The organism is Afipia sp. P52-10 (genome assembly GCF_000516555.1).
Taxonomy (GTDB): Bacteria; Pseudomonadota; Alphaproteobacteria; order Rhizobiales; family Xanthobacteraceae; genus P52-10.
The window spans coordinates 1,772,558-1,887,323 of the sequence record NZ_AZSJ01000003.1 but is presented as its reverse complement, the minus strand read 5'-3'; the positions used below and the strand labels follow the sequence as shown (position 1 = coordinate 1,887,323).

Sequence of the window (114,766 nt, the reverse complement as noted above, 5' to 3'; positions counted from 1 at the left end):
CGTCTTATCCGCCATTGCGGAACGGGGAGAAAAATCGCACTGTTCGCAAAGAAAATTGCGCGCGCGAAACCAAGCAATCGAACACAGCAGCGAGAAGGGCGTCCCATGAACAAGCTCGCCGTTCTGCCCAGAAGCCAGCAGGCCATTCGTCCGATCGAGAATCTCGTTCAGCCGAAGGACAAGCGGATCGTGCGGTCGCTGCGCCTGCTCGAACAGCACATCAGCGAACCGCCTGATTATCGCGCGATCGCAGCGGCGCTCGATCTGTCGCTGCATCACTTCCATCATCTCTTCGCCGAAGCAATGCAGGAGACACCAGGCGATTACCTGCGCCGCGCGCGTCTCACCGCCGCCGCCAATCGCCTGCGCTGGACGCGCGATACGGTCGGCCAGATCGCAAGCAGCGTCGGCTATGCGAGCCAACCGTCGTTCACCCGGGCTTTCGTCAAACGTTACGGCATGACGCCGGTTCGCTTCCGGCACGATCGCGAGCAGTGGCCAAACGAGCCGACTACCGAGATGACCGAGACGTGCGTGAAGCTGGTCGAAAGTGACAGCCTGCACTGTCTCGCCAAGCGCTACTATGGGCCGCCGTGCAACGTGCCCGGCCACTGGGCCGATTTCCTCGCCTCGTTGCCTGAAGAACTCAGCCGGCCCGGTCAGCGCCTGTTCATCGGCCTGCTCTATGACGATATCCGCTTCACCCAATCGGAACTGGTGCGTTACGACTGCTGCGTGACAGTGAACGAAGCCTTCGACGAGCAGGACGCCTCCACGGCATGGCCAGGCCTGCACCGCATCGATACACGCCCCGGCTTGCATGCGAGCATCCGCCACCACGGCTATTATGCAGCCTCCACAGATCCCGAGCGGCGCCGCAGCGTGGCGAGCACCTACAGCATGCTGCTCGACGACTGGCTCGCCAAAAGCCGTTATGCCATCGCCGGCAAATACGTCGTTGAGATTTATCCAATCCCGCAGCCGCGACTCGATCCGGCGGACCTCGAATGCACCATCCTGGTGCCGATCGGGTGAGGTGACGTCTGTCGCCTCATCACCGGCAACACAGCACAACAGCGACTTAGGTAACGGCGCCTATCGCTTAGTTCGAGCAAATATCATCAAACAGTTTGCTTAAGTCCACAATCTGAATGCGCAAATACCGATCGACGCAAAGCGCGTGCACTTGTCTGGCGCACCGTAAAGACATCTGCGCAAGCAGGTGGCGTTTCACTGATCCACAAAGCGCTTCTAACGAACGGCCTCCAACAGCTCGCAATAAGGCAGTACGCCTGTCCCTGGCTGACAGTTGACGTATTCGAACGACGACGCCTCCGGCATCACGAAGCACTCATGCCACGTCACGACCTCGCGCTTCTCCTTGAACTTTCGGTTCATCGCTATGGCATGGCGATAGATCTCAAGATGAGTCTCGTGTGACTTCGCCCAGTCTTCCAGTCCCTCAAGCGAGATAAAATAAGCCAGAACCGACGTTTCGGCGCGCGGATTTCCGGTCTCGTCGAGGTTTGTCATCACCCTGAGGGACAGCGTGCCCGTCTGCTCCTTGCTTTGGAGCAAATACTCCATACCGCGCATCAGCTTTGGCTGAAGATTGTCGAGATAATCTGTCAGCTGCTCCTCACCCGCTCCAACCCAGAACTGACCAGAACGCAATGCCGTCATATTAAGGGGGGTTGCCGCACGAAGGCGGCGGCCGAGCGAATTCACCTCCCGCCGCCGGGGTGGATTATCCTTGTACGGGCTCTCAAGCGGATCGACCGCAGAAAGCGGAATACGATCGCGCGCGGCGCCGAAATAGCCATTCACGGTCATTGGAACGATTCGACTGCCAGGCGTGCGCGCAAGACCGATCCGATAGTGCGGCGCCGAATAAATTGTCTCGTGCCGATCGTAGGGGACAACCAAAGTCTCGCGCCAATAGCCCAGAGACTCTCCGAGTCGATCAGAAGAGCCGAACCAGGCCAGGTACGGTGAACGAGCAGCCCAGCGTGCATGGCGCGTGGGATCGGTCCAGTAGGCGACAACCACGGCGTTTGTAAAGCCCGCCTCATCGACGAACTGCATCGTCTCGTGCGCCCCCGGCCCCTCCTCGCCCGCGAAACTGGCAGTCACACGATCAAAAAATTCCTTGCGCACGGCAGGATCGAGATCGAGCGCCTGGATCGCGAAATAATCGCTGATCATCGTCGGAACAGGTTCATCCCATCGCAACGTATATCGTGGTGCGGCCGGCTGATGCCCTTCCGGTCGTCGAGGCGGAATTGTGCGTGGATACTCAACATGAAAAACCATCTGTGTCCTCCGGCTGCGTGATTCTATTCTGCGGCAAGATGCACAACGGGCTGCATCGGCTGCTCATTCACAACGAGCTTGAAAACATCCGGCCGCGCATAATGCCCTACAGCGTCGAAATCGAATTTCCCGCGCGGGATGTCATCCGTATCCAACTCCGCGGTCAGAATCGTCTCGCCCGAAAAATCCGGTCCAGCCACGATGCGGCCCAGCGCATCGACAATCAGACTGCCTCCGCGCATCAAAACTTGATCCGCATCATCGGTCATCTTGTTCTGCAGGTCGGTTGGAAACTCGGCTCGCGTCAGGTATTGGCACGCCGAAAGAACAAAACAACGTCCCTCGAGCGCAATATGCTGCATGGTCGAGGCCCACGTATCGCGATCATCGGCGGTCGGCGCGCAGTAAATCGCGATGTCCTTGCTGTACATAGCCATGCGCAGCATCGGCATATAGTTTTCCCAACAGATCACCGAACCCATCGCGCCATAGGGTGTCTCGACCGTGGTGAGCGTGGAGCCGTCACCGAAGCCCCAACACAACCGTTCCAGTGCCGTCGGCATCAACTTGCGGTGCTTGCCGAGCAAGCGACCATCTTCGCCGAAGAACAACGCGGAACAGTAGAGCGTACCTCCCTCGCGCTCGATGACGCCGATCGTCAGGAACAGACCTGCTTCCTTCACCGCCTTGCCGATCTGATCAGTTTCAGGCCCTGGAACGCCGATCGCCGCCGCATGGTAGGCGGCGTACTCCTGCCGCCCTTCCGGCGTGCGTGCTCCGAGATAAATGTGAAAGTCGGCCCCCTTCGGATACCCACCGACAAAGGCCTCGGGGAAAACCGCAACCTTCGCGCCACGCCGTCCAACTTCAGCGATCAACGCGACCGCCTTACGCACGGTTGCCGGGGTATCGCCCGCCACCGTCGCGGCCTGTACTACCGCTGCCTTAAATTTCGCCATCACCAGATTCCTTCTCAGATTCCCAGATAGGTGCGCCGCACCTCATCATTGTCTTGGAGCTCAGCGCTCGTTCCTGACATCGCCAATCGCCCGCTTTCCAGCACATAGCCACGATCAACAATCTTCAGCGCCGAACCGACATTCTGCTCGACAAGCAGAACGCTCACGCCACTCGCATTGATCTTGCCAATCGCCCGGTGAACCTCCTCGACCATCAACGGCGCGAGGCCGTGGCTGGGTTCATCGAGCAGCAGAAGCTTCGGCTTTGCCAATAACGCACGACAGATCGCGACCATTTGCTGTTCGCCACCCGAAAGAGTGCCTGCAAGCTGCCGCCGACGCTCGCCAAGCCGCGGAAACAACTCAATGCAAGCCTCAAGCTCGGACTCCTCGAAATCATATCTGCGATGAAACGCGCCCATCACCAGATTCTCTGTCACAGTCATATCTTTAAAGACGTGACGCCCTTCCGGAACACAGGCAATCCCCCGACCGATCCGCCGATGACTCGGCAATGCGGTGATATCTTCATCTTCAAAACGGATCGTTCCGCTAGCTCGAGGCACGGTGCCGGTGATCGCACGGATCACGGTCGTCTTGCCGGCGGTGTTTGCACCAAGCAGCGCGACGGTTTCTCCCGCCGTCACCTTTAGCTCGATATCCGACAGCACGGGACGAGGACCATAGCCCGCTGAAAGTCCCTCAATGTGCAGCATTGGCGCTCCCCAGATACGCGGTGATGACACTCGGGTCTGCGGAGACCTGCTCTGGTGTCCCATTCGCGATCAGCTTCCCGAAATTCAGCACGAGAATGCGCTCGGACAACTCCATGATCGCCCGCATATGGTGCTCAACGATCATGAACGTGATGCCGTCGCGATCGCGCAGCGCGCGCAACGATCTCATAATCGTTGTCATCTCCGATGGCGTCAGGGCTGCCATCACCTCGTCAAGCAGAACAAGCCTGGGTCGGGTCGCCAGTGCTCTCGCCACCTCCCCCAACGCCTTTTGCGGGAAGGTGAGATTGTCCACGCCGACATCTGCATCTTTCAACAGGCCGACCTTATCGAGACATTCATCGGCAAACTCCTTTGCCTCCGCTAAACTCGCACGCGCAAGGGCGCCGATCACCACGTTGTCCCGTAGCGACATTCCGGGAAATAACGCCGTGTTCTGAAAGGTTTTGGTCATGCCCCGGCGCGCGATGAGGTGCGGCCGCAACCCGTTGACCGGCTCGCGGTCGAACACGATTGCGCCTTCGCTCAGGCGCGTCAGACCAACAAGAGAACTGAACAGTGTCGTCTTGCCAGCACCGTTCGGCCCGATCAATCCGACGATCTCCCCTGGACTGATTTGAAAGGTCACGTCCGATAGCGCCGTCAGACCGCCGAAACGTACCGTTACACCAGTGGCATCGAGCAAAGGCATCATGACAAGGCCCTTTTCCTCGAGAACGAGATCGCGCTCAACCCTGCCGGCTTCCACAGCACAATGGCGATCAAAAGCCCACCGAAGATCAAAGGCGCGACGCCCGCCGCCTGATTGGACAAGTACGCTGACAGCACCTCTTCCATGGTTACGATGGCGATGGCGCCAAAGATCGGTCCAGTCAGTATGCCGACACCGCCGACGATTGTGATCAGGGCAGCGCGGATCGAGACGCTCGTCGGATTGAACACGATGTCCGGGTCAATGAAAAAATTGAACTGCACGAACATCGTCCCGACCACGGCTGTCAACGCCGCGGAGATGGTGCTGCCTGCAAGCTTGACGCCGAGCGTATTCACACCCGCGACCTCTGCTGCGTCCTCGCTCTCGCGCGTGGCCCGGAGAAGATAGCCAAGCTTTCCGTTCGACAGGACGACAAATATGACGCTGATCAGAATGAAAAGACCGACGAGGATCGGAACGTAAGGGCCTGCGCCACGAAACTGCATCATGGCCCAGGAATTTCCCACGAACGGCACAGAAATGCCCTGCGGACCGCCTGTTAAACCAGCTGCGGCCGTCGCGAAGATGCGGCAGGCTTCGCCGAACGCCAGCGTGGCGAGTGCAAAGTACGATCCTTTGAGACGCATCGTCGGAATCGAGATGAGAAATCCGACCAGCCCGGCGATCGCTGCCCCCAGAAACAATCCGATCCAGGGCGAGATTCCGTAACGGATCTGAAGGATGGTCGTGGTGTATGCGCCGATCCCGAAGAATGCCGCATGCCCCAGCGATATCTGGTTGGCCAACCCGCCGACAATATTCCAGCATTGACCGAGCGATGCTGCCAGCAGCATGAGGCAGACCACGCGCACGATGTAACCACGCGGATCAAGCACGGCGCCCGCGACTAACGCAGCCGCCGCAAAGATCGAGATAACGAGTAGCGAGCGGATCATCGTGACGCGCCTCCCAGCAGACCTTGCGGACGGAAAGTGAGCAGCGCGATGAAAATCACGAAAAGCGCGAGGTTCTGGACCTGGATCGGCATTACCAACGTTGATAACGACTGGATGATACCGACCGCGATGCCGCCGATCAGAGCGCCGAGCACACTGCCGAGACCACCGAGCACGACGACGGTAAACATCAGAACGACGTATTGTGCGCCAGATGTTGGACTTACCGATGAGTACGAAAGGATGATCCCGCCGCCGAATGCGGTGAGGCCTGTCCCGAGCCCGAACGCGATCATGTAGACGCGCTTTGCGTCGACTCCAAAAATTTCGGCCGCCATTGCGTTCTGGGCTGTCGCACGAATGGCGCGGCCGATCCATGTCCGCGCCATGACCAGCCACAGCGCGACCGAGACGACAAGCGCGTTACAGAAAGCCGCGAGATATGGAACAGAAATGAAAAATGGTCCCATTTGCAGCGACTGCGTTTGATACGGCGTTTGCACTGTCCGAAAATCTGCTCCGAACAGCAGCAGCGCCGCATTCTCGAGAACGATCAAGAGGCCGACAGTCAGGAAGATTTGTGAAACATGCGGTGCATTCATCACGCGCTGGATGAGGAATCGCTGCGCAAGCGCACCGATTCCAAAACCCACCGCGAATGAAATGGCCGCTCCAATGAGCGGATCGAGGCCGAGATAACGCCAAGCAAACCAAGCGGCGTACATGCCCAACATCATGAACTCCGCTTGCGCGAAGTTCACAATACCAAGAACTCCGAACACCAGCGACAGACCGACAGCGATAATGCCATAAACGCCGCCGACCAGAGTGCCGTCGATCAGAGCTTGAAGAAACGCAGTCATCCCCGGCTGCCCTTACTTCACTTCTCTGCCGTACCATACCGGCAATGCCTTGGCGGCTTCCGGCGGATAGACCGTTGCGATGTCATCGCCTCTCCACTGCACGAAAATCGGAGACGCCACCGACGTCAGGCCGTTGGCGTCAAATGCCGTGCAGCCACCGGAAAGCCCCGCCGAGAAGCCGTCGCACTTTTTCAACTTGGCGATCGCATCACGGATCTTTTCTGGATCGCGAGACTTCGCCTCGTCGATCGCCTTCACCATGTGCTGGAACGCGGCGCCATACATCAAGGCTTCATGGGCCATGAAAACGCCGTGCTTGGCCTTGTAGCGCGCTGCGATTTCGGGAGCATTGTCATAGTTTGCGGGAGCAATCGAGAATACGCCCTCAGCGAATTCGCCGAGCCCCTTCTTAAAGTCCGGGATAATGTAACCGGCCGCGCCGCCGACGGTCGGGATATCCAGCTTCTGTTGCCGCATGGTGCGGATGATCATCAATGCGTCGTTGAAATACGACACAGGGAAGACGAGATCGGCACCGGATGCACGGATCTTGTTAACCAGCGGCGAAGCGTCGGTGACATTCAACGGATAGCTCTCGTCAAGCGTCACCGGGATTTTTGCGGCAGCGGCCGCCTCACGAAGTCCCTTGGCCTGTGCTGTGCCATAGGCGGTGTCCTCATAGAGGATAGCGGCCTTTGTGACCGGCTTGCCCGAGCGCTTGGCAATCTCAACAGCGTAATCGAACTGTTTCTGGCCGATGGTTGAGGCCTTGTTCGATACCTGGAAGATGTATTTGTAACCGCGACCCGTGATCTGGTCGGCGAACGAGTGCGTGATCATCGGCACACCCAGGCGTTCTGTCACCTCGGAGGCCGCCAGCGTAGTCGAGCTGACGAACGCGCCGACAATGCCGACAACCTTGTCTTGACTCACCAGGCGCTGCACAGCCGCCGCGGCCGCATTCGGAGCCGGCACGTCCGCATAGACGAGTTCGACATCTGCGCCCAACGACTTGATGCCGCCGGTTGCCTTGATGTCCTCCAGCGCCAACTCGACGCCATTGCGGATATTGATCCCGAATTGTGAGGTCGGGCCACTGAGCGGCACCAGAACTCCAACCTTCACGGGCTCCACAGCCCAAGCCTGCGTCCCCGCCATCACTCCAACCACCGCCGCCAGCATCAATGTCCTGCGCATCGGAAAATCCCCCTTCTATGTCATGATATCTCGACATTACTCTTCTTTTTTGTCCCGCGTATGCCGATTTATTAGCCAAGTAAAGGAGTTTTTAGTCGCACATACTGTGTCGAATTACATCGACACAGCGACCTGGGCGGCGGACGACGCAATCAAGTCGCGGACGTCCCGTCCTTCACGCGTTCGGACCAGGCCGCAAAGCTTTCGCGCATCAACTGAAAACGGTCATGAGTGCGCGTGTACTCAAAACCAGTCAGACGTCCGACTGGGCTGTAGCGCGCATATTCGGTGCGAAGGGTCTGGGGATCGATCACACCTTCGCGCGCCTGGATTACGAGCACCTCGCCAACCAGAAGATCACGACCCACACCAAAATTCATCATCGTCACCTTCCGACACTCGAGCGCGACTGGACTGCGCACCAGGCGCGGCACAGCAACTTGATGGCTCTGGGCGAGCGACAATTGCAGGCTGCTCGGCTCGCCTCGTTCAGGCGGAAAGTCGATAGCGCAATCGTTCATCGCGACAGCGAGATCTTCATCCACCATGTTCACGACAAACTCACCGGAACTGCGCACGTTGCGCGCGGTGTCCTTGAGCGACAGATCATCCTTCGACTGCAGGCCCACAACGACGATGGGCGGATCTTCGGAGAACACGTTGAAGAAAGAATAAGGCGCAGCATTCACCACGCCCGCGTCGGACACGGTCGTTATCAACGCAATCGGGCGCGGCACAACAAGCCCGGCGAGCAACTTATAACGGAGCGCGGGTGTCAGCCCGGCCAGTTCGAACGTATCCATGGAAATCCTCGCTGTCAGAGTTAGGCGTGCGCATGCGGAAACATCCCAAGCGTCACGACCTGCTGTCATATCAGATCGACATTTTTCTCAGACAGATCTTTTAATGAGCCATTGGCATGATTAATGTGCCGAAATCTGTGTCGAAATACATCGACAGGAGGCTCTATGGATCCCCGGCTTCTTGCGTTAGGTCTGGACGAAAAGGAACAGCGCTTTTACCTCGCCGCGCTCGAACTCGGAACAGCGTCCGTCACGGCTGTCTCGGCGCGCGCCGACGTTTCGCGCACGAACGGCTACGATCTTTTGCAACGTCTTCAGAAACGCGGCCTGCTCAGCCAGATTGAGGGCGACGGCGGAGTCAAGCAGATCGTCGCGGAAGATCCTGGCGTGCTGCTCCGGGAATGGGATCGCACACGATCCATGCTCGACGACCTCATTCCGGAGCTTCGCTCGCTGCTCGGGGGACCTAAGATCCGTCCGCGCATTCGTTTCTATGAAGGCATCGAGGGCATCCGCCGCGCGATGTGGGAAACGCTGGACTGCAGGTCCAAGATCTTGCGTGGGATTCTGTCGATGCACGAGCTTCTTGAGGCGCCGGGCGCGGAATGGATGGATGGCTTCATTGCCGAGCGGCTTCGCCGCGGCATCCAGCTCCAAGTCATACGCTCGCCTTCCCGCGAGAGCGAGCACATCTGGCCATCGTCGCAGGATGAATTGCGCGAGCTACGGTATGCGCCAACCTCCATGGATCTCGGCATGACAATGTATCTCTATGATGAAAGGGTGCTCTACGTTTCATCAAGGAAAGAGAACTTTGCTCTTGTCATCGAAAGTCCCGAACTATCCGCTCTGAACGGCGCAATGTTCGATGGGCTCTGGATTACGCTCGGATCATCCCCCGCTCGCCGGACGCGATGATGTTACTGACGACGACACCGATATGCTTCGTAGACTTTCCAAATAATCAGCCGTTGGACATCCTCGCTGTCCGAACCATCACGAGACGTCCATTGCTGAATATCCTCAACCGATTGATCGTCTCCACGACGGCTCGTCGAAATCGAGAGCACGCTTACCACGACGCTCGCGGATTGGCTTTGTGAGGCTTGCCCCACTCGTCATAGAGCACAACATCGTCTCGGCCGCCAAATTCACCGTGCGCGTCATCAACAAAACTGATGGCGGAGCCTGAGGCCGTGCTGCAAGCTGCAGTACATGGGAGAGACCGCCAAACCCCAATTCGGGATTCCGCGCAAGGCGCATTCTCGCGATTTCTCCAGCCTTGATGAACTTCACTGCCTGCTGTTTACGAGCCGCGAGTGTCGCGCTCTGCTCGCTGCGCTCCTGCGCGAACTTCGCTTGCTGAGTAACTAGGGCGTGTTTCGCGCTTGCGAATGCTGCTCGAGCTGACCTGACCCTTGCTAACATTGCTTCAGGTTTTTCTTTGAAGCTGCTCTTTCTCTGCTCCGCGCGACGACCCGACTGGGTGATTCCAGATGGTTGGCGCCGGCGGACTATCGATTGACTGGCGGGGTTTGGCGATCGACGCTCAAACTCGCGAAGCTGCTCTGTGGCTTTGTCGACAGAGCGCCGAGCCGCTAGAAAAGCCGACGGTTCCGGCAGGTCATCGGATTACAAGCTGCAAAGAACCGGTTGAGCTGGGAAGAATCGAGACTGAACCTGATTGTCGACGAGCGCGCATCCTTCGGTATGAACGTATGACCATAGTCAACGGATATTGGACCCGATAGTTCGCACAGAGCCACCGAATGCAAGTTTTGATCTTGCCGACATAGCCAATCTTGATGGTCGTGAATGAGAGCGACCTGGCGCGGCTGCTAGGTGGGCGCGAGCGATTTTCCTGAAGTGCAGCGACGAGAGTTTTCCCTCTCCAACGAGGGTCCACAGTGTGCCGTTCTGGCAAGAACCGCAGTTCTCCTGCGAAATAAGTCAGATCGCCTTCAGTGTATTCAGCGATACGCTTGTCACCCACGATTTCAAGGAACGTCCGGATGTGATGATTAAAATAGGCGATCTCTCCTTCTGGTAGTTGCGTCTTCGCAATCAGAAACTCTCCCATAGCTTCGCTTTGCAATGGCCCTGATAAAGAAACCTCTCAGATATGGCCGCGCTGTCTTTCATTGCTTGACCTGCATCAAGACATTCGAATTCGCCTCATGAGCAAGCTGGCTCTCAGCCTCAAATTGCTTCGCCTTCGCCGTTATCGTTTGTAATTGCGATCTCCACTCAATGCCGTCGTATTTGTAGCTTTCTGACAGATTGTCGAGTTCTTCAAAGAGGCGATGGCTACTCTCTTTGGCCCACTGCATGCCAGCAAAGACCGTATCAAAATCGGCGATGACTTCGGTTGCGAAGAAATTCCAACCCTTCATCGAGCTTCGAACAGTGCCTTCTGCTCGTCGTCGATGATCTTTGCGTCAGCCTTGGTAGAATTTTTCCGCACTTTTTCCAGAGAAAGGAATTCATCCGAAAGTTTGGTGAGCTGTTCAACCTCGGCGACAAGTGTGTTGACGAATTTACGTCGGACTTCGGCCTGTTGTGATTTCACGTCCTCGGCAGAAAGCGGCTCTTCCCCACATTGCTGCTGCGCATGGCAGCAACACGCATCTTCGCAAAGCCCCGATACCGCATCATCATCATCAGCCATCGCTCAGCCACACCGGCGAGATGACGGGCGAAACGGGACGCCTCTCGACGGGTCTGGCACGGCAGCCGAATTCTGAAAGGCGCCGCACCGAGGGCCGATTGCAGATCCGAGGGCGGTCGCAGCTGAAAGAACCAAGTCGCGCCGCGTTGCCAGAGGCACGACGCCATGTGTACGCCACCGTGTATTCTAGGGTGGCGAGACAAAATTTCGTCAACAATTCAACGGTTTGGTGCTGGCGGAGAGAGCGGGATTCGAACCCGCGATACGGTTTCCCGTATACACACTTTCCAGGCGTGCGCCTTCAACCACTCGGCCACCTCTCCTCAGAAACCTGCTACCCATGGCGGCAGTCCGGACTGAGCCCGACTGCGGGTGAGCAGTTTCGCGCAGCACCTCTTGACCGCGGCAGCGCGGATTTGCAAGCGGCAAGCGCATGGCTCGCGCACTTTTCCGCAAACGATTGAAAAGATAAGGGTTTCAACAGGGAATCGACGGCGTTGGACGCAGCACAGAGCAAGGTTTTCGGCATCATTCTGGCCGGCGGCCGGGCCGAACGGCTCGGTGGGCGCGGCAAGGCCGATCTTTCGATCGGCGACGAGACGCTGGTCGCCCGCGCGATCCGCCGCCTGCGGCCGCAGTGCGCCGGCCTGGTGCTCAATTCCAACGAGCCGGCGCAGCACCCGGCCCTGCCGATCGCGCCCGATCCCGTCGCCGAGCGACTTGGTCCGCTCAGCGGCGTTCTCGCAGGCCTCGACTGGATCGCCGTCCATGCCCCGGACGTGGCCCTGGCCGTGACCGTTCCCGTCGATGGTCCGTTTCTGCCCGCCAATCTGGTTGCACGGCTGAGCCAGGCCCGCGATGACGCGCGGGCGGAGATTGCCTGCGCCGCATCGAACGGCCGACGCCATGGCGTCTATGCGCTATGGCCGGTTTCGCTCCGCTCCGCCTTGCGGGACGCGCTGCTGACGCAACACCTTCGCAAGGTCGATCATTTCCTCGCCCGCTATCAGATCGCCGTCAGCCCGTGGGACACCACGCCCGCCGATCCGTTCTTCAACATCAACACACCGGCCGACCTCGACCATGCACGCGCGCTCATTGTGCAGTTTCCCGATTTCTGAGGTAAGACGCAGGCACGGCGCCCCTACGCCATGTCCGCCAGACGTGAGCCCATGACACCCGCTTCCGAACTGCCCGAGATCCTGCTGCAACTGCGCGGCCTGAAGTGCCCCCTGCCTGCCCTGCGGACACGGAAAGCGCTCGCACAGGCGTTGCCGGGCAGCGTGATCGTCGTCGAATGCACCGATCCGCTCGCCGCGATCGATATCCCGAACCTGATCGCGCAGACCGGCGACACATTGGAATCGCAAACCCGCGAAGAGACCGTGCTGACATTTCGCATCCGGAAATGTTAGCGGCCGCCGTCCGGGCACCAAGGACGTCACGATGAGACCATCAATCCCGGCGCTTGCCATCGGCCTCCTGACCGCGTTGGCGATGAGCGTCTCCTGCGCCCTCGCCCAGGCCTGCAAGCGCGAGGGAAGCACCGTCACCTGTGAGGACGGCCGCCGCGGCATCCTCGCCGATACCGCGATCATCTGGAGCGACGGCACCCGTTCGCACTCCGCGACGCCACATCCGAGCGTAATCCTCGGCAACACATCGTCGGTGCATGTCGGCCCGGGCGTCTTCGTCGGTTCGGGCTCGGGCGTCATCCCGCTCGATGATCCCAATGCGCCGAACAAGACGCGCTGCGCCATCGTCGATGGCGTATCCTATTGTTGAGCAGGCCGACCGCGAAGGTTTGCGGCACACGAACAGGCCCACGACGCGGATCATGAGCCTCGTCGTCATCTACGCGAAGGACAAGCACTTTCCGCCTCGTCCTGCGCAGCGCTCCAGCAGAGTGCGCTTAATGCAACTGGCGGGCTCGACCCTGGCTGGCGGCGAGCTGCAGCACGGATCCGCGATCGGCCTCCGGCGCCAACTGCCGGGGCACATTGTCCAGCTCCGCCAAGAAGTCCGAGAACCAGCGATGGATGGTGCGGGCGCGCAGCCGCGCCATCAGCACCGACCATCGTTCCCGGCGCTCACCGGGCGACATCGACACCGCGCGCGCCAGTCCGCGCGCCACGTCGTCGATGTCGTTCGGATTGACCAGCAGCGCGGCATCCATCTCCTTCGCGGCCCCCGCGAACTTCGACAGCACCAGCACACCCGGATCATCCGGATCCTGCGCCGCGACATACTCCTTGGCGACCAAATTCATGCCGTCGTGCAACGGGGTGACCACGCCAACCTTGGCCGCACGGTAGAACCCGGAGAGCACCTGCTGGCCATAGCCCTTGTTCAGGTAGCGGATCGGCGTCCAGTCAGGCTCGCCGTGCCGGCCATTCACTGTCGACACGAGGCCCGCCAACTCGGTCTGCAGACGGTTATAGGCTTCGATCGCATCGCGCGACGGCGTCGCGATCTGCAACAGCGACAGCGTACGCTTCAACGACGGCTGCATCTCGAACAGCCGATCGAACGCATTGATCCGGTTGACCAGCCCTTTCGAATAGTCCAGGCGATCGACACCGATCGCCAGCTTCTCGCCGCGCAGCGACATGCGCAGGCGCGAGACTTCCGGATGCGTCGCCGCTTTCGCCGCCTGCGCGGCAAACCCATCGACATCGATCCCGATCGGGAAGGCAGCCAGCCGCGATACGCCATAGCGCGAGATGACGGCGCCGTCCTCAACCGTCAGGCCAAGTTCGTTCTGCACATAGTCGCTGAAGCGCGCGCAATCGTCCTCGGTCTGAAATCCGATCACATCATACGCCAGCATCGCTTCGATCAGCTCGCGATGATGCGGCACGCCAATCACCACCGAACGCGCCGGCCACGGGGTATGCAGGAAGAAGCCGACCGGCTGCATCACGCCACGCCGACGCAACTCCTCGCCGAGCGCGAGGAAGTGATAGTCCTGGACCCAGAATGCAGTGTCGCTCTTCTTGAAACGCATCAGCGCATTGGCGACGAACGCATTGATGCGCCGATAAGCCCAGTAGTCGTCGTCGGACACACGGATGAGATCGCTGCGGGAATGCAGCGCCGGCCAGAGCGCGGAGTTCGCAAAGCCTTCGTAATAGCCGCCATAGTCCTCGGCCGGCATGTCGAGCAGAGCCAGCACGCCCGCGCCGAGCGCCTGAACCTCGACTTGTGCCGGGCCGTGCGAACGCGGACTCAACTGGCCGCTCGAACCAACCCAGACTGCGCCGGATTTTTCAACGACTGGAAGCAAGGCAGCCGCAAGCCCGCCGGTCATCGGCTCGTTCGCCGTGGCGCGCGCGACGCGGTTTGAAACAACAACCAGATTCACAGCAGTATCCCCACCAATTCGGCTGAGAGATAAACGGCTGTTCATCATTATGGTTCCTCGTCAAATTTCATCGGCGAATTAAATCGTGAGACAGGCGATGGATGTAGGAACAGCCTCAAATCGCGCATCGTTTGCGCATGATCTTTCGGAAAACCGCGCATGCTTTTCAGAATCATGCTCGGGAACCAGGTTCCATCGGAACCTCGATCATCGCAGAGTCGAAACCATCATGCGCGCTGATTTGTGCAGCACGCGGCGAATTATCGCAGCATCAGCGACGCGTCGGCTGCTCCTTGATCATGCGCGCGATCCAGGCGCGCACATCGCTCGGCGAATCGAAATGGCCCGCGGTTCCTTGGACGACACGTCCAACCGAATAACCCGCGCCATGGATATCCGGCATGATACCGAACACTGATTCATCGGTGACGTCATCGCCGAGAAAGATCGGGTAGCGGCCGGCAAACGGCGGCTGCGCCATCAAGGTTCGCACAGCCGTCGCCTTCGAAAATCCCTCGTGCTTGATTTCGACGACGAATTTTCCGGCGAGAACTTCGATCGGGGCTTCCGGCAGATCGGCGCGGATCGCAGCGACAGAATCATAGATGTATCGCTCCGCCTCCGGCGCAAGCCGATAGTGAAGCGCCATCGAATATCCCTTGTCTTCGACCAGGATACCGGGCTTCGCTTGCGCAATCGCGGCAAACCGCCGTTTCAAATGCGGGTCCATCGGCAGCACGTCCGCCGCCTGCACGCCGCGGTCCAGCTGCAGTCGCATTTCCGCGCCGTGACCTCCGACAGCCGGAAGCTTGACCGGCTTGGTGATCTGGTCAATGTCGCTGATGGTACGGCCGCTGACCAACGCCAACGCGCCGGACGTGCGGCGCCAAAGCTCCTCCAGCAGAGATGGCAGTTCCGGAGGAATGACGATCGCAGACGGCGTGGACGCGAGATCGATCAACGTACCGTCGACATCGAACAGCAGCGCGCATTCATCGAGGTGCGGAACAATGGCGCCCGGGACGGGGACGGCGCCCTTCTTGTTCCGCTCCAGTGGTTCCGTTTCGACTTCCATTCGTGCACCTATCCTCACTCTATCACAGCCAGCGGGCGTGCCACATCCTCGAGCGGTCGTCGCTCGCAGGCGATGCAGAGCCGCCATGCCAGCACCGCGGCAGCCAGCATCATGATGGCGCCCAAAAGATACCCACCGAACACGCTGACGCGCGAGCCGGTGTCGATCAGCACGCCGAACAGCGCAGGCCCGGCAACGCCGCCGACCGCCGTGCCCAGCGCATAGAACATCGCAATCGCCAGCGCGCGAATTTCCAGCGGGAACGTTTCGCTGACCGTCAGATACGCGGCACTCGCGGCGGGCGATGCGAAGAAGAAGATGACCATCCAGGCGATCGTCTGCGTTTGCGCGGTGAGCACACCGATCGAGAACAGGTAACCCGAAACGGCGAGCAGCACGCCGGAGACGCCATAGGTCAGCGTAATCATCGTTCGGCGGCCGACCGTATCGAACAGACGGCCGAGCAGCAGCGGCCCGAGGAAATTGCCCGCCGCGAACGGCAGCAGATACCAGCCGACATGATCCGCGGCGATGCCGTAGAAATCCGTCAGGATCAGCGCATAGGTGAAGAAGATGGCGTTGTAGAAGAACGCCTGCGCCGCCATCAGCCCGAAGCCGAGCACCGTCCGGTTCGGATAGGCGCGGATCAGCGTTCGCGCGACCTCCCGCAGCGGAGTATGGCTGCGCATCCTCAGCCGGATCGTCAGCAGCGTGCCAGCGCCGCTGTCCGGCGCGACCGTGGAGCGGCGCTCGATATCGGCGACGATCGCCTGCGCCCGCTCGGGCTGGCCATGGATCATCAGCCAGCGTGGGCTTTCCGGAATCCAGAACCGCATCAGGAACACCACGAGACCAAGCGTCGCCCCCGCCAGGAATGCCACGCGCCAGCCGACATCCGGATCGATCACCGCCGGATTGAGCAGCACGATGCCGAGCACCGCACCGATCGCTGCACCGATCCAGAAACTTCCGTTGATGACGAGATCGGTCCATCCCCGATAACGCGCCGGGACCAGCTCCTGGATCGTCGAATTGATCGCCGTGTATTCACCGCCGATGCCGGCGCCGGTCAGAAACCGGAACAACGCAAAGCTATACAGATTCCATGACAGCGCCGTTGCAGCGGTTGCGGCGAGATAGACGGCCAGCGTCACGAAGAACAGCTTCTTCCGGCCGATCCGGTCGGTCAGCCAGCCGAAGAACAACGCACCAAGCACTGCGCCTGCGAGATAGGCGCTGCTGGCGATGCCGATATCCGCATTGCTGAACTGAAGCGTCGGGCTCGCTTTCAGGGCTCCGGACAGCGCACCCGCAAGCGTGACCTCCAGGCCGTCGAGAATCCATGTGACGCCGAGCGCGACGACGACGAGGGTATGAAACCGGCCCCACGACAGCCGATCAAGGCGCGCGGGAATGTCGGTTTCGACGATCCGACTGGAATCGGATGCTGACGCTCCTGCCGGATCGGCCGTTTCGGTTTGTTGCAGATGCGTTGATGGTGATGATGTCATCCGGCCTTCCGCAAGCATTGAGGCCGCAGACAATCTTTTCCATGACGCCGCAACCGTTCCTTCGCCGAACCTGCAAAGGGAAGACGCCCCAGAAGAGACCTCCCGGAGCCTTGGAGGCGATACTCACCTCCATCCGTAACCAACACTGATCCATGAAAAAAGTTCCCCGGCGCAAAACGCCGGGGAACTCGATGCCATCTGACGATCGATTTGAGGATCGATCAGGCTGCGCGCACGTTCGCCATGAAGCGGTCGAGTTCCTGCCGCAGGCGCGTGCTCTCCGTCGACAGCGTTTGCGCGGAGCTCAGCACGTCTCCCGACGCGGTCCCGGTTTCGGTAGCGCCGCGATTGACCTGAACGATGTTCCCCGCGACGTCCTGCGTGCCGGCGGCAACGCTCTGAACGTTCTGGGCGATCTCCTGCGTAGCCGAACTCTGCTGCTCGACGGAGGCGGCAATGCGCGTGGCGATCTGCGACACCTGAGCGATGGTCTCGCCGATCTCCTTGATCGCCACCACTGATTCCTGCGTCGCCTGTTGCATGCCGAGGATGTGCGAGGAGATCTCGTCGGTCGCCTTCGCCGTCTGGCTGGCGAGCGACTTCACCTCGGACGCCACCACGGCGAAGCCACGGCCGGCCTCGCCCGCGCGCGCCGCCTCGATGGTGGCGTTCAGCGCGAGAAGGTTGGTCTGTTCGGCGATCGCATTGATCAGCTTCACCACATCGCCGATCTGCTGCGCCGCGCGCGACAGCTTGCCGATCCTCTGATCGGTCTCCTGCGCCTGGATCACCGCGCCTTCGGCGATCCGGCTGGATTCACGCACCTGGCGGCCGATCTCCTCGATCGAAGCCGAGAGCTCCTCGGTGGCGCTGGCCACCGACTGCACGTTCGACGACGCCTCTTCGGAAGCGCTGGCGACCGTCGCGGACAGATTCTGCGTCGTATCCGCGGTGCGGGTCAGGATATCCGCCGCAGCTTCGAGCTGAGTCGCCGAGGTGGCGACGTTGGCAACGATCGCGCCGACGGCATTCTCGAAATCGTCGGCGAAGCGGATCAGTTCCGCGCGACGCGCACTCGCGGTCGTGCGATTCTTCTCCTCCTGCTCGGCCGCATCGCGTTCCGCTTTGGCGATCGCCTGGGTCTTGAACTCCTCGACTGCGCTGGCCATCTGGCCGATCTCGTCCTTGCGGCCCAGTCCCGGCAGCACCGCGTCGAAGTGCCCGGAGGCCAGTTCACGCATCGATGCGCAGAGCGCCACGATCGGGCCCGAGATGCCCCGGCCGATCAACAGCGCCATCAAGGCACCCAGGATGGTCACGCCGATCGTCAGCATCAGCACGAAGCTCTGCGTCGTGCTGACCAGCGATTCCGTTTCGCCCTGGATACGCTTTTCGTCGGCCATCGCGCTGATCTTGATCGCCTCGGCATCCTTGGCGATCGCTTCCGCCGCCGCGGTCATTTCGGTGACCAGCCCATCGATCGTCTTGGCGTTGGCCACGATCGCCGAGAACGCCTTGCGATAGCTCGTCAGCAGTTCGATGATGCCGCTGATCTTCCGCTTGATCTGCTGATCGTCCGTATGCAGCGAGGTCAGCGTCGTCTCGATCATCTTCAGCCGGCTTTCCGCGCCGTTCGCCGTGAGATTGTCATGGCGGGTCACGAACATGTTGACGTTGGCCGCGGCCGCCACAAACTGCGTGCCCGCTTCCTTGGCGCCCACGTTCAGGCTGCTCATATCGGCGAGCGTCGCGGAATCGGCGAGGTCTTCCATGCGCTGGCGCAGCATGCTGCCGCCGCGCTGCAGCTCGTTCGCCGCATAACGGAAATTGTCACGCTTCAGCTCGAGGATCTGGGCAAAGACTTTCGAGAACTTCTCGAACCGGTGCGACAGCTCGGCGGTCGCGTTGCGGCGTGCGCCGTCCCGCATGTCGCGGGACGCCTTCTCGATCGCCTCGCGCAAGTCTCCTTCGGCGGCCAGCGCGTTGGTCGCATCGGATTCGTCGCCGGTCACCACGTAATAGCGGGCCGCCAGCTGATAGGCCATCGCTTCACGATCGATGGTTCTGGCCATCACGCCGTCGCCGACGCTGGTGCGATACGAGGAGAACCCAGCCGACACCTTGTCGTAGCCGAGATAGGCGACGGTGACGCCGACCGCGGACAACACCAAGACCAGCATGAAGCCGAGCATGATCTTGGTTCGGATCGCCAGGTTGGTCAGCAGATTGAATGTGGGAAGCCGGATGCGCTTGGACGGAGACATTCTGATTCCTGTTCCAAAAAATCTGTCGGCCAACGCGACGCGGCTGTTCAGGCCGTGCCCCGCACGCATCGTTGACCGATGCTATCGATTCACGAGTTGGTAAGAAGTGAGACGAACCGCGTGCGAATGCCCAAAATTAAGACGAAATGAATAACGGGCAGTAAACCAATACCCTTGGCGCTTCATCAGCGCATGCTGCACCGCGATGTGCCAGGCCGCCATCCAAGCGATGGTTCGACATTCAACGCGCGGGATCGTGATCGCGGCACTCTTTATTAGCCGGGGACCGGTGGTTTGCGTGGGCCATCCGTCACCGCTCCGTCACGGGAGCGGCGGGCGGTTGGAATCGGCGAACGATTCCAGCGCCCTGCGGCAGGTGGCGCTGGATCGAAACGTCGCACCGGAGCTTCGTGCTCCGCCTCGCCCACGAAAACTCCGCGGCTCGTCGGTTCAACGAAATAACGATTGAAATGACACCGCGCGCAGGGCCTACTTGGAACAATAATAATTCCAGTCATTGGGGAGGTTCGGTATGCCCGCGGTCAAACTGACGGTGAACGGCAAGGCGGTCTCTGGCGATGTTGAAGACCGCACCCTGCTGGTTCATTTCCTTCGCGATCACCTGAGGCTGACCGGCACCCATGTCGGTTGCGATACCAGCCAGTGTGGCGCCTGCGTCGTCCACATCGACGGGCGGGCCGTCAAATCCTGCACCGTCCTCATTGGCCAGGCCGACGGCGCCAACGTGACCACCATCGAAGGCATCGCCAAAGGCGACGACCTGCATCCGATGCAGGCGGCCTTTCGCGACAATCACGGCCTGCAGTGCGGCTATTGCACACCGGGGATGATCATGTCGGCGATCGATATCGTCAACCGGCACGGCGCGGCGCTCGATGAGGCGACCGTCCGGCAGGAGCTGGAAGGCAACATCTGCCGCTGCACCGGCTACCACAACATCGTCAAGTCCGTGCTCGATGCCGCGGGCCGCATGAAGGTTTCGCAAGCGGCCGAATAGACCGCGGCGCGTGTTGCTTCGCAGCTTTTCGCAAAATCGCTGCTCTCCGCGCCCTCGTCACGACGCGATGCGAGCAGCCTCAAGGAGGAGATCCCATGGGCATTGAAGGCATTGGCGCCCGCGTCGCACGCAAGGAAGACAAGCGCTTCATCACCGGCAAGGGCCGTTACACCGACGATATCCGCCTGCACGGCATGACCTATGCCCACTTCGTCCGCTCGCCGCATGCCCATGCGACGGTCAAGAGCATCGACGCGTCCGAGGCGCTGAAGCTGCCCGGCGTCGTCGCCGTGCTGACCGGCAAGGAGCTGGTCGATGACAAGATCGGCAACCTGATCTGCGGCTGGATGGTCTACTCGAAGGACGGTTCACCGATGAAGATGGGCGCTTGGCCGGCAATGGCGCCGGAGACCGTGCGTTTCGTCGGACAGGCCGTGGCGGTGGTGCTGGCGGAAAGCAAGAATCTCGCCCGCGACGCGGCGGAGAAGGTCGACGTGACCTATGAGGAATTGCCTGCCGTGCCGGACATCCGCGCGGCGATCGTTCCGGGCGCGCCGCAGCTCCATCCCGAGGCGCCGGGCAATATCGTTTACAACTGGTCGCTGGGCGACGAGGCGGCGTGCAATGCGGCGTTCGCCAAGGCCGCGAACGTGGTCTCGCTCGAACTGACCAACAACCGGCTGGTTCCGAATGCGATGGAGCCACGCTCGGCGATCGCCGACTACAACAGCGCCGAGGATCACTTCACGCTCTACACCACGTCGCAGAACCCGCATGTGGCACGGCTGGTGCTGTCGGCGTTCTACAACATCGCGCCCGAGAACAAGCTGCGTGTGATCGCGCCGGATGTCGGCGGCGGCTTCGGCTCGAAGATCTTCATCTATCCCGAGGAGATGGTGGCGCTCTGGGCCTCGAAAAAGATCGAGCGGCCGGTGAAGTGGACCGCCGACCGTACCGAGGCGTTTCTCACCGACGCGCATGGCCGCGATCACATCTCGAAAGCGGATATGGCCTTCGACAAGGATCACAAGATGATCGGCCTGCGGGTGAAAACCCACGCCAACTTCGGCGCCTACATGTCGCTGTTCTCGTCCTCGGTGCCGACCTATCTCTACGCGACACTGCTCTCCGGCCAGTACAATATCCCGAACATCTACTGCGAGGTGATCGGCGTCTACACCAACACCACGCCAGTCGACGCCTATCGCGGCGCCGGGCGACCCGAGGCCAGCTTCCTGCTGGAGCGGCTGGTGGAAACCGCCGCCCGCCAGCTCAAGGTCGATCCGGCCGAATTGCGCAAGAGGAATTTCATCACCAGCTTCCCGCACCAGACGCCGGTGATCATGGCCTATGACACCGGCGACTTTCATGCCTCGCTCGACGCGGCGCTGAAGGCCATCGACTACGCCGGGTTCAGCGCCCGCAAGGAGAAGGCCAAGAAGGAGGGCAAGCTGCGCGGCATCGGCTTCTCCTGCTACATCGAAGCCTGCGGTATTGCGCCATCGAAAGCGGTCGGCAGCCTTGGCGCCGGCGTCGGCCTGTGGGAATCTGCCGAAGTCCGCGTCAATCCGGTCGGCACCATCGAGATCCTCACCGGCTCGCACAGCCACGGTCAGGGCCACGAGACGACCTTCGCGCAGGTGGTTGCGGATCGGCTCGGCATTCCGATCAGCCAGGTCTCGATCGTCCATGGCGACACCGACAAGGTGCAGTTCGGGATGGGCACCTACGGCTCGCGCTCGGCCGCAGTCGGCATCTCGGCGATCGTCAAGGCGCTGGAGAAGGTCGAGGCGAAGGCGAAGAAGATCGTCTCGCATCAGCTCGAAGCCTCCGAGGACGACATTATCATCGAGGACGGGAACTTCAAGGTCGCGGGCACCGACAAGGCGATGCCGTTCGCCAATGTCGCGCTGGCCGCCTACACCGCGCACAATCTGCCGCCAGGCATGGAGCCCGGCTTGAAGGAGGGCGCATTCTACGATCCGACCAACTTCACGTTCCCGGCCGGCGCCTATATCTGCGAGATAGAGGTCGAGGAAAAGACCGGCAAGACATCGTTCGTGAATTTCGTCGCCGTCGATGACTTCGGCCGGCTGATCAACCCGATGATCGTCGAAGGCCAGGTGCATGGCGGGCTGGCGCAAGGCATCGGCCAGGCGCTGCTGGAAGGCACGGTCTACGACAGGAGCGGACAACTCGTGACCGCATCCTTCATGGACTATGCCATGCCGCGCGCGGACGACCTGCCGTCGTTCAACCTGCAGCACACGACGACGCTTTGCCCCGGCAATCCGCTCGGCGTGAAGGGATGCGGCGAGGCGGGCGCGATCGGCGCTTCGGCTGCGGTGATCAACGCGATTACCGACGCGATCGGCAACAATGACCTCGCGATGCCGGCGACGCCGGATCGCGTCTGGGCCGCGATCCACGGTAACGCCTGACTGGGAGCACGATCATGTATCAGACCACCTATCACCGCCCGTCGAGCGTTGACGAGGCCGTCGCCCTGTTCGCGAAGGGCGCCGACGCAAAATATCTCGCCGGTGGCCACACGCTGATCCCGGTGATGAAGCAGCGCCTGGCGGCTCCCTCCGACGTCATCGATCTGGCAAAGATCCCGGCCCTGGTCGGCATCGACGTGTCCGCTGACGCGGTGACGATCAAGGCCGCCACCACCTATTACGATATCCTGCAGAACCCGCAGGTGCGGCGGGCGATTCCGGCGCTCGTGCATTTGACCTCCGTGCTGGGCGATCCGGCGGTTCGTTATCGCGGCACCATCGGCGGATCGCTCGCCAACAACGATCCGGCAGCCGATTATCCCGCCGCCGTGCTAGCGCTGGGCGCAACCGTGCAGACCAACAAACGCACGATCGCAGCCGACGACTTCTTCCAGGGCCTGTTCACCACCGCTCTCGATGACGGTGAAATCATCACCGCCGTCTCGTTTCCGATTCCTGCCAAAGCCGCCTACGCGAAATTCCGCCATCCGGCCTCGCGATTTGCACTGACCGGCGTGTTCGTGGCCAAGACCAAGGCCGGCGACGTCCGCGTCGCAGCAACCGGCGCGGCCCAGGATGGCGTGATGCGGGTCGAGGCTATCGAACAAGCACTGAAGGCCAACTGGTCGGCGGCCGCGCTGGAGCCCATCCGCATTCCAACCGAGGGGATGATGGCGGACATTCACGGCTCGGCGGCTTATCGCGCCAATCTGATCAAGGTGATGGCGCAGCAGGCGGTGGCGGCCGCGGGCTGATCGCCGCGAGCGGCTGGAATGGCAAGGCTGCCGGTCATGCGGCAGCCTTGATCGTTGCTGGACTGATGGGCATCATCGCCACCTATGCCGACGACAAAAACGCCGCGAGCAAGCGCGCGCGAAAAGGGAGAGATGAATGTCCTTCACCGAAATCGACTACCGGATCGACGGCCGCACCGCGATCGTCACGCTGAACCGCCCAGAGAGCCTCAACGCCTGGACGGCAACCATGGGCAACGAAGTCCGGCAGGCGATGCGGCAGGCCACCGATGACAGCACCGTGCGCGTCATCGTGCTCACCGGTGCCGGCCGCGGCTTCTGCGCCGGCGCCGACATGAAACGGCTCTCCAACATTTCCAGCGCCGGCCGGATCGACGAGAAGCCGCCGGCGCCGTTCGATCCGAATTCGCGCAAGGACTTCCAGCGCGCCAACNCCTATTTTCCCGCCGTGCCGAAGCCGATCATCGCCGCGATCAACGGTCCGTGCGCCGGCCTCGGGCTCTGCTACGCCCTGTTCTGCGACATGCGCTTCGCGGCGGAAGAAGCCTCCTTCACCACGGCGTTCGCGCGCCGCGGCCTGATCGCCGAACACGGCATGAGCTGGACGCTGCCGCGGCTGGTCGGCCACTCCGCAGCAGCCGATCTGCTGCTCTCCGCGCGCAAGGTGATGGCGCCCGAGGCGCTGAAGCTCGGCATGGTCGATCGCCTCTATCCGGCGAGTGAGCTGATGCCGGCGACGCTCGCCTATGCCAAGGAACTCGGCGAACTGTCGTCGCCGCGCTCGCTCGGCGTGATCAAGCGGCAGCTCTGGGCTGCGCATATGCAGCCGCTCAACGATGCGATGGACCTCGCCGATCACGAGATGGCGCTGAGCCTCGCCAGCGAGGATTTCAAGGAAGGCGTGCGGCACTTCGTCGAGAAGCGCGCGCCTGCATTCACCGGACGCTAAAGCATGGTCCGGAAACGTGCGTAGCGGTTTTCCGAAAAGATCATGCTCAAACTGAGCTAGCGCATCGGCCCGAAAAGTGTGGGCGGCTTTCGAACAAGCCGATGCGCAGAGGTAAGAGATAGAGCTCTTTCAAGCAAAAGCGGGCACCAGTGCCCGCGCCCCGTGATTCGCACAGCAACCGATCAGGGACGGAAACGACCCTGATTTTGTCTCACAGGCCGAGCATCTGCTTGGCGACGATCTCGTGCTGGATCTCCGATGTGCCGCCGAAGATCGTATGCGCGCGCCCGTCGAGATGCGCCGGCAGCACCGCCAGTTCGTCGTCCGGCAGCACCGCGGCCTCGTTCAGGCTGTAGAGCGGCCGCCGCGGCTCCCACACCAGCGCATTGGTGCCGATGATATCGACGCCGATCCGTGTGAGCGTCTGAAAGATTTCCGTGCCGCGCAATTTCAGCACCGACGACACCGGACCCGGATTGCGCCCGGCCTGCACATCCGACAGAAGCTTGAGCTCGATCATTTCGAGCGCATCGACATCGATCTCGGCTTCGGCGATCCGCGTCGCTATACTCGCATCGCCGCCTGCGCCGTTGCCGGTCTTGGCGTTCAGCCGCTTCAGCTCGCCGAGCTGACGGCGGAAGCGGGCGGCACGGAAGCTCGCTCCGCGCTCGAACTCGAGCAGATACTTCGCATAGGTCCAGCCTTTGTTCTCCTCGCCGATCCGGTTTTCGACCGGCACGCGCACATCGTCGAAGAACACCTGATTGACCTCGTGATCGCCGCCGATGGTGATGATCGGCCGGGTCGAGATGCCCTTGGTGGTCATGTCGATCAAAAGGAAGCTGATGCCTTCCTGCCGCTTCGGCGTATCCGCCGTCCGCACCAGCGCGAACATCCGGTTGGCGAAGTGCGCGTGGGTGGTCCAGATCTTGGTGCCGTTGACGACGTAATGATCGCCGTCGCGCACCGCGCGGGTCTTCAGCGAGGCGAGGTCCGAGCCTGAGCCCGGCTCGGAATAGCCCTGGCACCAGTAGTCCTCACCCGAGACGATGCGCGGCAGGTAGAAGGCCTTCTGCTGCTCCGACCCGAACTTGATGATGACCGGCCCCACCATGTGCACGCCGAACGGCAGCAGGCTCGGTGTTCCGGCCTTGCCGCATTCGGTCTCGAAGATATAGCGCTGCGCCGGCGTCCAGCCCGTGCCGCCATGCTGCTTCGGCCAGTACGGCGACACCCAACCTTTCTTGGACAGCGCCGCGTGCCAGCTCGCGAACACGGGCTTTTCCGACAAGGCGCTCGGCGTCAGCCGCTGCATGCGCTTGACGTCCTCGGTCAGATTCTTGGCAATGAACTCCCGTACCTCGTCGCGGAATGCGAGCTCTTCCTTCGAGAATGACAGATCCATGGCTGCCTCCTAAGCCGCGCTGGCCGGCTGCGGCGCGAGCCGCATGTACCGCTGCAAATGGAAGTCCGGACTACCGAAGATGATCTCGATCGCCATCAGCCGCTTGAAGTAGGCGCCGACGTTCAGCTCCTCGGTGACGCCCATGCCGCCGTGCAACTGTACCGCCTGCTCCGCCACGAACCGGCCGGCCCTGCCGACCTTGACCTTGGCGCCGGACGCAGCCCTTGCCCGCGTCACCGGATCGGCATCGGCCATCAGCGCCGCGTTGAGGGCACTGCCGCGCGCCTCCTCCAGCTTCACCGCCATCGCCGCCATGCGATGCTGCAGCACCTGATTGGCCGCCAGCGGCTTGCCGAACTGAATGCGCGTCTTGGTGTAGGCGATGGTGGTGTCGAGCAGCACCTGCATGCAACCGAGCGCCTCCGACGCCATCGCAGCGATCGCCCGGTCGATCGCTGCCTCGATCGAGGGCAAGGCGTCTTCGCTGCCGCCGAGCAGCGCGTCAGCCGGCACGGCCACGTTCTCCAACACGATGTTGCTCGCGCGGGCGCCATCCACCGTCTGATAGGCCCGCGCCGTCAGCCTCGCACTCTTCGCCGGCACCAGGAACAGGCCGATGCCGGAACGATCGCGCTGGCCGCCGGAGATGCGCGCCGACACCAGCAGCATATCGGCCCACGGCGCGCCGAGGACCACGTCCTTGCGGCCTGATAGGGTCCAGCCGCTGCCATTGCGCATGGCGGTCGTCGCCACATCATCGAGGACGTAACGCGCCTGCGGCTCGCCATGCGCGAGCACGCCGATCGAGCGCCCCTCCGCGATCGGCGGCAGCAGCGCCTGCTTCTGCTCCTGCGTGCCGAGCCCGCTGATCAGGTTTGCGGCAACTACCGCCGTTTGCAGATAGGGTTCAACCACCAGCGCGCGGCCGAACGCCTCCATCACGACGCCGGTTTCGATCGCGCCCGTACCGAGACCGCCGAAGTCTTCCGGAATGTTCAATCCCAGCCAACCGAGATCGGCGAACTCGCGCCAGATGTCGCGGCTGAACCCGTCCGCCGATTGCAGAATGGCGCGACGCGCCTCGAACGAATAACGACCCGCGGCAAAACGCCCTGCCGCATCGCCGAGCAATCGCTGCTCTTCGGAAAGCGAAAGATCCATAGGTCCTCCCATGCGGCCGCTTTTCGGGCCGTCACTGTCGTTGGCTTAACTCTACACATCCGACGATGACGCGCCAGAGCTTCCATTCCGGCAGCGATCAGCCCTGCGTTTTTCGCGTCCGCCATGGCGGCGAGCGCGGTCGCGGCCGTACATGCCGATATTGCAATGGCGGCGAGAATTTCGCAGAAATTGCCGCATCAATGACAGGGAGAAATGCCGATGTTTGGAGTCGTCGCCACGATCAAGGTCAAGGACGGCCAGGGGGCGGAATTCGAAAAGGTCGCGACCGAGCTCGTGAAGAAGGTCAACGAGAACGAGAAGGGTTGCCTGCTGTATCAGCTCTACCATGGCGACGAGCCGAATACGTACGTGTTTCTGGAGCGCTATGCTGACCAGGCGGCCGTGGACGCGCATCGCGCCAGCGACCACTTCAAGACGCTTGGCCGCGCGATGGGTGCCTTCATGGATGGTCCGCCGGCCGTCAAGCGCTTCAAGCAGGTCGGCGCGTAACGCACGTGCTCGCTACAAGGGCGCGAAGGTGATCGCGCCCTTGTCATCGACCGTGCGCGTCAGCTTGCCCATCGAGGCCAGCATGTTGAGGTGCGCGAGCGACTCGCCGAAAGCCTGCCGCGGATTTTCGAGCAGCACCCGCGGAAACACCTCCTGCGCGACGGCGAACGCGCTCGTCGGGCCGGTCACCAGCGAGGCCATGTCCTCCAGCCGGGCCTGATGGTGCTCGCGAAGCTGGGCGAGCCGCGTGTGCAGCCCGTGAAACGGCAAGCCATGCGAGGGCAGCACCAGCGTATCCGCCGGCAGTTCCTCGAACCGTGCCAATGAATCCAGATATTCCTTCATCGGATTGGCATCGGGCTGCGCCGACGGCACGATCACCGAAGGGGTGATGTGCGACAGCACCTGGTCACCGGCAATCAGGATCTTGTCCGTCTCGCAGAAGAACGATGCATGCTCGGGTGAGTGCCCGCCGGCGGTGATGACACGCCATTCGCGCTTGCCCATCGAGACCCTATCGCCGTCCTTGATACGCGAGAATTCGCGCGGCGGTTTCAGTCCCAGATACTTCGACGGCCGCTGCGCCCCCATGATCGCAGCCGCCTCGTCGGCGGAGGCGCCATTGCGCCGCATGTAATCGGCGAATTGCTCCGTCAGCCCCTCGTCGCGCTCGTGCCACATCATCCAGCCGTTCAGCCATTCCGCGAACGGCAGCCGCACGGCGCACTTCATCTCCTTCACCAGATAGCCGGCGAAGCCGATGTGATCGATATGCGCGTGCGTCAGGGTGAGATTCTGGAGCGGGCGGCTGCGCAGCAGCCCGCGCCAAAGCTTATCCCAGATCTCGAAGATATCGTCGGTGTTCATGCCGCAATCGACGAGGGTCCAGCCCGGACCATCGTCGAGCAGCCAGCAGTTGACGTGGTTGAGGCGCAGCGGCACCGGCAGGCGCACCCAGTACAGTCCTGGCAGCACGTCCGTCAGCTCTCCATAAGCTGGCGGACGCTGCACGGTGAAGCTGAGATCTCCGTCGGCCGATGCCTGCAGTGACACGATCAACCCCTCCCCTTGTTCGCCGCGCGGATCGATCGCCTGCCGCTCAAGGCAGGTTCAAGACCCGCTTGGCGATGATGTTGCGCTGGATGTCGTTGGTCCCCGACGCGATCATCGAGCCGAAGTGCGTGAAGAACGGTCCGAGCAGGTTGATGTCTTCGCCATCGACCGTCTCGAAACCCTGGTTGGCGCCGGCACCGCCTGCGGTTTCCATCAACAGCTCGGTCACATGCTGGGATGCCGAGGCAACGATGATCTTGAGCTGCGACAGCTCCGGTCCCGGATTGTCGCCGAGGCTCATCAAATCGGCGAAACGCTGGTAGGCTGACGACAGATCGGCGATGTCGAGGAAGACCTTCACGTACTTGGCCTGGAATTCCGCATCGCCCCAAGCCCCGTTTGAACGGGCGAGCTTCTCGACTTCCAATAGCGCGGCATTGGCATGGCGCGGGCTGCCGGAGTTCAGTCGCTCGAAGCCGAGCAGGCTCTTGGCGACCGTCCAGCCCTTGTTGACCTCGCCGATGACGTTTTCCTTCGGAATGCGGACGTTCTCGAAGTACTCCTGCGCGAACTCGGCGTGGCCGCTGAGATTGTCGATCGGGCGCACGGTGAGGCCCGGCGTTTTCATGTCGAGCACGAAGAAGGTGATGCCCTCCTGCTTCTTCGCATCCTTGTCGGTGCGCGCCAGCAGGAACATGTGATCGGCCCAGTGTCCCGACGTCGTCCAGATCTTCGAGCCGTTGATCACATAATGGTCGCCGTCGAGCACCGCCGTCGTCTGCAGGCTCGCCAAGTCGGAGCCCGCGTTCGGCTCCGAGTAGCCCTGACACCAGATGTCGTCGTTGGCGATGATGCGCGGCAGATACTTCTGCTTCTGCTCTTCCGTACCCCACCGCATCAGCGTCGGTCCGAACATGACGATGCCCATGTCCGGGTTGCGCATCACGCCGACCCGCTCGCGCTCTTCGATGTAGATGATCTGCTTGGCGGGCGAGAGGCCCATGCCGCCCCACTTCACCGGCCACGCCGGCGCGATCCAGCCCTTGCGCGAGATCGTCTTCATCCAGTCGTTCATCTCGGCGGCGCTGCCGCGGCGGCCGGTGTGACGCATGTGCTTCGGATAGTTCTTGTCGAACCAGGCGAACACGCCGGCGCGGAACTCGTCGTCACTGAACGAATTCCAGTCCACGTCCGCCTTGTCGTCCTGCAGGAACACCGCGGAGAACGGCACGCTCTCCCGCTTCTCGTCGGCAGCGCCGCCGGTCTTCTCCAGCAGCTTGCCGAATCGGCGGCGGTGATCGGCGGGATTGCCCAGCCAGGCATTGAGCGCCATCGCCCGGCGCAAAAACAGACCGACATCGTACTCGTCGGTGAAGCCGATCGCGCCATGCAGCTTCACGGCCTCGCGGCCGATGGTGTGGGCCGCGTCGCCACAGCGCGACTTCGCGCGGCTCGCGGCCATGCTGACCTGATCGGCGCTGGCGTTCGGATCGTTCAAGGTGCGGATGGCGTCCGCAAGCGCGCCGATCGACAGCTCCTTCTGAATCCAGAGATCGACGGCACGGTGCTGCAGCGCCTGGAAGCTGCCGATCGGCTTGCCGAACTGCACCCGGGTCCGCATGTATTCGAGCGTGATGTCGAGCGCCTGATTCATGCAGGCGAACAGCTCGGCGCAGGTCATGATCGTCGCCGCATCGGTCGCGCGGCGGATCGCCGCTTCCGCCTGATCGCCCTTGGCGACGAGCGCCGCCTGATCGAGCTTCACGTCCTTGAAGGTCAGCGTCCCGGCGAATGTTCCGTCGGCGCGCAATTCCTCCCCGATCGACAAGCCCGCCGCATCGGCCTTGACGTGATATAGCGCGATGCCGTCGGCCGTCTTGGCGGCAACGATGAAATCCGTCGCGCTGAACGCCGGGTATACATGCCGCACCGTACCATTCAGCACCGCGCTCTTGCTGGAGGTCTTCGCCTGGACCGTCGAGCCCGCCGCGGTCAGGCCGGGAACGTTTCCAGCCAAGGCCGCACCGATGATGCTTTCCCCTGCGGCAAGCTTCGGCAGCAGCGCCTTCTGCAGGGCCTCGTTGCCGCTGGCGATCAGCAGGCTGGCCGTGAGCACAGAGGAGGCCACCACCGGCTCGGGGCTCAGCATCCGCGCGAGTTCTTCGGCGACCACCGCCATCTCGGTGAAGCCGAGCGCCTGTCCGCCATGTTGCTCCGGAATGATGATGCCGAGCCAGCCTTGTTCCGCCATCTGCGCCCACGCCGCCGGGTCGATGCCCGGCTTGGTGCCGCGGAGCGCGCGGCTGCGCGGCAGACCGCCACGCTTGGCAAAGGAGGAAACCGCATCCCTGAGCAGGCGCAGAAGGTCGCCATCGTCCGACGATTGATCATGCGCGACTGCAACTGACATAGATTTCTCCTTAGATACTGGCAGGTGTTGAACGAGGCCGTTGCGCCTTCGCCGCTGCCGCTTTCTTAGCTTGATATCCACCGGCCGAGAAAGGCGAATGCCGCACGATCGCATTCAAAATGCGCATTTGTGCAGTGCATGAAAATGGACCTGGCTTGAAACGCTGCAATCCGCGACGCTCGCGATCGTTAATCACGGCCTGAAACGCAACGCGCTGTTATCCAGGTCCGGGGCCGTGCCGCGGTCCAGCCATCAGTTACGACCGACTGTCGTGCATAGGCTCCGTCCGGAAACGCAATGCAACGGTCCACCAGTTCATTAAGCTGTGAGTGGTTCTTCGATTCCAGCATCTGCAAAGATCGTTGCCGCGATGGGATGCAAATGTTGGAATCGCACCGGCTCAAAATGAACAAACGAGAGGGGAATATGGCGGGCATCGTCGAAGGCAAGGTCGCGATCGTTACGGGTGGAGGTGGCGCAATCGGCAGCGCGATTGCGCGGCTGCTTGCAAAGGAAGGCGCCAAGGTCGTCGTCAACGACGTCGGCGGCTCCGTGTTCGGCACCGACCAGAATGACCTTGGCCCCGCCCAGAAGACCGTCGCCGACATCAAGGCCGCCGGCGGCGAGGCGATCGCCAATGGCGACAGCGTGTCATCCTGGGAGTCGGCGCAGAAGATCGTGCAGGCCGCGCGCGACACCTATGGCAAGATCGATCTCGTGGTGAACAACGCCGGCATCATCCGGATGGCGAGCTTCCACAAGATGATGCCGAAGGACTGGGAAGACGTTATCAACGTCCACCTGCACGGCAGCTTCTATGTGGCGCGCGCCGCCGCTCCGCACATGCGCGAACAGAAGAGCGGCGCCTTCGTGCACATGGCCTCCACGGCGGGCCTGGTCGGCACCCTCGGCATGGCCAATTATGCCGCGGCCAAGATCGGCATCTGCGGCCTGTCACGCAGCATCGCGATCGACATGGGCCACTTCGGCATCCGTTCGAACGCGATCGCGCCCGCGGCGCACAGCCGGATGATCGATGCGACCCCCAATCAAACCCCGGAAATGGCCGCGCGGATCGAGCGACGCCAGCGCGTCCAAAAGCCGGAGCATATCGCCAACCTGGCGGTGTTCCTGCTGAGCGATGCCGCCAAGACGATCAACGGCCAGATCTTCGGCGCGCGCGGACCCGAAATCTACCTGTACAACCAGCCGCGGCCAATCCGCACCCTCTTCCGCTCTGGCGGTTGGGAGCCCAAGGTGCTGGCGGAACAGTTGCCGCAGATGCTGAAGACATCGCTGACGCCGTTGGAGCGGACGGGCGACGTGTTCAGCTGGGATGTCGACGAGTAAGCATCGACGAGTAAGCATCCCAGCAGCGAAAGCATGATCCGGAAAAGTGCGAAGCGGTTCTCCGAAAAGATCATGCTTATGAGCTAAAGCGCGAGGATGATTGATCCCAATCGCATCGCGCTTTATGCAAAACACCTGATGATGCAAAACGCCTGATGCCAGAGAAGCCCGGTTCGAGACGATCGACCGGGCCTCTCTACTTATGTCATGCCTCCCGCGCCGGGAACACCAGCTCATCCACCCCGCGCGGCACGAAATACGCCTCGACCATCTCCGTCGTGACCTCGTCCAGTGTCGCGGGAGACCATTTCGGCGACCGATCCTTGTCGATCACGGCCGCCCGGATTCCTTCGGGGAAATCGCGATTGATGAAGATCTCGAGTGCGGCGCCATACTCGCGCACGAGGCACTCCCGCAGCGATGTCGAGGCCTTCGCCTCGCGCAGCAGCCGCAGCGTCACTTTGAGGCTGGTCGGCGACTTGGTCTGCAGCAGCTTGGCCGTGGCCTGCGCGAACTCGGAAGCATCACGCTCCAGGGCGGCGATGATGTCGGCGGCGCTGTCGTGGGCCATCGCGGCGTCGATCAGCGGCTTGTGCGCTTCGATCGGCGCCGGCGGACGCGGGATCGAGAAATGCGCCAGCACACCGCGGACCATGCCGTTGGTCGCCTGCGGTCCGAGCCGGATCAGCGCGTCCCGCAGCTCTTTCAGTTTCTCGGACGGAACGAGGGTATCGGCAAAGCCGCAGCGGATCGCCTCCGATCCGTTCATCGATTGGCCGCTCAGCCCGTAATAGGTTCCGAGTTGCCCCGGCGCCCGCGACAGCAACCAGGTTCCGCCGACATCCGGGAAAAAGCCGATCCCGGTTTCCGGCATCGCCAGCGTCGTTCTCTCGGTCACGACCCGATGGCGCCCATGCGCGGACAGGCCGACGCCGCCCCCCATGACGATTCCGTCCATGAACGCGACATAGGGCTTTCGCAGCGAAGCCAGCCGCGCATTCAGAATGTATTCCTCGCGCCAGAACACCTTGCCGAGATCGCCGCCGGCGCGGATGCTCTCGTAAAGGCCACGAATGTCGCCGCCCGCGCACAGACCGCGTTCGCCGGCGCCTTCGAGCAGGATCAGGCCGACGGCCGGATCGGCCTCGAACCGATCGAGCGCCGCGCTCATGAAACGCACCATGTCCAGCGTGATGGCATTGAGCGCCTTCGGACGATTCAATCGGATCACCCCGACCGAACCCTCGGTTTCCGTGATGATCTCTTGATCCTTCTCAAGCACGCTTGTCGTTTCCGTCATCGTCCGGTCTCAATTATTTGCGCGCCACGATCAGCCGCGTGATTTCGTTTGCCCTTCGAGAATCCGGTGCCCCCGCAGGTCACAGCCGCCTCGATCCCATCGCCGACAGATAGCCGTAGCGCCGGTGCCGTTGCAACGCCTGATTGGCGAGTGCAAAGCCGATACCGGCGATGGCGCGCCTGCCCTCGCGGACCGCGGGCCGCATCCGCGCCGTCCGGCCATCAGCGGTGAACGCCGTGCGAAGAACAGACGTTCGGCCTCACGCTCGCTCACGCGCGGGCGATAGAATTGCATGCCAAGAAATCATGCCGAGGAATAAAGGAAAGCGGCCGGCGAGCCCGCGACGACGGATCAAGCCTTCTAAGTCTTGGGGACGGAAATCCCAGCGATGACGAACTCCGTCATCTGCTCCAGCGTCGGCAACGGCTTGTTGGCGCATTGCGCGATCATCTGCGGATGGAAGAAGCGCAGCATCGAGGCACAGACGCACAGCGCGGTCGGCAACGGATCGCAGGGCTTGAACTCGCCGCGCTCGACGCCCTCCGCGATCACCCGAGCGATCGTCTCGCACTCCCGCTGGATATGCGCCTCGCAGATCTGCCAGCTCTCCTCCATGGCGATGGCGACCATCTCGTGCAGCTTGGAATCGCCGACGTAACGCTCTGCATTCATATGATGGATAGCCGCGAACATTTCGCGCAGGCGATCGGTCGCAGACAGCCTCCGGTCATCGGCGATCGCAGTCACCGCGGTCTCGACCTCGCTCATCAGACGGACGGCCACGCCCTCATGAATCGCCTTCTTCGAATCGAAGAAGCGATAGACGTTGGCCGGGCTCATCTTCAGGGTTTTGGCGATATCCGCCACGGTGGTCTTCTGATAGCCGATCTCGCGGAACAGCCGCTCCGCGGTGAGCAGGACCCGCGTGCGGGTGTCGGTTTCGGTATGGTCAAGCGTGATCGACATTATCGCTTCTGTCATGAGCCCGTGTCAGTCATGAGCTCTGTCATTCGGCTGCCAGCGGCAGCATCGGTTGAGCCTCCTCATGAGCCTTCGCCGCATCGCCAGCGTCGGCCTTTGCGATGCTGTCGTCAAGGCTCTTGCGGAACCAAAGCGCGTACAGCCCCGGCAGATAGAGGAGCGTGAGGAAGGTCGCGACGAACAGGCCGCCCATGATGGTGATCGCCATCGGCGCCCAGAACGCGGAGCGCGAAAGCGGGATCATCGCCAGGATCGCCGCAAGCGCCGTCAGGATCACCGGCCGCGCGCGACGGACCGCCGCTTCGACGATCGCATTGCGGCGGGTCATGCCGTGCTGCATGTCGGTGTCGATCTGATCGACCAGAATCACCGAGTTGCGCATGATCATACCGGCAAGCGCGATCAGGCCGAGCAGCGCCACGAAGCCGAACGGCTGGCCGGTCACGTTCAGCGCCAGCGACGTGCCGATAATGCCGAGCGGCGCGGTCAGGAACACCAGAAACATCTTCGAGAAGCTCTGGAGCTGGACCATCAGCAGCGTCAGCATCACGAAGAACATCAGCGGAAACAGCGCCGCCAGCGACGAGTTGCCTTTCTCGGACTCCTCGATCGCCCCGCCCATTTCCAGCCGGTAACCCGGCTCCAACTTGTCGCTGATCGTCTTCAGCTTCGGCCAGAGGGCACTGGAAACCGCCGGCGCCTGCGCTCCGTCCACCACGTCGGAGCGAACGGTGATCGCCATGTCGCGGTTGCGCCGCCAAAGGATCGATTCCTCGTGGCTGTATTCGATCTTGGCGATCTGCGAGAGCGGAACGGCGAGACCGTTGCGCGAGAAGATCGTGAGGTCGCCGACCTTGCCGAGGTCCAGCCGCTCCGAGGCGATCGCCCGCGCCACGACGCCGACCTTCTCCACGCCGTCGCGCACGGTGGTCACCGAGGCGCCGGTGATCAGCAGGCTGAGCGCCTGCGACACATCCTGAGGCGTCAGCCCCATGGCCCGGGCCCGGTCCTGGTCCACCACCAGCTTGAGGTAAGGCGTCTGCTCGTTCCAATCGAGCTGCGGCTCGATCAGCCGCTTCTCCGTACGCATCACCTCACGCACCTGATAGGCGATCTCGCGCACCTTGTCGGTGTCCGGGCCGACCACGCGGAACTGCACCGGGAAACCGACCGGCGGGCCGAAGTTGAAGCGATCGACGCGCACGCGCGCTTCCGGCAGGGCGCCGTCGGCCACGGCCTTCTCGATCCGCGCCTTGATGCGTTCGCGCGCTTCGACGTCCTTGGAGGCGATAACGATCTCGGCGAAGGATTCGTTCGGAAGCTGCGGGTTGAGGCCGAGCCAGAACCGCGGCGATCCCTGACCGATATAGGTCGTGTAGGTGGTGATGTCCTTGTCGTCCTTGAGCAGCTCCTCGGCCTTCTTCGCCGTCTCGGAGGTCACGTTGAACGCGGTGCCTTCCGGCATGCGCAGCTGCAGGAACAGTTCGGGCCGCTCGGACAGCGGGAAAAATTGCTGCTGCACCCGACCGAAGGCGACGATCGACAGCGCGAACAATAGGACAGTCGCTACAACCACCTTGATCCGGTTGTCGACGCACCACTGAATGACACGGCGCAGGCGGTTGTAGAGGGGGGTCTCGTAAATCGCATGGGGATTGTGGTTCAGCGGATCATGCAACGCGAAGGTGGGCAACAGCTTCACCCCGAGATAGGGCGTGAAGATCACCGCGACGAACCAGGATGCGACCAGGGCGATGCTGACGATCCAGAAGATGCCGCCGGCATATTCGCCGGTGCTCGACGGCGCGAGCCCGATCGGCAGGAACCCCGCCGCCGTGATCAGCGTGCCGGTCAGCATCGGAAAGGCCGTCGAGTCCCAGGCGAACGAGGCGGCCTTCAGCCGCTCCACGCCCTGCTCCATCTTCACGACCATCATCTCGACGGCGATGATCGCGTCGTCGACCAACAGGCCGAGCGCGATGATCAGCGCACCGAGCGTGATGCGATGCAGATCGAGCCCCATCACGCTCATCACGGTGAAGACGATCGCCAGCACCAGTGGCACCGACAACGCCACGACGATGCCGGTACGCCAGCCGAGCGACAGGAAACTGACCGCCAGCACGATCGCCAGCGCCTCGATGAACGCGCGTACGAATTCCTTGATGGCGTGATCGACGACGTGCGGCTGATCGGCGATCTGCTCGATCTCGAAACCGACCGGCACCGCGGCCATGAACTCGTCGGTGGCCTTCTTCACGTCCTCGCCAAGCTCGAGGATGTTGCCGCCCTTGGCCATCACCACGCCGACGCCGAGCGCCGCCTTGCCGCGCTGGCGCACCATGTAATCCGACGGGTCCTCGAAGCCGCGCGTGACGGTAGCGATATCGCCCAGCCGGAACACGCGTCCGTTCGACTCCACCGGAATTTCCGCGACGGCCTGGGCGCCGTCCAGCGCGCCCGTCACCCGTAGCGACACCCGCTGCGATGAGGTTTCAACGACGCCAGCGGGCGTCACCGCGTTCTGCTTGGCGATCGAATCGAACAGCGCCTGCGGGGTGATGCCGAGCGTCGCCAGCTTCGCATGCGAGAACTCGACGTAGATCTTTTCGTCCTGCACGCCGTAGAGGTTGACCTTGACGACGTTCGTCACCTTGAGGAGGCGCTGACGCAATCCCTCGGCGACCTTCTTCAGCTGCGCATAGTCCGCGCCTTCACCGGTCAGCATGTAGAGGATCGAATCGACGTCGCCGTATTCGTCGTTGACCATCGGGCCGATCACGCCCGCCGGCAGATCGGCGCGGAGATCGTTCAGCTTCTTGCGCGTCAGATAGAAGAGGTTCGGAACCTCCTTCGGCGGCGTCGTATCCTTGAAGATGACCTGCATCGCCGAGAAGCCCGGCTTGCTGTAGGTCTGCACCTTGTCGAAATAGGGCAGCTCCTGCAGCTTCTTCTCGATCGGATCGGCCACCTGGCTCTGCATTTCCAGCGCCGTGGCACCGGGCCAGATCACCGAGACGACGGCCAGCTTGATGGTGAAGGACGGGTCTTCACCGCGCCCGAGCCGCTGATACGACAGCAGCCCCGCCAGCGAGAGGGCGATGATCAGGAACAGCACGAGCGGCTGGTGGTGAACGGCCCAGTCCGACAGATTGAAGCGACGCATGATCCGCCCCGTGGAATTCGTGCTGTGCTAGCTAGAATGACAGGCTGGAAACGACCCGCACCTTCTGGGCGGTGTCGAGCTTATGTACGCCGAGCGCGACAATGTTTTCGCCGTCCTTGACGCCGTCGGCGATCACCGCATCGCGGGTTTCGTAGGACTTGACCGTAACCGGCCGCAACTCGACCTTGCCGGTTGCCGCGTCGGCAACGAACACCGACGGTCCGTGCCCTTGATTGAACACCGCCGACAGCGGCACCCGCGCGACGCGCTCGCTCGCCGGCTCGGCGAGGGTCAGCGTCGCGGTCATCCCGAGCTTCACCGCATCGTCGGCCGCAGGAATCGAGAACTTCGCCAGATAGGTCCGGGTGGCGGCGTCGGCGACCGGCGCGAACTCGCGCAACTTGGCGGCATAGGTCTTGCCCGGCTCGGACCACAGCGAAACGTGCGCCTCGCCGCCCTGGGCGCGCGCGACCAGGGTTTCCGGCACGGCGACGACGGCTTCCTTTTCCGCGACGCGGGCGATCCGCACGACGCCCTGGCCGGACGCCACCACCTGCCCCGGTTCGGCGGCGGTTGCCATGACCACGCCGCGCGCGTCAGCGCGCAAGGTGGCATAGGAGAGATTGTTCTTGGTGAGCTCGACCGAACGTTCCGCGCGGATCACACGGCCGCGCGCCTCGGCCGCAGCCGCCTTGGCCTGGTCCATCTGCGCGTCGGTGCTCCAACCCTTCCGCCGCAGCTCCGCGGCGCGATTCTCCGCCGCCTGCGCTTGGGCCAGCACACCGTTCGCCGCGCGTAATTCCGCATCGGCCTGCTCCGCCTGCAGCTTCAGGTCGGCATCGTCGAGCAGCGCCAGTGGCTGACCGACATCGACGACCTGACCGACCTCAACCAGCCGCTTGGCGACCTTGCCCGGCACGCGAAAGCCGACATCGGTTTCGATTCGGGGACGGATCGTCCCGACGAAGCTGCGATCGGGGGTCTGCGGGGCGTAATGCACCTTGATGGTCAGCACCGGACGCTCGGGCTTGGCCTCTTCCTGGGCCTGGCCGTCGCACCCGGCGAGGGCGAGCGAGAGAATGGCAAGAACTGCGAAGGCAATGAAAGGGGTTGGGACGCGGCTGCTGGACAATCGGGGCAGGTCGCTCATGGCGAGACTCCAAGAAGAATTGGCCGGAGAATCCATTGACGAGTGACGAATGTCAATATTCGTCACCAATCACAATTTTGCGATGCGCCAAAAATGTAACGATCTTTAACATCGCCGGATGTGCGGCGAATGCGCCAGCCTCTTGAAATTTCTCGCTCATTCTGGTCCGGCTGGGGGCCTGAGATTTCCTCGCCGGCCGCGACCGCTCATGGTCCGCACCCCACCCGAAGCAACCAGCTCAAGGACATCCTGCATGGCCACCCCCACCGACCACGCCCGTATCGACGTCGATTCCCCCGGCGTGGCGCGGCTGACCATCTGCAACGCCGGTTCGATGACCATCCTCAATTCGAAGGTGATCGACAGCCTGCGTCAGGCGATCGAAACCTTGGGCCAGCGCAAGGGCATCCGCGCCCTCGTCATTCAGGGTGAGACCGAGAAGGCCTTCATCGGCGGCGCCGATATCAAGGAGATGGCGACCCTGCAGCAGGGCAGCGCCGAGGCCTTCATCACCCGCCTGCGCGACCTTTGCGAGGCCGCGCGCATGTTCCCGGCGCCGGTGATCGCCCGCATTCCCGGCTGGTGTCTCGGCGGCGGACTGGAATTCGCCCTCTGCTGCGATTTCCGCATTGCCTCGAACCAGGCGAAGTTTGCCATGCCGGAGGTGAAAGTCGGCATTCCTTCGGTGATCCACGCGGCGATGCTGCCACGGGTGATGGGCACCTCGCGGGCGCGCTGGCTGGTGATGACCGGCGCGACGATCGGTGCCGACACGGCGCTGCAATGGAGCCTGGTCGATACGGTCGCGGCGCCGGACAAGCTCGATGCAGAGGTCGAAACGCTGCTGACCGAATTGCTCGAATGCGGCGCGGAGGCTCTTGCCGCGCAGAAGGTGCTGATCCGGAAGTGGGACGAACTGCCGCTGACGGAGGCGGTCAATGCCAGCATCCCGATCTTCGGCCGCTCGTTCCTCACCGACGAGCCGCACAAGCATATGCAGGCCTTCATCAACCGTCCGCGGCCGGCCAAGGCGTAACACGCCTCCACTGGAACAGGCGTCACCCCGCTGAAAAGGCGTGACCACGCCGACACTGAAGCGGATGTGATCGCAGCCGGCGGGGCAATGGCTGGATTCCCACTGCCCTGCCTCCTAAGTTCGAGCAGCGCTTTCCCGCATCACGTCATCCCACGGTCAGCGTCTTGCGTCTGTCTCGAATGCTGTTGGCCTTTGCCGTTCTCGTCATCGCCGCACCCATCGCTGCGTCGGCTGCGCGTTATGCGTTCAGCGCGCGCGCAACGAACTGGCAGGTCGCCGACCGCTCCAGCGCCGGCCTGCTGCCGGTCGCATCGGCCAACCATGACGCTGCCGTGCGCATCTTCGCGGCGCGGACGGTGCGCTGGCGCGGCATCTTCGCCGTGCACTGCTGGATCGTCTTCAAGGACAGGAACGCGCCCAGCTACACGCGCTACGACTACACCGCCTGGGGCACGCCCATTCGCGTCAACGGCTTTGCCGCGGACGGCCGCTGGTTCGGCGAGACGCCGGAGATCGTGTTCGCCGCCGACGGTGCCGACGCTGAACTGCTGATTCCGAAGATCAAGAGCGCCATCGCCTCTTACGCCTACCGCAACGACGGAGACTATCGCGCCTGGCCCGGCCCGAACTCCAACACCTTCATCGCCGCGATCCTTGATGCCGTGCCGGAGATCAACGCCGTCCTGCCGCCGACCGCGATCGGCAAGGACTTCCCGTATAACCAAAGCTGGTTGTCTTCGACGGCATCCGGCACAGGTATGCGCGCGACGCTGGGTGGCTATCTGACATTGACGATCGGCTGGATCGAAGGTGTCGAACTCAGTCTGTTCGGCGGCGTGATCGGTCTTGATATCCGCAGACCGGCCATCAAGTTGCCGGGCCTCGGCCGGATCGGCATGAGCGCCGTGTCCGCCTGACGAAACGTCGCAAGCGCATCGCACCACGGCCCGGCGTTTTCGCCAGTCTATCGTCGCGGATTTTTCTTCGCTAACGTTCCAGTCACCGTCGGCAAGCAAGACCGGCATCAAAATAAGGAGACGTGCGCGATGGCCAACGCCCCCGACAACAATCCGGAACATCGCATCCCCGTCATCGTCGGCATCGGCGAGATCACCGACAAGCCGGCCAAACCCGTGGATGGTCTCGAGCCGCTGGCGCTGATGGCCGAAGCGTTGAAGCGCGCCGAACAGGATGCCGGCGCGAAGCTGATCGCTCAGATCGATTCCCTCGACGTCATTGCCATGGTCAGCTGGTCCTACGAGGATCCGCCGCGCCAGCTTTGCGAGCGTCTCGGCATCGCCCCGAAGCGCAAGACCTATGGTCCAATTCATGGCGAGTCGCCGATCCGCTTTCTGCACGAGGCGGCGCTGCGCATCCAACGCGGCGAAAGCACGGTCAGCGCGATCTGCGGCGCGGAAGCGCAGAACTCCGTCGCCAAGGCGCAGAAGGCCGAGGTGAAGCTGCCGTGGACGCCGTTCGCGGAGAACGGTCCGCCGATCGTGCGCGGCGCGTCCTATCAGAAACCGCTGGCGGTGGCGCTGGGCGTGTTCCAGCCGATCACCGTCTATCCCTTCTACGATGCCGCCACCGCCCATCACTGGGGGCAGACGCCGCGCGAAACCTTGCGCGAATCGAGCGAGCTTTGGTCCACCTACTCCTCAGTCGCCGCGCAGAACCCGTACGCCTGGCTGAAACGTCCGCTTGATGCGGACACGATCATGACGCCGACGGCGGAGAACCGCCTGATCGCCTGGCCGTACAACAAGTTCATGGTCGCCAATCCGATGGTAAACCAGGGCGCGGCGCTGATCGTCACCAGCCTTGCCCATGCCAAGGCCGCCGGCATTGCCGAAAGCAAGATGGTGTTCTTCCTCGGCGGCGCCTCGGCGGAAGAACCGCGCGACTATCTCGAACGCGATCAGTACGTCGAGAGCCACGCCCAGAATGCGGTGCTGAAGTCGGTGATCGATCTCGCCGGCGGCGACGGCACCAAGTTCGATGCGATGGAGCTCTATAGCTGCTTCCCCTGCGTGCCGAAGATGGCGCGGCGCACGCTGGGCTTCGACGCCAACGTGCAGCCGACCGTCACCGGCGGGCTGACGTTCTTCGGCGGCCCGCTCGGCAACTACATGACCCATGCCGCCTGCGCGATGGTGCGCCGCGTCCGCGATGGCGCCAAGCTCGGTCTGCTCTATGGCCAGGGTGGCTACGTCACCAAGCATCACGCACTGGTGCTGACCCCGCAGAAGTCGACCGACGTTCTGCCGGAGGATGTGAGCGTGCAGGCGATCGCAGATGCCAAGCGGGGACCAGTGCCGGCGTTCACAGCCGACGCCAGCGGCAAGGGCACGGTGGAAAGCTTCACCGTGATCTATGACCGCGACGGCGAGGTGAAGCACGGCGTCGTCATCCTGCGCACCGAGGCGAATGCGCGAACGCTGGCCCGTGTCCCGGCCAGCGACAAGCCGACGCTCGCACGTCTGCTCGATCTCGACCGCTCGCCGATCGGCAGCACCGGCGCGATCAGCAAGGCGGACGACGGCATGCCGGAGTGGAAAGCCGCCTGACCGACGGCCCTCGGAGAGGCGCATGACCGACCAGACCATCACCGACGCGGAAAAAGCCTTCGCTCCGATCAGGGCTTATATCGATGCTCTGAACAGCGGCGATGTGGACGGCGTCCGCGCCGCCTATCATTTCCCGCATGTGTTGTTCAATCGCGGTCGGGTGGTGCATTACCCGACTGCCGACAGCTTCTCGCTGGGCGACTTCCTCAACCGGGTCGGGCCGGATGGCTGGGTTCGCAGTTCGATCGATAGCCATCGCGTGGTGCTGTCCGGACCGCAGAAGGTTCACTTCGACGTCCGCTTCACACGCTGGCGCGCCGACGGCTCGGCCATCGGCGTGCATCACTCGCTCTATATCGTCACCGAAATCGACGGCCGCTGGGGCCTGCAGTCGCGCTCCAGCTACGGCTGATGATCACCAAGCAACACATCAAGCATCGGGAGAGAACACCATGAGCAGCGACGCCGTTCTGACCAAGAAGGTGGCCGACCACGTCATGCTTGTCACCATCAACCGGCCGGACGCCCGCAACGCCGTCAACGGCGACGTGGCCCAGGGTATCGAGCGGGCGGTGCTCGACAGCGAGAAGGACCCGGATATCTGGGTGGTGATCCTGACCGGCACCGGCGACAAGGCGTTCTGCGCGGGCGCCGACCTCAAGGCAGTCTCGGCGGGAACGGCCGGCGGATTGAGCACGCCGGGCGGCGGCTTCGCGGGGTTCGTGCATCAGCCGCGAACCAAGCCCTGGATCGCAGCCGTCAACGGCTTCGCGCTCGCCGGGGGAACCGAAATCGCGCTCGCCTGCGACCTGATCGTCGCCATCGAGGAAGCGGCCTTCGGCTTGCCGGAGGTGAAGCGCGGTCTCGTCGCCGCCGCCGGTGGCCTCTATCGCCTGCCGCGCGCCCTGCCGAAAGCGATCGCGCTGGAGCTGATCATGACCGGCGCCCACTTCGACGCCAAGCGCGCGTTCCACTATGGCCTGATCAACCGCCTGGTTCCACGCGACAAGCTGATGCCGGAAGCGCTGAAGCTCGCGGCCGACATCTGCGAGAATGCACCGATCGCGGTGCGCGAGAGCCTCGGCATCGCCCGTCAGGCGCTCGACCTGGACGATGCCGCCCTGCGCGAGGCATCCGGCGTCGCTGCGCGCAGAAATGCCGCGACCGAAGACTATAAGGAAGGCCCGCGCGCCTTCATCGAGAAGCGTGCGCCGCGCTGGGCCGGACGCTGATCCAGCGGCCACTGCTCCGCTCGCGGTTCGATTCCAACATTTGCATCCCGCTGCGGCACGCTTCCTGCAAATGTTGGAATCAAAGAACCACGAGCAACATAAAAGCTTCGTGGAGCTTGGGATTCGACATTCGCATGGCGCACCCCGCGGCGAGGTGGGATGCGAATGTCAAATCCCGCTCCGCTCGTGGTTCGATTCCAACATTTGCATCCCGCTGCGGCAACGCTTCCTGCAAATGTTGGAATCAAAGAACCACGAGCAACATAAAAGCTTCGTGGAGCTTGGGATTCGACATTCGCATGGCGCACCCCACGGCGAGGTGGGATGCGAATGTCAAATCCCGCTCCGCTCGTGGTTCGATTCCAACATTTGCATCCCACTGTGGCAACGCTCCCTGCAAATGTTGGGATCAAAGAACCACGAGCAAACATAAAAGCTTCGTGGAGCCTGGGATTCGACATTCGCATGGCGCACCCCGCGGCGAGGTGGGATGCGAATGTCAAATCCCGCTCCACGAGTCGGGCGGCACCGTCGTTCCGTCGCCCGGCCCGGGCACCACGCCCGATTTGACCTCGCGCGGTCCCTCGCTGAGCGCTCGCCGCATCGGCGCGCACTGTGCACGAAAGGGAGCCTGCTTGACGCTGCACGACTGCCCTGTCCGCGCATTGCTTGACAGTTCTGTTGAAATTCATAGCGTAGATTATCCTCCGATAAGGCAGTATCGGAGATGAATCATAACGTCAGATGGAAGCTATCTGAAAGATTCGTCTCTAAGCGGCGCCGGAGCGGCTTGTAGGACCGATTTCGCTCCCGCAAGGAATGACATAAATAAAGTTTCCGCGGCGCGGCCTCCGCACGCACCGCGCAGCCTGGAGAAAACGCCATGATCGATAATCTCGACGAGCAGCTCGGTTTCGCTCCGGATTACGATTCCCCCGTGCCCTACATGAAGCGCACGCGCGACTACTACACCGCCATCGGCTACACGACGCCGTATCGCTGGGCCCACTATCTCGAAGCGCCGTTTCAGCCGCTGAAGAAACCGCTGGCGCAGTCGCGGGTAACGATCATCACCACTGCCGCGCCTTATGATCCCGCGAAAGGCGATCAGGGCCCGGGCGCGAAGTACAATGGCGGCGCCAAGTTCTATCAGGTCTACGATGGCGACACGACCAAGCAGCACGACCTGCGCATCTCGCACATCGGCTACGACCGCATCCACACCACCGCAGAAGACTCCGGCACCTGGTTTCCGCTGCCGCAACTGATCAAGGCGAAGGACAAGGGTCGGATCGGCGAGGTGGCGCCGCGCTTCTTCGGCGCGCCGACCAACCGCAGCCACCGTGTCACGGTCGAGACTGACGCGCCGGAGATCCTCAAGCGCTGCCGCGAGGACAAGGTCGATGTCGCGGTGCTGGTGCCGAATTGCCCGGTTTGCCACCAGACCACCGCCCTGGTTGCCCGGCACCTGGAAGCCAACGGCATCCCGACCGTCATCATGGGATGCGCCAAGGATATCATCGAGCACGCCGCCGCGCCGCGCTTCCTGTTCAGCGACTTCCCGCTCGGCAACTCGGCCGGCAAGCCCCACGATGTCGAATCCCAGGCCCTGACCCTCGAGCTCGCGCTGCGCGTGCTGGAGTCGGCGCCGGGTCCGCGCACCACCATGCAGTCGCCGCTGCGCTGGAACGCCGATGGCAAGTGGAAGCTCGACTACAACAACATCGAGACCATGAGCGCCGAAGAGCTCGAGAAGCGCCGCCGCGAGTTCGATAAGCAGAAGGAAATCGCGCGCGGTCTGCGCGTCGCCTGATCGCGAAACGAAAGCCCTCCCTTTCGGACCGGATCGAGTTGTAAAGACAGATTGAACAACAAAACGGATCGTGCCGTCGTCACGGTCCCACCACTGCAGATAAGAAACGAACAAGGACCATTGGCGTGACCAGACCTTTCGAAGGCGTGCGGATTCTTGACTTCACGCAAGTACTTGCCGGCCCCTATGCGAGCTATCAGCTCGGGCTGCTCGGCGCCGACGTCATCAAGGTGGAACGGCGCGAAGGCGAGGACATGCGTCAGACCCCGCTCAGCAAGGAGTGGGCGGACCGCGGCCTCGCGCCGGGCTGGCAGGCGATCAACGGCGGCAAGCGCAGCCTGACGCTCGACCTGCGCAAGCCGGAAGCGATCGAGATCGTCAAGCGACTCGCCAAGAAGGCCGACGTGGTGATGGAGAATTTCCGTCCCGGCGTGATGGACAAGCTCGGCATCGGCTACAAGGCGCTCTCCGAGATCAATCCGCGGCTGATCTACTGCGCCATCAGCGCGTTCGGGCAGACGGGCCCGGAACGGCTCGGCGCCGGCTACGACGGCAAGATCCAGGCGATGTCCGGCATCATGTCGATCACCGGCCACGAGGCCACGGGCCCGACGCGCGCGGGCTTCGCCGTCTGCGACGTGCTCTCCGGTGCGACCGCCGCCTTCGGCGTGTCCAGCGCGCTGTTCCAACGCACCCATACCGGCAAGGGCCAGCTCGTCGACGTGTCGATGCTGGAAGCGACGCTGGCGTTCCTCTCCGGTCCCGTTGCGGACTTCACGGTCGCCGGCCACAAGCAGTATCTGTCCGGCAACCAGGCGGTGAGCCGCAAGCCGACCGCGAACCTGTTCAAGGCCGGCGAAGGCTACATCCTGCTCGCCGTCAACAACGACAAGCAGTACGAGGCCTTGATGAAGGCGATCGGTCGCGAGGATGCGCTCAGCGACCCGCGCTTCGCCGACTGGTTCCTGCGCGTCGAGAACGAACCGGCGCTGCGCAAGGTCATCGAGGATGCGCTCGCAACCAAGAGCCCGAAGGAATGGGAGAAGATCCTCGACGCCGCAGGCGCGCCTTGCGCCAACATCTGGCGGATCGAGGAGATCATCGACCATCCGCAGATCGCCTTCCGCAAGGCGATGCAGCAGGTGGATACGCCGTTCGGCCCGTTGCGCTTCATGGGCACGGGCTTCCAGCTCGCGCATGGCGGCGGCCGGCTCGACCGGATGGCGCCCGCCCTCAGCCAGAACACCGACGAGGTGCTGGCGGAAGCCGGCTATAGCGCCGACGAGGTGGCGGCGCTGCACAAGGCCGAAGTGGTCTAGCACCACGAGCCTTTCGAATCCGGTGCTTGCCTCGATTCACGAGGCACGAGACAATCGCCGGATGGAAGGCTTTGTTTACGTCCTCGGCTGCGCCCATAAGGGCCGCTACCTGACCTATGTCGGCTGGACCACCGACGTCGTCCGCCGCCTGGCCCAGCACAACGCGGGCAAGGGCGCGCGCACGACGCGGGGCCGCGCCTGGGTGCTGCTGCATTCGGAAGGATTTGCGACGCGCGCGGAAGCGATGCGGCGCGAGTGGTATCTGAAGCGCGACCGCAAGTTCCGCAAAGCCCTCGCAGACAAGACTCTCTCAGACCAGGCCCGATGACACGCAACGGCACCATCGATCCTCATGAGAACCGTGCCGGCGGCACCTCGATCCGCTATCAGGCGGCGGGACTTGCAGCCCCTGCTGCCATTCGCGTTGACCGCTGGGGCGTGCCGCACATCAAGGCCGCCTCGCGCAGCGACGCCTTTTTCGTCCAGGGCTTCAATGCCGCCCGCGACCGGCTCTGGCAGATCGACATCTGGCGCAAACGCGGCCTCGGCCTGCTGGCGGCGGACTTCGGCCCCGGCTACCTCGCGCAGGATCGCGCGGCGCGGCTGTTCCTCTACCGCGGCGACATGCAAACCGAGTGGGCCTCCTATGGCGTCAGCGACGCCAGGGAAACGGTCGAGCGGTTCGCAGCCGGCGTCAACGCCTTCATCGACCTGACCGAGCGCGATCCGCACCTGCTGCCGCAGGAGTTCACCCTGACCGGGACGCGGCCGGCGCGCTGGCAGGCCGCCGACATTGTGCGCATCCGCAGCCACGCGATGGTGCGCAATCTCGAATTCGAGTTCGGCCGCGCCCGCGTGCTCGGGCACGGCACGCTGGCCGACGACAAGGCGCGGCGCTGGGTCGATCTCGGCCACACGCCGTTCATCCCGGATGGCGTCAATTTCGCCGAGATCGGCGAGGACGTGCTGGAGACCTTCTTTCTGGCCACCGCCCCCGTCACCTTCAGCAAGGAGCGCCTCGCCGCCACGCTGGACGATGCCGATCGCTGGGCCTTCACCGACGAGCTTGGCGAAATCATCGCCGCGACGCGCGCGGAAGGCTCCAACAATTGGGCGATCGCCGCATCGCGCTCGGAGACCGGCAGGCCGATCCTCGCCAGCGACCCGCACCGCGCGTACCTGCTGCCGGCGCTGCGCTATGTGGCTCACCTTCGCGCACCGGGACTGGACGTGATCGGCGCAGGCGAACCCGCCCTGCCCGGCATCTCGATCGGCCACAACGACAAGGCGGCGTTCGGCCTGACGATCTTCCCGATCGATCAGGAGGACCTCTATGTCTACGAGACCAAGCCTGACGATCCGCACCTCTATCGCTACGGCGACGGCTTCGAGCGCATGCGCGTCATCGAGGAGCGCGTCGCGGTGAAAGGTTTCCCCGAGCAGACCCTGACGCTGAAATTCACCCGCCATGGGCCGGTGATCTACGAAGATCGCAGGCGCAACAAGGCATATGCGGTGCGCACGGTCTGGCTCGAACCCGGCAGCGCGCCCTATCTGTCCAGCCTCGGCTATCAGGCGGTCTCCACCGTCGAGGCATTCGAGCAGGCGCTGCAGAGCTGGTCGGTACCCTCCGTCAATCAGGTCTACGCTGACACCGCCGGCCACATCGCCTGGATGCCGGCCTCGAAATCGCCGATCCGGCCGAACTGGGACGGCATGGTGCCGGTTCCCGGCGACGGCCGCTATGAATGGAACGGCTTCCGCTCGCGCAAGGATTTTCCGAAAGAGGTCGATCCGCCGCGCGGCTATGTCGCCAGCGCCAACGAGATGAACCTGCCGCCGGGGCCATCGCAACAGCTCAACATCGGCTACGAGTTCACCGAGCCGTTCCGCGCCCAACGCGTCCGCGAAGTCCTCGACGCCAAGCCAATCCACGGCCTCGACGAACAGCGCGCCCTGCAGTGCGACGACCTGTCGATTCCCGCCCGCCGCATCTGCAGGCATCTGACCGGGCTGCGCGCATCGGATGCGGACACGGCGCTTGGCCTCGCGCTATTGCAGGACTGGGACTGGCATCTCGCCTACGACAGCGCGCCGGCGCTGCTGTTCGAGGTCTGGTGGATGCGTTTCCTCAAGCCCGCGCTGCTCGATCTGGTCACCCCAGATCCGAAAGTCCGGCCGCTGCTTGCGCCCGGCGATCATGTCACGCTGCTGAATTGGCTCGATGAGCCGCCGGCGCTCTTCGGCGCCGATCCGATCGCCAAGCGCAACGAGCGCCTGCTGGCGACCCTCGGCCCTGCGGTGAGAGAATGCCGCAAGCGGTGCGGTGACGACCACGGCCGATGGAGATGGTCCGGCTGGCATCACGGCTATTTCCAGCATCCGCTCGCCAACGTCTATCCCGAAATGCTGCGCGATGTCGGCCCGCTCGCCCAGGGCGGTTCGGCCATGACGGTGATGAGCAACGGCTATCGCATGAGCGACGGGCGCGCCATCACCGGCGCATCGTTTCGCATGGTCGTGGATGTCGGCGCCTGGGACAACAGCGTGTTCGTCAACGCGCCTGGGCAATCGGGCGACGGCCGCTCGCCGCACTACGACGATCACGGGACACTCTGGTCGGAGCGCGACTACGTGCCGCTGATCTATTCGGAAGAAGCGATTGCGCGGGAAACGCGCCTGCACATCATGCTGGAGCCGGACGCACCAAAGGAACCGCCGAAGAATCCGCCAAAGGATCGCCCGGCATAGCGCAAACAACCGCGCCAACGCGAAAGAGGAAACGACCGATGGATGTCACCAAACTGCCGTTCGATACGGACGCGATGCTCGCCGGTCTGCGCCCCTGGGTCGAGTGCGAGAGCCCGACCTGGGATGCCGCGCGCGTCGGCGCGATGATGGACGTCGCCGCCCGCGATCTCGCCCTGCTCGGCGCGCGGATCGAGCGCATCGGCGGCCGCATGGGCTTCGGCGACTGCGTGCGCGCAAGCTTCGCGACCGGCAAAGCCTCCGGGCCTGGCATCCTGATCATGGGCCATCTCGACACCGTGCACCCGGTCGGCACGTTAGCCAAGCTGCCGTGGCGGCGCGAGGGCGACAAGTGCTACGGCCCCGGCATTTTCGACATGAAGGCCGGCAACTACATCGCGCTCGAAGCGGTCCGGCAGCTTCTGCGCCTCAACGCGACGATCCACCTGCCGATCACGTTCCTGCTGACCTCGGACGAAGAGGTTGGCAGCCCGAGCACCCGCGACCTGATCGAGGCGGAGGCCGCGCGGCACAAATACGTGCTGGTGCCGGAGCCCGCGCGCCCGAACGGCGGCGTCGTCACCGGCCGCTACGCGATCGCCCGCTTCAATCTCGAGGCGATCGGCCGGCCGAGCCACGCCGGCGCGCGGCTGGCGGAAGGCCGCTCGGCGATCCGCATCATGGCCGACATGATCCCGCAAATCGAATCGATGACCACATCCGACTGCACTTTCAGCGTCGGCGTGGTGCATGGCGGCCAATGGGTCAACTGCGTGTCCAGCTCCTGCACCGGCGAAGCGCTGTCGATGGCGAAGAAACAGGAGGACCTCGACCGCGGCGTCGAGCGCATGCTGGCGCTCTCGAAGGACAACCGTAACGACGGCCAGTTCATCGTCACGCGCGGCGTCACGCGTCCGGTCTGGGAGGCCAATGCGAAGACCATGGCGCTGTACGAGACCGCCAAAGGTATCGCCAAGCAGCTCGGCCTTGACCTCCCGCATCAAAGCTCTGGCGGCGGCTCCGACGGCAACTTCACCGGGCCGATGGATCTGGCAACCCTCGACGGCCTCGGGGTGCGCGGCAACGGCGCGCATACGCTCGACGAGCACATCATGGTCGACAGCCTCGCGGAACGAGCCCGGCTGATGGCCGGCATCCTGCTGTCGGTTCAGTGATATAGTGGTGATATGAAGGCGCAGGGGGCCGTTCAAAACGGCCGCTCGTGCATCCAACACCGATGCATCCAACACTGACGCATCTAAGACAGACACGTTGCATCCAGATACGTCGCATCCTGACACACCGAACCCTGAGAGCCTGCCGTGATCACCGGCCTCGATCATATCGTCCTGCTCGCCCGCGACTATCCGGACGCGGTGCGCCGCCACGAAGCCTTGCTCGGCTGCAAGCCGGCCTGGCGCACGGAGGGCGACGGCGCCGCCACAGTGCTGTTCACCCTGGCGAACATGTCGATCGAGATCATGGCGCCCTCCGGCAAGGGCGCGACCGGCGATCGCGTGCGCGCGCGGCTTGACGAGCAAGGCGAAGGGCTCGCCAGCCTCTGCTTCCGTGTCGATGGAATCGACAGCTTTCATCGCCGGCTGCGGCGGCTGTCGATGAACCCCGAAGATGTCGCCGCGTCCGGCAGCACCAATGCCGACGACGGCGCGACCCTGACATGGAATCGAACCCGCACGCCGGTCGAAGCCGCGCATGGCGTGCGGCTGTTCTTCCTCGAGCTGGACAGCGAGCGTCCAAGGTCACCGGCTGTGGCCGAAGCGCCGATTCATGGGCTCGACCATGTGGTGATCGCAACCGACCGGCCCGAGCGCGCCGCCGCCCTGTATGGCGCACGGCTCGGCCTCGACATGCGGCTCGATCTCACGCGGCCGGACTGGAATGCGCGACTGATGTTCTTTCGCTGCGGCGATCTCGTGGTCGAGATCGTGCACCGTCTGAACGAAGCGACCCGCGGCGAGCACGACCGGCTGTGGGGATTGAGCTGGCGCGCAACCGACATCGCCGCATCGCATGCGCGGCTCGCATCCGCCGGCTTCGATGTCTCCGACATCAAGACCGGCCGCCGTCCGGGCACCCATGTCTTCACCGTGCGCAACGCCCCGCTCGGCGTGCCGACGCTGATCATCCAGCCGGAGGCGCCGCGCGACCATTGAAGCGTGTTCGCGCGAAAGCCTGTCCTCGGACGTGATCCGGGATCGCTATCGCTTCGCTTGAACAGAACGTGTCAAACACAAGGCCCGGTCTTGATTCCTACAGAACCGAAAGGGCTTTAGTGCCGGTCCATTTCCAGCAGGTCTGACACCACCCGCTCGAGCTGCCGCACCGTGCCGCACTGGCGGGAGAAGGTACAATACGGCTCATAGCGCGGCATTTCCGAATCGCCCGTTCCCCACGCATAGCGCGGCTCCGGGTTCAGCCAGATCACGCGCCGGGCCCGTTCCGAGATGCGCCGCAGAATGTCGGTGCGCGGATCGAGGTTGTTGTTGCGGCCGTCGCCGAGAATGATGACGGTGGTGCTGTTGGTCACCCCGCCCATAAACTCGTCCTCGAAATCCTCCAGCGATTTGCCGTAATCCGACGAGCCATAACCCACCGTCTTCATCACCTCCTGCATCGCCTTGTCGATGGCGTGCCCGTCGAGGATGTCGCTGACGTCCACCAAGCGGCTGGAGAAGGCATAGGTATGGATGTCCGAGAGCGCTTCGTTCAGGCTGTAGAGGAACAGCAGCAGGAATTCCGCCACCCGCGCGACAGAGCCCGAGACGTCGCACAAGGCGACGATCTTCGGCTTCTCGATCCGCTTCTGCTTCCACACGGTGATGAACGGAACGCCGCCCCAGCTCGCGTTCCGACGAATGGTGCGGCGGGTGTCGAGCTGACCGCGATTCTTCTTGCGGCGCGGCTTGTTGTAACGGTCGCGCAGCCGGCGCGCCATTTCGGCCACCAGTTTGCGCGTGCGCTCGATGTCCTGGCGCTCGAGTCGGGCGAGCGGCGCGTTGCGCAGGACCTCGTTGCGCAAAGCCTCGGTGCCTTCGCGCGTGTAGAGCGTGATCGCATCATTGACCATGTCGCGCACGGCTTCGCGCAGACCGTCGCGAGCGTTGATCAGCCGCTGCGGATTATTGCCCGCCGCCTGCTGCGCCTCGATGTCCTCCTCCAGGCGCGCCATGCCCATCATGTCGAGGATGCGGCTGGAATAGAGCCCGCGCTGGGTGAAGTAGCGAATCTCCGACAGGTTCGCCCGGTCCGCCGCAGCCGCCATTGCCGTGGCCACCGCCGAGCGGTCGCCTGCCATCAGCATCTGCGCGAGTTGACCGAACTGCCCGGTGTCGGTTTCCGTCTCGTCGCCGCCCGCACCCTGATCGTTGTCCTGTGTCTCGGACTGGTCTGCGGATTCAGCCGACGGCTCCTGGTCCTTCGGCTCCGGATTCTTGAAGAACAGCTCGAAGACGTCGCCGAGCGCCTGCTTCTCCTCCTGCGTCTTGGCGATCGTCAGCAGCAGCGCATCGCGCAGGCGCGCCTTGTCGTCGTAGCCGACTGCAGCGACCGCGCTCATCGCATCCATGCTCTCCGGCGGCGAGATGCGACAGCCGACGCCGCGCGCGGCCCGGAAGAAACGGAGCAGCAGGTCGTCTGCCGTGCGCTCAGCCTGGGATGAATGCACGCTCGGCCTTGTCGATCAGTTCGGAGACCTGCGGCATCACCGTCTCCATATCGACCTCGTACTTGATCAGCACGTTCAGCGTGTCGCGGATGAGGTCCGGATCGAGCGACGACGCGTGCAGCAGCAGCATCACGCGAGCCCAGTCGATGGTCTCGCTCACCGACGGCAGCTTCTTCAGATCGAGCGTGCGGACCTCGTGCACGAAGCTGACGATCTTCTTGCGCAGGTCGGCGGCGACGCCCGGCACGCGGGTTTCGATGATCCGCGCTTCCAGCCGCGGCTCCGGGAAGCCGATATGCAGGTGGATGCAGCGGCGCTTCAGCGCGTCGCCGAGATCGCGGTTCGCGTTCGATGTGAGGATCACGACCGGGCGCGTCACCGCGGCGATGCGGCCGATTTCCGGAATGGTGATCTGATAGTCGGACAGGATTTCCAGCAGGAACGCCTCGAATTCCGCGTCCGCCTTGTCGATCTCGTCGATCAGCAGCACGCAGCCGTCCTTCTGCTCCAGCGCCTGCAGCAGCGGGCGCGGCTCGACGAACTGCTTGGAGAAGAAGATATCGCCGAAGTCGTGCAGCTTCGCCAGCGCCGCTGTCAGCGTGTCGGCCTGGCCGATCACCTCGCCGAGCTTGTCCTTGAGGATCTGCGTGTAGAGCAGTTGCTTGGCGTACTTCCACTCATACAGCGCCTTGGCCTCGTCGAGCCCTTCGTAGCACTGCATGCGGATCAGGTTGATGTTCTGCCAGGCGGCGATCGACTTGGCGAGTTCGGTCTTGCCGACGCCGGCCGGCCCTTCGACCAGGATCGGCTTGTCGAGGCGCTGCGCGAGAAACACGGCCGTCGAAATCTGGCGGCTGGCGATGTATCCGGCTTCGGCGAGCCCACGCTCGACCGCTTCGATGGCAGTGGCCGGATCAAGACGACTATCCATGTTCCCTCAAATGCTCCGGCGGTGTCGCCGTTCCTCGTTGCCGTTCCTTGGCGGACTGTCCTTGCGAGACCGTGCGGCGCACAGCCTGATATTTGCATGATGGATAGAAGAATTTCGCCGCCCGCGATAGGGCGGATCGGCATTTGGAGCGCCTCCGGCGCATGCATTTTACGATAAAGCCCATGCGCGGAACGACGGCCCTGGAATCGCTAGGTGCGCATCGACAGGCGCGTTTCGATGACCTAACGTTCCGGAACTATCTCTTGAGGGAGGAACAACGTGCCAAAGATTACTTTTCCCGTCGAAGCGACGCACATCATGATGTTCGCGCGCGCGATCGGAGACACCAATCCCGTTTACCACGACGCCGAAGCGGCCAAGAAAACCGAGGCCAAGGGCGTCATCGCTCCGCCGACATTCGTGCAGGCGGTCGCCCAGTTCGACCCGGACTATCACCTACGCCCGAAGCCCGGCCAGCCGTGGTTCGGCTCCGCGAAGGGCCCGAGCGGCATTGAAGGCAAGCCTGCATCCAGCGGCGGCCTGCATGCGGAGCAGGAATACACCTATCATCGGCCGCTGCGCGCCGGCGAAGTGCTGACGTCCGAGACCAAGCCGGGCAAGACCTGGGAGAAGGAAAGCAAGCGCGCCGGCAAGCTGATCTTCCGCGAGCGCATCACCGAGCACCGCGATGCCAACGGCGAACTCGTCGTCACGGCGCGAAGCGTCGGCGTCACCACCGAGCGTCCCGTCGACGCATCGTAAGGAGAACAAACCAATGGCTTTGAAAGCATCACAACTGAAAGTCGGCGACACCCACTCCGAGCGCGTCGTCGAGAACCTGTCGCGCACCCAGATCGTGCAGTATGCGGGCGCCTCGGGCGACTACAATCCGCTGCACTCGGACGAGGTCTACACGGTGCAGGCCGCCGGCTATAAGAGCGTGTTCGCGCACGGCATGCTGTCGATGGGCCTGACCGGCAAGATGCTGACCAACTGGGTCGGCGATGCACGGCTGAAGAAGTTCGGCGTTCGCTTCACCAACCAGGTCTGGCCGGGCGACACCCTCGACGCCAAGGCGACCGTTGCGGCGATCCGTCAGGAGAACGGCGAGCACCTCGTCGATCTGACGATCACCACCACCAACCAGGATGGCAAGGAGGTCGTTTCCGGCCACGCCATCGTCCGCGCCGATCCCTGATCGGCGGCATCGGTTCAAACCGAACGGGCGCCTCATTGGGCGCCCGTTTTGTTTTTTGTTCCGGTCCCGTTCAGATCGCGCGATACAGCACGCGGTACTGCGGCGGCGTCGGACTGACCAGCGTCTGGCCCGGCAGCGGGATCACCGAAACGATGCGATCGGCCGAAATGCCGCGATCGGCCAGCACCGTGTTGAGCGCATCGAGCTTTGCCTCGACGATAACCTCGTCCAGCACCTTCGCACGGTTGGATTGCGGGATCGTTTGAGCAAGGGCCATGACTGTCTCCTTCAATTGCTGTCTGTTGATGTTGCAGGAACGCTGCGGCCGCAGCGTCATTCCGCCGCCTGGGCCGCCGGCAGATCGCTGGCGCTGAGACCCATGCGGGTCGCGACGCCGATGCCGTAGTCCGGATCGGCACGATAGAAGTGAGCCACCTGCCGCTTGACGATCTCGACCGGCACGCCATCCATCGCAGCGGCGATGTTGGCGAACAGCTGCTCCTTCTGATTTGGGCTCATCAGGCGGAACAGATCGCCCGCCTGGCGATAGTCGTCATTGCCGTCGCGATGGTTGTAGCGATCGGCCGCGCCCGACAGTGCCAGCGGCGGCTCGCGCAGCGTCTCGTCCTGTGCCGGCCCGCTGAACGAATTCGGCTCGTAGTAGTGGTTCGGGTCGGCGTTGCCGCCGAGCCGCATCGAACCGTCCGCATGATAGTGGTGCACCGGACAGCGCGGCTTGTTTACCGGCAGTTGCTCGGCATTGACGCCGACCCGGTAGCGATGCGCATCCGCGTAGGAGAAGATGCGCGCCTGCAGCATCTTGTCCGGCGAATGGCCGACGCCGGGCACGATGTTTGCCGGCGTCAGCGCCGCCTGCTCGACCTCCGCGAAGTAGTTCTCCGGGTTGCGATTCAATTCAAGGATGCCGACCTCGATCAGCGGATAGTCCTTGTGCGGCCAGACCTTGGTGAGGTCGAACGGGTTGTACCAGTGCTTGCCCGCATCGGCCTCCGGCATCACCTGCACGAAGAATGTCCACTTCGGGAAGTCGCCCCTCTCGATCGCCTCGAACAGATCGCGCTGATGGGTCTCGCGATCCTCGGCGATCTTCTGGCCTGCCTCCGCATTGGTCCAGGTCTTGATGCCCTGCATCGTCTTGAAGTGGAATTTCACCCAGAACCGCTCGTTCTTCGCGTTGATGAACGCGTAGGTGTGCGAACCGAAGCCGTCGATGTGGCGATAGCTCTGCGGCAGGCCGCGATCCGACATCAGGATCGTCACCTGATGCAGGCTCTCCGGCGACAGCGACCAGAAGTCCCACATCGCCGTCGGCCAGCGCAGGTTGGTCTTCGGATGCCGCTTCTGCGTGTGGATGAAGTCCGGGAATTTCAGCGGATCGCGGATGAAGAACACCGGCGTATTGTTGCCGACGATGTCCCAGTTGCCCTCCTCGGTATAGAAGCGCAGCGCGAACCCGCGCACGTCGCGCTCGGCGTCCGCCGCGCCGCGCTCACCGGCCACGGTCGAGAAGCGCAGGAACGCTTCGGTCTTCTTGCCGACCTGTGAGAGCGCCGCGGCCTTGGTATATTTCGAGATATCGCCCGTGACGGTCAGCGTGCCATAGGCGGCCGAGCCCTTCGCATGCACCGTGCGCTCGGGGATGCGCTCCCGGTTCTGATGCGCGAGCTTCTCGAGCAGATGGAAGTCCTGCATCAGCACCGGCCCGCGCGGCCCCGCGGTCAGACTGTTCTGGTTGTCGGCCACCGGCGCCCCGGAGGATGTGGTCAATCGGGTCTTATCGGTCATCAGATACCTCCAATCGTGCTCATTTGAAGCGTATTGACCGTTTTCAATCAGGTCCAATCGTATTAAAACGCATTCTAGATAAGGATTTCTGATGAAATGATTTCCCTCAAACAGCTCAGATACTTCGATGCGGTCGCTCGCACCGGCCACTTCGGCAAGGCCGCCGAGCAGTGCGCGGTGACGCAACCGGCGTTGTCGATGCAGATCCAGGAGCTCGAACGCGTGCTCGGGCTGCAGCTGATGGAGCGCGACCGGCGCGGCGTGATGCTCACCGATGGCGGCCGCGAGATCGCTGATCGCGCGGCGCGTATCCTCGCCGACACCCGCGACCTGGTCGATTTCGCCCGGCGTCAGGGCGGCGTGTTGTCCGGACCGCTGCATCTCGGCGCGATCCCCTCGGTCGCGCCTTATGTGTTGCCGCAACTGCTGCCGCGCATCCGCGAGACCTATCCCGACCTCGACCTGTTCATCCGCGAGACGCAGACCCAGCATCTCGTGCGTGAACTGCTCGACGGCCATCTCGACCTGCTGGTGCTGGCGCTGCCGGTCGAGCATCCGCAGATCGAAACCATCCGCCTGTTCGACGACCGCTTCCTGCTCGCGGTGCCGCGATCGCGCAGCTATCCCGAGCGCATCCTCGCGACGCCCGACATGCTGCAACAGGGCCGGCTGCTGCTGCTGGAAGAAGGGCACTGTCTGCGCGATCAGGCGCTCGCCTTCTGCAATCTGCGCCGGGTGGAGAACATCGACACGTCAGGCGCCTCTAACCTCTCGACCATCGTCCAGCTCGTCGCCAACGGCATGGGCATGACGCTCTTGCCGGAGCTGAGCCTCGATGTCGAAGCCCAGCGCGAGCCTGTGCGGCTGATGCGCTTCGCCGATCCGGAACCACAGCGGACCATTGGACTGGCCTGGCGCCGCTCCTCACCGCGCAAGCGGCATTTCGTCGAACTCGGCCGGATGATAGCGTCGGTGGTGGAGAGCCGCGCGCAGGCCGGCCATCACGGCGGCGATGGTGGCGAACATCGAGCTGTACGGGGACATGGATCCTGAGACCGGGCGTTTGCGATTCAAGCCGCACGTCCTGTATCGCAAGGCGCGGATGCCCGTATTATAAGGGCCCTGGCCTTCCGGTTGGACGGCCATCGCCACGTTACGTCATCAGTCAGGTTTAAGTCCCAGGTCAGCCTCATGTCCGATACGCCTCCCGATCGCCTCTCCACCGACCCGTCGAGCCCCTACTACGATGCCGAGGTGCTCGCGCGCGATGTCGGCGTTCGCTTCAAGGGCGTCGACCGCACCAACATCGAGGAATATTGCGTCAGCGAAGGCTGGGTGCGCATGACCGCCGGCAATGCGAAAGACCGTTTTGGCAATGCGATGACCATCAAGGTCTCCGGACCGGTGGAGCCGTATTTCCGCAGCAAGGGCGAATGACCCTTGGACATCTTCGACCGGCTGCGCACCGAAGCTGCAAAGGACTGGTCGAGCTACGTCGATCATGCCTTCGTCCGGCAACTCGGTGATGCGACGCTGCCGCAGGCGGCGTTCCGCACCTACCTGGTGCAGGACTATCTATTCCTGATTCAGTTCGCCCGCGCCTATGCGCTGGCGATCTACAAGAGCCGCACGCTCGCCGACATGCGCTCGGCCCAGGCCGGCGTCGCCGCCATTCTCGATGTCGAGATGGACCTGCATGTCCGCCTGTGCGGACGTTGGGGCCTGACGCCGCAGCAGCTGGAACAGGCACCCGAACTGCAGGCGACCGTCGCCTACACCCGCTTCGTGCTCGACTGCGGCATGTCCGGCGACCTGCTCGACCTGCACGTGGCACTGACGCCGTGCGTGATCGGCTACGCGGAAATCGCGCGCAAGCTCGCGTCCGCTATCGGACCGCGTCTCGCCGACCATCCCTACCGGGAGTGGATCGGCGAGTACGCTGGTGAGGCCTATCAGACCGTAGCGCAGAACGCGCGCGGCCAGCTCGCACGGCTCGCCGCGCGATCGATGACCGCCGAGCGCTTCCCCGAGCTGTGCGGCCTGTTCGCCAAGGCGTCACGGCTGGAGGCGGATTTCTGGCAGATGGCGCTCGTGGAGCGGCTCTGACGGTCGCACCCACCTGAGTCGCCGACGCCGGACCTGCTAGCCCCTTGTTTCCACTGCACTCTTTGCGTTATCATGACGCCCGGCTGGAAAGCGGCCAGGGGCGCACCATGAAATTCTGGTTCTCAAGGAAGAGCGGCAAAGCTCCCTACGACGCCACCGTCGAACAAACCTTGCTGTTCGCGCAGGAAGTCAATGCCACATCCGAGGACGCAAACGAGGCGCTCCTCGATCTCGCAACCGCCCTGCGCCAGCCCGAGCATGCGGCGCCGGCACCGCAAGCCGTGCAGCGTGCGAAGCCCGTTCCGGCGCCGCTTCGCCGCGCGGCCGGATCAAGCGCGATGCGCGAGGAGCTGCAGCGCCGCTCCGCCGACTATCGTGCCTTCCAGTTGAAACTGAACGAAGCGCGCGAAGAGCGCATCCGCAAGACCATGGCCGATGTCCGCGCGAGCCTCAAAGCCGCCGCGCAAGCCACCCGTCCCCTGCACTGATCCAGCCGGACCGCCGCCGGACGGGTTTCGCATCCCGCCTGCTTTCGACAGATCTACACACCATCATCGCCCTGAAGCATGATGCGGACCGGAACGGCCGCGTCAGCGAAAGTGTGAAGCGGCTTTCCGACGAGATCATGCTTAAACAACGAGCTGAAGCGCGAGACTGATTTATCCAATCTCATCGCGCTTCAGTCAGAGCAATCGTGGAGCAACAATGGCCGAAGTGATCGATTTCAAGCCGGGCGATTTCTCGTTTCTCGCGGCACCGGGCGGACCGTTCTCTGGCGGCGTACGCGCCAATCCGGGTTTCGCCCTGCACCGCGCGCGCTTCGCACGGCCGGTGCCGATGGCGGACGGGTTCGCGCGCATCAAGCAGCACCTCGACGGGCTCGGCCGGCCGATCACGGCGCTGGCCGCCTGCGAGCTGCGGTCACCACGGCCGATGACCGTCGCCGAATTTCAGCTCTTCAATGCCGAGTATCTCAAGCCGCTGCATGCGTGGGGCTGTCGCTCCGGCGAGCTCAACACCCCGGCGCGCAGCAACATCGCGCCGATCACGGAAGCTCCGAGCGAATCGACGTTCTTCGCCTTCACCTACACGGTGCCGGAAGCGAACGCGTCCGGCGACTTTCTGATTTCCGGTCTGCCGGAAATCGTGCCGGGCGCGCCCGCGGGCCAGCGCACGTTCGGCGGCCGCGATGTCTCGCTGAAGGGCCTCGCGGCGAAGGCGCAGCATGTGATGACCTTGCTGCGCCAACGGGTCGACGCGCTGCAATGCGACTGGGGCGGCGTCACCGGATCGCAGGTCTACACCGTTCACGACCTGCGGCCGATCCTGGAGAACCTGTTCGCCGAGATCGGCATCAGCCAGATCGGCGTCGCCTGGTACCCCGGCTGGCCCCCGGTCAGCGACATGGAATTCGAGGTCGATGTGCGGCGCATCCGCACCGAACTGGTGATCTGATCGCCGGGCCTGCCCGCACGCGCGCTCAGCTCGCGTGCGGAATCTGTGGCAGGTAGCCGCGTCCGGTCAGCCAGCGGAATCGCAGGATCAGCAGCGTCGCGAATACGACGAGGCCGCATGAAAAGCCGACCCAGACGCCGACCGCTCCAAGGCCAAGCGGGAACGCCAGCCCATAGGATGCGGCGAACCCGATCAGCCAGAAGCTGATCGCGGCGAACACCAGCGGCACGCGCGTATCGTTCAGCCCGCGCAACGCGCCTGCGGCCACGGTCTGCACGCCGTCGGCGATGAAGAACGTCGTGCCGACGATCAACAGCGTCGCGACGATCGTCACCGTCGCGCTGGTTTCCGATACGTTGCTGCCGAGGAAGAAACGCGCGATCTCATAGCGCGCGGCGATGACCGCGATCGTCATCACCGCCATGAAGATCATCGCCAGCACGATGGCGACGAAACCGGCCCGGCGCGTGCCGCGGGCGTCGCCGCGGCCTGCGGCATGGCCGACGCGCACGGTGGCCGCCATGCTGATCCCGAACGGAACCATGAACAGGATCGCCGCGGTCTGGAGTGCGATCTGATGCGCGGCGAGCTCGGCGGTGCCGATCCATCCCATCAGCAGCGCCGCGGCGGCGAACAGGCCATATTCCAGCAGGAACGAGCCGGAGATCGGCGCGCCGACCATGACGAGCTGTTTCATCAGCGGCCAGTCGGCGCGCCAGACATTGCCCAGCGGCTGATATTTGCGGAACGGGCGGCGCCTCTGCACGAACCAGAACCCGGCGATGCACATGCCGATGCCGACGATCGTGGTCGCGAGCCCGGCGCCGAGCAGATCGAATTTCGGAAAGCCGAATTCGCCATAGATCAGCACGTAACCAAGCAGCGCGTTGGCCGGAATCGCGACCAGGGTGATCCACAAGCCGGGCTCCGGCCGGTTCACCGCACCCATGAAGCCGCGGATGGCGATGAACCACCAGCCAGGCAGCAGGCTCCAGGTCAGGCCCTGCAGATAACGGGAGGCCAGCTTGGCGGCCTCCGGCGCCTGCCCCAGCGCGACCAGGATCGCTTCTCCCTTCGACAGCACGAGGGTCAACGGCACGGCGAGGATCACCGCGAGCCAGAGGCCGACGCGGAACGAGCGGCGGATCGTGCGCGGATCGCGCGCACCGAACGCCTGCGCCACCAGCGGCGCGACCGCCGACATCGCCCCCATGCCGAGCACGAATGTTCCGAAAAAGATCGTGTGCGCCAGCGACGCCGCCGCCAGCGATTCATCGCCGAGGCGGCCGATCAGGGCCAGGTCGGTGGTCATCATCGCGATCTGCCCGAGCTGCGTCAGCGCAATCGGCATCGCGAGCCGAACTGTTTCGATCAGCTCGGTGCGAACGGGATTCGCGGCCGGGACGGAAGGCGTCGCGGCGCCGGAGACAGCATCGGGGGAGGACATGCGCGCCGAAAATACCGTTCTATGTGACCAAAAAATGCCCTTGCTGCGGAAAGCGCAGACCATATCTCCTGAAGTGAAGGGGAAGATCGCGTCTGGAGGCCGTGATGCCCGCCAAGGGTATGTTGCGTATGTTGCCAGTGACTTTAATTGCTGCCCTCTGCATTGCAAATGCTCCCGCATGGGCAGAGCAGCAGCGTGCGCCCGGCACCTTCTTCGGCGGCTTCGATCTGAAGAGCGCGGTGCTGTCGCCTGTGCCGTTAGGTCCGCCTTCGCAGTTCGAACCGCAGCAGACCGTCGCGCCGCAAGCCGCGCAGCCGGACACGCCGCCCGCACAGGCCGAGGCTCCGCCGCCACCAGCTCCGGTTCGCTCAGCCGGCAAGCCTGCACCAAAACCCAGCGCGAAGCCCCGGCCGAAGATCGCAGCACCGGCCAAACGGCCGCGCACCAACCCGCTCAATGCCTATGCGCGCGACACCCGCCCGCGCGCCGCGCCGCGGCAGGTCTGGCCCTGCGTCGGTACCGGCATCTGCACCTGGACCCAGCCGCGCTGACGAGCCGAAGCCCTGGATCGTGACTGCTCGGATTGAAGCAGCGCTCTTACGCCCGTGAGGGAGAGGCCGAGAGCACTTCGGCCAGATGGTTCGATGTCGCGCGACCCTACTTAAATATCCAGCTCGCGGGATACGGCGATGCTGGTTCCATCGCGCGAGCCGTTGCAGCGAATGTCGAGCTTGCGATAGCGCGTGACGATGTTCTTGCCACGGAAGAAGCCGATGCGGTTGGCGCAGCGGGTTGCGCCGCGCAGAGCATCGTTCTTCGGAATGGTGAACACCAGCGCCGCTGCGCTGGCGACGAAATCGAAGAACTCCTTCGCCGGCTTGCGGCTTCCAGTCGAGGCGAAGATCTCGTTGCTCTTGTTGCGCGCCGAGCAACCGAGCGAAGCCTGCTTCACCGCCGGATGCGACAGATAGATGATGCCGGCGCTCGTTCGGCCGATTGTCACCCCGTCGATCTGGCGCGCAAGCTGCGCTGCCAGTTCATCGCAGCGGTCAGCGTGGGCCGGCGACGCGCCCCAAGCGAAAAGCTGACATCCCATGGCGAGCAGGAAAGCTGTGGGCTTGATCAGGCGGGCAATCACAACAACCTCTTGGAGACCAGGGACAGGACGGATAACGCGCACCAGACTTGGCGCAAAGACTTGGTGCGAGAACTCGGCGGAAAGACTTGGCGGAAAGACTTGGCGTATCGAACACGACCAAGGGTCATGCCGGTCACCGGAACGTGACCACCATGACGCCGCTGTGAGCGTACCCGCTCGCATAGGAACCACTCAACCCCTAAACCGTTGCCCGAAAGCACTCCCAGTACGGAGAATTGTATGAAAGCCCCGGCTCTGAAAGCTCTGGCCCTCGTCGCCGCTGCGGCGCTGGTCACGACACCGGCCCTCGCCGGCAAAGCGAAGCAGAAGCATCATCGCCAGCACGGCGCCTACCACCATCGGGTTGCCCCAGGCGATTGGCGTCACAGCCAGAACCGTTACGACCCCTATGCGGTCTACTCCTACGACGGACGTCTGATTGGGCGCGACCCCGACCCCAACATCCGTCAAAGCCTCCGCGACGAGGACTGGTACTTCCGCTACAGGGACTGACGCGAGAAGACCGAGAAGGACGGGAGGCTGAGCCGTCGCGACGAAACCCTTGGCAACTTAGCCCTTGATGCTGGATTGCCAGGTCGAAGGCTTGCCGCCGAAACCGGCCGACGCCCGCTTTTCGAGCCAATAGCCATAGGCCGACGGCACGGTCCCGAATGCATTCGGCACGCCGAGTTTTTCCGCCGCATCCACCGGCCAGTTCGGATTCTGCAGAAACTCGCGGCCGATCGCGACCAGATCGGCGCTGCCCTCGCGCAGGATCTGCTCGGCCTGATCCGCATGGATGATGTGGCCAACCGCCATGGTCTTGACGCCGCTGAGCTTGCGGATGCCTGCCGCATACGGCACCTGATAGCCATAGCTCGGCGGCTTCTCCGGATCGACGATCGAACGGCCGGTCATGCCGCCCGACGAACAGTCGATCACATCGACGCCTTTCTTTTCGAGCTCGCGTGCAAGCCCGGCGCTGTCTTCCACGCTCCATCCGGCCTCGTCCACCGCGGAGACCCGATAGAACAGCGGCTTGTCGTCCGGCCAGTGGCGGCGGACTTCCTCGGCGATCTCCAGCGCAAAGCGCATGCGCTTCTCCGGCGTGCCGCCATAGGCATCGTCGCGCTGGTTCGAGGCCGGGGACAGGAACTGATGCAGCAGATAGCCGTGCGCGCCATGAATCTCCAGCGCATCGAAGCCGGCCCGATGCGCCCGCCCCGCCGCCTTGCCATAGGCCGCGATCAACTGCTCGATATCCGGCACCGTCAGCGCGCGCGGCATGAAGTAGCCGTTGCCCTGCGCGATCGCGCTCGGGCCGATCAGTTCCCAGTCCTCACCATGGTCGACGCCCGGGTGGCTCGCCAGCGGCTTGCGCCCCTGCCAAGGCAGTGCGTTGCGCGCCTTGCGCCCCGAGTGGCCGAGCTGGATGCCGATCGCGGCGCCGTGTCCCTTGGCGAACTCGGCGATCCGCTGGAGCTGCGGGACGAACTCGTCCTTCCACAGACCGAGATCGTTCGGCGTGGTGCAGCCGCGCGGATCGGCTTTGGTGGATTCGACGAAGATCAGCCCGGCGCCGCCGGTGGCGAAGCGGCCGTAATGGACATAGTGCCAGTCACCCGCATAGCCCTGCTTGGCCGAGTAGGTCAGCATCGGCGACACCACGATGCGGTTGCGGAGACGGACGCCGCGCAAATTCATCGGCGTAAACAGCAGGCTTTCCATGCAATCCTCTTTTGCCTCTTCTTGTTGTTCTGCAGGCTCGGGCCAAACGGCTCATGAGCGTTTTGGCACAGCGGCAGGCCGGTGCGCCAGCCCGCCGCGCCTCATGTCACGCCATTCACGCGTCATGTCCTTCACTGTGAGGTCGCCATCAGCGCCATCAGCTCGGCGACGTTGGTCACCGCAGCAAGGTTTGCGGTGGCGTCCGCAACCTGTTTCGCCCGCGCTGCGCCGATCGCGGGCTCCGCCAGCCCCATGAACTTCAGCGTCAGGCTCTGTCCCTGCGCGACAAGGTCCGTCATCGGGATGCCGACGTCGAACTCCTTGCGCAGCACGCGGCCGTCAGCGAGATGGACGGCGACCTCGCTCAAGGTGTGCGATGTCTTCTTCCAGGTCGCCACCTCGACCTTGCTGCAGAGATCGACCACCTCGCCACGCTTCGCGGTGGCGTCGCTGTAGGTGGCATCGCTCGCCGTGTTCTCGCCGAGCAGCGCCAGCGCGTTGGTCGCGCGCAGCGAGAATTTCACCTCCAGCCCGGTGCGCGGCGTTTCGATGTTGCAGACCCGCAAATGCCCCTCATCGACACTGAGCGTCACCTTGCGGATCGCATCGGCCTGCAGCGCGAACTCCCGCCGCAGCATGTTGCTCGCCTCGATGGAGGAATGGGTCAGGTAGCAGGCGGCGTGATACTTGAAGAGCGTCTTCGGCAGATAGAAGCCGCCCGGCGGATCGTCGAGGGCTGCCGCCGGATTCGGGCTCTCCGACTGGGTGGCGACGAATCCCTGCTCCACATCGAGGATGGCTGGATTGCTGGTGAAGCCGCGCGCAGCCAGCCGCGCCGCTTGCAGGCCGATCGCCGCCGCCCGACCCGGATGCAGCGGCTTGCACATGGTGCCGAACACGCTTTTCAGCCCGGCAGCCTGGGTTGCCGCGATGCCGAGCGCGTGCGCCGTCGTGTCGGCATCGAGCCGCAGCATGTTGCTGACGGCGGCCGCGGCACCCATGGTGCCGAGCGTCGCCGTCGCGTGCCAGCCGCGCTGGTAATGCGTGCGGCCGACCAGCCGGCCGATCCGGCACTCGGTCTCGAAGCCTGCGGCAAACGCTTCCACCAGCCGCTTGCCGTCGAGTCCTTTCTGTTCGGCGAGCGCCAGCACCGCCGGCGCGATCGGCACCGTCGGATGGCCGTTCATGGCGAAGTTCACGTCGTCGAAATCAAGCGCATGCGACATCGCGCCGTTCAACAGCGCCGCCTGCTCGATGTTGGCGCGCGTGTTGCGGCCGATCACGGTCGCCTGCGGCGCGCCGCCATCCTCGGCGATCTGTTCGGCGAGGATGTTGGCGAGCGGTTCATGGCGGCCGGCGAGCGTGACGCCGAAGAAATCCATTAGGCAGTGGCCGGCCACCGTGCGGGCTTCCGGCGAGAGATCGTCATAGCGGAGGGAGGCGGCCTTCTGCGCCAGCGCCTTGGTGACGAGCACGGGCTCGGCAGTATCGGAACTTTCACGCGTCAGCGGCGTCGCGGTCATGGCGTCCTCCGTCTTGTTGAATCTTGTTGGCCTCTTCAGGGCTGTTTGTTCCCGACACTATAGCGCTTTCGCGCGGCGTGGAAACCGGTTCGCATCGGAGAAGCGGGCTCATCCTTCCACCCACCAGAACGGACAACGATCAAGGAATATTGTCCTTTGCATCCAGCGCCACTGCAATATAGGAAATTAATCTAAATTGTTCTTGCTCTGGAGATTTCGTGACCCGCAGATTTATCGCTCAACCGGCCGACACATCTTCTTCCTCCCTCGCCAGAGAGTCTTTGCTTCACAGAGCCGATCTGGCGCTCCTGCGACTTGACCTCGCCCGCGCCCGCCACGAATAGCGCCTGCGATGGCATTGTATCTGTTGATCGACGTCTGCGCCGAGACCGCGATCACATCGCTCCTATCCCCGAGCAAACGATGCGTCTGGTCGTTTCGCACCTGGGGGCCACGACATCCGGCGACACGACGGTCGCCTTCATGCCCCGCGATTCAAAAATCCCACCCGGAAAAGCACCCGGATTCCTGTTCATCCGTGGACTGCATGACGTGCCGGTTCGCTGGACCAGCGACAACTCGGTCGAGATCATCCTCCCAAAGAGAAAGAGCTGAAGGAAGAAGACATTCAAAGACGCCAGCAAAACACGTACGGAATCGCTACCGATTACCGCTAGGCGCTCGCTCGCCGCCCTGCGGCCGATCCAACCCCGCACCCGCCGGTTCCCCGCGCATCCGCGGCTTGCTCTCGCGGCCGATCGCCCGGCATACTGGCGGCCGACAAAGGAAGTGCACACGACGATCCGCCGTAACGGCGGCGCGCCCTTGCGCGACGAGGCCCCAGCGCAACGAAGCTCGCGCGGCGAGGCCCAGTGCGACGAAACCCCAGTGCAACGAACCCATGGAGCCGTTCGTCATGGCGCCCAGCACGAAAGACCGGCAGCGCGGATACGGCTGGGTCATCGTCGCGGTCGGCGCGCTCATGACATGCGTCGGCATGGGAGCCACCTTTTCGCTCGCTGTGTTCTTGCAGCCGATCGCCGAGGACACCGGCTGGACCCGCGCCGGCATTTCGAGCGCGATGACGCTCGGTTTCCTCAGTCTGGGCGTCGGCGGCTTCGTCTGGGGCGCGCTGAGCGATCGCTTCGGCACGCGGATTGTCGTCGTGGCGGGCGCAACGCTGCTGGGGCTCGGCCTGATGCTGGCGAGCCGCGCCACCAGCCTGCTCCAGTTCCAGTTGACCTATGGCATCGTCGTCGGCCTCGCCGCCGGCAGCTTCTTCACGCCGATGATCGCCAATGTCAGCTCCTGGTTCGAGACCAACCGCAGCCTGGCCGTTTCGCTCGTGTCCGCCGGCATGGGCGTCGCGCCGATGACTGTCTCGCCATTCGCGAGCTGGCTGATTTCCATGCAAGGCTGGCGGCCCGCGCAGATGACGATCGGTATCGCCGCCCTCTGCCTGCTGGTGCCCGCGGCGTTGCTGGTGCGGCAGCCGCCGGCGCTGGCTGACGACGGCACGCCAGCGCCAGCCGCAGCAGCGGAACGAACAAGCCTGACCGTGACGCAGGCGCTGCGCTCGCCGCAGTTCATCGTGCTTGCGGCGACTTTCTTCGCCTGCTGCGCCGCGCATTCGGGACCGATCTTCCACACGGTCAGCTACGCGATGATCTGCGGGCTGCCGCCGCTCGCGGCCGTCACCATCTACAGCGTCGAGGGCCTTGCGGGTCTCGGCGGCCGGTTGCTGCTCGGCGTGCTGGCAGACCGTCTCGGCGTGAAGCCGGTGCTGGTGGCCGGCCTGCTGGTGCAGGCCTTCGCCGCGGGCAGTTACCTGTTCGTGCGTAATCTCGACGGCTTCTACGCGGTCGCCGTCGTCTTCGGCCTCGCCTATGGCGGCGTGATGCCGCTCTATGCAGTGCTGGCGCGCGAATACTTCGGGCCGCAGATCATGGGCACCGTGTTCGGTGCCGCGACGCTGGTGTCGAGCCTCGGGATGGCGCTCGGGCCGCTGGTGGGCGGCTGGATCTTCGACAGCTACGGCAGCTACTTGTGGCTTTACATTTCATCGTTCGCGATCGGCCTCGGCGCCGCAGCCATCGCTCTCGCCTTCCCGCCGCTGCCATCCGCGCAAGCGCGGCGTCTTGAGCCGGCCTAAGGGGCGCGGCTCGAACCGGTCCCTCACCCGGCGGCGAGTTCGTCGGCGATCCAGCCGATGAAGGCTTGCGCAGCCACTGATGCGACGCGCTCGGATGCCGGCACGATCGCCAGGCCATCCGCGAACGGCACGAACCCGACCGGCGCCAATAGCCGGCCGGCGCGGAGGTCGTCGCCGACCATGCGCTGCTCGACCAATGCCACGCCAAGCCCCGACAATGCTGCCTCGATGCACAGATGCGTGTGCGGAAAGGTCAGCTCGCTCTTGTGCGTCACGCGCAAGCCGCTTTCCTCCTGCCACAAGGTCCAGGCGCGCGAGGTGTATTCGTGGGCGATACGCGCCGCAAACGACATGCGATGGCCCTTGACGGCGATCGGATAGCGCGGCGCGCAGACCGGGCCGAATGCGACATCGGCAACGCGGATGGCGCGCGCCTGGTCGCGCTCGGGATAGGACGCGCGATCCCACGCCACCAGCAGGTCGGCTCCCTGATGACGGATCTCTCTTGCCGAGGTCATCGACAGCCGCACCCGCATGCCGGGATGACGGCGGTAGAAGCTCGCAAGATGCGGCACCAACCAGCGCATCGCGAAGGTCGCACTGCATGCAACGTGGACGCTCGGCGCCCGCGCGTCGTCCAGCACGCGCAGCCAGCCCTGCTCGAGTTGGTCGAGCGCCTGCGTCACCATCGGCAGCAGCGCCTCACCATGTGCATTCAATCGCAAGCCCGTGCCCGCCTTGTCGAACAGGGCGAGCCCGGCATGATCCTGCAGGGCGCGAAGCTGGCGGCTGACCGCGCCGTGGGTGCGGCCGAGCTCATCGGCCGCGCGCGTGACCGAGCCGAGACGCGCGGTGGCCTCGAACGCCTTGAGGGCAAACAGCGGCGGCAACCGGCGCACCATGGGCGGTCCTTCAGCGAAACACTCATTCTGTGAAAAATCCTCACGAATATGCCAGCCGAATTCGATGGTCGCAAGACGCCGGTTCGAATAGATCAACCCATATCAGACGGCATCAATCAGCCTGCCGCAAGGCCAAGCGCGGTCCGCGGCCGACCGGCTTATTGTGCATGTCGATCACACCAAGCGAGCGCGAAAGCAAGGCCATGACAACGATTGCGACCATTACCGGCGCCGAAATCCTCGACAGCCGCGGCAACCCGACCGTCGCCGTTGATGTCATCCTTGCGGATGGCGCGCGCGGCAGTGCCGCCGTCCCCTCCGGCGCATCCACTGGCCTGCATGAGGCGCACGAACTGCGCGACGGCGGAGCGCGCTTCAGCGGCAAGGGCGTGCTGAAGGTGGTCGAAGCCGTCAACACCGAGATCGCCGCCGCGCTGCGCGGACACGATGCGCTGGCGCAAGCCGGCATCGATCGCACGCTGATCGCCCTCGATGGAACGCCGAACAAGCGTCGCCTCGGCGCCAACGCGCTCCTCGGCGTATCGCTCGCGGCCGCCAAAGCGGCGGCGGCGTCCGTCAAGCTGCCGCTCTATCGCTACATCGGCGGCGCGGACGCACGGCTTCTGCCGTCTCCCGGCATGAACATCATCAATGGCGGCGCCCACGCCGACAACCCGCTTGACTTCCAGGAGTTCATGGTGATGCCGCTCGGCGCGCCGACATTTGCGGAGGCGGTGCGGATGGGCGCAGAGATCTTCCACGCGCTGAAGGCGCAGCTCATGCGTGCGGGCCATCGCACCAATGTCGGCGACGAAGGCGGCTTCGCGCCGGATTTCTCCAACGCGCACGAAGCGATCGAGGCGATCCTGCGCGCGGTTGCGACGGCGGGATACCAGGCAGGCCGCGACGTCGCCCTCGTCATTGATCCCGCCGCGTCGGAGTTCTTCGAGGACGGCGCTTATCACTACCGCGGCGAGCAAGTAGTTCGCTCGGTGGAGCAGCACGTCCAGTACCTGATCGACATCGTCAGGCAGTATCCGGTTTGCTCGATCGAGGACCCGATGGCCGAGACCGACGCGGCCGGCTGGGCGTTGATCACGCGCGAACTCGGGCGAACCTGCCAGCTCACCGGCGACGACGTGTTCTGCACCAACATCGGCCTGCTCGAGGCCGGCATCCGCGACGGCATCGCCAATTCGATCCTGGTGAAGGTCAACCAGATCGGCACCCTGACGGAAACGCTGCAGACGATCGCACGCGCGCACAAGGCCGGCTATACGGTGGTGATGTCGCATCGCTCCGGCGAGACCGAGGACACGACCATCGCCGACCTCGCGGTTGCGGCCCATTGCGGGCAGATCAAGACCGGCTCGCTGTCGCGCTCGGACCGCACCGCGAAGTACAACCGGCTGATGCAGATCGAACGCGAGCTCGGCGCCGACGCCCGCTACGCCGGCCGCGACGCATTCAACGTCGCGTTGCCGGCGTGGCCGGGCCGCGCCGCCGCTTGAAGCGAGCTCCGCCACGCCCGTCCGGCGCGAGCAGGGCGCGCTTCAGCAGCGCCTCCAGCCAGTCGGCGAACACCTTGAGCCGGCGCGACAGATGCTGGTGATGCGGATAGAGCAGCGTCACCGGCAACGGCGCGGCCTGATGGTCCGGCATGACCTCGACCAGCTCTCCGGCGTCCAGATGCGGCTGCACGTCGTAGGCCGGGATCTGGATCAGGCCGAGCCCGGCGAGACAGCAGGCGATGTACGCTTCGGCGCTGTTGACGGTGACCCTGCCGCGCATGCGCATGGTCCGCACCTTGCCGTCGTCCAGCCACTCCCACGGCTCGACCCGTCCGCTCGACGGAGATGCATAGTTGACGGCGAAATGATCCCGCAGGTCCGTCGGCGCTGTCGGCGTGCCAAAGCGATCGAGATAGTCCGAACTGGCGACATTGATCAGCGGCAGCTGGCCGATCGCACGGGCGATCAGGCCGGAATCGTTCAGCGGCCCCACGCGCACGACGCAATCGACACGCTCCTCCACCAGCTTCACCTCGCGATCGGTGACGCCGAGAGCGATGTCGATCTGCGGATAGCGCGTCAGGAAATCCGGTAGCGCGGGCGCGATCACAAGCCGGCCGATGCGACCGGGGACATCCACCCGTAATGTTCCGCTCGGCCCAGCCGCCGTCTGCTTGAACAGGCCCTCGGTCTCCTCGACGTCGGCGATCAGCCGCAGACAACGATCGTAGAAAGCCGTGCCATCCTCGGTCGGAGCGACCTTGCGGGTCGTGCGATGCAGCAGGCGGGCGCCCACCCGTGCTTCGAGGTCGATCACCGCGGCCGACACCGAGGAGCGCGGCAGGCCGAGCTGGTCGGCGGCGCGGGTGAAGCTGGCGCATTCCACGACCCGGGCGAACACGCGAAACAGATCGATCCGGTCCACGCTTGGCCTCGCAATTGTTCGTTGATTCCGACAAGTCTTGTCAGAATAACCCTCTTAATCCCGATTTTGTAGACGATATCTTGCCCGTCCGATGCGGCCGCACGGCGTGGCCGCGCAGAGTCAAGGACCAGCCAAGGACAATGCGATGACCGATCACAGCATCAAAGGAAAAACCGTTCTCATTGCCGGCGGTGCGAAGAACCTTGGCGGCCTGCTCGCCCGCGACCTGGCCCAGCACGGCGCCAAGGCCGTCGCGATCCACTACAACAGCGCGGCCACCAAGGCCGATGCCGACGCGACCGTGGCTGCCATCACCAAGGCCGGCGCGAAAGCCGCCGCGTTTCAGGCCGACCTGACGACCGCAGGGGCGGTCGAGAGGTTGTTTGCCGATGCGATCGCCGCGATCGGCAAACCGGATATCGCCATCAACACTGTGGGCAAGGTGCTGAAGAAGCCCTTCGTCGAGATCTCCGAAGCCGAGTACGACGAGATGTCCGCCGTCAACGCCAAGTCCGCGTTCTTCTTCCTCAAGGAGGCAGGCAAGCACGTCAACGACAACGGCAAGATTTGCACGCTGGTCACCTCGCTGCTCGGCGCGTTCACGCCGTTCTATGCCGCCTATGCCGGCACCAAGGCGCCCGTCGAACACTTCACGCGCGCGGCATCGAAGGAATTCGGCGAACGCGGCATCTCCGTCACCGCGATCGGCCCTGGGCCGATGGATACGCCGTTCTTCTATCCGGCCGAAGGCGCAGATGCCGTCGCCTATCACAAGACCGCCGCCGCACTTTCCAAGTTCACCAAGACCGGTCTCACCGACATCGTCGATATCGTGCCGTTCATCCGCTTCCTGGTCTCGGACGGCTGGTGGATGACCGGCCAAACCATCTTGGTCAACGGCGGCTACACCACGAAATGACCCGCGACGGTTCCTGATCGCTGCATCGCGCGCCGAAAAAGCCCGGTTTCCGTCAAGGAACCCGGGCTTTTTGTTCTTAATTCTGCCACGCGGGCTGCGCAAACCGCGCCTTGGTTCACCGACGGCGCGGGGGATCATTTCGCGCCAGAGGCGGACCGTCCCGCGGGGGCAAGGCCGGTGCTGCATCATCGTCCGTCCTACACCGGCCTATACTTAATCGGCATTTAACTAAAATGCCGTCTTAATGCCGCTCCGCACACCTGCGAACGCTCGGCCGCGATTCAAAACGCGGCAAGGCTCGCAGCATGCGAACTGTCGTGCCGCGACTGCGCCAGAGGGGGCCCTGTCCGGATGCTGCACGATCCAAAGAGATGTGTATCGGCAGTACAGACAGATGAGTTACGACGCCCTGCATGACTACCCGGCCCACCACCCCCGACGTCGGCCGCGGCCCGTTGCTCCTCTGACATCACGCGCCGTTCCGCAAACCATCATCGGCAGTATCGCGCTTGCGTTCGTCGCGACCACCTGCCTGTGGGTCGTGTACAACAACATCAGCGGTCCCGGCAGCGAAGCCGATGCTGCTCCGGCGCCGGTGGCGAGCGCCGATGCGCCCGTGACCAACGTGGCCAGGAAGTCGGCCCGCGCCTCCGTCGGCACCAGCGTCATCCAGAAGAATTACGCCGCCCTGCTCGATGCCGGACACTCGCTCGGCCATCCGCCTTCGACATTCGCCATGGGGGCGCTGCCGACCCGCGCCGACCAGCTCGCACTGCCCGCATCAGCGCGCACGCGTTTCGCCGCGTTGCAGCCACCGGCCGCGTCTGTGCAGGACAACGTCGAAACCCCGCCATCCGTCGTCCGCCAGGCAACCGGGCCGTCGGTGCCGCTGCCGATGCCGCGACCGGTTGTGCCGGAGGTTGCACAGGCGAGCGCGAGCACACCCCGCGCCCTCCCCGCCCCGAAGGGGCCGGTTGAAGACAAAGCCACCGTTCTCGCGGCGATCTCCTCGAAGGGACCGTCGCTGTTCCAGAAGCTGTTCGGCAAACCCAAAACCGAAGGCGTGACCCTCGCTTACGCGTCGCCCGACGGCGGCATCGCCAGCGACGCGCAGACCATCATGTTCGACGGCGCGCCGAAATACGATCGCTACACCGCCGTCTACGACATTTCCGCGCGCACCGTGTATCTGCCGGACGGCACCCAACTCGAAGCGCATTCGGGCCTCGGCAAGCATATGGACGATCCGCGTTTCGTTCACTTGAAGATGCGCGGCGCGACGCCGCCGCACGTCTACGATCTCAAGCTGCGCGAGAGCCTGTTCCACGGCGTCGAGGCGATCCGGATGACGCCGGTCGGCGGCGATGGCCGCATCCACGGACGCAACGGCCTGCTCACCCATACCTACATGCTCGGCCCGCGCGGCGATTCCAACGGCTGCGTCTCGTTCAAGGACTATGCGACCTTCCTGCGCGCCTTCAAGAGCGGTGCGGTGAAGCGCCTGGTGGTGGTGGCGAAGCTGAGCTGAAGCGCCGGAACATGGCCGGCGCCGGTCGCGCCCGAGCGCGTTCGCTCGCCCTTCGTGGCGCATCGCGTTCGCGCAAACGCTCTTCGTCTCGTCCGAAACGCGCACGCCGCGCGCCGCACGTCGCGTCTTCCACACACAACCAACGGCGACCGTTCCGTCGACCGGTCCATCATGCGCCACATGATCGCGGCAGCTTGACATCGCGTCTTCGATCGCCGCTGATTGCGTCTCCCATCGCCCCGATAGAAGAAGGCGCACGCAAATGGCATCGGGACTTCTGCGATCACTGCTGCTTGTCGTCGGTCTGCTGGCAACGCCCGCGATGGCGCAGGACTGGCCGACGGGGACCATTCGCCTGATCGTCCCGTTTACCGCAGGCGGCCCGGTCGACTTTCCGGCCCGCCTTTTGATCGACCGGCTCGCGACGCAAACCAAGGGCGTCTTCATCATCGAGAACAGGGCCGGCGCCGGCGGCTCCGTCGGCCTGCAGAGCGTCGTCCAGTCCGATCCCGACGGGCGTACGTTGCTGCTCACCACCTCGTCGATCGCGATGGTGCCTTCGATCTATCCGAAGCTCAACTTCGACCCGGTGCGCGACCTGACGCTGCTCAGCCTCGTGACCGAAGTGCCGATCAGCATCGCCGTGCGCAGCGACAGCCCGATCAAGGATATCAACGATCTGATCGCGAAGGCGAAAGCCGCACCGGGCAAGATCACCTTCGGCTCCGGCGGCGTCGGCACTGGCAACCATCTCGCGGGCGAATTGTTCAAGAAGATGGCCAGCGTGAGCCTGCAGCACATCCCGTATCGCGGCACGTCGCAATCGCTCACCGGGCTTTATGCCAAGGATATCGACATGGTGTTCGTCAGCGCCGTCGAAATCATGCCGCATGTGCGCGACGGCAACGTGCGCGTGCTTGGCGTCGGCACCCCGAACCGGATTCCCGAATTGCCCGACGTGCCTGCGGTCTCCGAGGTGCTTCCGGGCTATGCCATGACCAACTGGTACGGTCTGTTCGGACCGAAGAACATCGCGCCGGCGATCGTCGAACGCATCCGGACGGAGATCCGGACCGCCAAGGATGACGCCGTGCTGAAGGAGAAGGCGGCCGGCGCCGGCATGACGTTGCAGCTCACCGAGCCCGACAAGCTGCGCGAGCGACTCGACGTGGAAGTGCCGCGCTGGAAGCAGCTGATTCCGGAGATCGGCCTGAAGGTCGAATGACGCCTTCGACAGCCGCTTTCGCCGAGGCTGCGCGAGGTTGGTCTTGATAAGCCGAGGGGACCGGCGTCTCACTTGCGCGAGGCCGGTTTCGCCCGCGCCTCGTGATCGAGCTGCAGGAACATCGCCAGCGCCAAACGATCGATCATCTCCTGGTCGTGCAAGCCGACCAGCTTCGGCCGGTTGAGCACCGCATTGATCAGCGTGCCAAACACCATCTGGAACGCGAACGTCACCGTCCGCTCCTTCGCCGCCCGACGTCCGCGTCCCATCCGCGCCAGCAGCAGCGGCATCGAACGTTCGACCATGCCGGCGCCGGTTTCGCGCACCATCATCCAGCGCGCCGGATGAACCGCCTTGTACTGCAACGCCGCGCGCACCACGCCCTCGTTGCGGCGTACCACCTCCGTCACCACGGTCACCACCTCGTGGCAGACCTCCTCCAGCCCCGCCGCGGCGCGATCGCCCGCGGTCACCGCGGCATCCACCGCCGCCAGCCCGCGCCGGATCGCCAGCGACAGCAGCGCGACGAAGAACGCATCTTTGTTCTCGAACCGGCCGTAGAACGCACCGATGGTTACGCCGACGCGGGCGCAAAGCTCGTCGATCGACAGTTCGTCGAAGGCGCAATCGCGCAGCAGTTCCGCGCCCGCCTCGAGCAAAGACACGGTGGTTTCCTGGCTGCGCCGCTGCCGCGTCGGCAGGATCCCCGGCAAATCCTGGATCAACGTCCATCCGGCAGCGTGATCGGTCTCGGTCAAAGCTCGCCCGCCTCAAAAATATATTGACAACTATATTATAGCCGCGGCTATTATTTGCGGCAACAAGAACGACTTTAAAGTGCGCGGGCCAACCCGCGACGCCATCGCATCCGCCGGCACAATCGCTTCGCAGAAGGCACCGGCCGCACATGTTGCAACAGGGAGGGTTTGCCGATGCCGGCAAAACTGAGACTGCGCGTCGATCCGGAAAAATGTCAGGGCCATAGCCGCTGCAAATCGCTGGCGCCCGAACTGTTCGAACTCGACGAATTCGGCAACGCGCACGAGATCAACGACGGCATGGTGCCCGACGATCTGGTCGAGAAAGCCTACCTGGCCAAATCAAACTGCCCCGAACTCGCAATCGAGATCATCGAGGAGTGAATCGCGCCTGTGTGCGCGGAGATCCCTGATTTCGTATCCGCTGACCTTGCAGACATTCAGGAGAGGCTGATGAGCACGACCGCCCCCGTCACCGACTGGCTCACCGATTTCGACCACACCGATCCGCAATGGACCGAGAACCCGTTCCCGATCTGGGATGAACTGCGCGGCAAGTGTCCGGTCGTCCACACCGAGCGCTTCCTCGGCGTGTACCTGCCGACCACCTACGAGGCGGTGAAGCAGATCGCTTACGACACCGAGCACTTCTCCTCGCGCCGGGTCGTCGTCCGCAACGTCCGTCCCGAGCCGGTGACGCCCTCGCCGCCGATCACCTCGGACCCGCCGTACCACAAGCCCGCCAAGCAACTGCTGCTGCCGCCGTTCACGCCGGACGCGATGAAGAAGCTGGAGCCGCGCGTGCGCGCGATCTGCAACGAGCTGATCGACGGCTTCATCAACGACGGCAAGTGCGACGCCGCCGCGCGATACACCAAGCACATCCCGGTGCGAGCGATCGCGCACATGCTGGGCATTCCGGAAAAGGACGGCGAGTCCTTCGTACGCTGGATCCATGAGATCCTCGAACTCGGCATCAAGAACGACGAGGTCCTCGTCAAGGCTGCGGAGGAGATGACGGCGTACTTCACCGGTCACATCGAGCAGCGTCGCAAGAACCCGACCGATGACCTGATCTCGGACCTGATCCGCGCCAAGACGCCGGACGGTCAGCCGCTGTCGGACATGCACATTCTCGGATCGTTGCGGCTGCTGCTGATCGCCGGCATCGATACCACCTGGAGCGCGATCGGCTCCTCGATCTGGCATCTCGCCAAGACGCCGGCGGACCGCAAGCGCCTGGTGGCCGAGCCGGCGCTGATGCCGTTCGCGATCGAGGAATTCCTGCGCGCCTATTCGCCGGTGACGATGGCCCGCGAGGTGGTGAAGGAGACCACCGTCAGCGGCTGCCCGATCAAGCCGGGCAACATGGTGCTGCTCTCGTTCCCGGCGGCCAATCGCGACCCGGCCATGTTCCCCGATGCGGACAAGGTGATCATCGACCGCAAGGAAAACCGGCATGCGGCATTCGGCCTCGGCATCCACCGCTGTATCGGCTCCAATCTCGCCCGCATGGAGATGACGGTGGCGCTGGAGGAATGGCTGAAGCGGATTCCGGAGTTCAGCCTCGATCCGGCAGGGACCGTGACCTGGTCCGAAGGCACCGTGCGCGGCCCGCGCCAACTGCCGCTGCTGTTCTGACATTCGCATCCGCGCGGCGCCTGCGACATTGCGCGGCGCCTTTTGCGCGGTCTCCGCTTGCACGCACGTCGCGCGAGAGGCGCCTCGCGCTGCATCCACGCCGCATCCTGCGCTGCAAAACAATCAGCGCGGCGACCCCTGTTGCATCTTTGCGGGAATGTCCCATAGTGAACACACGTCGTCGTCACGCTCGCGCAACCATCGCATGGCACGTCATGACGTGACGAGCCTTGCGAGACAACGGCGCGGCCGGAATTCAAAGGATTTGGATTCGAAGGGGGCATTCATGGACGGCATCTTCCGTGCGATTCTCGCAAAAACGATCGGCGCCGGCGCAATCCTTGGCACGATCCTTGGCGTGATCCTTGGAGCGGCCGGCGCGACCAGCGTCTTCGCGCAGGACAAGAAGCCGATCGAGCTGCGCTACACCACGGGAGCGCCGCCGAAGACTCCTTGGACCATGCAGCTCGAGCGCTTCGCCAAGGATGTCGAGGAGGAAAGCAAGGGCGCGCTGAAGATCGAACAGTTCATCGCCGGCCAGCTCGGCAACGAACAGGATACGGCGCAGCAGATCGCCCGCGGCCGCATCGACATGGGCGGCTTCTCCAATGGCGCGGTCGCGTTGCTGACGCCGGAGATTTCCTTGCTCGGCCTGCCGTTCTTCTTCAAGGACATCGCCGAGCAGGACTGCACCCTCGACAAGCACATGACCAAGCCGGTGAGCGACGCGCTGGCGAAGAAGGGCGTCAAATTCCTCGGCTGGACCGAAGTCGGCACCGGCGACATCATCGGCAAGCGGCCGTTCGTTTCGCCCAAGGACGTCGCAGGGCTGAAAGCGGCTTCCGCCTCCAACAAGGTGTCGGCGGCGATGTGGACCGCGCTCGGCGCCAATCCCAACATGATCGGCATCACCGAGATCGCGTCGGCCTTCCAGACCGGAATGGTGGACGTGCAGGCCTCCGTCGTCACCTTCTACCTGCCGTCCGGCCTGAACAAGGTCGCCCCGGTGCTGACCCGCATCGAGCTGTCGGACGCGCCGGGCATCATCATGATGAACAAGGCGAAGTATGACGGCTTGCCGAAGGAGCAGCAGGCCGCGCTCGACCGGGCGGTGGAGCGGCGTTCGCCCGCGCAACTGCGCCAGGAGGTTCGCGGCTTCGAGGCGACGTTGCGCGAGATGCACCTCAAGGGCGGCGGCCAGATCGTCGAGGTCACGCCGGCGCAGCGCGACGAGTGGCGCAAGGTCCTGCAGCCGGTCTGGCCGACCATGGTGAAGGAGCTTGGTGCCGACGGCGAACGCTTTTACACGCTGCTCGAAGCCGGGCGCGCGGCTTGCGAGAAGAAGAGCTGACGCACGCACGGATGCTGTTGGGGATGCCGGCGCACGCCGCCGGCGATGCTGGGGAGGCCGGTGTCGGTCGTGGATGACTCTTGCTTTGACAGGTTCGCTCGATCCCGCCGCGCGCCTTCGGGCCGCATCCGCCCCCTCGCTCTGAGGTTCGCCGCGTCCGGGGCCCTGCATGCAGACCGCGCCTGAAGCTTCTCCCGCTGCCGTCGGCCTGCCGCCGGCGCCGCGGTTCGCGCGCCGCGTCGCCGAGATCTGGCACACCCTCGAATGCTGGATCGCGGTGATCGCCTTCTCCTTCATCGCCTTGATCCTGCTGGTGGACGTCGTCGGCCGCGAGCTGGTCGGCCCGCTGATGCGCGCCATGGGCTTTCCCGCGACCGCGACCGGGGTCTTCGCCTCGCAGAAGCTGTCCATTTTCGCGCTGGTGATCGGCAGCTTCGCCGGCATCGGCATCGCCACCGCCACCGCGAGCCATCTGGTGCCGCGCGTCGCATTCGGCTGGATTCCGGCGCGCTGGGAGCCGTGGTTCAACCGCATGGCCGACGCCATCACCGGCCTGTTCCTGATCGGCGTCGCCTATTACGGCCTTGTCTTCGTGCAGTCGTCGATGGCAACCGACCTGCGCGCGCCGGTGCTCGACTGGAGCGTCTGGCCGATCCAGCTCGCGATTCCGATCGGCTTCCTGTCGGCGGCGGGACGTTACCTCATGTACGCGATCTGGCCCGGACTGAGACCGCTGCCGCCGGAGTTTCAGGAATGATCGCGCTCGCCATCGTCGGATTTGTGATCCTGCTGCTGGTGCTGCGCCAGCCGCTGCTGGTGATCCTGCTCTCCATTGCGGCGCTGGTGCACCTGCGCTGGGGCCAGGGCAAGCTCGACTACATCATCGAGGACATGTGGGTCGGTCTCGACAAGGAGGTGATCTTGTCGATCCCGCTGTTCATCCTGTGCGGCAACGTGATGTCGCGCGGCTCGATCGCCCAGCGGCTGATCCGCATCCTGTCGTCGGTCACCAAGCCGCTGCCGGGCGGCCTCGCGGTCGCCTGCGTGCTCTCCTGCGCCGTGTTCGCCGCCATCTCCGGCTCCTCGATCGTCACCATGCTGGCGATCGGCTCGGTGATGTACCCGGCGATGCGGCAGGCCGGCTACGACCTGAAATTCACCCTCGGCGCGATCATGTCCGGCGGCACGCTCGGCATCATCATCCCGCCGTCGATCCCGATGATCATCTACGCGCTGGTGACGGAAACCAGCGTCACCGACCTGTTCGCGGCAGGCTTCGGCCCCGGCATCCTGCTGACGCTGGTGCTGGCCGGCTATTCGATCTGGGTCAACCGCAAGATGCCGACCGAGCGGTTCGACGCCGCCGAATTCACCGATGCCTTCAGGAAGGGCATCTGGTCGCTGCTGCTGCCGGTCATCCTTCTGGGCGGCATCTACAGCGGCTACTTCACCGCGACGGAGGCGGCCGCCGTCGCGCTCTGCTACGCGATCGCGGTGGAGGTGTTCATCCATCGCGAGCTGCAGCTGCGCGATTTCTATGGCGTGGTGCTGGAAACGTCGAAGCTCGGCGGCTCGCTGTTTCCGGTGCTCGCCGTGGCGCTCAGCCTCAACATCATCCTGACCGAGCATCGCGCGCCGCAGATGCTGGTCGAGTTCATGCAGCAGTACGTTTCGAGCCCGCTGACCTTCATGCTGCTGGTCAACATCCTGCTGCTGATCGTCGGCTGCCTGATGACCACCGGCGAGGCGATCCTGGTGCTGGCGCCGCTGCTGGCGCCGCTCGCGGCCGCCTATGACTACGACAAGGTGATGTTCGGCGTGATCATGATCCTCAACCTGGAGATCGGCTATTTGACTCCGCCGGTGGGGCTCAACCTGATCGTGGCGATGAGCGCGTTCAAGCAGCCGTTCGGATTGCTGTGCCGCGCCGCCCTTCCCTTCATCGCGCTGATGCTGGCCTGCCTCGCTGCCGTCGTCTGGCAGCCATGGATCGCGATGTACTTCGTCACCGGCAAATTCTGACGCTGCGGCGCGCTCAATGCGGTTTACGGCGCGGTTCGGATAGAGTCGGCGCCAAGCCATACAGCCGCAACACCGATGTCCAGAATGCCAGGCTGAGGCCCGCGATCGCCTGCAGCATGCCGCCACCGGCAGCGAACGGCATCGCGATGCCGGCGGGTGCGACCGGCCGCCGACCTGTGTCGAGCGCGATGCTGCCGCTGAGTTCGCCGTGGCGGAAGGTGAGCTTGGTGCCGAACTTGCGCGCCAATCCTCGCATGGCATCGTTCTGCGCCCCGGTCGTCACCCGCAATCGCGGATAACCCGCCTTCCGCGCCTCATCGATCAACGCCTTGAACAGCGCACTGCCGACGCCCTTGCGGCGCAGGTCGCGCTCCACGCTGAACGCGATCTCGGGTGTCTCGTCGGCCGAGCGCTGCGGCGCGTGCAACTCAGCCGCGGCGTGAACCTGGCCGTCTTCAATGTAGCCGAGCACGACGACGCCCTCGCCGAAGCATCCGGCGGAGTATTTGATCAGAAACTCGTCCTCGACCACGCCGTTGAAGCGATCGCGCCGGCTCTGCGGGTCGAGCCGCAGCAGGTGATCCTGCAGCAGTTGCCGCTCGCGCTCCGTCAGCACGCGGATCGTTCCGCTGCGCCGGTCGCCGGTCGCATGCTTCGTTGTCATTCGTCTGCTCCTCGTGATGGCCCTCGAGGAGGCGTCAGTCCCTGCAAATCGCGCCGGCAGCCGGTTCGGCTCCATCGTCTGTTGGTGTCCGGATCTGACCGCGCCAGGGCGCAGGCAACACGGTCCGGAGGCGTGTCGGCGGTCGTTATATGGTGCAACGCAACAAGACTTGCAACCTGCTCCAAGGCCCTGACGGATCACAAGAATGTCGATCCCTGTGATCCGGGAATGACGCGTGAGCGGCATCGCCGCGCCGCAGACCGGCTCACCCTCGCCATATCGCCAGGGTCATTCGTCGCGTTCGAATTCGAAGCGACACCGCGGGAGCAAACCTCTAGTGTGGCGCCGCTCCGGCAGCTCCGTATCGACCGTCGCGGTCGCCGCGCAGAGCTCTGGATCGCTCCATGAACCGGCACCGACGAACGGTACCGGACCCACACTCGAAGAGACGGAAAGAAGAACTCCATGGCTGGTAAGGCGCTTGAGGACAAAGTTGTCATCGTGACCGGCGCGGGCCGCGGCATCGGCCGCGAGATCGCGCTTCTCTGCGCGGCCGAGGGCGCGAAGGTCGTTGTCAACGATCCGGGCGGCGCGGCTGACGGCTCCGGCACTAACAACGCGCCCGCCGAAGAGGTGGTGGCCGAGATCACCAAGCGTGGTGGCACCGCGGTCGCGAACTTCGAAACGGTTGCGGAGGCGATCCCGGCGAGCCGCATCGTGCAGATGGCGGTCGACAAGTTCGGCAAGCTCGACGGCGTCGTCAACAACGCCGGCATCCTGCGCGACGCGATCTTCCATCGCATGAGCGTCGACGCGTTCGAGCAGGTGATCAAGGTCCATCTGATGGGCTCGTTCTACGTCGCCCACGCGGCCGCGCGCCTGTTCAAGGAACAGCAGAGCGGCTCGTTCGTGCACTTCACCTCGACCTCCGGCCTGATCGGCAACTTCGGCCAGGCCAACTACGCCGCCGCCAAGCTCGGCATCGTCGGCCTGTCGAAGTCGATCGCCCTCGACATGCAGCGCTTCAACGTGCGCTCGAACTGCGTCTCGCCATTCGCCTGGAGCCGCCTGATCGGCACCATTCCCACCGAGACCGAAGAGGAGAAGGCCCGCGTCGCCCGCATCCAGCAGATGGGCCCGGAGAAGATCGCCCCGGTCGTCGGCTATCTGCTCAGCGACGCCTCGAAGGATGTCTCCGGCCAGATCTTCGGCGTGCGCATGAACGAGGTGTACCTGATGGGCCAGTCGCGCCCGCTGCGCTCGGTGCATCGCGGCGAGGGCTGGACCATCCAGTCGCTGGCCGAACACGGCATGCCGGCGATGAAGGGCTCGTTCTACAAGCTCGACCGCTCGGCGGACGTGTTCAACTGGGACGCGATCTGAGCGGCATACGGATCGGGCCGTGCGTGGCCCAAAAACGTGGAGGCGTTAACGCAAAGTTGTGATCGGCTGCGCCACCATCGTCACGCATGCGTCTCGATAACGCGCTTACAATCGACGATCGCGATCCGGCGAAACCGGGTCGCGATTAACTGCAACACCGCTCTGCAGGAGATTCACGATGAGCTGGCAGCCCTCCGCCGATCCGATCCTCGGTGATCCGCAATCCTGCAACGCGCTCGATCTGGTGATCGTGCCCCGCACCCGCGACCTTGGCGACGGCTTCGCCGTGCGCCGTGCCCTGCCGCACGGCAAGCGGCAGATGGTCGGCCCCTTCATCTTCTTCGACCACTTCGGTCCGGTGCAGTTCCTCGCCGGACACGGCATGGACGTGCGCCCGCATCCGCATATCGGCCTCGCCACCGTCACCTACCTGTTCGACGGCAGCATCATGCATCGCGACAGCGAGGGACACATTCAGGAGATCATGCCCGGCGCCATGAACCTGATGACCGCCGGCCGTGGCATCGCCCACTCCGAGCGCACGCCGGACGTGCCGCGCCGCGATGGTCAAAGCATGCTCGGGCTGCAAAGCTGGATCGCCCTGCCGAAAGGCAAGGAGGAGATCGCACCCTCGTTCCAGCACTACGCCGCCGAAAGCCTGCCGACGGTGGAGGACAACGGGCTCCGCGCGCGGGTGATCGCGGGCAAAGCATTCGGCGTCGCCTCGCCGGTGGAGATGGTGTCGGACTGGTTTTATGTCGAGGTGACGTTGCCGGCCGGGTTGACCGCGCCGCTCGACGCCGATCACGAGGAGCGGGCGATCTACCTGGTGGAGGGCGAGATCGAGATCGCCGGCGACAGGTTCGAGGCGCCCCGTCTTCTGATCTTCCGCCCCGGCGACCGCATTACGGTACGCGCCACCAAGAACACCCGCATGATGTTCCTCGGCGGCACCGCCCTGGAAGGGCCGCGTCATATCTGGTGGAATTTCGTCTCATCCAGCAAGGAACGGATCGAGCAAGCCAAGGAAGATTGGAAATCGGGCCGTTTCGCCAGGGTACCGGACGAGACCGAATTCATCCCGCTGCCGGAGCGCTGACAGCTCGCCTTCAAAAGGCCCGCAACACACTGTTTCCACGTGTGAGCAGGCCGGCGCTTTGCGCCGGCGCGCGGCCATGCAAGGATGCGGCATGGTCGGAATCGGCAATGCGTCGCGCGCCGGGACACGGCTTGTCCATGGACGGCATATGCGACGACGAATTGCATGACGAGAGTTGGGCAGGGCAAGAAAAGGAAAATGCAATGACCGTTCGAGCGGGCCGCGAATTTTTGGCGATCCCAGGCCCCACCGTCATCCCCGACGACGTGCTGCGCGCGATGCATCGCCCGGCGATCGACATCTACTCGGGCGAGTTGCCCGGCATCACCGATAGCCTGATGCGCGATCTCGCCGAACTCTTCCGCACCAAGGGCCGCACCTACATTTACATCTCCAACGGCCACGGCGCCTGGGAGGGCGCGCTGACCAATGTGTTGTCGCGCGGCGACAAGATCCTGGTGCTGGAAAGCGGCCGCTTCGCGGTCGGCTGGGGCGATTTCGCCGCCAAGCTCGGCGTCGAGGTCGAAGTGCTGAAGGGCGGCTGGCGGCGCGCGGTAAAGCCTGAAGAGGTCGAGGCGCGTCTGCGCAAGGACACCGCGGGCGAGATCAAGGCGATCCTGGTGGTGCAGGTCGATACCGCATCCGGCGCCGGCAACGACATCGAGGCGATCGGCAAGGCGATCAAGGCCGCTAATCACAAGGCGCTGTTCATGGTCGACGTGGTCGCCTCGCTCGGCTGCGTGCCGTTCGAGATGGATGCCTGGGGCGTCGATGTCGCGGTCTCCGGTTCGCAGAAGGGCCTGATGACGCCGCCCGGCCTCGGCTTCGTCGCCGCCAACGACCGCGCCCGCGCGATCCACAAGACCGCCGATCTGCGCACGCCCTACTGGGACTGGACCGCGCGCGAAGGCGACCAGCACTACAACAAATATGCCGGCACCGCGCCGATGCATCTGATGTTCGGCCTGCGCCAAGCGCTCAACATGCTGTTCGAGGAGAAGCTGGAGCATGTGTTCACCCGCCACCGGCTGCTCGCCGATGCCGTGCGCGCGGCGGTCGGCAAGTGGTCCGAGGGCCAGGAGCTGACCTTCAACATCGAGGAGCCGAGCGAGCGTTCCAACACGGTGACCACGGTGCTGGTGAAGGACCCGAAGCAGCTCGCAGCCTTCCGCGACTACTGCAACAAGAAGTGCGGCGTCATCATCGGCGCCGGCATCGGCGATCTGACCGGCAAGGCCTTCCGCATCGCCCATATGGGCCACGTCAACGCGCCGATGATCCTCGGCACGCTGGGCGTCGCCGAGGTAGCGCTGACGGCGCTCAACATCCCGCATGGGAGCGGCGGCACCGAAGCCGCGATCAAGTCGCTCGGCGCCAGCGTCGCTGCCTGACGAACAGCATCGTGAGGCGGCCATCGCGCGCATCAACATCCTCCGTCGTCATTCCGGGCTCGCGAGCGACACCCGCAAGTTCAAAAACAACAGCAGAAAGCTGGGTGGGTGCAGCTGGGTGGACGCATCAATGCATTTGGCGTCATTCCGGGGCGATGCGCAGCATCGGGCCCGGAATCCATACGCCCTGCGGCAGTGATGGTCTGCTGCGTCTGTCGTCCTGTCCGCAAGAAGCAGGAACGTCGTGTGCCGCTGCCTTGCTTGGACCCACAAGCTGAGATGCACTGAAGCGACGCGTGAAGGCCATGGGCGTCCGTGGTCTCGTGAAGACCGGGGTTATAGATTCCGGGCTCGCGAGCGTTGCTCGCGCCCCGGAATGACGGCGGAGATTGGAGAAGCCTTGCACCTGAAGCCTTGTACCTGAAGCCCTGCACCTGAAGGCGAGAAGCACTGCGCCTCATCTTGGAAACATGGTGAGGAGCCCGGCACGCATCATCCCGAAAAGTGGGAACCGGTTTTCGGATGGGATGATGCGCAAATCAGCATCGCGTCTCGAACCATGAGGCCCCAGATGGCACGATGGGCTCTACGGGCTCTTCACGGCTTCTTTTTCACGCGTTGCATTTCCAATGCGAGCGACACCCGCAAGTTCGAAACAACGCAGAAGGCTGGGTGGGCGCAACACGTTTGGCGTCATTCCGGGGCGATGCGCAGCATCGAGCCCGGAATCCATAACCCCTGTGCTGATCAGTCTGCCGCTACGGCCGTGATCTTGGATCATATGAAACAGCGCGCCCGATGGGCTTTACTAACAAAGTCACCGGCGCCATGCGCCGTCACACCCGCCGGACGTATTGGGTTCCGGGCTCATCGCTTCGCGATGTCCCGGAACGACGGCCGCGAATGGAGCAGCGCATCAACACACTCAGCCGCTACGGAACGTCGGTTCATGAGCCCCCGCAGCGTCCGGCCGCGGTCCCTCTATGACCAACACCCGACGCCGCGGGTTGCGATCAGCCGTCCGGCTTTATACGTCTGCGAACTTCGGCGCGCGCTTCTCGAGATTCGCCCGCACCGCTTCACGCTGGTTCGGCTGGCCGATCAGCTTCATCTGCTCGACCGATTCCGCCAGCAGCGCCGGGCCGGGATCGCCGCCGAGATCGTTGAGCATCTGCTTGGCGGCGCGGATCGCGTGCGGGTTCTTGCCGGCGATTTCGCGCGCGGCTTCCATCGCCGCCGCATACGGATCGTCGCAGACGCGTGTCGCAAGTCCCCAGCCGAGCGCCTCCTGCGCCGAGAAGATCCGCCCGGTGAAGGTGAGGTCGCGCAGCACGTCGTCGCGCACCAGCCGCGCGAGGATCGGCGTGCCGGCCATATCCGGCACCAATCCCCACTTCATCTCCATGATCGACATGCGCGCATCGGCGGCGAGGAAGCGCATGTCGGCGCCGAGCGCGAGCTGGCAGCCGCCGCCGAAGGCAACGCCATGCACCGCCGCGATCACCGGCACCGGCACCTGCCGCCATCCCCACACCGACTGCTGTGCGAGATTGGTCAAGCCGTGCGTGCGCACCGACAGATCGCGGCCACTGATGCCGCCCGCATCGCCCTCCTTCATCGCCGAGAAGCGGCCCATGTCGAGACCGGCGCAGAACGCACGACCTTCGCCCGAGAGCACGACCGCGCGCAGACCCTTCTCGGTCTTCAACCGTTCGGATGCCGCGACCAGCGCCTGCACCATGTCGGTATCGAGCGCATTCATCTTGTCGGCGCGCACGAGACGCACATCGGCCACGCCGTCCGACATGGTGATCTTGACGCGGTGCTCCATCGATCGTCTCCTCGTTCTTTGAAAACTTTATCCCTTCACAGAACGGCCTCGGTGCGATTTAGTCAATCTCTCAAAAACGTATGGTCAGGGATTGGAGATTGCCCATGTTCGCGAACGGCCTTCTGAAGGACAGGCGCATTCTGGTCACCGGCGGCGGCACCGGCCTCGGCAAGGCGATGGCTTCGCGTTTTCTCAGCCTCGGCGCCGAGGTGCACATCTGCGGTCGCCGCAAGGCGGTGTGCGACGACACCGCGACCGAGCTGATGAAGGCCCATGGCGGCAAGGTGGTCAGCCACGGCGTCGACATTCGCGACGCGGCCGCGGTCGATCACATGGTCGGCACCATCTTCGAGACCGGGCCGCTCTCCGACCTGATCAACAACGCAGCCGGCAACTTCATCTCGCGCACGCAGGACCTCAGCCCGCGCGGCTTCGATGCTATCGCCAATATCGTCATGCACGGCACGTTCTATGTGACGCAGGCGGTCGGCAAGCGCTGGATCGAAGGCAGGCATCGCGGCAATGTCGTCTCGATCGTCACGACCTGGGTGCGCAACGGCAGCCCGTTCGTGGTGCCTTCCGCGATGAGCAAATCCGCGGTGCATGCAATGACCATGTCGCTCGCCACCGAATGGGGCCGCTACGGCATCCGCCTGAACGCGATCGCACCGGGCGAGATTCCCACCGAAGGTATGAGCAAGCGCCTCAATCCGGGCGAGGAGCCCGGCACCCGCACCAAACGCGTCAATCCGATGGGACGCGTCGGCACGATGGAGGAGCTGGAAAACCTCGCGACCTTCCTGATCTCCGGCGGCTGCGACTGGATCAACGGCGAGACCATCGCACTCGACGGCGCTCAGGCGCTCGCGACCGGCGCGGGCTTCTACGAGCTGCGCAATTGGAGCGACGATGACTGGAAGCGGGCCCGCGATTCGATCGAGGCTCAGAACAAGAAAGATCGCGCCCAGCGCACCTGATCGGAGCAACGATGTCCCCACGCATTGCCATTGTCGGCGCCGGCGCGGTCGGCGGTTATGTCGGCGCCCACATCGCGCAAGCCGGCCACGATGTCACCTTCATCGACGGCTGGCCCGCGCATGTGGAGGCGATGCGCGCCGCCGGCCTGACGGTAACGCACTTGAAAGACGTCGCGCCGTTCAACGTGCCGGTGCGCGCCATGCACATCACCGACGTCCAGGGCCTCGCCAAGGAAGCGCCGGTCGATATCGCTTTCATCTGCATGAAGTCCTACGACACCGCCTGGTCGACCGAAATGATCAAGCCGTATCTCGCCGCGGACGGCTATGTCGTCTCGCTGCAGAACTGCATCAACGAGCCGGTGATCGCGAGCATCGTCGGCGAGGACAAGACACTCGGCTCGATCGCAAGCTCGATCACCGTCGAGCTGACCGGGCCCGGCCAGGTGTTTCGCGCCGCCGGCAAGAGCGGCGATGCGCATACTGTGTTTCGCGTCGGCCAGCCCGACGGCACCATCACCGAGCGCGTCAAGCAGGTGCGCGACCTCGTCGCGCTCACCGACAGCGCGCTGATGACGACGGACCTCGCCAGCGAACGCTGGACCAAGCTGGTGCTCAACGTGATGGGCAACGGCGTGTCCGCCTGCACCGGACTGAAAAGCCGCGACACCATCGCCGATGACGGCCTGCGCCAGTTCATGGCGCGGCTCGGCAGCGAAGCGATCCGCGTCGGCCAGGCGCTCGGTCACACGCTGGAGGAGATGCACCACCTGTCGCCGGAGATCATCGCCCGCGCCGGTGAGGGCGACGCGGACGCCAAGCGCCTCTACGACGAGAACCGCCTCGATTCCATCAGGAAGCCCGGCGGCGGCGAGCATCGCCCCTCGATGGGGCAGGACATGGTGAAGGGCCGCCGCACCGAGATCGAGTTCATGAACGGCCTCGTCGTCGAACGCGGCAAACAGGTCGGCATCGCCACCCCCGCCAACGCCCTGCTCACCGACATCGTCAAGAAGGTCGAGCGCGGCGAACTCAAGCCGGACAAGCGTCACCTCTCCGGCTAACGCACCGCCGGCCCCCCACGTCACCGCAGCAACAACCACAAGCAAGAACAGGCAAGAACGAACATGAAGGAACTGATGCCGGTCGCCGAAAAAGTCGCGGCCAAGCTGTTCGAGAAGAAGCACACCATCGCGGTGGCGGAATCATCCGCCGGCGGCCTGATCTCGGCGGCGCTGCTGGCTGTGCCCGGCGCGTCGAAGTATTTCATGGGCGGCGCCGTGGTCTATACCCGCCATGCACGGCGCCATCTGCTCGGTCTCGAAGGACTGGCGCCCGGCCTGCGATCCTCGACCGAACCTTACGTGCTGATCCACGCCAACCGCATCCGCGAACAGTTCGACACCACCTGGGGGATCGCCGAGGCCGGTGCGGCCGGCCCGCCGAACGCGCAAGGACTCGGCAACAGCTATGGCGACGCCGCTGGCCACAGTTGCTTCGCCGTCGTCGGCAAGGTCGGCATGAACCTCCGCGAGAGCGCGATGACGCTGGAAACCGGCAAGGGCAACCGTCTCGACAACATGCTTGATTTCGCCAATGGCGCGTTGACCTTCCTGCTGCAGGAGCTGGAGCGCTAAGGTCCTTCGAGACGCGGGATTGCCCGCCTCTCCTGGCCTGCTCAGAACGCCGAGTACCCGCCGTCGATCACGAACAGATCGGCGGTGTGGTACGACGAGGCCTTGCTCATGAGATAGACGGCGATGCCGCTGAAGTCTTCCGGGTCGCCGAAGCGGCGCATCGGAATGCGCGGCATGACGTTGCCGACGAACTTGTCGTTGGCCATCGCGCCCGCGGTCATCTCACTCTTGATCCAACCGGGGAGGATCGCATTCGCGGTGATGCCATAACGCGCCTGCTCGACACCAAGCGCACGGATCATGGCGTTGATTGCCGATTTGGTCGCGGCATAATGCTCGTTCTGCGCGGTGCCGAACAGCGAGGCCATGCTGGAGGTGGCCACCAGCCGCCCGAACTTGTCGCCCTTCGCCGCACGCTCGGTCATGTGGCGGGCTGCCGCCTGAAACACATGGAACACACCGTCGAGATTGGTGGCAAACATCGTCCGCCACTCCTGCTCGGTGCGATCGATGAACGGGCGGCGTCCGCCGCCGCCGATGCCGGCGTTGGCAAAGCAGCCATCGACGCGGCCATACTTGTCGACCACGGCGGCCATCGCCTGCTTCACTGATGCTGGATCACTGACGTCGCAAACCCGCGCCTCGCCTTTGCCGCCCGCCTTCGTGATCGTCGCCAGGGCGGCTGCGTTCTTGGTCTCGTTGCGGCCCCAGATCGACACCGTGCAGCCCTGCGCCGCCAGTCCCTGCGCATAGCCGAGGCCGATGCCACCATTGCCGCCCGTGATGACCGCAACGCGGCCGGACAAATCGAAAAGGCTCATGGTTTCCTACCCGTACATGTATCGTCGATGGTTCGTTCGCCAACACCATGGACAATTGCCGCCGCAAAATCAAACGAGCAACATCGCAATCCGATTTGAACAAAACCACGTCTTGCTCTTATGCTCACGCCGAGAGTGGGCGCCGACAAGCCCACGTCAACTGGGAGAGGCCCATGCAGTTCGCGCGCGCAACGCTGGAGATCGACGGTCACATCGCCACGTTGACGATGAACCACCCGGAGGTCATGAACGCAATTTCGCTCGAGATGCTGGGCGGGTTGACCGACGCGCTGAACGTGATCGAAGACAAGCGCGACCAAATCCGCTGCGTGGTCTTGACCGGCGCGGGCAAGGCGTTCTGCGCCGGCGCCAATTTGCAGGGCCGCAACGATCCAAGCAAGAAATCCCCGAACGCCGGCGCGACGCTGGAAACGGCCTATCATCCGTTCCTACGCCGCTTGCGCGACTTACACTGCCCGCTGGTGGCCTCGGTGAACGGCCCGGCAGCCGGCGGCGGCATGGCCTTCGCACTGATGGCCGACATCGTCATCGCCGTGCGTTCGACCTATTTCCTGCAGGCGTTCCGCCGGATCGGCCTCGTGCCCGATTGCGGCTCGACCTGGCAGCTGCCGCGGCTGATCGGCAAGGCGCGCGCCGTCGAACTGTCGCTGCTCGGAGAGAAACTGCCGGCGGACAAGGCACTGGAATGGGGACTGATCAACCGGGTGGTCGATGATGCCGACCTCGCCGCCGAGACCCGAAGGATCGCGGCCGAACTCGCGAACGGGCCGACCGTCGCCCTCGCCGGCATCCGCAGGCTCTACTGGGAAAGCGAGCACACCTCCTACGAGGAGCAGCTCGACCGCGAAGTGCAGACGCAAAGGCGAGCCGGCGCCGCGGACGACTTCCGCGAGGGCGTCGCAGCTTTCCTCGAAAAGCGTCCGGCGAGATTCAGCGGCCGCTAAGAGTCGCACCTTGCGAAATCGGGAGGCACAGGCAGTGCCGTTCGTATTGCCGACATGGCTCTCCGCGTGCCGGTCATGCCAACACCGTTTGAAATGCCGGACGATTTCCCCGTAATCTCCGGCACCGGGTGCAGCGTGGGCGTTTCAGAGGACCCCGCGACAACAGAAGAGGAAACCATGCAGTTCAAGCACGCCACGCTGGAGATCGATTCGCTGGTCGCGACGATCAAGATGGACCACCAGGAGGTTCTGAATGCCGTATCCGTCGATATGCTCGGCGGCTTATCGGAAGCGCTCGACGTCATCGAGGACAAAAAGGACCAAGTGCGCTGCGTGGTACTGACCGGCGCAGGCCGTGCGTTCTGCACCGGAGCCAATCTGCAGGGACGCAACGATCAGAACAACCAGATCCGGCGCAGCGCCGGCTCGACGCTCGAAACGGCCTTTCACCCGTACCTGCGGCGGTTGCGCAACCTGCACTGCCCGCTGATCACATCGGTCAACGGCCCGGCCGCAGGCGCCGGCATGAGCTTCGCCTTGATGGGCGATATCATCCTCGCCGCACGCTCGGCCTACTTCCTGCAGGCATTCCGCCGCATCGGCCTCGTGCCCGATTGCGGCTCGACCTGGCTGCTGCCGCGCTTGGTCGGCAAGGCGCGCGCGGTCGAGCTGTCGCTGCTGGGCGAGCGGCTGCCCGCGGAGAAGGCGCTGGAATGGGGCCTGATCAACCGCGTGTTCGATGATGCCGAGCTTGCGGCCGAAACCAAGAAGCTCGCGATTGAACTTGCCAACGGCCCGACCATCGCGCTGTCGATGATCCGCACGCTCTATTGGGAAAGCGAGCACAACTCCTATGAGGAGCAGCTCGACCTCGAGGTGCAGATGCAGAAGCGCGCCGGTGCCGCTGAGGACTTCCGCGAAGGCGTCTCCGCGTTTCTCGAAAAGCGCCCCGCCAAGTTCAAGGGCCGCTGATCCGGCCCGAGAACGTTCGCTCCTTCTCACGATGGCCGGGCATGTCCCGGCCATCTCCTTTTCGCAACGCGCTTCCTCACTCGGCCTTGCTGGCGATCGCCTCGATCTCGACCCGAAACTCAGGTCGCACCAACGCAGAGACAACGACCAGCGTCGACGCGGGTTTGACATCCCCCAGACGCTGCGCGCGCACCCTGCGGAACGCGTCGACATCGTCGGCAGAGGTGAGGAAGACGGTCGTCTTCACCACATCACTCAAGGTCATCGTCGCGTCCTGCAGCAGTTTCTCGATCTTGTCCCAGATCAGGTGACACTGGGCCTCAATGTTGCCGGGGATCCGCCCGTCATCGAAACTCGCCACCTGGCCCGCGATGTAAAGCGTCCGCTGCGGACCCCGCACCTCGACGGCGTTGCTGAAACCTGCCGCCGCCGCGCTCTGACTGCTCATCGTTGTTCCCTTTCCGGCCATAAACGCCGATCCGATTGCGTCACAATTCGGCAAGGATCGGCAAGGCAAGCTTAAAATCTATCCTATCAATCGCAACGCCGTTCCTGGAAGTTTTAGACCGGAGGGTTGAGACCGGCGCGCGTGGCGCAAAGCGGTCATTCAATTTTTGTCTATGAGACCACAGCGGCTTTCGATGCTACCATGCCGTCGGTTGGTGACAATTGCAGGTGGATGTCCCGATGACCCGACCCCGATCGCAAGCCCGCGGATTCGAGCGCGCTCCGGCTTTTCTGAGCGAGCTCCTGAACACGCTGACCGAGCGCGGCCGCGCGCTCCTCGGCGGACGCTTCGGCACCGCCGGCGTCGCCCCGATGTCGCAAACCGAACTGATCGAGCTTGGCGAGGCGCTGCTGTCGCGGCGCGGTGAAGCCACCGGCGTCGCTCTCGCGCAGACCCTGCTTGCCGGCTATACGTCGGCGGCAACGCCCGATCGCATCGCCTTCTTGAAGGCGCTGGCCGACCGCTTCGGCCCCGAGCGCGAGCGCATCGAGCAGGCGATCGCCCATCTGCAGGCGAGCGATTTCGATGCCGGCGCCGTAAAGGCCGTACACGATGCTGCCGAGCCGCGCCGTCAGGAACTCTTCCGCCGTCTCAATCTCGCCCCCGGCGGCACCGCCGCACTGTTGCGAATGCGCGAAGCGTTGCTGGCGAACGCATCCGACAATCCCCAATTCAAGCTGGTGGACAGCGATTTCGTTCACCTGTTTGCATCCTGGTTCAATCGAGGATTTCTCGTGCTGCGACGGATCGACTGGACGACACCGGCCAATATCCTGGAAAAGATCATCCGCTACGAGGCGGTGCACGCGATCGAGAACTGGGATGACCTGCGCAACCGTCTCGCCCCCGCGGACCGCCGCTGCTACGGCTTCTTTCATCCGCAGTTGGTGGACGAACCGCTGATCTTCGTCGAGGTTGCACTCACCAAGGACATTCCCGGTGCAATCGCCCCCCTGCTCGACCTCGCTCGCACGCCGATCGCCGCAACCGAAGCGACCACCGCGGTCTTCTACTCGATCTCCAACACCCAGAAGGGCCTCGGCGGCATTTCCTTCGGCAACTTCCTGATCAAGCAGGTGGTGGAGGAACTGAAGCGCGAGCTGCCTAATCTGCAGACCTTCGTTACACTCTCGCCGGTGCCCGAGTTCGCGAACTGGCTTGCCGGCGAACGCGCGGCGGAAACACCAGCGTTCCTGAACACTGCCGCAAAAGAGACGCTGAAGCTGCTCGACCAACCGGGCTGGCAGGACAATGCGGAGGCGGCTGAAAAGCTGCAGGCGGTGCTGCTGCCGGCCGCGGCCTACTATTTCCTGCAGGCGCGCAACGCGCGTGGACGGCAGATCGATCCGGTCGCGCGCTTCCACCTCGGCAATGGCGCGCGGCTGGAGCGGCTGGATTTCCTCGGCGACCGCTCCCTCAAAGGCCTGCAGCAATCGCACGGGCTGATGGTCAACTATCTCTACGCACTCGACGAGATCGAAGCGAACCACGAAGCGTTCGCCGAGAAAGGCAGTGTGGCCGCAGCTCCCGCGATCCGCAAGCTGCTGCGGACCGGACTTCCGTCAACCGAGACGGCACCGGCCGCATAACGCGCGATCGCCAAGCCGCGAAGGCTGAGGCGATTGCCGAGTCCTTGTTACCAGGACCTTACTGCCCTGAATCCAATGCTGCCGATGTCGTTGCAAGCTCGATTGCACCGACATCGATCGTTAGGGTCATCATCGGCTTGCGTTGCGGTGACCGCGTTACGTGCTGGCGACACGCTGCCGCTGCGGCGTCCAGTCGCCAACGTTCGGCGGCTTCTCCTTCGCGCGACGAAACCAATCCTCGCCATCGCCCGCGGGACCGAGCTTGCGCATGGCATACTTGGTCGACGCCAGGCCGCTGCCTGGAAACTTCGCCAGCGTCTCCGACAGCTTGCGGGCATGCGCCAGCACCTCGGCATCGGGCACAACCTCGAATGCCAGTCCAAGCCGATGCAATTCGGGACCGTGGAAACGCCGCGCGCTCAGCATCAACTGCGCGATCACCGTCTCGCTAGCGCGCAGCTTCAACCAGGCGAGGTTCATCGGCGCCGGCGCACCTTGCGCTGCCTCGCCAACCATCAGAAACGCGCCTTCGCCTGCAACCAACAGATCACTGCCGAGCGCCATCGACGCGCCGCCATTGATCGCATGCCGCTCCAGTGCACAGACGATCGTTGCCGGACATCGATAGAGATCAAGATGAAACCCCATCCAGCTATCGGCGAAATCCTTCACCCACGGCTGCGGCGGGCTCGTGTTGAAGGCATCGACATCAAGCCCGGAGCAGAACGATCCGCCATCCCCACGCAGCAGGATGACGCGCGAGCCTGCCGCCTGCAACGAGGCCAGCGCCTCCCGCATCTGCAACACCATCGGCCCGATCAGCGCGTTGCGCCGCGCCGGGCGCGACAGCACCAGTTCGCCCCAGCCATCGTGCTGAGTTGCGTAAGCCAGTTTTTCGTCGGCCATTTCGTTCGATCCCAAGTTAGACGCCAGCCATCATCACGTATTTGATCTCGACATACTCGTCCATGCCGTGGCGCGAGCCCTCGCGGCCGAGGCCGGATTCCTTCACGCCGCCGAACGGCGCGACCTCGGTGGTGATTAGCCCGGTGTTGACGCCAACCATCCCGGATTCGAGCGCCTCCGCCACGCGCCAGACCCGTCCAAGATCACGCGCATAGAAGTAGGAGGCGAGACCGAACGGCGAATTGTTGGCCAGCGCGATCACCTCCTGCTCGTCCTTGAAGCGGAACACCGGCGCCAGCGGACCGAACGTCTCTTCCTGCGCGACAAGCGCATCCGGCGCGACATTCGCAAGCACGGTCGGCTCGAAGAAGGTGCCGCCCAGCGCATGCCGTTTGCCGCCGGTGACCACCTTGGCGCCGTGCTTGATCGCATCCGCGATATGCTTCTCGACCTTCTCCACCGCGTCCATGTTGATCAGCGGGCCCTGCACCACGCCATCCTGGGTGCCGTCGCCGATCGTCATCGCCGCGACCTTCTTGGCGAGCTTCTCGACGAATGCGTCGTAGATCTTGTCTTGGGCGTAGAGGCGGTTGGCACAGACGCAGGTCTGCCCCATGTTGCGATATTTCGAGACGATCGCCCCTTCCACCGCGGCATCGATATCCGCATCGTCGAACACGATGAACGGCGCGTTACCGCCGAGCTCAAGGCCAAGCTTCTTCACGCCGACCGCCGCCTGCTCATAGAGGATCTTGCCGACTTCGGTCGAACCGGTGAAGCCGACGAAGCGGACCGCGGGGTGCGCGCACAGGACCTTGCCGATCGCCGACGAATTGCCCGTCAGCACGTTGAACACACCCTTTGGAATCCCGGCACGTTCGGCCAGCACGGCAAGCGCCAGTGCCGTCAGCGGCGTCTCGTTCGCCGGCTTCAGGACCACGGTGCAGCCTGCCGCCAAGGCCGGCGATACCTTGCGGGTGATCATCGAGCACGGGAAATTCCATGGCGTGATCGCACCGCAGACGCCGATCGGCTGGCGGATCGCCAGCAGCCGCGCATCGGCGCGCTGGGTCGGAATGGTCTCGCCATAAACACGCCGCGCCTCTTCGGCGAAGAACTCGACATAGGCCGCGCCGATATCGATCTCGCCGCGCGCCTCGGTCAGCGGCTTGCCCTGCTCGGATGTCAGGATCAGCGCAAGGTCGTCCCGGTTGGCGACAATCAGATCGAACCACCGGCGCAGAATATTGGAGCGCTCCTTCGCCGTCCGCTTCGCCCAATCCGGGAACGCGCGCTCGGCGGCCTCGACCGCCCTGGTCGTTTCCTCAGTCGCCAGCCGTGGCACTTTGGCAAGTTCGGCGCCGTTGGCCGGATTGGTCACCGGCGTCTGCGGCGCACCGACCCAGGCGCCATCGATGAAGCAGGCCTCCCGCAACAACGAAGGGTCTTTCAGCTGTTTGGCAAAAGACTCGGTCTGGGGAACTGCCGCGCGGGCAGCGGGCGCGGTGGGGGTCATGGCTGCACTCCTGGGATACGGCACGGCGTTCTTATTAACGGTCGGCGCACCCTACGGTTCAGATATGACAGGCGGCCCGCCGAATGAGGCCCGGAACCTTACGCCCTTGCCGCCAAACATCAATGATTGCCCTGCGGAAGAATCTGGTCCGTCTGGGCTCCCGATCCATCAAGGCAAAAGACCCTTCGCCTGCGCGAGCGCCTTCAGCGAGGTTTGCGGCCGCGCGCCGATATGCTGGATGATCTCCGCCGCCGCGAGCGTACCGAGCTGACCCGCCTGCTTCAGCCCGGCGCCGCGGACCAGGCCGAACAGGAAGCCCGCAGCGAACAGATCACCAGCGCCGGTCGTATCTACGACCTTCTCGACCGGGAACGCCGGCACCGCCTCGGTCTCATCGCCGGAGATGACGACGCATCCCTTCTCGCTGCGCGTCACCACACCCAGCTTGGCATCCTTGCGAAGCTGCGCCAGCGCCGCATCAAAATCGGCGGTCTCATACAGCGAGGTCAGCTCCGCCTCGTTGGCGAAGACAAGATCGACCGTACGCTTGCGCATCAGCTCCAAAAATTCGTCGCGGTAACGGCCGACACAGAACGCATCCGACAGCGTCAGCGCCACCATGCGGCCCGCGCCATGCGCGACAGACGACGCCTTCAGGAAGGCATCCTTCGCATCCTTCGGGTCCCACAGATAGCCTTCGAGGTAGACGATCGCGGAGGCGGCGATCTGCGCGGCATCGATATCGTTCGGATGCAGGTTCTGCGCTGCACCGAGGTAGGTGTTCATGGTGCGCTCGCCATCGGGCGTGACCAGGATATAGCTGCACGCAGTCGCGGGGCCGTCTGTGGCCGCCGCGGTGTCGAAGCTCACCTTCGCGGCACGGATGTCGTGGATAAAGACCCCGCCGAGCGTGTCATTCTTCACCTTGCCGACGAATGCGCCGCGCGCGCCGAAGTCCGCAACGCCGACGATGGTGTTGGCCGCCGAACCGCCGGACACCTCCACCGCTGGCCCCATCGCGCTGTAAATTCCGGTCGCCCGCGCCTCGTCGATCAGCGTCATGCTGCCCTTGGTCATGCCTTGCGCCGTCAGGAAGGCATCGTCGGTGCGCGCCAGAATATCGACAATGGCGTTGCCGATGCCGAGAACGTCGTAGGCCGATGAGGTCATCAAGAAATCCGGTGGCAGGTGGGGTTTGCGAAGGCTTCGCCTTCGGTGCAGGTAGGGCCCGACCTATCACGGCATCGCCGCTTGCAGCAAGCGACAGCAGGCGATTCGGCGCTTATAACGCTTGGCATGATCCGCCCCATTGCCACCGTTTTCACCGGCACACTCGGCTCGCGGCTGCTGGGTTTCATTCGCGACGCCATGCTCGCGGCGTTATTCGGCGCGACGGCGGTGGCGGATGCGTTTCTGCTCGCGTTCCAGGTCATCAATGTCGCGCGCCGGCTGGTCAGCGAAGGTTCGCTCAATGCGGCTTTCGTTCCCGCATACCTGCGTATCCGTAACAGCACGGGTGACATCGCCGCCGCTGCTTTCGCCGGTCGGGCGCTGGGCGCAATTGGAACGGCGCTGATCGGCGCAAGCGCGATTCTCGCGCTGCTGATGCCGCAGGTGGTCGCGCTGCTCGCGCCAGGCTTCGGCGACAGCGCCACATTGCAAATCGCGGTGGAGAGCGCGCGACTGATGCTGCCATATCTCGCCTTCGCCGGCCCCGTCGCGGTGCTTGCTGCCGCGCTGAACGCGAACGGCCAGGTCGTCTTCACATCCTTCTCGCCGCTGCTGTTCAACATCGCGATGATTGCGGTGATCGCAGTGCTTCTCACCATGGACGGCATGCGCGCCACCACGTCAGCCTTGGTGCTAGGGGCTACGGTTGGTATCGCCGGCTGCATGCAGGCGGCCGTACTGGTGTTCGCGGGCGCACGCACGGCATGGCCGCTGCGCCTTTCGTTCGCCCCCGAGATCCGTGCCTTGCTCGGCCGCGCACTGCCCGGCATGATCGCTCAGTCCGGGCCTCAGCTCCTGCTGGTGGCCGGCGCGCTCGTCGCCTCGGCCTCGCCTGCCGCAATATCATGGCTTTATTTCGCGAGCCGGCTGGTCGAGCTGCCGCTCGGCATTGTCGGCGCCGCCGCAGGAACGGTGCTGCTGCCGGCCCTCAGCCATGCCACGCATAACGATGATAGCGCGGGCCACGACACGGCGGCCTCGCTGGCGCTGCAGCTCGGCCTCGGCCTCGCGTTACCGGCGGCTATCGGGCTTGCGACGCTCGCCCAGCCGATCGTCGCACTGCTCTACGAGCGCGGCGCATTCAGCGCGAGCGACACGGCGGCAACGGCGCTGACGCTGGCCGTGCTCGCGACAGCGTTGCCGGCCCACACCTTGATCAAGACCTTCAACGCCTCGTTCTTCGCGCGCGAACAGATGCTCACACCGGCCCTGACCACCGTTGTAGGACTGGCAGCAACACTCGTGATCGCGCTGCTCGTCCACACGCGTTTCGGTTACGCCGGCATTGCCGTGGCGATGGCCGCCGGCGCCTGGCTCACCGTGCTCACGCTGGGCGGCCTGCTCGCCGGTGCGCGCGCATTGCCCATCGACCGCGCAGGCGCCAGCAAGCTCGCGCGGATCGTCCTCGCATCGGCGCTGATGGGAACGGCGATTGTCGCCGCACGGGCGGCCATGTCCGACGCAGATGCAAGCCTGCTCAGCCGCGCCGTCACGCTCGCGACGCTGATCGCGCTTGGGCTGCTGGTCTATGCGGCCGCGCTCCGCCTGTTCGGCGTGGTATCGTTCCGCATCGTGCGGAAAGCCTTCGGCCAGGCCGGTTGACGGCGAACCTTGCGCCTGGTGCCCGCCCGTGGCAAATGACGCCGCAACGGACGGCAGACCTTTCCAGGAACGACAGATGACCGCGATCCAACGGGTTTTCTCAGGCGTGCAGCCCACCGGGAATTTGCATCTTGGCAACTATCTCGGCGCGATCGTCAACTTCGTGAAGCTGCAGGAGAACTTCGACTGCATGTATTGCGTGGTCGATCTGCACGCGCTGACCATGCCGATGAATGTCTGGGGCGGCCCGGAAGGCCTAGTCCGCACCACGCGCGAGGTGACATCAGCCTTCATCGCCAGCGGCATCGATCCGAAGAAACACATCGTCTTCAACCAGAGCCAGGTGTCGGGCCACGCCGAGCTTGCCTGGATCTTCAACTGCGTCGCGCGGATCGGATGGCTGAACCGGATGACCCAGTTCAAGGAGAAGGCCGGCAAGGATCGCGAGAACGCTTCGGTCGGCCTCTACGACTATCCGGTGCTGATGGCGGCCGACATTCTCGTCTACCGCGCGACGCATGTGCCGGTCGGCGACGACCAGAAGCAGCATCTCGAACTCGCCCGCGACATCGCCCAGAAGTTCAACAATGACTTCGGCGACTCGATCCGCGGCAACGGCTTCAACACCGGGCTCTTCTTCCCGCAGCCGGAGCCGCTGATCACAGGCCCGGCAACCCGCGTGATGTCGCTGCGCGACGGCACCAAGAAGATGTCGAAGTCGGATCCGTCCGAGTATTCACGCATCAACCTCACCGACGATGCCGACACCATCGCGCAGAAGGTGCGCAAGGCGAAGACCGATCCGGAGCCGCTGCCGAGCGAGGAGAAGGGCCTCGAACAACGGCCGGAGGCCGACAACCTCGTCGGCATTTATGCTGCGCTCGCCGGCAAGGCGAAGGCCGACGTGCTGCGTGAATTTGGCGGCGCGCAGTTCTCCAGCTTCAAGAACGCGCTGGTTGATGTTTGCGTCACCCGCCTGGCACCGATCGCCACGGAAATGAAGAAGCTGATGGCCGATCCTGGTTACGTCGATTCCGTGCTGATCGACGGTGGCGACCGCGCACGGGCGATCGCCGACGAAACGATCCGCGCCACCAAGGACATCGTCGGCCTTATCCACAAACGCTGACGTCTTCCGCCGACCACCATCCGCTCGCCACAATTGTCGCGACGGCCCGCGCAAAATTTATCGCGCTTGTCGCCACGGCCTGCGCCGTGGCAGCATTGGTGTGGGCGACGCTGCCGGCAGGCGCGGGCGTTGAATGCATGAGCTTGCTCGGGCCACGACGGGAGCGCGATTCAATTCGCTCGAATTGAATCTTCATATCGGGACACGCTGCATGAACACGAAACGTCGGAGCTACGAGTCCGGCCACAAGCCGAAGTGTCTGGTCGTCATCGACGATACCGCCGAGTGCGACCGCGCGGTATACTACGCCGCACGCTGGGCGGTGCGCGTCGGCGGCGGGGTGGTCATGCTGCGCGTGATCGAAGCCGAACAGCGTAATCAGGAATGGCGCGGCGTCGCCGACATCATGCGCGCCGAGGCCCACGAGGAGGCCAACGCCGCCCTCGACCGAGCCTCGGGCCGCGCCAATGGCTTGGCGGCGATCACGCCGGAGCGCGTGATCCGCGAGGGCAATCCCACCCAGCAGATCCTCGAGGCGATCGAAGGCGACGTCGATATCTCCGCGCTGGTGCTGGCGGCGAGCGCCGGCGCCGAGGGACCAGGGCCGATCGTGACGGCGATCGCCAAATCCGCCGGCGCATTCCCGATTCCGGTGGTGGTGGTCCCGGGAACCCTGACCGACGACGACATCGACGCCCTCTCGTGAGCCGGCTTCCGGCTGGCTGGGCTCCCGGTGGAGGCAGAAACGGCCCCCGCTGGGGCTTGTAGCCTGTCCTCTTGCAGGTGTCCTTTTCGGGGTTATCTGCTAGATAATGCAGTCCCTTCACCCTGACCGCGCCGGCCTTGAACCGGCGATGTGCCGGAGCCAACAATGTTCATCCAGACGGAAGCTACCCCAAACCCCGCGACCCTGAAGTTCCTGCCCGGCAAAGCCGTGCTCGGCGACGGGACCATGGAATTCCGCGACCGCGATACTGCGCACCGTTCGCCGCTTGCTGAAAAGCTGTTCGACATTCCCGGCGTCACCGCCGTCTTCTACGGCTCCGACTTCGTCTCGGTCACGAAGGACGACAGCGACTGGCAACACCTGAAGCCGGCGATCCTCGGCGCGATCATGGAACACTACATGTCCGGCGCGCCGCTCTTGAACGACGGCAGCAGCGAGAGCGACGATGATGCCGAGGAGTTCTTTAACGAGACTGACGCAGAGACCGTCGCCACCATCAAGGAGCTGATCGAGACCCGCGTCCGGCCGGCCGTGGCCAACGACGGCGGCGACATCACCTTCCGCGGCTACAAGGAAGGGGTGGTCTATCTCGACATGAAGGGCGCCTGCGCCGGCTGCCCGTCCTCCACCGCCACGCTGAAACACGGTATCCAGAACCTGCTGCGCCACTTCGTTCCGGACGTCGTCGAAGTGCAGCAGATGAGCTGACCGCCAGCGACATGTCTTGTCGGACACGGCCGGGGGCAGCCCCGGCCGCTTGCTTTTATGGCCCTCCGTTTTTGACTTGTACGAACTCCAGCAAACCCAGGCATGAAATTTAGACGTGGATGGCACGACCGGCGGCGAAGCGCGGTTTATGCGGACCGCCGGCCGATGATATGATTCTCCGATGCTGATCCTTGCCATCGATACCGCGCTCGAAGCCTGTTCGGCCGCCGTGCTCGACACCGAAACGCCGGGCCTGCGCGCGTCGGAGGCTCGGCCGATGGCGCGCGGACACGCGGAAGCGCTGATGCCGATGATCGCGCGGGTGATGCAGGCCGCCGCGCTGCCCTTCACCGCACTCGACCGGATCGTCACGACGATCGGCCCCGGTAGCTTCACCGGCCTGCGCGTCGGCATTTCGGCTGCACGCGGACTTGGTCTCGCGGCCGGCAAGCCAGTGGTCGGCGTGACGACGCTGTCCGCGTTCGCCTCGCCCTTCCTCGCCGAGGGCAGCGAGCAATCGATCGTTTCCGTCATCGATGCACGCCACGACCACGTCTACGCGCAGGCGGTCAACAGCGACGGCGCCATGCTGGTCCGCCCGTGCGTCATTCCCATTGCCGAAGTTCCGCATCTGACGCCGGCTGCCCCGAAGCTGATCGGCAATGCCGCGCAGATGGTGGCCGACCGCTGGCCTGCGGATCGTGCACCTCCCGCCGTGGTCGAAACCCAAACCGCCCCCGATATCAGCTGGATCGCCTGGCTCGGTGTCGCCGCCGATCCCGCTCGGTCGAGACCCCGCCCGCTCTACTTGCGTCCGGTCGACGCCAAGCCGCACGTCCCGGCAGAGCTCGATCAGCCAGCGTCATCGTCTGCACAATGACCGGCTGGCTCTCGAACCTGTTCGCGCCGGCCAGCACCAGCGTCGAGCCTGCGACCATCCGTGACGCGGCAAAACTGTCGCAGCTTCATCGCGCCTCCTTCCATCGCGGCTGGGGACAGGGCGAGTTTGAAAGCATGCTGGCCGAGCGAAACACCTTCGCCGATCGGCTGATGCTCGGTCGCACGCCGATCGGCTTCATCATTTCCCGCATCGCAGCGGATGAAGCCGAGATCCTGTCGGTCGCGGTCGCATCGGCCCGGCGCGGCAAGGGCTATTCCCGCAACCTCCTCAGCCACCATCTGGGGCATCTGGCAGGACGCGGCGTCCGCCGTGTCTTCCTCGAAGTCGAAGAGAACAATCAGCCGGCGGTGCGTCTCTATCAGCGCGCCGGATTCCGGACGGTCGGCCGCAGGGAACAGTACTATCGGGACCCGACTGGCGCCAAATTGAATGCACTGGTGATGCAACGAGACTTGTCCTGACGTTCCAGCGGTGCCAGAAAAGACCTATATATGCGAGCGAGACGTTCCGATCCGTTGACGAGAGAGCGATCGATGACTGCGGTGAAACCGATGCCTGCAACGCCGAAGGGTGACGACATCGAGACACGCTGTGCGGCGACCGGCATGCGCATGACCGAGCAGCGGCGCGTGATCGCACGCGTGCTCGCCGCAGCAACCGATCACCCGGACGTCGAAGAGCTCTATCGCCGCTGCGTCGCGATCGACGACAAAATCTCGATCTCGACGGTCTATCGCACCGTCAAACTGTTCGAAGATGCCGGCATCATCGAGCGGCACGATTTCCGCGAAGGCCGCGCGCGCTATGAGCAGATGCGCGAGACTCACCACGATCACCTGATCAATCTGCGCGACGGCACCGTGATCGAGTTCACCTCCGACGAGATCGAGAAGCTGCAGACCGAGGTGGCCCGCAAGCTCGGCTACAAGCTCGTCGATCACCGGCTCGAGCTTTATTGCGTGCCGCTCGACGAGGACAAGGCATAACTGCCGGACGGCACCGGGGGCGGGGCTGGAACCCGCTCGCTGCCGCTCGCTCGCCAAATCGCTCGAAAACAACGGCTGCGGGCGCTGGATTCGCCGGGTTTTTGCCTATATTTGAATGGCGCGAGGCGCGCGGTCGGCGCGTCATGTTGTTGCGCTACCACGGATTTCGATGAACACGCCGCGCAAGCTGCACATCAAGTCATACGGCTGTCAGATGAATGTCTACGATGCCCAGCGCATGGTGGACACGCTCGCGCGCGAGAATTTCGTCGAAACGGACAGCGTCACCGACGCCGACCTGGTCATTCTGAACACCTGTCATATCCGCGAGAAAGCCTCCGAGAAGGTCTATTCGGAGCTCGGTCGTCTGCGCGAATCGAAGGATGCCGCCGCGCGCGACGGCCGCGACATGAAAATCGTCGTCGCAGGCTGTGTGGCGCAGGCGGAGGGCGCCGAGATCGTCAAGCGCGCGAGCGTGGTCGATGTCGTGGTCGGCCCGCAGAGCTATCATCACCTGCCGGATCTTCTGCGTCGGGCTGCGCGAGACGGCCGGGCGATCGAGACCGAATTCCCGGTCGAGGACAAATTCACGGCACTCGCTCAGCCGCAGCCCGCAACGATCCGCGCCCGCGGCATAACATCGTTCGTGACCGTGCAGGAGGGTTGCGACAAGTTCTGCACCTTCTGCGTGGTGCCTTACACGCGCGGCGCCGAAGTCTCGCGGCCCGTTGCCAAGATCGCCGACGATGTGCGCCGCCTCGCCGACAACGGCGTGCGCGAGATCACCCTGATCGGACAGAACGTCAACGCGTTCCACGGCGAGGGCCCGGACGGCAAGTCGTGGCCGCTCGGCAAGCTGCTGCACCACCTGGCTGCGATCCCTGGCATTCTCCGGCTGCGCTACACCACAAGCCATCCGTGTGACGTGGACGACAGCCTGATTGCCGCCCACCGCGAGTTGCCAGCGCTGATGCCCTACCTCCATCTGCCGGTGCAATCCGGCTCCGATCGCATTCTGCAGGCGATGAACCGCAAGCATAGTGTTGCAGATTACCATCGCGTGATCGACGCGTTCCGCAGGGCGCGCCCCGACATGGCGTTTTCCTCGGATTTCATCGTCGGATTTCCGGGAGAAAGCGACGCGGATTTCGCGGGAACCCTCGCACTCGCCGAGCAAATCGGTTACGCTTCGGCGTATTCATTCAAGTATTCGCCGCGCCCGGGCACGCCGGCGGCGGATATGCCGGAGATGATTGACACCGCGACGATGGATCAGCGCCTCGCGCAACTGCAGCAGCTCATCGACCGAAAGCAATCGGACTTCAATGCCGCGTGTGTCGGCCAGACCCTCGACGTGCTGTTCGAGCAGCCGGGCAAGCGCCCGGGTCAGATCGTCGGACGCTCTCCCTATCTGCAGCCGGTGCACGTCATGGCTTCCGCCGACATCATCGGCCGCGTGCTGCCGGTGACGATGACGGCGCTCGAACGCTACAGCCTGTTTGGCGAACTGCACCTCGATTCCAAGCAGGGCGATCCCACGCAGATCGCACAAGACCTGAACGAGACGACTTCGTTGGTTGCAACGACTGGAGCCTGAAACCCTTGCCAAAAAGCGCATCGGATTCGCCATCGCTCGCCCCCGGCCGCAAAATCGACCGAGACCTGAAAGCGCCGGACGCCCATATCGAACTCGCCTTCGACGACAACCGTGCAGCATCCTCCCTCGTTGGGCAGTACGGCCAGAACCTCGCCCTGCTGGAGCGGCGACTGAATGTGGTTGCCGATCAGCGCGGCAATCACGTCACCGTCGCCGGATCACGCGACGGCTGCGAGGCTGCGCGCCGCGTGCTCGAAAGCTTGTACGAGCAGGTGCTCCAGGGCCACGAATTGACGCAAGGCGACGTCGATGGCGCGATCCGCGCGGTGATCGCGCAAGGCTCGCTGTTCGATTTCGATCCTAAATCCGCACGCCCGTCCTTCGAGGAGATCAACCTGCGCAAGCGTCCGGTGCGGGCGCGCACCGCAGCCCAAGACGCCTACATCCGCGCGCTCAAGCGCTATTCGCTGGTCTTCGGCGTCGGCCCCGCCGGCACCGGCAAGACCTGGCTTGCGGTTGCGCACGCCGCACAACTGTTCGAGCGCAAGGAAGTGGACAAGATCATCCTGTCACGCCCTGCGGTCGAAGCCGGCGAGCGACTTGGCTTCCTGCCCGGCGACATGCGCGAGAAGGTCGACCCTTATCTGCGCCCGATCTACGACGCGCTCTATGACTTGATGGATGCGCGCGTGGTCGAGCGCGCACTGCAGACCGGTGAGATCGAGATCGCGCCGCTGGCCTTCATGCGCGGCCGCACGCTGACCAACGCCGTCATCATCCTCGACGAAGCACAGAATACGACGTCGATGCAGATGAAGATGTTCCTGACGCGACTTGGCGAGAACAGCCGGATGATCGTCACCGGTGACCCGAGCCAGGTCGACCTGCCGAATGGCCAGCCCTCCGGACTTGCGGAAGCGACCCGGCTGCTCGACGGCGTCGAGGGGATCGCGCAGGTGACGTTCGCTGCCGAGGATGTGATCCGTCACGAACTGGTGCAGCGCATCGTGGCGGCCTACGAGAAGGCTGCGCCCCGGCCCGCCGGCGGCAAGCCCTGATATCAACGATTGTTCGCTATGGAACCGCGCGCGCCCTTGTCGGCCGACATTCTCGTTACAGCTTCCTGCTGGGAGGCCGAACCGGACGCCGAAGCTCTTGTGCAGCGCGCCATCGATGCCGCCGCGCGCAAAGCTGCCTCTTCTGCCGACGGCATCGAAGTTGCTATTGTGCTGACCGATGATTCAGGAATTCGAACGCTCAACCGCGATTGGCGCGGGATCGACAAGCCAACCAATGTGCTGTCGTTTCCTGCTGCGCCCGCGCCTGGACCGGTGGCCCAGCCGCGCATGCTCGGCGACATCGCAATCGCCTATGAGACCACGCGCCGGGAAGCCGGCGACGAGGACAAGCCTTTCGCTCATCACCTCAGCCACCTCGCGGTGCATGGATTTCTTCACCTCATCGGTTACGACCATGAGACCGACGCCGACGCGGAGGTCATGGAGAACCTCGAGCGGACGATTCTCAGCGATCTCGGCATTCCAGATCCTTACCGATGAATACAGCCGTGCCCTCTGAGCCCGCGACAAACAACGACGGCGAACCCCCGTCTCAACCCCGCAACCTGCCGGTGCCGGTGCGAGAGGGCGACGTGCTGCGGCCTGCGCACGACAACTGGCTGGTGCGCGCGATCCGTACGCTGTTCGGCTGGCGATCCGGCTCGCTGCGCGCCGACTTGCAGGTGGTGCTGGAGGCCTCGACCCCGGACGAGACGAGCTTCAGCGCCGCCGAGCGCGCCATGTTGCGCAACATCCTCAACCTGCGCGAACGGCGGATCGCCGACGTGATGGTGCAACGGGCGGACATCGTCGCCGTGCGCCAGGACATCTCGCTCGGCGAGTTGATGAAGCTGTTCGAGAGCGCCGCGCACTCGCGCCTCGTCGTCTATCGCGACACCCTCGACGATCCCGAGGGGATGGTGCACATCCGCGATCTGCTTGCCTTCATCACCTCGCGCGCGCAGATCGACCCGACCGCCAACACACGGCGCAAGCGGCCTTTCACCGCTAACCTCGATCTGCGCAGCATCAATCTTGCCATGTCGCTCGAAGACGCCGGCATCGTCCGCAAGCTGCTGTATGTGCCGCCCTCGATGCCGGCTCTCGATCTGCTCGCGCAAATGCAAGCCACCCGCACCCATCTGGCGCTGGTGGTGGACGAATATGGCGGCACCGACGGGCTGGTCTCGATGGAGGACCTCGTCGAACAGATCGTCGGCGAGATCGACGACGAGCACGACGACGACACGTCGCCATCTATCGTCAAGCAGCCGGACAACTCCTTCATCGCCGACGCGCGCGCGCCGATCGAAGATGTCATCGCCACCGTGGGCAAGGAGTTCGACCTCGGCGAGACCAGCAATGTCGATACCCTTGGCGGCTATCTCGTCGCCCATGTCGGACGGTTGCCGGTTCGCGGCGAAGTCATATCCGGTCCGGGCCCGTTCGAAATCGAGGTGCTCGATGCCGATCCCCGCCGCGTCAAGCGACTGCGCATCAGCATCCGCAAGGAACGACCGACCCCGCGCATGCGCGAGCAACGCCGCCGTGATACGTCCGAAGCGCCCACCGCTCCGCCAAAGGCCGACTCCGGCGATGCCAAACCGGGCGAGTCGTCGCCCGGACACTCCGCGAGCGGCCCGTGAGCCTGGCACGGATCGCCCACGCCATCATTCTCTCCTGGGGCTGGCGCCGCGCCTTGATCGCGCTGGCGAGTGGGGCGCTGTCCGCACTGGCGATGGCCCCGTTCAACGCATGGCCGATCCTGTTCCTGACGCTGCCGGTCGTCGTCTGGCTGATCGATGGCGCCGGCAGCGGAAAATTCGGTGGAGCACCGGCAGCGGCGCTGACCGGCTGGTGGTTCGGCTTCGGTTACTTCCTGGCGGGTCTCTACTGGGTCGGCAACGCCTTGCTGGTCGACGCCCAGACGTTTGGCTGGCTGCTGCCGTTTGCCGTCGCTGGACTGCCGGCAGGACTGGCGCTGTTCATGGCCTTAGGCTTTCTGGTCGCGCGGTGGCTGTGGGTACGCGACGCGTCGCGCATTCTCACATTGGCGATAGCGCTCACCGCAACGGAATGGCTGCGCGGACACATCCTCTCCGGATTTCCATGGAATGCGCTCGGCTATGCACTGTCGGCACCGCTGGCACTGGCACAGACCGCATCGCTGATCGGCCTCTGGGGGCTGACGTTTCTGACCGTGGCGATCTTCGCAAGTCCCGCGGTGCTGATCGACGACCGCAAGACCTCGCGCCATATCTGGCCCGTGCTCGCGCTCACCTTGCTTGCGGTGATGGGCGCCTATGGGGCGCTGCGGCTGGCCCGCGAGCCGACGCGCTGGGTGGAGGGCGTCAAACTCCGCATCATGCAGCCCAACCTGCCGCAGGATAAGAAATTCAACTACGGCGCAAAGGCCGAGGTGATGCGCCGCTATCTCGCCCTGTCGGAGCGCGCGTCGGGACCACAGTCCACGGGCCTCAGCGACACCACTCTCCTGATCTGGCCGGAGTCAGCGTTCCCGTTCTTCCTCGCACGTGAGGCCGATGCGATGGCACAGATCGCCGACCTGCTGCCGCGCGGGACGGTCCTGATCACCGGTGCGGTGCGCCCGCCGGACGCGTCGCCGCCGGGCCTGCCGATCAGCCGTGCCTATAACTCGATCTACGCGATCGATCACGACGGCACCATCCTGTCGGTTTACGACAAGCTGCACCTCGTCCCGTTCGGCGAGTATCTGCCGTTCCAGACCGCGATGGAGAAGCTCGGCTTCACGCAGATCACCAAAATCCAGGGCGGCTTCATTCCCGGCACACGGCGCCGGCCGATCGACCTGCCGCACGCACCGCGCATGCTGCCGCTGATCTGCTACGAAGCAATCTTCCCGGGCGAGATCACGACTCGCGAGGAACGGCCCGCCTGGATTGTCAACGTCACCAACGATGGCTGGTTCGGACAGAGCACCGGCCCCTATCAGCACCTGCAGCAGACGCGCCTGCGCGCCATCGAGGAGGGGCTCCCGATCGTTCGCGCCGCCAACACCGGCATTTCCGCGGTGATCGATCCGCTCGGGCGGATTGTCGCCCGTCTCGATCTCGGTACGGAAGGCGTGGTGGACGCCGGACTTCCAGCCTCGGTCGCCACTCCGCTCTATGGCAGGATGACGGACATTCCCGCAGCGGTGCTGGTGGCGTTGGCCGGCTTCGTCGTGATTCGCAGACGATCGCAGCTCAATTCCTGAGAGAAAAATCCTATCAGCGCCTAGCGTTTGTTTAACGCGCAACCCTATAGATGAAACTTGCAGAGGAGGGAACTCAACATATATGGTACTATGATACTATATTTACAGCCTATAGTAGATGAATCGCCTCGATCTAACCTAACTTTTTCCCTCAATTGCAGACAAGAATTTGACCACGACCATCCAATCCGCGTAGTTGTTTGTGGGTTTCCGAGAGGCGGGCAAACATCATGAACATAGGCGAGCCCGAGGAGAAGCTGATGTCGGTAAAAGCGCCCAATCCCGTCGACAAGTACGTCGGGAGCCGGATTCGCATGCGGCGCATCATGCTCGGCATGAGCCAGGAGAAACTCGGCGAGTCGCTCGGGCTGACCTTCCAGCAGATCCAGAAATACGAGAAGGGAACCAATCGGGTCGGCGCAAGCCGCCTGCAGCAGATCTCCGAAATCCTGCGCATTCCGGTGTCGTTCCTGTTCGAAGGCGGCCCCGGCGGCGCCGTGAATGCCAATGGCGCCAGCGAAGCCCCGTCTCCCGCCTATGTTTCCGATTTTCTCGCCACGTCCGAAGGGTTGGCGCTGACCCGCGCCTTCACGCGCATCAGCGACGCGAAGCTCCGCCGCAGCATCGTCGATCTGGTCGAGCAGATCGCAGGACGCGAGCAGCCCGATCACCGCTGACCGCTGCCGCCCGGCCCGCACTCCTCCCTTTTCATCTCGCAAATCCGCGCCTGCTTGATGCAGGATGCATGATGACTTCCGACACGACTTCAAAGCTGCGCGCGCCGGGCTCGTTCTTCGGCCGGCGCAAGGGCCACAAGCTCCGTCTGCATCAGGCCGACCTGATGACGACGCTGCTGCCGCAGCTCGCCATCACCATTGATGCGCCGCCACTGGCATCGGCTGCAACGCTGTTCGGCCCGGCCATCAGCGCGGTGCGGCTGGAGATCGGATTCGGCGGCGGCGAGCATCTGCTCGCGGAAGCGGCCGCCCATCCAACCACCGGATTTATCGGTTGCGAACCCTACGTGAACGGCATGGCGAAGATCCTCGCCCGCATCGACGAGCTCGGACTGACCAATATCCGGCTGTTCGCCGGAGACGCTGCGGAGTTGCTTGCCTGGCTCCCGCCGGCCTCGCTCACCCGCATCGACCTGATCCATCCCGACCCGTGGCCGAAACGCCGCCACTGGAAACGCCGCTTCGTGCAGGATCGCACCCTCGCCGCGATGGTCCGCATTCTGCGCGATGACGGCGAATTTCGCTTCGTCAGCGACATCGATCATTACGCCGCGTGGACACTGGCACACGTTCACCGATCCGCCGATTTCGTCTGGACCGCCGAACGCGCCGACGATTGGCGCAAGCCCTGGCCTGGCTATACGATGACGCGCTATGGGCGAAAGGCCGAACGCGAAGGCCGCCGCGCCACCTATCTGATCTTCGCGCGGCACGCGCCTGGTTCGATCCGCAAATCCTGACGATGGCTCCCGGGCCTCGCGTGAAACGAGCAATCAAGGCCTGGTTTGGCGCTCTTTGACACGCTCGTTCGAACCGCTGCGACGCCGCTCAACGTGCTAGATTTGACCGCGGTCTTTCCAGAATGCGACGACCCGCTGGGCCGTCGGCAACGCAAGACGCTCGAAATTGACGCGCGCATCCTCGATATCGGCGATCGAGAGCGAGCGGCCAGCACCGAGGCGCAAAGACAGCAGCGCGCGAACAGCGCTCCATTCGAGACCCAACGCGCGTCCGAGAATAAGAATGGAATCGCGCCGGCCGCCGGCAATCACGCGATCGACCGCATCGATCGCCAGGCCGGACACCGCCGCGATCGCCACGACCGTCTCTTCGTACTTCCGTTCCTTGACGAACCCCGTCAGCGTTGCATGATCGAGCGCGCCGGCCTGCTGCAAGACGAGAACCGCCTGCTGCGCCGATGCAAAGTCGCGCACCGTTGGTGCATCAGCATCGGCGACCGCTTCCGCCATGGTTCGCGCGATCGCCGCCCGCCGCGCCGGGCTTGCCGTTTGAAACAACCTGCGGCGGACGATGTCGGCCGACTCGCTCAGCAACCGTTGCAGCAGCGGCGTCGGCAGGTCTTCGCGCAGACCAATCGCCATCGCGAGCACACCGTCATCGGCCGCACGCCGAACCAGGCTGGAGTAGCCCTTGACCGAAAACAGCGCCCCGGCATTCGCGGCGGCGCTGCGCACCACCTCACGTTCACCCCGCACAAGCAGCGCATCGGTGACGCTCTCGGGCACGATCAGACGTTCTGCCACCGCCTGCAAATGCGCTTGCCCGCAGCATCGCACGACCTCGATCAACGTCGCCTCGTCGATCACCGGAGAGGCCCGCAGCAGCGGCCCGGCAACCTTGATCTCAGCATCGAGAACGAGTTCGCGTACCACCGACGGCGGCGCATTGGCCAACGCAGCGAGTTGGCCTGCCAGAGCCGCTCTCGCCTCGCCATCGGCCTGCGGCAGCAAGCTCTTCAGCACGGTGTCGAACAGGGCCACATGCTGAACGTTGAAACGTGAGGCCCCTTGCACGAACAGCGCGCCGAGCTTGCGCAGGGCGATCGCCCGCCGCTCCGGGGTGACGCTCCTGACGATCTCTTCGAGGTCAGGCAGGGAGGAGCTGGCGGCAAGCATCGGTCAGGCTGGGATCTTCGGTACGGCGGCAGTCTAAGCCAGGAGCATGAACGAACGGTTAGCCGACAAACCGTTGAAATTGCTTCCTTCCGAGGCCTTGCCGAAGCTCCGGTAAGCCGCTATATTCCGCTTACTGATGGTTTCTCATAACGGTCAGAGTTGATCTGATCGCAGATTGAGAGTGGGCCCCCCGGGACCCGCTCTTTTTTATTACCTGAAAGCCCCGGAGCGCAGGCCGGCCATCGCCGGCCAACGACCACCAACGCGGAACCCTTTTGCCGTCCATGACCGACCAAGTTCTTGGCAAGGCCAGTCCTGATCCGTTGAGCGAACCCCGCCTCGTCGTCGAGCCGGGGCTGGCTGCGCGCGTGTCGGCGGTGGCGGAACCGGTTCTTAATGGCCTGGGTTATCGGCTGGTCCGGGTTCGCATTTCCGGCGAGGCTGGAACCACCGTGCAAATCATGGCCGAGCGGCCGGATGGCACCATGCTCATCGAGGATTGCGAAGCGATCTCGCGAGCCCTGTCTCCGGTGATGGACGTCGCCGACCCGATCGAACGCGCCTACCGGTTGGAAATTTCCTCGCCCGGCATCGACCGGCCGCTGGTACGCCGTTCCGATTTCGAGCGGTACGCGGGTCATCTGGTGAAGGTCGAGATGGCGGTCGCACATGAAGGCCGCAAGCGCTTCCGTGGAACGCTGCTCGGCGTCGAGGGCGAGCGCGCGGCGTTGCGCCGGGATGACGTCAAGAACGACGACCCGACCGACGTTTTGCTGACGATCGAGGACATCGCGGAGGCGCGGCTGGTGCTGACCGACGCGCTGATCGCCGAATCCATGCGCCGCGGCAAGGCCGCCGAACGCGCTCTGCGCGAGGAACTCGGCCTGAAGAAACCGCCG

Annotated in this window: 109 protein-coding genes and 1 tRNA gene (1 of these 110 only partly in view); 66 read left to right on the top strand and 44 right to left on the bottom strand. The window is 64.0% G+C overall.

Features of this window, described 5'->3' with window-relative positions:
• Positions 1-105 precede the first annotated feature (105 nt).
• Positions 106-1,035: a GyrI-like domain-containing protein gene (locus X566_RS10315; protein ID WP_034465883.1), complete on the top strand. Its 930-nt coding sequence runs from the start codon at positions 106-108 to the stop codon at positions 1,033-1,035.
• 216 nt (positions 1,036-1,251) lie between these two features.
• Here X566_RS10315 and X566_RS10310 read toward each other — a convergent pair whose 3' ends face one another.
• The 8 genes from X566_RS10310 to X566_RS10275 form a co-directional block, all read right to left on the bottom strand.
• The gene (locus X566_RS10310; RefSeq protein WP_034465881.1) at positions 1,252-2,313 is read right to left on the bottom strand and encodes a phenylacetaldoxime dehydratase family protein; all 1,062 of its coding nucleotides are present in this window, start codon (positions 2,311-2,313) and stop codon (positions 1,252-1,254) included.
• Positions 2,314-2,336: 23 nt separating this feature from the next.
• Positions 2,337-3,272, bottom strand: a complete 936-nt coding sequence (locus X566_RS10305; RefSeq protein WP_034465879.1) for a carbon-nitrogen hydrolase family protein — start codon at positions 3,270-3,272, stop codon at positions 2,337-2,339.
• A 14-nt stretch (positions 3,273-3,286) separates the two neighbouring features.
• Positions 3,287-3,988: an ABC transporter ATP-binding protein gene (locus X566_RS10300; protein ID WP_034465877.1), complete on the bottom strand. Its 702-nt coding sequence runs from the start codon at positions 3,986-3,988 to the stop codon at positions 3,287-3,289.
• On the bottom strand, positions 3,975-4,703 hold the full coding sequence (locus X566_RS10295) for an ABC transporter ATP-binding protein (RefSeq protein ID WP_034465875.1): 729 nt from the start codon (positions 4,701-4,703) through the stop codon (positions 3,975-3,977). The genes X566_RS10300 and X566_RS10295 overlap by 14 nt, the downstream gene beginning before the upstream one ends.
• Positions 4,700-5,659: a branched-chain amino acid ABC transporter permease gene (locus X566_RS10290; protein ID WP_034465869.1), complete on the bottom strand. Its 960-nt coding sequence runs from the start codon at positions 5,657-5,659 to the stop codon at positions 4,700-4,702. Before X566_RS10290 ends, X566_RS10295 begins: the two co-directional genes overlap by 4 nt.
• Positions 5,656-6,522 carry a branched-chain amino acid ABC transporter permease gene (locus X566_RS10285; protein WP_034465867.1) on the bottom strand — a complete coding sequence of 289 codons (867 nt, stop codon included), beginning with the start codon at positions 6,520-6,522 and terminating at the stop codon, positions 5,656-5,658. The genes X566_RS10290 and X566_RS10285 overlap by 4 nt, the downstream gene beginning before the upstream one ends.
• 12 nt (positions 6,523-6,534) lie before the next feature.
• A complete protein-coding gene (locus tag X566_RS10280) occupies positions 6,535-7,719 on the bottom strand; it encodes an ABC transporter substrate-binding protein (protein WP_034465865.1) in 1,185 nt (394 codons plus the stop codon).
• 152 nt (positions 7,720-7,871) lie between these two features.
• On the bottom strand, positions 7,872-8,522 hold the full coding sequence (locus X566_RS10275) for a flavin reductase family protein (protein ID WP_034465863.1): 651 nt from the start codon (positions 8,520-8,522) through the stop codon (positions 7,872-7,874).
• A gap of 165 nt (positions 8,523-8,687) precedes the next feature.
• Between X566_RS10275 and X566_RS10270 the strand changes: the two genes are divergently transcribed.
• Positions 8,688-9,440 carry a TrmB family transcriptional regulator gene (locus tag X566_RS10270; RefSeq protein WP_051443992.1) on the top strand — a complete coding sequence of 251 codons (753 nt, stop codon included), beginning with the start codon at positions 8,688-8,690 and terminating at the stop codon, positions 9,438-9,440.
• Positions 9,441-10,660: 1,220 nt separating this feature from the next.
• Here X566_RS10270 and X566_RS10260 read toward each other — a convergent pair.
• The 4 genes from X566_RS10260 to X566_RS10250 all read right to left on the bottom strand — a co-directional run bounded on the left by X566_RS10260 (position 10,661) and on the right by X566_RS10250 (position 11,513).
• Entirely contained in the window at positions 10,661-10,915 is a 255-nt protein-coding gene (locus X566_RS10260) for a hypothetical protein (RefSeq protein WP_034465857.1), read from the bottom strand.
• Positions 10,912-11,190, bottom strand: a complete 279-nt coding sequence (locus X566_RS10255) for a hypothetical protein (RefSeq protein ID WP_034465854.1) — start codon at positions 11,188-11,190, stop codon at positions 10,912-10,914. The genes X566_RS10260 and X566_RS10255 overlap by 4 nt, the downstream gene beginning before the upstream one ends.
• The gene (locus tag X566_RS25580) at positions 11,088-11,357 is read right to left on the bottom strand and encodes a DUF6538 domain-containing protein (RefSeq protein WP_409337817.1); all 270 of its coding nucleotides are present in this window, start codon (positions 11,355-11,357) and stop codon (positions 11,088-11,090) included. The genes X566_RS10255 and X566_RS25580 overlap by 103 nt, the downstream gene beginning before the upstream one ends.
• Positions 11,358-11,423: 66 nt before the next feature.
• Positions 11,424-11,513 (bottom strand) — tRNA-Ser (locus X566_RS10250).
• 174 nt (positions 11,514-11,687) lie between these two features.
• Here X566_RS10250 and mobA point away from each other — a divergent pair.
• From mobA to X566_RS10235, 3 genes are read left to right on the top strand one after another with little or no spacing between them, the layout of a single operon-like run.
• A complete protein-coding gene (gene mobA / locus X566_RS10245; RefSeq protein WP_034465850.1) occupies positions 11,688-12,311 on the top strand; it encodes a molybdenum cofactor guanylyltransferase MobA in 624 nt (207 codons plus the stop codon).
• A 51-nt stretch (positions 12,312-12,362) separates the two neighbouring features.
• Positions 12,363-12,605: a sulfurtransferase TusA family protein gene (locus X566_RS10240; protein WP_034465847.1), complete on the top strand. Its 243-nt coding sequence runs from the start codon at positions 12,363-12,365 to the stop codon at positions 12,603-12,605.
• Positions 12,606-12,636: 31 nt separating this feature from the next.
• Positions 12,637-12,975 (top strand): hypothetical protein, encoded by a 339-nt coding sequence (locus tag X566_RS10235; RefSeq protein ID WP_034465844.1) that lies wholly within the window; start codon positions 12,637-12,639, stop codon positions 12,973-12,975.
• Between the two features lie 127 nt (positions 12,976-13,102).
• On the opposite strand, the gene X566_RS10230 is transcribed toward X566_RS10235, so the two are convergent.
• From X566_RS10230 to X566_RS10215, 4 genes are all read right to left on the bottom strand, one after another.
• Complete coding sequence (locus X566_RS10230) at positions 13,103-14,554, bottom strand: trehalose-6-phosphate synthase (RefSeq protein WP_034465841.1); 1,452 nt, start codon at positions 14,552-14,554, stop codon at positions 13,103-13,105.
• A 271-nt stretch (positions 14,555-14,825) separates the two neighbouring features.
• Entirely contained in the window at positions 14,826-15,629 is an 804-nt protein-coding gene (gene otsB / locus X566_RS10225) for a trehalose-phosphatase (protein WP_034465839.1), read from the bottom strand.
• 14 nt (positions 15,630-15,643) lie between these two features.
• Positions 15,644-17,140: an MFS transporter gene (locus X566_RS10220; RefSeq protein WP_051444187.1), complete on the bottom strand. Its 1,497-nt coding sequence runs from the start codon at positions 17,138-17,140 to the stop codon at positions 15,644-15,646.
• 221 nt (positions 17,141-17,361) lie between these two features.
• The gene (locus tag X566_RS10215) at positions 17,362-19,404 is read right to left on the bottom strand and encodes a methyl-accepting chemotaxis protein (RefSeq protein ID WP_034465836.1); all 2,043 of its coding nucleotides are present in this window, start codon (positions 19,402-19,404) and stop codon (positions 17,362-17,364) included.
• Between the two features lie 532 nt (positions 19,405-19,936).
• On the opposite strand from X566_RS10215, the gene X566_RS10210 reads away from it, so the two are divergent.
• From X566_RS10210 to X566_RS10195, 4 genes are all read left to right on the top strand, one after another.
• The gene (locus tag X566_RS10210; RefSeq protein WP_034465832.1) at positions 19,937-20,422 is read left to right on the top strand and encodes a (2Fe-2S)-binding protein; all 486 of its coding nucleotides are present in this window, start codon (positions 19,937-19,939) and stop codon (positions 20,420-20,422) included.
• Positions 20,423-20,517: 95 nt separating this feature from the next.
• Complete coding sequence (locus tag X566_RS10205; protein WP_034465829.1) at positions 20,518-22,863, top strand: xanthine dehydrogenase family protein molybdopterin-binding subunit; 2,346 nt, start codon at positions 20,518-20,520, stop codon at positions 22,861-22,863.
• Between the two features lie 14 nt (positions 22,864-22,877).
• Positions 22,878-23,678 carry a xanthine dehydrogenase family protein subunit M gene (locus tag X566_RS10200; RefSeq protein ID WP_034465826.1) on the top strand — a complete coding sequence of 267 codons (801 nt, stop codon included), beginning with the start codon at positions 22,878-22,880 and terminating at the stop codon, positions 23,676-23,678.
• Positions 23,679-23,814: 136 nt separating this feature from the next.
• Positions 23,815-24,627 (top strand): enoyl-CoA hydratase, encoded by an 813-nt coding sequence (locus X566_RS10195; protein ID WP_034465823.1) that lies wholly within the window; start codon positions 23,815-23,817, stop codon positions 24,625-24,627.
• 211 nt (positions 24,628-24,838) lie between these two features.
• Here X566_RS10195 and X566_RS10190 read toward each other — a convergent pair whose 3' ends face one another.
• Positions 24,839-26,032, bottom strand: a complete 1,194-nt coding sequence (locus X566_RS10190) for an acyl-CoA dehydrogenase family protein (protein WP_034465821.1) — start codon at positions 26,030-26,032, stop codon at positions 24,839-24,841.
• Between the two features lie 9 nt (positions 26,033-26,041).
• Positions 26,042-27,193 (bottom strand): acyl-CoA dehydrogenase family protein, encoded by a 1,152-nt coding sequence (locus X566_RS10185; protein WP_034465818.1) that lies wholly within the window; start codon positions 27,191-27,193, stop codon positions 26,042-26,044.
• A gap of 219 nt (positions 27,194-27,412) precedes the next feature.
• Here X566_RS10185 and X566_RS10180 point away from each other — a divergent pair, with 219 nt between their 5' ends.
• Positions 27,413-27,703, top strand: a complete 291-nt coding sequence (locus X566_RS10180) for a putative quinol monooxygenase (RefSeq protein ID WP_034468313.1) — start codon at positions 27,413-27,415, stop codon at positions 27,701-27,703.
• Positions 27,704-27,715: 12 nt separating this feature from the next.
• Here X566_RS10180 and X566_RS10175 read toward each other — a convergent pair whose 3' ends face one another.
• Positions 27,716-28,756, bottom strand: a complete 1,041-nt coding sequence (locus X566_RS10175) for an MBL fold metallo-hydrolase (protein ID WP_152539837.1) — start codon at positions 28,754-28,756, stop codon at positions 27,716-27,718.
• A 46-nt stretch (positions 28,757-28,802) separates the two neighbouring features.
• Positions 28,803-31,166 (bottom strand): acyl-CoA dehydrogenase, encoded by a 2,364-nt coding sequence (locus X566_RS10170; protein ID WP_051443990.1) that lies wholly within the window; start codon positions 31,164-31,166, stop codon positions 28,803-28,805.
• 426 nt (positions 31,167-31,592) lie between these two features.
• Here X566_RS10170 and X566_RS10165 point away from each other — a divergent pair, with 426 nt between their 5' ends.
• Positions 31,593-32,516: an SDR family oxidoreductase gene (locus tag X566_RS10165; RefSeq protein WP_034465815.1), complete on the top strand. Its 924-nt coding sequence runs from the start codon at positions 31,593-31,595 to the stop codon at positions 32,514-32,516.
• Between the two features lie 205 nt (positions 32,517-32,721).
• Here the strand turns inward: X566_RS10165 and X566_RS10160 are convergent, their stop codons facing one another.
• From X566_RS10160 to X566_RS10145, 5 genes are all read right to left on the bottom strand, one after another.
• A complete protein-coding gene (locus X566_RS10160) occupies positions 32,722-33,816 on the bottom strand; it encodes an enoyl-CoA hydratase/isomerase family protein (protein WP_034465812.1) in 1,095 nt (364 codons plus the stop codon).
• 79 nt (positions 33,817-33,895) lie between these two features.
• The gene (locus X566_RS25575; RefSeq protein WP_409337816.1) at positions 33,896-34,021 is read right to left on the bottom strand and encodes a hypothetical protein; all 126 of its coding nucleotides are present in this window, start codon (positions 34,019-34,021) and stop codon (positions 33,896-33,898) included.
• Positions 34,022-34,176: 155 nt separating this feature from the next.
• Complete coding sequence (locus X566_RS10155) at positions 34,177-34,782, bottom strand: TetR/AcrR family transcriptional regulator (RefSeq protein ID WP_034465809.1); 606 nt, start codon at positions 34,780-34,782, stop codon at positions 34,177-34,179.
• 40 nt (positions 34,783-34,822) lie between these two features.
• Positions 34,823-37,963: an efflux RND transporter permease subunit gene (locus tag X566_RS10150; protein ID WP_034465806.1), complete on the bottom strand. Its 3,141-nt coding sequence runs from the start codon at positions 37,961-37,963 to the stop codon at positions 34,823-34,825.
• Positions 37,964-37,994: 31 nt separating this feature from the next.
• Positions 37,995-39,113, bottom strand: a complete 1,119-nt coding sequence (locus tag X566_RS10145; RefSeq protein WP_081740119.1) for an efflux RND transporter periplasmic adaptor subunit — start codon at positions 39,111-39,113, stop codon at positions 37,995-37,997.
• A 253-nt stretch (positions 39,114-39,366) separates the two neighbouring features.
• On the opposite strand from X566_RS10145, the gene X566_RS10140 reads away from it, so the two are divergent.
• The 11 genes from X566_RS10140 to X566_RS10090 all read left to right on the top strand — a co-directional run bounded on the left by X566_RS10140 (position 39,367) and on the right by X566_RS10090 (position 52,002).
• A complete protein-coding gene (locus tag X566_RS10140) occupies positions 39,367-40,149 on the top strand; it encodes an enoyl-CoA hydratase (RefSeq protein ID WP_034465803.1) in 783 nt (260 codons plus the stop codon).
• Positions 40,150-40,328: 179 nt separating this feature from the next.
• Positions 40,329-41,066 (top strand): DUF3750 domain-containing protein, encoded by a 738-nt coding sequence (locus X566_RS10135; RefSeq protein ID WP_034465800.1) that lies wholly within the window; start codon positions 40,329-40,331, stop codon positions 41,064-41,066.
• Positions 41,067-41,195: 129 nt separating this feature from the next.
• Positions 41,196-42,716 (top strand): acetyl-CoA acetyltransferase, encoded by a 1,521-nt coding sequence (locus X566_RS10130; protein ID WP_034465798.1) that lies wholly within the window; start codon positions 41,196-41,198, stop codon positions 42,714-42,716.
• 22 nt (positions 42,717-42,738) lie between these two features.
• Positions 42,739-43,128, top strand: a complete 390-nt coding sequence (locus X566_RS23895) for a hypothetical protein (protein WP_051443989.1) — start codon at positions 42,739-42,741, stop codon at positions 43,126-43,128.
• Positions 43,129-43,168: 40 nt separating this feature from the next.
• Positions 43,169-43,948, top strand: coding sequence for an enoyl-CoA hydratase-related protein (locus tag X566_RS10120; RefSeq protein WP_034465796.1), 780 nt, complete (start codon positions 43,169-43,171; stop codon positions 43,946-43,948).
• A gap of 883 nt (positions 43,949-44,831) precedes the next feature.
• Positions 44,832-45,761, top strand: a complete 930-nt coding sequence (locus X566_RS10115; RefSeq protein WP_034465793.1) for a glycine/sarcosine/betaine reductase selenoprotein B family protein — start codon at positions 44,832-44,834, stop codon at positions 45,759-45,761.
• A gap of 125 nt (positions 45,762-45,886) precedes the next feature.
• Complete coding sequence (locus X566_RS10110) at positions 45,887-47,080, top strand: CaiB/BaiF CoA-transferase family protein (RefSeq protein ID WP_034465790.1); 1,194 nt, start codon at positions 45,887-45,889, stop codon at positions 47,078-47,080.
• Between the two features lie 61 nt (positions 47,081-47,141).
• A complete protein-coding gene (locus X566_RS10105; RefSeq protein WP_034465787.1) occupies positions 47,142-47,408 on the top strand; it encodes a GIY-YIG nuclease family protein in 267 nt (88 codons plus the stop codon).
• Positions 47,405-49,831 (top strand): penicillin acylase family protein, encoded by a 2,427-nt coding sequence (locus X566_RS10100; protein ID WP_081740118.1) that lies wholly within the window; start codon positions 47,405-47,407, stop codon positions 49,829-49,831. The genes X566_RS10105 and X566_RS10100 overlap by 4 nt, the downstream gene beginning before the upstream one ends.
• A gap of 38 nt (positions 49,832-49,869) precedes the next feature.
• A complete protein-coding gene (locus X566_RS10095) occupies positions 49,870-51,003 on the top strand; it encodes a M20/M25/M40 family metallo-hydrolase (RefSeq protein WP_034465784.1) in 1,134 nt (377 codons plus the stop codon).
• A gap of 147 nt (positions 51,004-51,150) precedes the next feature.
• Complete coding sequence (locus X566_RS10090) at positions 51,151-52,002, top strand: VOC family protein (protein WP_034465781.1); 852 nt, start codon at positions 51,151-51,153, stop codon at positions 52,000-52,002.
• Between the two features lie 116 nt (positions 52,003-52,118).
• Here X566_RS10090 and X566_RS10085 read toward each other — a convergent pair whose 3' ends face one another.
• The gene (locus X566_RS10085) at positions 52,119-53,513 is read right to left on the bottom strand and encodes a VWA domain-containing protein (RefSeq protein WP_034465778.1); all 1,395 of its coding nucleotides are present in this window, start codon (positions 53,511-53,513) and stop codon (positions 52,119-52,121) included.
• Complete coding sequence (locus X566_RS10080; RefSeq protein ID WP_034465774.1) at positions 53,494-54,444, bottom strand: MoxR family ATPase; 951 nt, start codon at positions 54,442-54,444, stop codon at positions 53,494-53,496. The genes X566_RS10085 and X566_RS10080 overlap by 20 nt, the downstream gene beginning before the upstream one ends.
• Positions 54,445-54,723: 279 nt before the next feature.
• Here X566_RS10080 and X566_RS10075 point away from each other — a divergent pair, with 279 nt between their 5' ends.
• Both X566_RS10075 and X566_RS10070 read left to right on the top strand, forming a co-directional pair.
• Entirely contained in the window at positions 54,724-55,206 is a 483-nt protein-coding gene (locus tag X566_RS10075; protein ID WP_034465772.1) for a MaoC family dehydratase N-terminal domain-containing protein, read from the top strand.
• Between the two features lie 13 nt (positions 55,207-55,219).
• Entirely contained in the window at positions 55,220-55,642 is a 423-nt protein-coding gene (locus X566_RS10070) for a MaoC/PaaZ C-terminal domain-containing protein (RefSeq protein ID WP_034465768.1), read from the top strand.
• 70 nt (positions 55,643-55,712) lie between these two features.
• Here the strand turns inward: X566_RS10070 and X566_RS10065 are convergent, their stop codons facing one another.
• The gene (locus X566_RS10065; protein WP_152539836.1) at positions 55,713-55,919 is read right to left on the bottom strand and encodes a hypothetical protein; all 207 of its coding nucleotides are present in this window, start codon (positions 55,917-55,919) and stop codon (positions 55,713-55,715) included.
• 56 nt (positions 55,920-55,975) lie between these two features.
• Positions 55,976-57,448 carry a catalase gene (locus tag X566_RS10060; protein WP_034465763.1) on the bottom strand — a complete coding sequence of 491 codons (1,473 nt, stop codon included), beginning with the start codon at positions 57,446-57,448 and terminating at the stop codon, positions 55,976-55,978.
• A 96-nt stretch (positions 57,449-57,544) separates the two neighbouring features.
• Between X566_RS10060 and X566_RS10055 the strand changes: the two genes are divergently transcribed.
• From X566_RS10055 to X566_RS10035, 5 genes are all read left to right on the top strand, one after another.
• On the top strand, positions 57,545-58,501 hold the full coding sequence (locus tag X566_RS10055; protein ID WP_051443987.1) for a LysR substrate-binding domain-containing protein: 957 nt from the start codon (positions 57,545-57,547) through the stop codon (positions 58,499-58,501).
• A 138-nt stretch (positions 58,502-58,639) separates the two neighbouring features.
• Positions 58,640-58,885, top strand: coding sequence for a DUF3297 family protein (locus X566_RS10050; protein ID WP_034465761.1), 246 nt, complete (start codon positions 58,640-58,642; stop codon positions 58,883-58,885).
• Positions 58,886-58,888: 3 nt separating this feature from the next.
• Positions 58,889-59,554, top strand: a complete 666-nt coding sequence (gene tenA / locus X566_RS10045) for a thiaminase II (protein ID WP_034465759.1) — start codon at positions 58,889-58,891, stop codon at positions 59,552-59,554.
• A gap of 170 nt (positions 59,555-59,724) precedes the next feature.
• Positions 59,725-60,042 (top strand): hypothetical protein, encoded by a 318-nt coding sequence (locus X566_RS10040; RefSeq protein ID WP_152539835.1) that lies wholly within the window; start codon positions 59,725-59,727, stop codon positions 60,040-60,042.
• Between the two features lie 217 nt (positions 60,043-60,259).
• Positions 60,260-61,009 carry a hypothetical protein gene (locus tag X566_RS10035; protein WP_034465754.1) on the top strand — a complete coding sequence of 250 codons (750 nt, stop codon included), beginning with the start codon at positions 60,260-60,262 and terminating at the stop codon, positions 61,007-61,009.
• A gap of 25 nt (positions 61,010-61,034) precedes the next feature.
• Here X566_RS10035 and X566_RS10030 read toward each other — a convergent pair whose 3' ends face one another.
• Positions 61,035-62,456 carry an MATE family efflux transporter gene (locus X566_RS10030; protein ID WP_034465751.1) on the bottom strand — a complete coding sequence of 474 codons (1,422 nt, stop codon included), beginning with the start codon at positions 62,454-62,456 and terminating at the stop codon, positions 61,035-61,037.
• Between the two features lie 104 nt (positions 62,457-62,560).
• On the opposite strand from X566_RS10030, the gene X566_RS10025 reads away from it, so the two are divergent.
• Entirely contained in the window at positions 62,561-63,007 is a 447-nt protein-coding gene (locus X566_RS10025; RefSeq protein WP_051443986.1) for a hypothetical protein, read from the top strand.
• Between the two features lie 110 nt (positions 63,008-63,117).
• Here X566_RS10025 and X566_RS10020 read toward each other — a convergent pair whose 3' ends face one another.
• Positions 63,118-63,594, bottom strand: coding sequence for a hypothetical protein (locus X566_RS10020; protein ID WP_244434713.1), 477 nt, complete (start codon positions 63,592-63,594; stop codon positions 63,118-63,120).
• A 240-nt stretch (positions 63,595-63,834) separates the two neighbouring features.
• Here X566_RS10020 and X566_RS10015 point away from each other — a divergent pair, with 240 nt between their 5' ends.
• The gene (locus tag X566_RS10015) at positions 63,835-64,107 is read left to right on the top strand and encodes a hypothetical protein (protein WP_034465748.1); all 273 of its coding nucleotides are present in this window, start codon (positions 63,835-63,837) and stop codon (positions 64,105-64,107) included.
• 57 nt (positions 64,108-64,164) lie between these two features.
• Here the strand turns inward: X566_RS10015 and X566_RS10010 are convergent, their stop codons facing one another.
• Positions 64,165-65,322, bottom strand: a complete 1,158-nt coding sequence (locus X566_RS10010; RefSeq protein ID WP_034465745.1) for an NADH:flavin oxidoreductase/NADH oxidase — start codon at positions 65,320-65,322, stop codon at positions 64,165-64,167.
• 131 nt (positions 65,323-65,453) lie between these two features.
• Complete coding sequence (locus X566_RS10005) at positions 65,454-66,845, bottom strand: MmgE/PrpD family protein (protein ID WP_051443985.1); 1,392 nt, start codon at positions 66,843-66,845, stop codon at positions 65,454-65,456.
• A 423-nt stretch (positions 66,846-67,268) separates the two neighbouring features.
• Here X566_RS10005 and X566_RS10000 point away from each other — a divergent pair, with 423 nt between their 5' ends.
• Positions 67,269-67,460, top strand: a complete 192-nt coding sequence (locus tag X566_RS10000; protein ID WP_034465743.1) for a hypothetical protein — start codon at positions 67,269-67,271, stop codon at positions 67,458-67,460.
• Between the two features lie 301 nt (positions 67,461-67,761).
• Positions 67,762-68,997, top strand: a complete 1,236-nt coding sequence (locus X566_RS09995) for an MFS transporter (protein WP_034468292.1) — start codon at positions 67,762-67,764, stop codon at positions 68,995-68,997.
• A gap of 23 nt (positions 68,998-69,020) precedes the next feature.
• On the opposite strand, the gene X566_RS09990 is transcribed toward X566_RS09995, so the two are convergent.
• Positions 69,021-69,899, bottom strand: coding sequence for a LysR substrate-binding domain-containing protein (locus X566_RS09990; protein ID WP_051444183.1), 879 nt, complete (start codon positions 69,897-69,899; stop codon positions 69,021-69,023).
• A 203-nt stretch (positions 69,900-70,102) separates the two neighbouring features.
• Between X566_RS09990 and eno the strand changes: the two genes are divergently transcribed.
• Entirely contained in the window at positions 70,103-71,410 is a 1,308-nt protein-coding gene (eno, locus tag X566_RS09985; RefSeq protein ID WP_034465740.1) for a phosphopyruvate hydratase, read from the top strand.
• Here the strand turns inward: eno and X566_RS09980 are convergent.
• Positions 71,367-72,335 (bottom strand): LysR family transcriptional regulator, encoded by a 969-nt coding sequence (locus X566_RS09980; RefSeq protein WP_051443984.1) that lies wholly within the window; start codon positions 72,333-72,335, stop codon positions 71,367-71,369. The two genes, eno and X566_RS09980, sit on opposite strands and share 44 nt — an antisense overlap.
• Positions 72,336-72,480: 145 nt before the next feature.
• Between X566_RS09980 and X566_RS09975 the strand changes: the two genes are divergently transcribed.
• The 3 genes from X566_RS09975 (at position 72,481) to X566_RS09965 (ending at position 76,007) form a co-directional block, all read left to right on the top strand.
• Positions 72,481-73,254, top strand: coding sequence for an SDR family oxidoreductase (locus X566_RS09975; RefSeq protein WP_034468285.1), 774 nt, complete (start codon positions 72,481-72,483; stop codon positions 73,252-73,254).
• Between the two features lie 394 nt (positions 73,255-73,648).
• A complete protein-coding gene (locus X566_RS09970) occupies positions 73,649-74,782 on the top strand; it encodes a DUF2778 domain-containing protein (RefSeq protein ID WP_051443983.1) in 1,134 nt (377 codons plus the stop codon).
• A gap of 262 nt (positions 74,783-75,044) precedes the next feature.
• Positions 75,045-76,007, top strand: coding sequence for a tripartite tricarboxylate transporter substrate binding protein (locus X566_RS09965; protein WP_051443982.1), 963 nt, complete (start codon positions 75,045-75,047; stop codon positions 76,005-76,007).
• Positions 76,008-76,075: 68 nt separating this feature from the next.
• Here the strand turns inward: X566_RS09965 and X566_RS09960 are convergent, their stop codons facing one another.
• Positions 76,076-76,765, bottom strand: a complete 690-nt coding sequence (locus X566_RS09960) for a TetR/AcrR family transcriptional regulator (protein WP_051443981.1) — start codon at positions 76,763-76,765, stop codon at positions 76,076-76,078.
• Positions 76,766-76,939: 174 nt separating this feature from the next.
• On the opposite strand from X566_RS09960, the gene X566_RS09955 reads away from it, so the two are divergent.
• The 5 genes from X566_RS09955 (at position 76,940) to X566_RS09935 (ending at position 81,779) form a co-directional block, all read left to right on the top strand.
• Positions 76,940-77,149, top strand: a complete 210-nt coding sequence (locus X566_RS09955; RefSeq protein ID WP_034465738.1) for a ferredoxin — start codon at positions 76,940-76,942, stop codon at positions 77,147-77,149.
• Between the two features lie 69 nt (positions 77,150-77,218).
• The gene (locus X566_RS09950) at positions 77,219-78,406 is read left to right on the top strand and encodes a cytochrome P450 (RefSeq protein WP_034465735.1); all 1,188 of its coding nucleotides are present in this window, start codon (positions 77,219-77,221) and stop codon (positions 78,404-78,406) included.
• A gap of 286 nt (positions 78,407-78,692) precedes the next feature.
• Entirely contained in the window at positions 78,693-79,757 is a 1,065-nt protein-coding gene (locus X566_RS09945; protein WP_034465734.1) for a TRAP transporter substrate-binding protein, read from the top strand.
• A gap of 169 nt (positions 79,758-79,926) precedes the next feature.
• The gene (locus X566_RS09940; RefSeq protein ID WP_034465732.1) at positions 79,927-80,514 is read left to right on the top strand and encodes a TRAP transporter small permease; all 588 of its coding nucleotides are present in this window, start codon (positions 79,927-79,929) and stop codon (positions 80,512-80,514) included.
• Positions 80,511-81,779: a TRAP transporter large permease gene (locus X566_RS09935; RefSeq protein ID WP_034465730.1), complete on the top strand. Its 1,269-nt coding sequence runs from the start codon at positions 80,511-80,513 to the stop codon at positions 81,777-81,779. Before X566_RS09940 ends, X566_RS09935 begins: the two co-directional genes overlap by 4 nt.
• Positions 81,780-81,792: 13 nt before the next feature.
• Here the strand turns inward: X566_RS09935 and X566_RS09930 are convergent, their stop codons facing one another.
• Positions 81,793-82,443 (bottom strand): GNAT family N-acetyltransferase, encoded by a 651-nt coding sequence (locus X566_RS09930; RefSeq protein WP_051443980.1) that lies wholly within the window; start codon positions 82,441-82,443, stop codon positions 81,793-81,795.
• A gap of 465 nt (positions 82,444-82,908) precedes the next feature.
• On the opposite strand from X566_RS09930, the gene X566_RS09925 reads away from it, so the two are divergent.
• The 3 genes from X566_RS09925 (at position 82,909) to X566_RS09915 (ending at position 86,316) form a co-directional block, all read left to right on the top strand.
• Entirely contained in the window at positions 82,909-83,826 is a 918-nt protein-coding gene (locus X566_RS09925) for an SDR family NAD(P)-dependent oxidoreductase (protein ID WP_034465728.1), read from the top strand.
• 178 nt (positions 83,827-84,004) lie between these two features.
• Positions 84,005-84,925, top strand: coding sequence for a pirin family protein (locus X566_RS09920; RefSeq protein ID WP_034465724.1), 921 nt, complete (start codon positions 84,005-84,007; stop codon positions 84,923-84,925).
• A gap of 203 nt (positions 84,926-85,128) precedes the next feature.
• Positions 85,129-86,316, top strand: a complete 1,188-nt coding sequence (locus X566_RS09915) for an alanine--glyoxylate aminotransferase family protein (protein ID WP_034468268.1) — start codon at positions 85,129-85,131, stop codon at positions 86,314-86,316.
• 1,027 nt (positions 86,317-87,343) lie between these two features.
• On the opposite strand, the gene X566_RS09910 is transcribed toward X566_RS09915, so the two are convergent.
• Complete coding sequence (locus X566_RS09910; protein ID WP_034465722.1) at positions 87,344-88,147, bottom strand: crotonase/enoyl-CoA hydratase family protein; 804 nt, start codon at positions 88,145-88,147, stop codon at positions 87,344-87,346.
• Between the two features lie 104 nt (positions 88,148-88,251).
• Here X566_RS09910 and X566_RS09905 point away from each other — a divergent pair, with 104 nt between their 5' ends.
• The 3 genes from X566_RS09905 to X566_RS09895 all read left to right on the top strand — a co-directional run bounded on the left by X566_RS09905 (position 88,252) and on the right by X566_RS09895 (position 90,761).
• Positions 88,252-89,124 carry an SDR family oxidoreductase gene (locus X566_RS09905; RefSeq protein ID WP_034465720.1) on the top strand — a complete coding sequence of 291 codons (873 nt, stop codon included), beginning with the start codon at positions 88,252-88,254 and terminating at the stop codon, positions 89,122-89,124.
• 11 nt (positions 89,125-89,135) lie between these two features.
• On the top strand, positions 89,136-90,188 hold the full coding sequence (locus tag X566_RS09900; protein WP_034465718.1) for a ketopantoate reductase family protein: 1,053 nt from the start codon (positions 89,136-89,138) through the stop codon (positions 90,186-90,188).
• A gap of 63 nt (positions 90,189-90,251) precedes the next feature.
• Positions 90,252-90,761: a CinA family protein gene (locus tag X566_RS09895; protein ID WP_034465715.1), complete on the top strand. Its 510-nt coding sequence runs from the start codon at positions 90,252-90,254 to the stop codon at positions 90,759-90,761.
• A 41-nt stretch (positions 90,762-90,802) separates the two neighbouring features.
• On the opposite strand, the gene X566_RS09890 is transcribed toward X566_RS09895, so the two are convergent.
• Complete coding sequence (locus X566_RS09890; RefSeq protein ID WP_034465713.1) at positions 90,803-91,582, bottom strand: SDR family NAD(P)-dependent oxidoreductase; 780 nt, start codon at positions 91,580-91,582, stop codon at positions 90,803-90,805.
• Positions 91,583-91,755: 173 nt separating this feature from the next.
• Here X566_RS09890 and X566_RS09885 point away from each other — a divergent pair, with 173 nt between their 5' ends.
• Positions 91,756-92,547 carry an enoyl-CoA hydratase/isomerase gene (locus X566_RS09885; RefSeq protein ID WP_034465711.1) on the top strand — a complete coding sequence of 264 codons (792 nt, stop codon included), beginning with the start codon at positions 91,756-91,758 and terminating at the stop codon, positions 92,545-92,547.
• Positions 92,548-92,724: 177 nt separating this feature from the next.
• Positions 92,725-93,519, top strand: coding sequence for an enoyl-CoA hydratase/isomerase (locus tag X566_RS09880; RefSeq protein WP_034465708.1), 795 nt, complete (start codon positions 92,725-92,727; stop codon positions 93,517-93,519).
• Positions 93,520-93,595: 76 nt separating this feature from the next.
• Here X566_RS09880 and X566_RS09875 read toward each other — a convergent pair whose 3' ends face one another.
• Positions 93,596-93,967, bottom strand: a complete 372-nt coding sequence (locus tag X566_RS09875) for a RidA family protein (protein ID WP_034465705.1) — start codon at positions 93,965-93,967, stop codon at positions 93,596-93,598.
• Positions 93,968-94,206: 239 nt separating this feature from the next.
• Here X566_RS09875 and X566_RS09870 point away from each other — a divergent pair, with 239 nt between their 5' ends.
• Positions 94,207-95,616 carry a malonyl-CoA decarboxylase gene (locus tag X566_RS09870; RefSeq protein ID WP_034465702.1) on the top strand — a complete coding sequence of 470 codons (1,410 nt, stop codon included), beginning with the start codon at positions 94,207-94,209 and terminating at the stop codon, positions 95,614-95,616.
• A gap of 156 nt (positions 95,617-95,772) precedes the next feature.
• On the opposite strand, the gene X566_RS09865 is transcribed toward X566_RS09870, so the two are convergent.
• The 3 genes from X566_RS09865 to X566_RS09855 form a co-directional block, all read right to left on the bottom strand.
• On the bottom strand, positions 95,773-96,522 hold the full coding sequence (locus X566_RS09865) for an enoyl-CoA hydratase/isomerase family protein (protein ID WP_152539834.1): 750 nt from the start codon (positions 96,520-96,522) through the stop codon (positions 95,773-95,775).
• Between the two features lie 16 nt (positions 96,523-96,538).
• Positions 96,539-98,038 (bottom strand): NAD-dependent succinate-semialdehyde dehydrogenase, encoded by a 1,500-nt coding sequence (locus tag X566_RS09860; RefSeq protein ID WP_034465700.1) that lies wholly within the window; start codon positions 98,036-98,038, stop codon positions 96,539-96,541.
• 168 nt (positions 98,039-98,206) lie between these two features.
• Positions 98,207-99,208 carry an adenosine kinase gene (locus tag X566_RS09855; protein WP_034465698.1) on the bottom strand — a complete coding sequence of 334 codons (1,002 nt, stop codon included), beginning with the start codon at positions 99,206-99,208 and terminating at the stop codon, positions 98,207-98,209.
• 126 nt (positions 99,209-99,334) lie between these two features.
• On the opposite strand from X566_RS09855, the gene murJ reads away from it, so the two are divergent.
• The 14 genes from murJ (at position 99,335) to trmB (ending at position 112,691) form a co-directional block, all read left to right on the top strand.
• Positions 99,335-100,870 (top strand): murein biosynthesis integral membrane protein MurJ, encoded by a 1,536-nt coding sequence (gene murJ, locus X566_RS09850; RefSeq protein WP_034465696.1) that lies wholly within the window; start codon positions 99,335-99,337, stop codon positions 100,868-100,870.
• Positions 100,871-100,946: 76 nt separating this feature from the next.
• Entirely contained in the window at positions 100,947-101,999 is a 1,053-nt protein-coding gene (gene trpS, locus X566_RS09845; RefSeq protein WP_034465694.1) for a tryptophan--tRNA ligase, read from the top strand.
• A gap of 211 nt (positions 102,000-102,210) precedes the next feature.
• Complete coding sequence (locus X566_RS09840) at positions 102,211-102,705, top strand: universal stress protein (RefSeq protein WP_034465692.1); 495 nt, start codon at positions 102,211-102,213, stop codon at positions 102,703-102,705.
• 165 nt (positions 102,706-102,870) lie between these two features.
• Entirely contained in the window at positions 102,871-103,434 is a 564-nt protein-coding gene (locus X566_RS09835) for a NifU family protein (protein ID WP_034465690.1), read from the top strand.
• A 181-nt stretch (positions 103,435-103,615) separates the two neighbouring features.
• Positions 103,616-104,314, top strand: coding sequence for a tRNA (adenosine(37)-N6)-threonylcarbamoyltransferase complex dimerization subunit type 1 TsaB (gene tsaB, locus X566_RS09830; protein WP_034465688.1), 699 nt, complete (start codon positions 103,616-103,618; stop codon positions 104,312-104,314).
• Complete coding sequence (gene rimI, locus X566_RS09825; RefSeq protein ID WP_034465687.1) at positions 104,311-104,796, top strand: ribosomal protein S18-alanine N-acetyltransferase; 486 nt, start codon at positions 104,311-104,313, stop codon at positions 104,794-104,796. The genes tsaB and rimI overlap by 4 nt, the downstream gene beginning before the upstream one ends.
• A 72-nt stretch (positions 104,797-104,868) precedes the next feature.
• The gene (locus X566_RS09820; RefSeq protein ID WP_034465685.1) at positions 104,869-105,321 is read left to right on the top strand and encodes a Fur family transcriptional regulator; all 453 of its coding nucleotides are present in this window, start codon (positions 104,869-104,871) and stop codon (positions 105,319-105,321) included.
• A 169-nt stretch (positions 105,322-105,490) separates the two neighbouring features.
• Positions 105,491-106,918, top strand: coding sequence for a tRNA (N6-isopentenyl adenosine(37)-C2)-methylthiotransferase MiaB (miaB, locus tag X566_RS09815; protein WP_034465684.1), 1,428 nt, complete (start codon positions 105,491-105,493; stop codon positions 106,916-106,918).
• A 5-nt stretch (positions 106,919-106,923) separates the two neighbouring features.
• Positions 106,924-107,976: a PhoH family protein gene (locus X566_RS09810; RefSeq protein WP_034465682.1), complete on the top strand. Its 1,053-nt coding sequence runs from the start codon at positions 106,924-106,926 to the stop codon at positions 107,974-107,976.
• Positions 107,977-107,994: 18 nt separating this feature from the next.
• A complete protein-coding gene (gene ybeY / locus X566_RS09805; protein WP_034465680.1) occupies positions 107,995-108,477 on the top strand; it encodes an rRNA maturation RNase YbeY in 483 nt (160 codons plus the stop codon).
• A complete protein-coding gene (locus X566_RS09800) occupies positions 108,474-109,622 on the top strand; it encodes a hemolysin family protein (protein ID WP_081740115.1) in 1,149 nt (382 codons plus the stop codon). The genes ybeY and X566_RS09800 overlap by 4 nt, the downstream gene beginning before the upstream one ends.
• On the top strand, positions 109,619-111,214 hold the full coding sequence (gene lnt / locus X566_RS09795) for an apolipoprotein N-acyltransferase (RefSeq protein ID WP_034465677.1): 1,596 nt from the start codon (positions 109,619-109,621) through the stop codon (positions 111,212-111,214). Before X566_RS09800 ends, lnt begins: the two co-directional genes overlap by 4 nt.
• A gap of 260 nt (positions 111,215-111,474) precedes the next feature.
• Positions 111,475-111,891, top strand: a complete 417-nt coding sequence (locus X566_RS09790; protein ID WP_034468262.1) for a helix-turn-helix domain-containing protein — start codon at positions 111,475-111,477, stop codon at positions 111,889-111,891.
• A 68-nt stretch (positions 111,892-111,959) separates the two neighbouring features.
• Complete coding sequence (trmB, locus tag X566_RS09785; RefSeq protein ID WP_034465675.1) at positions 111,960-112,691, top strand: tRNA (guanosine(46)-N7)-methyltransferase TrmB; 732 nt, start codon at positions 111,960-111,962, stop codon at positions 112,689-112,691.
• Positions 112,692-112,787: 96 nt separating this feature from the next.
• On the opposite strand, the gene X566_RS09780 is transcribed toward trmB, so the two are convergent.
• The gene (locus tag X566_RS09780) at positions 112,788-113,867 is read right to left on the bottom strand and encodes a DUF2336 domain-containing protein (RefSeq protein WP_034465672.1); all 1,080 of its coding nucleotides are present in this window, start codon (positions 113,865-113,867) and stop codon (positions 112,788-112,790) included.
• Positions 113,868-114,151: 284 nt separating this feature from the next.
• Here X566_RS09780 and rimP point away from each other — a divergent pair, with 284 nt between their 5' ends.
• On the top strand, positions 114,152-114,766 hold the 5' portion of the coding sequence (rimP, locus tag X566_RS09775; RefSeq protein ID WP_034465670.1) for a ribosome maturation factor RimP. It continues 102 nt past the right edge of the window; the window shows 615 of its 717 coding nt (coding positions 1-615); its start codon is at positions 114,152-114,154; its stop codon lies beyond the right edge, outside the window.

Coding starts and splice junctions, on each gene's coding strand:
- X566_RS10060 (WP_034465763.1), bottom strand. CDS start 57,448: ATGACCGATAAGACCCGATTGACCACATCCTCCGGGGCGCCGGTGGCC.
- X566_RS10160 (WP_034465812.1), bottom strand. CDS start 33,816: ATGACGGAAACGACAAGCGTGCTTGAGAAGGATCAAGAGATCATCACG.
- X566_RS09955 (WP_034465738.1), top strand. CDS start 76,940: ATGCCGGCAAAACTGAGACTGCGCGTCGATCCGGAAAAATGTCAGGGC.
- X566_RS09870 (WP_034465702.1), top strand. CDS start 94,207: ATGACCCGACCCCGATCGCAAGCCCGCGGATTCGAGCGCGCTCCGGCT.
- X566_RS10130 (WP_034465798.1), top strand. CDS start 41,196: ATGGCCAACGCCCCCGACAACAATCCGGAACATCGCATCCCCGTCATC.
- X566_RS10180 (WP_034468313.1), top strand. CDS start 27,413: ATGTTTGGAGTCGTCGCCACGATCAAGGTCAAGGACGGCCAGGGGGCG.
- X566_RS09860 (WP_034465700.1), bottom strand. CDS start 98,038: ATGACCCCCACCGCGCCCGCTGCCCGCGCGGCAGTTCCCCAGACCGAG.
- X566_RS09930 (WP_051443980.1), bottom strand. CDS start 82,443: ATGACAACGAAGCATGCGACCGGCGACCGGCGCAGCGGAACGATCCGC.
- X566_RS09900 (WP_034465718.1), top strand. CDS start 89,136: ATGTCCCCACGCATTGCCATTGTCGGCGCCGGCGCGGTCGGCGGTTAT.
- X566_RS10305 (WP_034465879.1), bottom strand. CDS start 3,272: ATGGCGAAATTTAAGGCAGCGGTAGTACAGGCCGCGACGGTGGCGGGC.
- X566_RS10145 (WP_081740119.1), bottom strand. CDS start 39,113: ATGAGCGACCTGCCCCGATTGTCCAGCAGCCGCGTCCCAACCCCTTTC.
- X566_RS09905 (WP_034465720.1), top strand. CDS start 88,252: ATGTTCGCGAACGGCCTTCTGAAGGACAGGCGCATTCTGGTCACCGGC.
- X566_RS10030 (WP_034465751.1), bottom strand. CDS start 62,456: ATGTCCTCCCCCGATGCTGTCTCCGGCGCCGCGACGCCTTCCGTCCCG.
- X566_RS10185 (WP_034465818.1), bottom strand. CDS start 27,193: ATGGATCTTTCGCTTTCCGAAGAGCAGCGATTGCTCGGCGATGCGGCA.
- murJ (WP_034465696.1), top strand. CDS start 99,335: ATGATCCGCCCCATTGCCACCGTTTTCACCGGCACACTCGGCTCGCGG.
- otsB (WP_034465839.1), bottom strand. CDS start 15,629: ATGGAAGTCGAAACGGAACCACTGGAGCGGAACAAGAAGGGCGCCGTC.
- X566_RS09880 (WP_034465708.1), top strand. CDS start 92,725: ATGCAGTTCAAGCACGCCACGCTGGAGATCGATTCGCTGGTCGCGACG.
- tsaB (WP_034465688.1), top strand. CDS start 103,616: ATGCTGATCCTTGCCATCGATACCGCGCTCGAAGCCTGTTCGGCCGCC.
- X566_RS10095 (WP_034465784.1), top strand. CDS start 49,870: ATGGATGTCACCAAACTGCCGTTCGATACGGACGCGATGCTCGCCGGT.
- X566_RS09835 (WP_034465690.1), top strand. CDS start 102,871: ATGTTCATCCAGACGGAAGCTACCCCAAACCCCGCGACCCTGAAGTTC.
- X566_RS10100 (WP_081740118.1), top strand. CDS start 47,405: ATGACACGCAACGGCACCATCGATCCTCATGAGAACCGTGCCGGCGGC.
- X566_RS10000 (WP_034465743.1), top strand. CDS start 67,269: ATGCGTCTGGTCGTTTCGCACCTGGGGGCCACGACATCCGGCGACACG.
- X566_RS10115 (WP_034465793.1), top strand. CDS start 44,832: ATGATCGATAATCTCGACGAGCAGCTCGGTTTCGCTCCGGATTACGAT.
- X566_RS10070 (WP_034465768.1), top strand. CDS start 55,220: ATGGCTTTGAAAGCATCACAACTGAAAGTCGGCGACACCCACTCCGAG.
- rimI (WP_034465687.1), top strand. CDS start 104,311: ATGACCGGCTGGCTCTCGAACCTGTTCGCGCCGGCCAGCACCAGCGTC.
- ybeY (WP_034465680.1), top strand. CDS start 107,995: ATGGAACCGCGCGCGCCCTTGTCGGCCGACATTCTCGTTACAGCTTCC.
- trmB (WP_034465675.1), top strand. CDS start 111,960: ATGATGACTTCCGACACGACTTCAAAGCTGCGCGCGCCGGGCTCGTTC.
- eno (WP_034465740.1), top strand. CDS start 70,103: ATGACAACGATTGCGACCATTACCGGCGCCGAAATCCTCGACAGCCGC.
- X566_RS10140 (WP_034465803.1), top strand. CDS start 39,367: ATGGCCACCCCCACCGACCACGCCCGTATCGACGTCGATTCCCCCGGC.
- X566_RS09875 (WP_034465705.1), bottom strand. CDS start 93,967: ATGAGCAGTCAGAGCGCGGCGGCGGCAGGTTTCAGCAACGCCGTCGAG.
- X566_RS10010 (WP_034465745.1), bottom strand. CDS start 65,322: ATGGAAAGCCTGCTGTTTACGCCGATGAATTTGCGCGGCGTCCGTCTC.
- X566_RS09925 (WP_034465728.1), top strand. CDS start 82,909: ATGGCTGGTAAGGCGCTTGAGGACAAAGTTGTCATCGTGACCGGCGCG.
- X566_RS10215 (WP_034465836.1), bottom strand. CDS start 19,404: ATGTCTCCGTCCAAGCGCATCCGGCTTCCCACATTCAATCTGCTGACC.
- X566_RS09780 (WP_034465672.1), bottom strand. CDS start 113,867: ATGCTTGCCGCCAGCTCCTCCCTGCCTGACCTCGAAGAGATCGTCAGG.
- X566_RS10025 (WP_051443986.1), top strand. CDS start 62,561: ATGCCCGCCAAGGGTATGTTGCGTATGTTGCCAGTGACTTTAATTGCT.
- X566_RS10155 (WP_034465809.1), bottom strand. CDS start 34,782: ATGTCGATCACGCTTGACCATACCGAAACCGACACCCGCACGCGGGTC.
- X566_RS10015 (WP_034465748.1), top strand. CDS start 63,835: ATGAAAGCCCCGGCTCTGAAAGCTCTGGCCCTCGTCGCCGCTGCGGCG.
- X566_RS09945 (WP_034465734.1), top strand. CDS start 78,693: ATGGACGGCATCTTCCGTGCGATTCTCGCAAAAACGATCGGCGCCGGC.
- X566_RS10150 (WP_034465806.1), bottom strand. CDS start 37,963: ATGCGTCGCTTCAATCTGTCGGACTGGGCCGTTCACCACCAGCCGCTC.
- X566_RS09840 (WP_034465692.1), top strand. CDS start 102,211: ATGAACACGAAACGTCGGAGCTACGAGTCCGGCCACAAGCCGAAGTGT.
- X566_RS23895 (WP_051443989.1), top strand. CDS start 42,739: ATGACCGACCAGACCATCACCGACGCGGAAAAAGCCTTCGCTCCGATC.
- X566_RS10120 (WP_034465796.1), top strand. CDS start 43,169: ATGAGCAGCGACGCCGTTCTGACCAAGAAGGTGGCCGACCACGTCATG.
- X566_RS10280 (WP_034465865.1), bottom strand. CDS start 7,719: ATGCGCAGGACATTGATGCTGGCGGCGGTGGTTGGAGTGATGGCGGGG.
- X566_RS10210 (WP_034465832.1), top strand. CDS start 19,937: ATGCCCGCGGTCAAACTGACGGTGAACGGCAAGGCGGTCTCTGGCGAT.
- X566_RS09995 (WP_034468292.1), top strand. CDS start 67,762: ATGGCGCCCAGCACGAAAGACCGGCAGCGCGGATACGGCTGGGTCATC.
- X566_RS10190 (WP_034465821.1), bottom strand. CDS start 26,032: ATGGATCTGTCATTCTCGAAGGAAGAGCTCGCATTCCGCGACGAGGTA.
- X566_RS10285 (WP_034465867.1), bottom strand. CDS start 6,522: ATGACTGCGTTTCTTCAAGCTCTGATCGACGGCACTCTGGTCGGCGGC.
- X566_RS10050 (WP_034465761.1), top strand. CDS start 58,640: ATGTCCGATACGCCTCCCGATCGCCTCTCCACCGACCCGTCGAGCCCC.
- X566_RS09865 (WP_152539834.1), bottom strand. CDS start 96,522: ATGGCCGACGAAAAACTGGCTTACGCAACTCAGCACGATGGCTGGGGC.
- X566_RS25580 (WP_409337817.1), bottom strand. CDS start 11,357: ATGGCGTCGTGCCTCTGGCAACGCGGCGCGACTTGGTTCTTTCAGCTG.
- X566_RS10300 (WP_034465877.1), bottom strand. CDS start 3,988: ATGCTGCACATTGAGGGACTTTCAGCGGGCTATGGTCCTCGTCCCGTG.
- miaB (WP_034465684.1), top strand. CDS start 105,491: ATGAACACGCCGCGCAAGCTGCACATCAAGTCATACGGCTGTCAGATG.
- X566_RS10135 (WP_034465800.1), top strand. CDS start 40,329: ATGCTGTTGGCCTTTGCCGTTCTCGTCATCGCCGCACCCATCGCTGCG.
- X566_RS10240 (WP_034465847.1), top strand. CDS start 12,363: ATGACACCCGCTTCCGAACTGCCCGAGATCCTGCTGCAACTGCGCGGC.
- X566_RS09820 (WP_034465685.1), top strand. CDS start 104,869: ATGACTGCGGTGAAACCGATGCCTGCAACGCCGAAGGGTGACGACATC.
- X566_RS10165 (WP_034465815.1), top strand. CDS start 31,593: ATGGCGGGCATCGTCGAAGGCAAGGTCGCGATCGTTACGGGTGGAGGT.
- X566_RS25575 (WP_409337816.1), bottom strand. CDS start 34,021: ATGCGGCCCGCGGTCCGCGAGGGCAGGCGCGCCATCGCCGGTATCGGC.
- X566_RS10270 (WP_051443992.1), top strand. CDS start 8,688: ATGGATCCCCGGCTTCTTGCGTTAGGTCTGGACGAAAAGGAACAGCGC.
- X566_RS09920 (WP_034465724.1), top strand. CDS start 84,005: ATGAGCTGGCAGCCCTCCGCCGATCCGATCCTCGGTGATCCGCAATCC.
- X566_RS10080 (WP_034465774.1), bottom strand. CDS start 54,444: ATGGATAGTCGTCTTGATCCGGCCACTGCCATCGAAGCGGTCGAGCGT.
- X566_RS09915 (WP_034468268.1), top strand. CDS start 85,129: ATGACCGTTCGAGCGGGCCGCGAATTTTTGGCGATCCCAGGCCCCACC.
- X566_RS09940 (WP_034465732.1), top strand. CDS start 79,927: ATGCAGACCGCGCCTGAAGCTTCTCCCGCTGCCGTCGGCCTGCCGCCG.
- X566_RS10170 (WP_051443990.1), bottom strand. CDS start 31,166: ATGTCAGTTGCAGTCGCGCATGATCAATCGTCGGACGATGGCGACCTT.
- X566_RS10310 (WP_034465881.1), bottom strand. CDS start 2,313: ATGGTTTTTCATGTTGAGTATCCACGCACAATTCCGCCTCGACGACCG.
- trpS (WP_034465694.1), top strand. CDS start 100,947: ATGACCGCGATCCAACGGGTTTTCTCAGGCGTGCAGCCCACCGGGAAT.
- X566_RS10220 (WP_051444187.1), bottom strand. CDS start 17,140: ATGACATCATCACCATCAACGCATCTGCAACAAACCGAAACGGCCGAT.
- X566_RS09800 (WP_081740115.1), top strand. CDS start 108,474: ATGAATACAGCCGTGCCCTCTGAGCCCGCGACAAACAACGACGGCGAA.
- X566_RS10235 (WP_034465844.1), top strand. CDS start 12,637: ATGAGACCATCAATCCCGGCGCTTGCCATCGGCCTCCTGACCGCGTTG.
- X566_RS10200 (WP_034465826.1), top strand. CDS start 22,878: ATGTATCAGACCACCTATCACCGCCCGTCGAGCGTTGACGAGGCCGTC.
- X566_RS10005 (WP_051443985.1), bottom strand. CDS start 66,845: ATGACCGCGACGCCGCTGACGCGTGAAAGTTCCGATACTGCCGAGCCC.
- X566_RS09790 (WP_034468262.1), top strand. CDS start 111,475: ATGTCGGTAAAAGCGCCCAATCCCGTCGACAAGTACGTCGGGAGCCGG.
- X566_RS10315 (WP_034465883.1), top strand. CDS start 106: ATGAACAAGCTCGCCGTTCTGCCCAGAAGCCAGCAGGCCATTCGTCCG.
- X566_RS09950 (WP_034465735.1), top strand. CDS start 77,219: ATGAGCACGACCGCCCCCGTCACCGACTGGCTCACCGATTTCGACCAC.
- X566_RS09990 (WP_051444183.1), bottom strand. CDS start 69,899: ATGGTGCGCCGGTTGCCGCCGCTGTTTGCCCTCAAGGCGTTCGAGGCC.
- X566_RS10290 (WP_034465869.1), bottom strand. CDS start 5,659: ATGATCCGCTCGCTACTCGTTATCTCGATCTTTGCGGCGGCTGCGTTA.
- X566_RS10275 (WP_034465863.1), bottom strand. CDS start 8,522: ATGGATACGTTCGAACTGGCCGGGCTGACACCCGCGCTCCGTTATAAG.
- X566_RS09965 (WP_051443982.1), top strand. CDS start 75,045: ATGGCATCGGGACTTCTGCGATCACTGCTGCTTGTCGTCGGTCTGCTG.
- X566_RS09935 (WP_034465730.1), top strand. CDS start 80,511: ATGATCGCGCTCGCCATCGTCGGATTTGTGATCCTGCTGCTGGTGCTG.
- X566_RS09855 (WP_034465698.1), bottom strand. CDS start 99,208: ATGACCTCATCGGCCTACGACGTTCTCGGCATCGGCAACGCCATTGTC.
- X566_RS10035 (WP_034465754.1), top strand. CDS start 60,260: ATGGCCGAAGTGATCGATTTCAAGCCGGGCGATTTCTCGTTTCTCGCG.
- X566_RS09975 (WP_034468285.1), top strand. CDS start 72,481: ATGACCGATCACAGCATCAAAGGAAAAACCGTTCTCATTGCCGGCGGT.
- X566_RS10105 (WP_034465787.1), top strand. CDS start 47,142: ATGGAAGGCTTTGTTTACGTCCTCGGCTGCGCCCATAAGGGCCGCTAC.
- X566_RS10295 (WP_034465875.1), bottom strand. CDS start 4,703: ATGATGCCTTTGCTCGATGCCACTGGTGTAACGGTACGTTTCGGCGGT.
- X566_RS09890 (WP_034465713.1), bottom strand. CDS start 91,582: ATGAGCCTTTTCGATTTGTCCGGCCGCGTTGCGGTCATCACGGGCGGC.
- X566_RS09970 (WP_051443983.1), top strand. CDS start 73,649: ATGAGTTACGACGCCCTGCATGACTACCCGGCCCACCACCCCCGACGT.
- X566_RS10260 (WP_034465857.1), bottom strand. CDS start 10,915: ATGAAGGGTTGGAATTTCTTCGCAACCGAAGTCATCGCCGATTTTGAT.
- X566_RS09910 (WP_034465722.1), bottom strand. CDS start 88,147: ATGGAGCACCGCGTCAAGATCACCATGTCGGACGGCGTGGCCGATGTG.
- X566_RS09895 (WP_034465715.1), top strand. CDS start 90,252: ATGAAGGAACTGATGCCGGTCGCCGAAAAAGTCGCGGCCAAGCTGTTC.
- X566_RS10055 (WP_051443987.1), top strand. CDS start 57,545: ATGATTTCCCTCAAACAGCTCAGATACTTCGATGCGGTCGCTCGCACC.
- X566_RS10065 (WP_152539836.1), bottom strand. CDS start 55,919: ATGGCCCTTGCTCAAACGATCCCGCAATCCAACCGTGCGAAGGTGCTG.
- X566_RS10255 (WP_034465854.1), bottom strand. CDS start 11,190: ATGGCTGATGATGATGATGCGGTATCGGGGCTTTGCGAAGATGCGTGT.
- X566_RS09885 (WP_034465711.1), top strand. CDS start 91,756: ATGCAGTTCGCGCGCGCAACGCTGGAGATCGACGGTCACATCGCCACG.
- X566_RS10205 (WP_034465829.1), top strand. CDS start 20,518: ATGGGCATTGAAGGCATTGGCGCCCGCGTCGCACGCAAGGAAGACAAG.